This is a genomic window from Halococcus sediminicola, from assembly GCF_000755245.1.
Classification (GTDB): Archaea; Halobacteriota; Halobacteria; order Halobacteriales; family Halococcaceae; genus Halococcus; species Halococcus sediminicola.
Genome location: NZ_BBMP01000001.1, coordinates 1 through 115,343, shown reverse-complemented (window position 1 = coordinate 115,343; position 115,343 = coordinate 1). Strand labels below are relative to the sequence as shown.

General features: G+C 56.3%; 97 protein-coding genes, 2 tRNA genes and 9 pseudogenes. 59 read left to right on the top strand and 49 right to left on the bottom strand.

Going from position 1 to position 115,343, the window contains the following annotated elements; translation table 11 throughout:
- Nucleotides 1-28 precede the first annotated feature (28 nt).
- The 4 genes from ACP97_RS00520 (at nucleotide 29) to ACP97_RS00505 (ending at nucleotide 4,471) form a co-directional block, all read left to right on the top strand.
- The gene (locus tag ACP97_RS00520; RefSeq protein ID WP_079977475.1) at nucleotides 29-526 is read left to right on the top strand and encodes a Zn-ribbon domain-containing OB-fold protein; all 498 of its coding nucleotides are present in this window, start codon (nucleotides 29-31) and stop codon (nucleotides 524-526) included.
- Nucleotides 527-568: 42 nt separating this feature from the next.
- A complete protein-coding gene (locus ACP97_RS00515; protein WP_049995887.1) occupies nucleotides 569-1,708 on the top strand; it encodes a thiolase family protein in 1,140 nt (379 codons plus the stop codon).
- Complete coding sequence (locus ACP97_RS00510; protein WP_049995886.1) at nucleotides 1,705-2,874, top strand: thiolase family protein; 1,170 nt, start codon at nucleotides 1,705-1,707, stop codon at nucleotides 2,872-2,874. The genes ACP97_RS00515 and ACP97_RS00510 overlap by 4 nt, the downstream gene beginning before the upstream one ends.
- 1,126 nt (nucleotides 2,875-4,000) lie before the next feature.
- Nucleotides 4,001-4,471, top strand: a complete 471-nt coding sequence (locus tag ACP97_RS00505) for a nuclear transport factor 2 family protein (protein ID WP_049995885.1) — start codon at nucleotides 4,001-4,003, stop codon at nucleotides 4,469-4,471.
- A gap of 310 nt (nucleotides 4,472-4,781) precedes the next feature.
- Here the strand turns inward: ACP97_RS00505 and ACP97_RS00500 are convergent, their stop codons facing one another.
- The gene (locus ACP97_RS00500) at nucleotides 4,782-5,540 is read right to left on the bottom strand and encodes an SDR family NAD(P)-dependent oxidoreductase (protein ID WP_049995884.1); all 759 of its coding nucleotides are present in this window, start codon (nucleotides 5,538-5,540) and stop codon (nucleotides 4,782-4,784) included.
- Between the two features lie 245 nt (nucleotides 5,541-5,785).
- Between ACP97_RS00500 and ACP97_RS00495 the strand changes: the two genes are divergently transcribed.
- Nucleotides 5,786-6,238 carry a nuclear transport factor 2 family protein gene (locus ACP97_RS00495; protein WP_079977474.1) on the top strand — a complete coding sequence of 151 codons (453 nt, stop codon included), beginning with the start codon at nucleotides 5,786-5,788 and terminating at the stop codon, nucleotides 6,236-6,238.
- A 175-nt stretch (nucleotides 6,239-6,413) separates the two neighbouring features.
- Complete coding sequence (locus ACP97_RS00490; RefSeq protein ID WP_079977487.1) at nucleotides 6,414-8,045, top strand: class I adenylate-forming enzyme family protein; 1,632 nt, start codon at nucleotides 6,414-6,416, stop codon at nucleotides 8,043-8,045.
- Between the two features lie 414 nt (nucleotides 8,046-8,459).
- Here the strand turns inward: ACP97_RS00490 and ACP97_RS00485 are convergent, their stop codons facing one another.
- Together ACP97_RS00485 and ACP97_RS00480 are read right to left on the bottom strand one after the other, a co-directional pair.
- Nucleotides 8,460-9,557 (bottom strand): amidohydrolase family protein, encoded by a 1,098-nt coding sequence (locus tag ACP97_RS00485; protein ID WP_202593522.1) that lies wholly within the window; start codon nucleotides 9,555-9,557, stop codon nucleotides 8,460-8,462.
- A gap of 160 nt (nucleotides 9,558-9,717) precedes the next feature.
- Nucleotides 9,718-11,376 carry an AMP-binding protein gene (locus ACP97_RS00480; RefSeq protein ID WP_049995880.1) on the bottom strand — a complete coding sequence of 553 codons (1,659 nt, stop codon included), beginning with the start codon at nucleotides 11,374-11,376 and terminating at the stop codon, nucleotides 9,718-9,720.
- A 123-nt stretch (nucleotides 11,377-11,499) separates the two neighbouring features.
- Here ACP97_RS00480 and ACP97_RS00475 point away from each other — a divergent pair, with 123 nt between their 5' ends.
- From ACP97_RS00475 to ACP97_RS00460, 4 genes are all read left to right on the top strand, one after another.
- A complete protein-coding gene (locus tag ACP97_RS00475) occupies nucleotides 11,500-12,675 on the top strand; it encodes a thiolase domain-containing protein (protein ID WP_049995879.1) in 1,176 nt (391 codons plus the stop codon).
- Complete coding sequence (locus tag ACP97_RS00470) at nucleotides 12,672-14,120, top strand: zinc ribbon domain-containing protein (RefSeq protein ID WP_049995878.1); 1,449 nt, start codon at nucleotides 12,672-12,674, stop codon at nucleotides 14,118-14,120. Before ACP97_RS00475 ends, ACP97_RS00470 begins: the two co-directional genes overlap by 4 nt.
- 60 nt (nucleotides 14,121-14,180) lie before the next feature.
- A complete protein-coding gene (locus ACP97_RS00465) occupies nucleotides 14,181-14,963 on the top strand; it encodes an SDR family NAD(P)-dependent oxidoreductase (protein WP_049995934.1) in 783 nt (260 codons plus the stop codon).
- Nucleotides 14,964-15,042: 79 nt separating this feature from the next.
- Complete coding sequence (locus ACP97_RS00460; RefSeq protein ID WP_049995877.1) at nucleotides 15,043-16,170, top strand: acyl-CoA dehydrogenase family protein; 1,128 nt, start codon at nucleotides 15,043-15,045, stop codon at nucleotides 16,168-16,170.
- A gap of 472 nt (nucleotides 16,171-16,642) precedes the next feature.
- Here ACP97_RS00460 and ACP97_RS00455 read toward each other — a convergent pair whose 3' ends face one another.
- The 5 genes from ACP97_RS00455 to ACP97_RS00435 form a co-directional block, all read right to left on the bottom strand.
- Complete coding sequence (locus tag ACP97_RS00455; RefSeq protein ID WP_154019865.1) at nucleotides 16,643-17,728, bottom strand: MBL fold metallo-hydrolase; 1,086 nt, start codon at nucleotides 17,726-17,728, stop codon at nucleotides 16,643-16,645.
- 75 nt (nucleotides 17,729-17,803) lie between these two features.
- Nucleotides 17,804-18,592, bottom strand: coding sequence for an enoyl-CoA hydratase/isomerase family protein (locus ACP97_RS00450; protein WP_049995875.1), 789 nt, complete (start codon nucleotides 18,590-18,592; stop codon nucleotides 17,804-17,806).
- A 271-nt stretch (nucleotides 18,593-18,863) separates the two neighbouring features.
- On the bottom strand, nucleotides 18,864-19,718 hold the full coding sequence (locus tag ACP97_RS00445) for a 3-hydroxyacyl-CoA dehydrogenase family protein (protein WP_049995933.1): 855 nt from the start codon (nucleotides 19,716-19,718) through the stop codon (nucleotides 18,864-18,866).
- A gap of 183 nt (nucleotides 19,719-19,901) precedes the next feature.
- Entirely contained in the window at nucleotides 19,902-20,321 is a 420-nt protein-coding gene (locus tag ACP97_RS00440; RefSeq protein WP_079977486.1) for a MaoC family dehydratase, read from the bottom strand.
- A 1-nt stretch (nucleotide 20,322) separates the two neighbouring features.
- Nucleotides 20,323-20,781 carry an FAS1-like dehydratase domain-containing protein gene (locus tag ACP97_RS00435; RefSeq protein WP_049995873.1) on the bottom strand — a complete coding sequence of 153 codons (459 nt, stop codon included), beginning with the start codon at nucleotides 20,779-20,781 and terminating at the stop codon, nucleotides 20,323-20,325.
- A 384-nt stretch (nucleotides 20,782-21,165) separates the two neighbouring features.
- On the opposite strand from ACP97_RS00435, the gene ACP97_RS00430 reads away from it, so the two are divergent.
- From ACP97_RS00430 to ACP97_RS00415, 4 genes are all read left to right on the top strand, one after another.
- Nucleotides 21,166-22,794 carry a class I adenylate-forming enzyme family protein gene (locus tag ACP97_RS00430; protein WP_049995872.1) on the top strand — a complete coding sequence of 543 codons (1,629 nt, stop codon included), beginning with the start codon at nucleotides 21,166-21,168 and terminating at the stop codon, nucleotides 22,792-22,794.
- Nucleotides 22,795-23,841: 1,047 nt separating this feature from the next.
- Nucleotides 23,842-24,660, top strand: a complete 819-nt coding sequence (locus ACP97_RS00425) for an enoyl-CoA hydratase/isomerase family protein (protein WP_049995871.1) — start codon at nucleotides 23,842-23,844, stop codon at nucleotides 24,658-24,660.
- Between the two features lie 40 nt (nucleotides 24,661-24,700).
- Nucleotides 24,701-25,933 carry an acyl-CoA dehydrogenase family protein gene (locus ACP97_RS00420; protein ID WP_202593520.1) on the top strand — a complete coding sequence of 411 codons (1,233 nt, stop codon included), beginning with the start codon at nucleotides 24,701-24,703 and terminating at the stop codon, nucleotides 25,931-25,933.
- A gap of 111 nt (nucleotides 25,934-26,044) precedes the next feature.
- On the top strand, nucleotides 26,045-26,905 hold the full coding sequence (locus ACP97_RS00415; RefSeq protein ID WP_049995869.1) for an amidohydrolase family protein: 861 nt from the start codon (nucleotides 26,045-26,047) through the stop codon (nucleotides 26,903-26,905).
- Between the two features lie 59 nt (nucleotides 26,906-26,964).
- Here ACP97_RS00415 and ACP97_RS00410 read toward each other — a convergent pair whose 3' ends face one another.
- Together ACP97_RS00410 and ACP97_RS00405 are read right to left on the bottom strand one after the other, a co-directional pair.
- Nucleotides 26,965-27,720 carry an IclR family transcriptional regulator gene (locus tag ACP97_RS00410; RefSeq protein ID WP_049995868.1) on the bottom strand — a complete coding sequence of 252 codons (756 nt, stop codon included), beginning with the start codon at nucleotides 27,718-27,720 and terminating at the stop codon, nucleotides 26,965-26,967.
- Nucleotides 27,721-28,536: 816 nt separating this feature from the next.
- Nucleotides 28,537-28,920 (bottom strand): hypothetical protein, encoded by a 384-nt coding sequence (locus ACP97_RS00405; protein ID WP_049995867.1) that lies wholly within the window; start codon nucleotides 28,918-28,920, stop codon nucleotides 28,537-28,539.
- Nucleotides 28,921-29,069: 149 nt separating this feature from the next.
- On the opposite strand from ACP97_RS00405, the gene ACP97_RS00400 reads away from it, so the two are divergent.
- From ACP97_RS00400 to ACP97_RS00380, 5 genes are all read left to right on the top strand, one after another.
- Nucleotides 29,070-30,386, top strand: coding sequence for an ABC transporter substrate-binding protein (locus ACP97_RS00400; RefSeq protein ID WP_161782605.1), 1,317 nt, complete (start codon nucleotides 29,070-29,072; stop codon nucleotides 30,384-30,386).
- A gap of 67 nt (nucleotides 30,387-30,453) precedes the next feature.
- Nucleotides 30,454-31,314, top strand: coding sequence for a branched-chain amino acid ABC transporter permease (locus tag ACP97_RS00395; RefSeq protein ID WP_049995865.1), 861 nt, complete (start codon nucleotides 30,454-30,456; stop codon nucleotides 31,312-31,314).
- Nucleotide 31,315: 1 nt separating this feature from the next.
- Entirely contained in the window at nucleotides 31,316-32,461 is a 1,146-nt protein-coding gene (locus ACP97_RS00390) for a branched-chain amino acid ABC transporter permease (protein WP_049995864.1), read from the top strand.
- The gene (locus ACP97_RS00385) at nucleotides 32,458-33,261 is read left to right on the top strand and encodes an ABC transporter ATP-binding protein (RefSeq protein ID WP_049995863.1); all 804 of its coding nucleotides are present in this window, start codon (nucleotides 32,458-32,460) and stop codon (nucleotides 33,259-33,261) included. Before ACP97_RS00390 ends, ACP97_RS00385 begins: the two co-directional genes overlap by 4 nt.
- Nucleotides 33,258-34,010: an ABC transporter ATP-binding protein gene (locus tag ACP97_RS00380; protein WP_079977472.1), complete on the top strand. Its 753-nt coding sequence runs from the start codon at nucleotides 33,258-33,260 to the stop codon at nucleotides 34,008-34,010. The genes ACP97_RS00385 and ACP97_RS00380 overlap by 4 nt, the downstream gene beginning before the upstream one ends.
- Nucleotides 34,011-34,429: 419 nt before the next feature.
- On the opposite strand, the gene ACP97_RS00375 is transcribed toward ACP97_RS00380, so the two are convergent.
- Both ACP97_RS00375 and npdG read right to left on the bottom strand, forming a co-directional pair.
- Complete coding sequence (locus ACP97_RS00375; protein ID WP_049995862.1) at nucleotides 34,430-34,717, bottom strand: hypothetical protein; 288 nt, start codon at nucleotides 34,715-34,717, stop codon at nucleotides 34,430-34,432.
- A gap of 518 nt (nucleotides 34,718-35,235) precedes the next feature.
- The gene (gene npdG, locus ACP97_RS00370) at nucleotides 35,236-35,904 is read right to left on the bottom strand and encodes an NADPH-dependent F420 reductase (RefSeq protein WP_049995861.1); all 669 of its coding nucleotides are present in this window, start codon (nucleotides 35,902-35,904) and stop codon (nucleotides 35,236-35,238) included.
- A gap of 321 nt (nucleotides 35,905-36,225) precedes the next feature.
- On the opposite strand from npdG, the gene ACP97_RS00365 reads away from it, so the two are divergent.
- Nucleotides 36,226-37,590: an APC family permease gene (locus ACP97_RS00365; protein WP_049995860.1), complete on the top strand. Its 1,365-nt coding sequence runs from the start codon at nucleotides 36,226-36,228 to the stop codon at nucleotides 37,588-37,590.
- A 1,032-nt stretch (nucleotides 37,591-38,622) separates the two neighbouring features.
- Here ACP97_RS00365 and ACP97_RS21190 read toward each other — a convergent pair.
- A complete protein-coding gene (locus tag ACP97_RS21190) occupies nucleotides 38,623-38,808 on the bottom strand; it encodes a hypothetical protein (protein ID WP_049995859.1) in 186 nt (61 codons plus the stop codon).
- A gap of 104 nt (nucleotides 38,809-38,912) precedes the next feature.
- Nucleotides 38,913-39,140, bottom strand: a complete 228-nt coding sequence (locus ACP97_RS21185) for a hypothetical protein (protein WP_049995858.1) — start codon at nucleotides 39,138-39,140, stop codon at nucleotides 38,913-38,915.
- 364 nt (nucleotides 39,141-39,504) lie between these two features.
- On the opposite strand from ACP97_RS21185, the gene ACP97_RS00350 reads away from it, so the two are divergent.
- Entirely contained in the window at nucleotides 39,505-41,553 is a 2,049-nt protein-coding gene (locus ACP97_RS00350) for a hydantoinase/oxoprolinase family protein (RefSeq protein ID WP_049995857.1), read from the top strand.
- Nucleotides 41,553-43,331: a hydantoinase B/oxoprolinase family protein gene (locus ACP97_RS00345; RefSeq protein WP_049995856.1), complete on the top strand. Its 1,779-nt coding sequence runs from the start codon at nucleotides 41,553-41,555 to the stop codon at nucleotides 43,329-43,331. The genes ACP97_RS00350 and ACP97_RS00345 overlap by 1 nt, the downstream gene beginning before the upstream one ends.
- Nucleotides 43,332-43,668: 337 nt before the next feature.
- On the opposite strand, the gene ACP97_RS00340 is transcribed toward ACP97_RS00345, so the two are convergent.
- From ACP97_RS00340 to ACP97_RS00330, 3 genes are all read right to left on the bottom strand, one after another.
- Nucleotides 43,669-44,451, bottom strand: a complete 783-nt coding sequence (locus ACP97_RS00340) for a creatininase family protein (RefSeq protein WP_049995855.1) — start codon at nucleotides 44,449-44,451, stop codon at nucleotides 43,669-43,671.
- An 82-nt stretch (nucleotides 44,452-44,533) separates the two neighbouring features.
- On the bottom strand, nucleotides 44,534-44,974 hold the full coding sequence (locus ACP97_RS00335) for a hypothetical protein (protein ID WP_049995854.1): 441 nt from the start codon (nucleotides 44,972-44,974) through the stop codon (nucleotides 44,534-44,536).
- A 2-nt stretch (nucleotides 44,975-44,976) separates the two neighbouring features.
- Entirely contained in the window at nucleotides 44,977-46,392 is a 1,416-nt protein-coding gene (locus ACP97_RS00330; RefSeq protein WP_154019863.1) for a purine-cytosine permease family protein, read from the bottom strand.
- A 181-nt stretch (nucleotides 46,393-46,573) separates the two neighbouring features.
- Here ACP97_RS00330 and ACP97_RS00325 point away from each other — a divergent pair, with 181 nt between their 5' ends.
- From ACP97_RS00325 to ACP97_RS00300, 6 genes are all read left to right on the top strand, one after another.
- The gene (locus ACP97_RS00325; RefSeq protein ID WP_049995852.1) at nucleotides 46,574-47,680 is read left to right on the top strand and encodes a DUF917 domain-containing protein; all 1,107 of its coding nucleotides are present in this window, start codon (nucleotides 46,574-46,576) and stop codon (nucleotides 47,678-47,680) included.
- Nucleotides 47,677-49,278 carry a hydantoinase/oxoprolinase N-terminal domain-containing protein gene (locus tag ACP97_RS00320; protein ID WP_049995851.1) on the top strand — a complete coding sequence of 534 codons (1,602 nt, stop codon included), beginning with the start codon at nucleotides 47,677-47,679 and terminating at the stop codon, nucleotides 49,276-49,278. Before ACP97_RS00325 ends, ACP97_RS00320 begins: the two co-directional genes overlap by 4 nt.
- A gap of 1 nt (nucleotide 49,279) precedes the next feature.
- On the top strand, nucleotides 49,280-50,422 hold the full coding sequence (locus ACP97_RS00315; protein WP_049995931.1) for a DUF917 domain-containing protein: 1,143 nt from the start codon (nucleotides 49,280-49,282) through the stop codon (nucleotides 50,420-50,422).
- A 495-nt stretch (nucleotides 50,423-50,917) separates the two neighbouring features.
- Nucleotides 50,918-52,495 carry an N-acyl-D-amino-acid deacylase family protein gene (locus ACP97_RS00310; protein WP_202593519.1) on the top strand — a complete coding sequence of 526 codons (1,578 nt, stop codon included), beginning with the start codon at nucleotides 50,918-50,920 and terminating at the stop codon, nucleotides 52,493-52,495.
- A gap of 107 nt (nucleotides 52,496-52,602) precedes the next feature.
- Complete coding sequence (locus ACP97_RS00305; RefSeq protein WP_237561037.1) at nucleotides 52,603-52,836, top strand: hypothetical protein; 234 nt, start codon at nucleotides 52,603-52,605, stop codon at nucleotides 52,834-52,836.
- Between the two features lie 4 nt (nucleotides 52,837-52,840).
- The gene (locus tag ACP97_RS00300; RefSeq protein WP_237561036.1) at nucleotides 52,841-54,295 is read left to right on the top strand and encodes a sodium:solute symporter family transporter; all 1,455 of its coding nucleotides are present in this window, start codon (nucleotides 52,841-52,843) and stop codon (nucleotides 54,293-54,295) included.
- Here ACP97_RS00300 and ACP97_RS00295 read toward each other — a convergent pair.
- Nucleotides 54,292-54,993: a helix-turn-helix domain-containing protein gene (locus tag ACP97_RS00295; RefSeq protein ID WP_079977471.1), complete on the bottom strand. Its 702-nt coding sequence runs from the start codon at nucleotides 54,991-54,993 to the stop codon at nucleotides 54,292-54,294. The two genes, ACP97_RS00300 and ACP97_RS00295, sit on opposite strands and share 4 nt — an antisense overlap.
- 199 nt (nucleotides 54,994-55,192) lie before the next feature.
- Between ACP97_RS00295 and ACP97_RS00290 the strand changes: the two genes are divergently transcribed.
- Together ACP97_RS00290 and ACP97_RS00285 are read left to right on the top strand one after the other, a co-directional pair.
- Nucleotides 55,193-56,242, top strand: a complete 1,050-nt coding sequence (locus tag ACP97_RS00290; protein WP_049995929.1) for a DUF1611 domain-containing protein — start codon at nucleotides 55,193-55,195, stop codon at nucleotides 56,240-56,242.
- Nucleotides 56,239-57,294 carry a dipeptide epimerase gene (locus ACP97_RS00285; protein WP_049995847.1) on the top strand — a complete coding sequence of 352 codons (1,056 nt, stop codon included), beginning with the start codon at nucleotides 56,239-56,241 and terminating at the stop codon, nucleotides 57,292-57,294. The genes ACP97_RS00290 and ACP97_RS00285 overlap by 4 nt, the downstream gene beginning before the upstream one ends.
- A 458-nt stretch (nucleotides 57,295-57,752) precedes the next feature.
- On the opposite strand, the gene ACP97_RS00280 is transcribed toward ACP97_RS00285, so the two are convergent.
- Nucleotides 57,753-57,908: a hypothetical protein gene (locus ACP97_RS00280; protein WP_154019862.1), complete on the bottom strand. Its 156-nt coding sequence runs from the start codon at nucleotides 57,906-57,908 to the stop codon at nucleotides 57,753-57,755.
- A gap of 195 nt (nucleotides 57,909-58,103) precedes the next feature.
- On the opposite strand from ACP97_RS00280, the gene ACP97_RS00275 reads away from it, so the two are divergent.
- From ACP97_RS00275 to katG, 4 genes and pseudogenes are all read left to right on the top strand, one after another.
- Nucleotides 58,104-58,874 carry a recombinase family protein gene (locus tag ACP97_RS00275; RefSeq protein ID WP_049995845.1) on the top strand — a complete coding sequence of 257 codons (771 nt, stop codon included), beginning with the start codon at nucleotides 58,104-58,106 and terminating at the stop codon, nucleotides 58,872-58,874.
- A gap of 88 nt (nucleotides 58,875-58,962) precedes the next feature.
- Nucleotides 58,963-59,359: pseudogene (locus ACP97_RS00270) on the top strand (type II toxin-antitoxin system death-on-curing family toxin).
- Between the two features lie 33 nt (nucleotides 59,360-59,392).
- Nucleotides 59,393-59,563: a hypothetical protein gene (locus ACP97_RS20220; RefSeq protein WP_202593517.1), complete on the top strand. Its 171-nt coding sequence runs from the start codon at nucleotides 59,393-59,395 to the stop codon at nucleotides 59,561-59,563.
- Between the two features lie 228 nt (nucleotides 59,564-59,791).
- Nucleotides 59,792-61,954 (top strand): catalase/peroxidase HPI, encoded by a 2,163-nt coding sequence (gene katG / locus ACP97_RS00265; RefSeq protein ID WP_049995844.1) that lies wholly within the window; start codon nucleotides 59,792-59,794, stop codon nucleotides 61,952-61,954.
- Between the two features lie 615 nt (nucleotides 61,955-62,569).
- On the opposite strand, the pseudogene ACP97_RS00260 reads toward katG, so the two are convergent.
- A pseudogene (locus ACP97_RS00260) lies at nucleotides 62,570-63,739 on the bottom strand (IS701 family transposase).
- On the opposite strand from ACP97_RS00260, the gene ACP97_RS00255 reads away from it, so the two are divergent.
- The 3 genes from ACP97_RS00255 (at nucleotide 63,699) to ACP97_RS00250 (ending at nucleotide 65,587) form a co-directional block, all read left to right on the top strand.
- Complete coding sequence (locus tag ACP97_RS00255; protein ID WP_237561021.1) at nucleotides 63,699-64,103, top strand: hypothetical protein; 405 nt, start codon at nucleotides 63,699-63,701, stop codon at nucleotides 64,101-64,103. The pseudogene ACP97_RS00260 and the gene ACP97_RS00255 overlap by 41 nt on opposite strands.
- A gap of 196 nt (nucleotides 64,104-64,299) precedes the next feature.
- Nucleotides 64,300-64,809, top strand: coding sequence for an amidohydrolase family protein (locus ACP97_RS21120; protein ID WP_336884744.1), 510 nt, complete (start codon nucleotides 64,300-64,302; stop codon nucleotides 64,807-64,809).
- Entirely contained in the window at nucleotides 64,724-65,587 is an 864-nt protein-coding gene (locus tag ACP97_RS00250) for an amidohydrolase family protein (protein ID WP_237561014.1), read from the top strand. The genes ACP97_RS21120 and ACP97_RS00250 overlap by 86 nt, the downstream gene beginning before the upstream one ends.
- 111 nt (nucleotides 65,588-65,698) lie before the next feature.
- On the opposite strand, the gene ACP97_RS00245 is transcribed toward ACP97_RS00250, so the two are convergent.
- Nucleotides 65,699-66,583, bottom strand: coding sequence for an MOSC domain-containing protein (locus ACP97_RS00245; protein WP_049995928.1), 885 nt, complete (start codon nucleotides 66,581-66,583; stop codon nucleotides 65,699-65,701).
- A 338-nt stretch (nucleotides 66,584-66,921) separates the two neighbouring features.
- On the opposite strand from ACP97_RS00245, the gene ACP97_RS00240 reads away from it, so the two are divergent.
- The 3 genes from ACP97_RS00240 to ACP97_RS00230 all read left to right on the top strand — a co-directional run bounded on the left by ACP97_RS00240 (nucleotide 66,922) and on the right by ACP97_RS00230 (nucleotide 69,953).
- Nucleotides 66,922-67,446: a cation:proton antiporter regulatory subunit gene (locus ACP97_RS00240; protein ID WP_049995842.1), complete on the top strand. Its 525-nt coding sequence runs from the start codon at nucleotides 66,922-66,924 to the stop codon at nucleotides 67,444-67,446.
- Entirely contained in the window at nucleotides 67,447-68,634 is a 1,188-nt protein-coding gene (locus tag ACP97_RS00235; RefSeq protein ID WP_049995841.1) for a cation:proton antiporter, read from the top strand.
- Between the two features lie 260 nt (nucleotides 68,635-68,894).
- The gene (locus ACP97_RS00230; RefSeq protein ID WP_237561012.1) at nucleotides 68,895-69,953 is read left to right on the top strand and encodes a nicotinate-nucleotide--dimethylbenzimidazole phosphoribosyltransferase; all 1,059 of its coding nucleotides are present in this window, start codon (nucleotides 68,895-68,897) and stop codon (nucleotides 69,951-69,953) included.
- Between the two features lie 153 nt (nucleotides 69,954-70,106).
- On the opposite strand, the pseudogene ACP97_RS21180 reads toward ACP97_RS00230, so the two are convergent.
- The 4 genes and pseudogenes from ACP97_RS21180 to ACP97_RS00215 form a co-directional block, all read right to left on the bottom strand.
- Nucleotides 70,107-70,526 (bottom strand): annotated as a pseudogene (locus ACP97_RS21180) (transposase); the annotation flags it as partial.
- Nucleotides 70,527-70,898: 372 nt separating this feature from the next.
- Nucleotides 70,899-72,020 (bottom strand): acyltransferase, encoded by a 1,122-nt coding sequence (locus tag ACP97_RS00220; protein WP_079977469.1) that lies wholly within the window; start codon nucleotides 72,018-72,020, stop codon nucleotides 70,899-70,901.
- An 86-nt stretch (nucleotides 72,021-72,106) separates the two neighbouring features.
- Nucleotides 72,107-72,967, bottom strand: a complete 861-nt coding sequence (locus tag ACP97_RS18700) for a formylglycine-generating enzyme family protein (protein ID WP_272913426.1) — start codon at nucleotides 72,965-72,967, stop codon at nucleotides 72,107-72,109.
- A 251-nt stretch (nucleotides 72,968-73,218) separates the two neighbouring features.
- Nucleotides 73,219-74,715 carry a sulfatase family protein gene (locus tag ACP97_RS00215; protein WP_237561010.1) on the bottom strand — a complete coding sequence of 499 codons (1,497 nt, stop codon included), beginning with the start codon at nucleotides 74,713-74,715 and terminating at the stop codon, nucleotides 73,219-73,221.
- A gap of 385 nt (nucleotides 74,716-75,100) precedes the next feature.
- Here ACP97_RS00215 and ACP97_RS00210 point away from each other — a divergent pair.
- Together ACP97_RS00210 and ACP97_RS00205 are read left to right on the top strand one after the other, a co-directional pair.
- A tRNA-Thr gene (locus ACP97_RS00210) sits at nucleotides 75,101-75,175 on the top strand.
- Between the two features lie 564 nt (nucleotides 75,176-75,739).
- On the top strand, nucleotides 75,740-77,194 hold the full coding sequence (locus ACP97_RS00205) for an amidase (RefSeq protein ID WP_049995837.1): 1,455 nt from the start codon (nucleotides 75,740-75,742) through the stop codon (nucleotides 77,192-77,194).
- A 315-nt stretch (nucleotides 77,195-77,509) separates the two neighbouring features.
- On the opposite strand, the gene ACP97_RS00200 is transcribed toward ACP97_RS00205, so the two are convergent.
- From ACP97_RS00200 to ACP97_RS21175, 7 genes and pseudogenes are all read right to left on the bottom strand, one after another.
- Nucleotides 77,510-77,583, bottom strand: a tRNA-Met gene (locus ACP97_RS00200).
- A gap of 516 nt (nucleotides 77,584-78,099) precedes the next feature.
- A complete protein-coding gene (locus ACP97_RS00195) occupies nucleotides 78,100-78,774 on the bottom strand; it encodes a GHMP family kinase ATP-binding protein (RefSeq protein ID WP_449404911.1) in 675 nt (224 codons plus the stop codon).
- Nucleotides 78,775-78,992: 218 nt separating this feature from the next.
- Nucleotides 78,993-80,086 (bottom strand): annotated as a pseudogene (gene solA, locus ACP97_RS00190) (N-methyl-L-tryptophan oxidase).
- Nucleotides 80,087-80,241: 155 nt separating this feature from the next.
- Nucleotides 80,242-80,521: pseudogene (locus ACP97_RS00185) on the bottom strand (transcription initiation factor IIB 2); the annotation flags it as partial.
- Nucleotides 80,522-80,682: 161 nt separating this feature from the next.
- Nucleotides 80,683-81,099: a cupin domain-containing protein gene (locus ACP97_RS00180; protein WP_049995834.1), complete on the bottom strand. Its 417-nt coding sequence runs from the start codon at nucleotides 81,097-81,099 to the stop codon at nucleotides 80,683-80,685.
- A gap of 109 nt (nucleotides 81,100-81,208) precedes the next feature.
- Nucleotides 81,209-81,724 (bottom strand): annotated as a pseudogene (locus ACP97_RS00175) (Tm-1-like ATP-binding domain-containing protein); the annotation flags it as partial.
- 522 nt (nucleotides 81,725-82,246) lie between these two features.
- Complete coding sequence (locus tag ACP97_RS21175) at nucleotides 82,247-82,339, bottom strand: hypothetical protein (RefSeq protein WP_237561041.1); 93 nt, start codon at nucleotides 82,337-82,339, stop codon at nucleotides 82,247-82,249.
- Nucleotides 82,340-82,861: 522 nt separating this feature from the next.
- Here ACP97_RS21175 and ACP97_RS00165 point away from each other — a divergent pair.
- A complete protein-coding gene (locus ACP97_RS00165; RefSeq protein ID WP_049995927.1) occupies nucleotides 82,862-83,146 on the top strand; it encodes a DUF433 domain-containing protein in 285 nt (94 codons plus the stop codon).
- A complete protein-coding gene (locus ACP97_RS00160) occupies nucleotides 83,143-83,484 on the top strand; it encodes a DUF5615 family PIN-like protein (protein WP_049995833.1) in 342 nt (113 codons plus the stop codon). The genes ACP97_RS00165 and ACP97_RS00160 overlap by 4 nt, the downstream gene beginning before the upstream one ends.
- A 254-nt stretch (nucleotides 83,485-83,738) precedes the next feature.
- On the opposite strand, the gene ACP97_RS20600 is transcribed toward ACP97_RS00160, so the two are convergent.
- A complete protein-coding gene (locus ACP97_RS20600) occupies nucleotides 83,739-83,921 on the bottom strand; it encodes a hypothetical protein (RefSeq protein ID WP_237561006.1) in 183 nt (60 codons plus the stop codon).
- Between the two features lie 431 nt (nucleotides 83,922-84,352).
- Between ACP97_RS20600 and ACP97_RS00150 the strand changes: the two genes are divergently transcribed.
- Nucleotides 84,353-85,012, top strand: coding sequence for a hypothetical protein (locus ACP97_RS00150; protein ID WP_237561004.1), 660 nt, complete (start codon nucleotides 84,353-84,355; stop codon nucleotides 85,010-85,012).
- A 788-nt stretch (nucleotides 85,013-85,800) separates the two neighbouring features.
- On the opposite strand, the gene ACP97_RS00145 is transcribed toward ACP97_RS00150, so the two are convergent.
- From ACP97_RS00145 to ACP97_RS00125, 6 genes and pseudogenes are all read right to left on the bottom strand, one after another.
- Nucleotides 85,801-87,378 (bottom strand): PQQ-dependent sugar dehydrogenase, encoded by a 1,578-nt coding sequence (locus ACP97_RS00145; protein WP_049995832.1) that lies wholly within the window; start codon nucleotides 87,376-87,378, stop codon nucleotides 85,801-85,803.
- Nucleotides 87,379-87,792: 414 nt separating this feature from the next.
- Complete coding sequence (locus ACP97_RS19480; RefSeq protein WP_154019861.1) at nucleotides 87,793-87,966, bottom strand: hypothetical protein; 174 nt, start codon at nucleotides 87,964-87,966, stop codon at nucleotides 87,793-87,795.
- Between the two features lie 210 nt (nucleotides 87,967-88,176).
- Nucleotides 88,177-89,212 (bottom strand): annotated as a pseudogene (locus tag ACP97_RS00140) (DUF790 family protein); the annotation flags it as partial.
- Nucleotides 89,213-89,363: 151 nt separating this feature from the next.
- Nucleotides 89,364-89,624, bottom strand: coding sequence for a hypothetical protein (locus tag ACP97_RS00135; protein WP_049995831.1), 261 nt, complete (start codon nucleotides 89,622-89,624; stop codon nucleotides 89,364-89,366).
- A 3-nt stretch (nucleotides 89,625-89,627) separates the two neighbouring features.
- Entirely contained in the window at nucleotides 89,628-90,023 is a 396-nt protein-coding gene (locus ACP97_RS00130; protein ID WP_049995830.1) for a cupin domain-containing protein, read from the bottom strand.
- Nucleotides 90,024-90,307: 284 nt separating this feature from the next.
- Complete coding sequence (locus ACP97_RS00125) at nucleotides 90,308-91,150, bottom strand: helix-turn-helix transcriptional regulator (RefSeq protein WP_049995829.1); 843 nt, start codon at nucleotides 91,148-91,150, stop codon at nucleotides 90,308-90,310.
- 539 nt (nucleotides 91,151-91,689) lie between these two features.
- On the opposite strand from ACP97_RS00125, the gene ACP97_RS00120 reads away from it, so the two are divergent.
- On the top strand, nucleotides 91,690-92,355 hold the full coding sequence (locus ACP97_RS00120; protein WP_049995828.1) for an O-methyltransferase: 666 nt from the start codon (nucleotides 91,690-91,692) through the stop codon (nucleotides 92,353-92,355).
- Between the two features lie 127 nt (nucleotides 92,356-92,482).
- A complete protein-coding gene (phaZ, locus tag ACP97_RS00115) occupies nucleotides 92,483-93,388 on the top strand; it encodes an intracellular short-chain-length polyhydroxyalkanoate depolymerase (RefSeq protein ID WP_202593516.1) in 906 nt (301 codons plus the stop codon).
- A 427-nt stretch (nucleotides 93,389-93,815) separates the two neighbouring features.
- Here the strand turns inward: phaZ and ACP97_RS00110 are convergent, their stop codons facing one another.
- The 4 genes from ACP97_RS00110 to ACP97_RS00095 form a co-directional block, all read right to left on the bottom strand.
- Nucleotides 93,816-94,166 carry a DUF6788 family protein gene (locus ACP97_RS00110; protein ID WP_049995827.1) on the bottom strand — a complete coding sequence of 117 codons (351 nt, stop codon included), beginning with the start codon at nucleotides 94,164-94,166 and terminating at the stop codon, nucleotides 93,816-93,818.
- 113 nt (nucleotides 94,167-94,279) lie between these two features.
- Nucleotides 94,280-94,660 carry a ParB/RepB/Spo0J family partition protein gene (locus tag ACP97_RS00105; RefSeq protein WP_079977464.1) on the bottom strand — a complete coding sequence of 127 codons (381 nt, stop codon included), beginning with the start codon at nucleotides 94,658-94,660 and terminating at the stop codon, nucleotides 94,280-94,282.
- Between the two features lie 144 nt (nucleotides 94,661-94,804).
- Nucleotides 94,805-95,977 carry a M20 family metallopeptidase gene (locus tag ACP97_RS00100; RefSeq protein ID WP_049995826.1) on the bottom strand — a complete coding sequence of 391 codons (1,173 nt, stop codon included), beginning with the start codon at nucleotides 95,975-95,977 and terminating at the stop codon, nucleotides 94,805-94,807.
- 131 nt (nucleotides 95,978-96,108) lie between these two features.
- A complete protein-coding gene (locus tag ACP97_RS00095; protein WP_049995825.1) occupies nucleotides 96,109-97,578 on the bottom strand; it encodes an APC family permease in 1,470 nt (489 codons plus the stop codon).
- 182 nt (nucleotides 97,579-97,760) lie between these two features.
- Here ACP97_RS00095 and thrC point away from each other — a divergent pair, with 182 nt between their 5' ends.
- Nucleotides 97,761-98,999: a threonine synthase gene (gene thrC / locus ACP97_RS00090; protein ID WP_049995824.1), complete on the top strand. Its 1,239-nt coding sequence runs from the start codon at nucleotides 97,761-97,763 to the stop codon at nucleotides 98,997-98,999.
- Nucleotides 99,000-99,053: 54 nt separating this feature from the next.
- Here thrC and ACP97_RS00085 read toward each other — a convergent pair whose 3' ends face one another.
- The 3 genes from ACP97_RS00085 to ACP97_RS00075 all read right to left on the bottom strand — a co-directional run bounded on the left by ACP97_RS00085 (nucleotide 99,054) and on the right by ACP97_RS00075 (nucleotide 102,695).
- Nucleotides 99,054-100,472: an ethanolamine ammonia-lyase reactivating factor EutA gene (locus tag ACP97_RS00085; RefSeq protein ID WP_049995924.1), complete on the bottom strand. Its 1,419-nt coding sequence runs from the start codon at nucleotides 100,470-100,472 to the stop codon at nucleotides 99,054-99,056.
- 85 nt (nucleotides 100,473-100,557) lie between these two features.
- Nucleotides 100,558-101,337 (bottom strand): ethanolamine ammonia-lyase subunit EutC, encoded by a 780-nt coding sequence (gene eutC / locus ACP97_RS00080; RefSeq protein ID WP_049995823.1) that lies wholly within the window; start codon nucleotides 101,335-101,337, stop codon nucleotides 100,558-100,560.
- On the bottom strand, nucleotides 101,334-102,695 hold the full coding sequence (locus tag ACP97_RS00075; protein ID WP_049995822.1) for an ethanolamine ammonia-lyase subunit EutB: 1,362 nt from the start codon (nucleotides 102,693-102,695) through the stop codon (nucleotides 101,334-101,336). Before ACP97_RS00075 ends, eutC begins: the two co-directional genes overlap by 4 nt.
- Nucleotides 102,696-103,199: 504 nt before the next feature.
- Between ACP97_RS00075 and ACP97_RS00070 the strand changes: the two genes are divergently transcribed.
- The 3 genes from ACP97_RS00070 to ACP97_RS00060 all read left to right on the top strand — a co-directional run bounded on the left by ACP97_RS00070 (nucleotide 103,200) and on the right by ACP97_RS00060 (nucleotide 106,668).
- Nucleotides 103,200-104,186 carry an asparaginase gene (locus tag ACP97_RS00070; RefSeq protein WP_049995821.1) on the top strand — a complete coding sequence of 329 codons (987 nt, stop codon included), beginning with the start codon at nucleotides 103,200-103,202 and terminating at the stop codon, nucleotides 104,184-104,186.
- 105 nt (nucleotides 104,187-104,291) lie between these two features.
- The gene (locus ACP97_RS00065; RefSeq protein WP_049995820.1) at nucleotides 104,292-105,191 is read left to right on the top strand and encodes a polysaccharide deacetylase family protein; all 900 of its coding nucleotides are present in this window, start codon (nucleotides 104,292-104,294) and stop codon (nucleotides 105,189-105,191) included.
- A gap of 331 nt (nucleotides 105,192-105,522) precedes the next feature.
- Entirely contained in the window at nucleotides 105,523-106,668 is a 1,146-nt protein-coding gene (locus tag ACP97_RS00060) for a tyrosine-type recombinase/integrase (protein WP_049995923.1), read from the top strand.
- Between the two features lie 6 nt (nucleotides 106,669-106,674).
- Here the strand turns inward: ACP97_RS00060 and ACP97_RS19475 are convergent.
- The 3 genes and pseudogenes from ACP97_RS19475 to ACP97_RS00045 form a co-directional block, all read right to left on the bottom strand.
- Nucleotides 106,675-106,974: pseudogene (locus ACP97_RS19475) on the bottom strand (hydantoinase B/oxoprolinase family protein); the annotation flags it as partial.
- Nucleotides 106,973-107,765: pseudogene (locus ACP97_RS18685) on the bottom strand (IS6 family transposase). The pseudogenes ACP97_RS19475 and ACP97_RS18685, both read right to left, overlap by 2 nt.
- 123 nt (nucleotides 107,766-107,888) lie before the next feature.
- Nucleotides 107,889-109,127, bottom strand: coding sequence for a PGF-CTERM-anchored ABC transporter substrate-binding protein (locus ACP97_RS00045; RefSeq protein WP_049995818.1), 1,239 nt, complete (start codon nucleotides 109,125-109,127; stop codon nucleotides 107,889-107,891).
- Nucleotides 109,128-109,362: 235 nt separating this feature from the next.
- Between ACP97_RS00045 and cobT the strand changes: the two genes are divergently transcribed.
- The 8 genes from cobT to ACP97_RS00005 form a co-directional block, all read left to right on the top strand.
- A complete protein-coding gene (gene cobT, locus ACP97_RS00040; protein ID WP_079977484.1) occupies nucleotides 109,363-110,370 on the top strand; it encodes a nicotinate mononucleotide-dependent phosphoribosyltransferase CobT in 1,008 nt (335 codons plus the stop codon).
- The gene (locus ACP97_RS00035) at nucleotides 110,367-111,029 is read left to right on the top strand and encodes an HAD family hydrolase (RefSeq protein ID WP_049995817.1); all 663 of its coding nucleotides are present in this window, start codon (nucleotides 110,367-110,369) and stop codon (nucleotides 111,027-111,029) included. Before cobT ends, ACP97_RS00035 begins: the two co-directional genes overlap by 4 nt.
- On the top strand, nucleotides 111,020-111,922 hold the full coding sequence (locus ACP97_RS00030) for a CobD/CbiB family cobalamin biosynthesis protein (protein ID WP_049995816.1): 903 nt from the start codon (nucleotides 111,020-111,022) through the stop codon (nucleotides 111,920-111,922). The genes ACP97_RS00035 and ACP97_RS00030 overlap by 10 nt, the downstream gene beginning before the upstream one ends.
- Nucleotides 111,913-112,659 carry an adenosylcobinamide-GDP ribazoletransferase gene (gene cobS, locus ACP97_RS00025; RefSeq protein WP_049995815.1) on the top strand — a complete coding sequence of 249 codons (747 nt, stop codon included), beginning with the start codon at nucleotides 111,913-111,915 and terminating at the stop codon, nucleotides 112,657-112,659. The genes ACP97_RS00030 and cobS overlap by 10 nt, the downstream gene beginning before the upstream one ends.
- Nucleotides 112,644-113,195: an NTP transferase domain-containing protein gene (locus ACP97_RS00020; RefSeq protein WP_049995814.1), complete on the top strand. Its 552-nt coding sequence runs from the start codon at nucleotides 112,644-112,646 to the stop codon at nucleotides 113,193-113,195. The genes cobS and ACP97_RS00020 overlap by 16 nt, the downstream gene beginning before the upstream one ends.
- 120 nt (nucleotides 113,196-113,315) lie before the next feature.
- Entirely contained in the window at nucleotides 113,316-114,323 is a 1,008-nt protein-coding gene (locus ACP97_RS00015; RefSeq protein ID WP_049995921.1) for an aminotransferase class I/II-fold pyridoxal phosphate-dependent enzyme, read from the top strand.
- Entirely contained in the window at nucleotides 114,316-115,011 is a 696-nt protein-coding gene (locus tag ACP97_RS00010; RefSeq protein ID WP_049995813.1) for an adenosylcobinamide amidohydrolase, read from the top strand. The genes ACP97_RS00015 and ACP97_RS00010 overlap by 8 nt, the downstream gene beginning before the upstream one ends.
- A 67-nt stretch (nucleotides 115,012-115,078) precedes the next feature.
- Nucleotides 115,079-115,343: cob(I)yrinic acid a,c-diamide adenosyltransferase (locus tag ACP97_RS00005; RefSeq protein ID WP_202593514.1), on the top strand; the 265-nt coding region annotated here is incomplete at its 3' end.

Sequence of the window (115,343 nt, the reverse complement as noted above, 5' to 3'; positions counted from 1 at the left end):
GACTCTTACCGAGGCTTAACCCGCTATAATGACAGACGAACTTAGCCAGTCCGTGGGAACGGACGAAGTACACGGGGAATACAAGTACCCGTTCCACTGGGACCTTGATTTCTCTCTAAACATCGGAGAGACCAATCGCCGATTCTTCGAGGCGCTCGAAAACAAACAGATCCTTGGCAAGGCTTGCCCCGAGTGCGGAGATGTGTTCGTGCCGCCTCAGTCGGTGTGTATTGAGTGTTATGTTGAGACCGATGAGTGGATCGAGGTCGAGCAACACGGTGTGCTCGAGAGTTATACCGTGTGCTTCTTTCAGTTCGAGGGGTTGCCGGAACCGCCGTACGTGACCGGTGTTATCCGCATCGACGACTCTACCATTTGCATGATGCACTTCATCGAGGAACTAGAGTACGAAGAACCGATGGACCTAGTCGACAAACTCAATAAGGGTGACGAGGTGGAGCCGGTGTGGTCCGACGACCGCGACGGCAATATCTTTGATATGGACCACTGGCGATTGGTTGAATGAGATGGAGAACACGGATAACTCACCCCATGGAGGATACGGCCGATGAGTGACGTTGCGATCGCTGGCTACGCTACGAGCGGTTTCGCTGGTGAGACGGACAAATCAGGCAACGAACTGGTCTTGGAGACGAACATGGCGGCTCTCGATAACGCTGGCGTCACTCGTGAAGACCTGGACAGCGTGATGTTCACCGGTCAGGATCCTTACGATGGCGCCGCCATCAGTGACGGTCAGAAGGTTGCGACCGCCGCGGCGTACAACAAGCCAATTATGCGGCTCCAGAGTGGCGGCGGAGCGGCAATCCACCAGGCCAGAGCGAAGATCCGAGCTGGCAAGGCCGATGTAGTCACGGTCGTTGCGGCTGACTCGGTAACCGCTGACCCGACGATGTTGAGCTGGTCGTCGCATGAAGCCCTCTACCACCGACCGTTTGGGATGAACAACCGCCAGTCGTACGGTTTCTTCACTCAGAACTATCTCGACGGATCCGACGTCACCCGGGAAGACTTGGCAGCCACCGCTGCCAAGAACTACGAAGCTGCCGCGGAGAATCCCGATGCCCACCGTCGCGAGGGGTACTCGACTGAGGAAGTTCTGGACTCGGACTTGGTCGTTGGGCCACTAACGGAGCTGATGCTTGAGCCGATGTCCTACGGTGCTGCTGTAATCGTGTTGGTTAGTGAGGCAGCCGCAGCTGAACTCGACGATGTTTCAAGTTACATCACTGGAACAGGCATGGCCACCGAGAAATACTGGTATCGAGAGATGGAAAGTCGGCTCCGCCAGCCGACGCTGCGGGACGCTGCAGCAATCGCCTACGACGAGGCGGGAATCGACGCTGCCGACATTGACGCCGCCGAGATAGCCACCTATGCGCCGTCGTTCGAGCTCCTCAGCTACGAGGCGCTAGGATTCTGTGACGAGGGCGATGGACCGTCGCTAGTTGCCGACAACACGACGGCGATCGACGGCTCGCTTCCTATCAACACTTCGGGTGGTCCACTGGCGACGAGTCCGCCGAACTCCGGCGGTGTCTACCGCGCTATCGCGGCCTGCCAGCAGATCCAGGGCGATCTCGGTCGACAGTCTGCCGACTGCGTGCTCTTAGCTGACAACGACATGCACTTGGGAGAGCCTGCACGGACAGACGCCTTGGTCGTCCTTGAAGGAGGGCCGGCATGACCCGGGACGTCGGTGCGATCGGCGTCGGCTACTCCGACCCCAGTACGTTCACTGACTACCGAATGTCGACCATGTCGAAAGAGGAGCAGGCCTTCGAGGCGATCACGGCCGCACTGGAACACGCCAATGCCGATCCCGACGACATCGACGTAGCACTGTTCTGTACAGTCGACGGCTTCGAGGGTACGTTTCGGGTCGAGCGGACTCTTGAGGTCCCTGGAATGGGCGACGACATCCCAGTGATCAGTATCAACACCGGTGGAACCGCTGGCGGAAGCGGCGTGAAAGTAGCCTATGAATACCTCGCCTCGGGCGAATACGACACGGCGCTCGTCTACGGTTCACCGTCGTTCGACTCGGTAGTCGAAGCCCAGCCGGTGATGAACACGAACGCTGACCCGCTGTTCGAGCGTAACTTCGTCACGGCTATCCAAATGGGCGCGCTGCCAAGCTCTGGTTACATGGAGATCTCGGGCGCCACCCTCGAAGATTTCGCAAAAGTCGCAGCCCAGAATTACAAGAACGCCGCAATGAACCCGTACGCCCATCGCAACGAGGGCAAGACCGTCGAGGAAGTGTTGGACTCTCCGATGGTCTGCTGGCCGCTGCGACGGGCGATGACCTGCCCGGTCTCTTCTGGCGCGGCAGCGATGGTGATGGCCGAGGAGGACACCGCCTACGAGCACTGCGATACACCCGTCTGGGTGGAGGACATCGACTCGATCAGTAACACCTTTGAGACGGGCTACCGGACCATGGACTGGTTCCCGAAGCTCAAGACGCTCGCCGACCGGGTCTACGAGCGTGCGGGCGTCGAAGACCCGCTTGAGGACTTTGATGTCGTGGAGACGTTCAATCCTTACATTCCCTTCGAGATGATCGAGTACGAGGCAATGGGCTTTTGCGAGAAAGGGGAGGCCAAACACCTCGTCCGCAATGGTGTCACAGCTAGGGACGGCAAACTCCCGGTCAATGTCTCAGGCGGGACGCTTGCGACGAACTCCGGGATCTGTGCATCTCTGTCTCGACACACCGAGGTCGTCCTTCAGTTGATGGACGAGGCTGGCGAGCGTCAAATCGAAGGTGCGGAACGCGGTGCTGTCCAGTCTTGGGGCGCAAATCTCGGCCAGTTCCAGCAGATGGCAATCTTCTCGACGAGTCGGTAGCGATCGCTGCTGATGAGGTGGTGATTCCTTGATCGGGTTGAGGATGCCTCGTCCATCATTGAGCTCCCCGAATCAGCTCAGCTCACTTGAAACATCACCAATTATGTCGTCGTTCGATCGAATGGTGAAAAGAAATTGAGGTATTTAATCACGACCGCTGGCAGTGTATCCGACAGATTGCAGGCTTGTCGAAGAGGTACTGAATCGCTGATTAAACATTGAGGGAAGCTAGCTACCCAAACAAGCCACAATAGCGAAATTAACCCTTTGATGAGTTCACGGTTTGAGCAGTGGGAGCGTAATCAGTAAGCAAGCACTTCAGCGCTCCCTCTCCCCACAGCCGACGACAGGAGGCCACCCCTCGCTGCGACAGCAGCCATAGTTATATGAAACCACTCGTTAGAGACCGGTCAGCACCCCTTCAGGTACTCCCGTTTTCAATCTGAGAGTGTGGGTCTTAGACCCAATACTCACTACTCACAAATCTCGTCAATTGAAACGTCCTTTTTTACTCTACACTGCCCCCGAGCAAGTGGGGCCGCGAAATGCACGAGGACCAATTGCCCGCCTCCCTTGTTAGCACCTCTCCTACACGCCCTCATCGAATCTCGTCAAAAACGCTGATGCCAACTCTCAAACATCTTTGATATCGTGGGCGGTACGTTGATGGGACTGCTACCTGACTCTGCGAGGATAACAAAGCGCTCCCTCTAACGTCAATGCTCTCCGCTCTGCGAAACTTCAACTTCACCAGCGTCGTTTCCGTTAGCAACCATCTGCTTCGGTAAAACGTCTAGGGTGACCATCTTTTGCACAAATCGGGCCCCGCGGTAACCTCTCCTTATGGCCTACTCGGACGGAATATATCTACCCGATTGTCTACGCTTGCGTACCTAATAGACGCTACACACTGACGACGTACCATCTCATATCCGACGGTGATATCGCTAACCCTCTCCTCGCTGATCCTTAGCGTGCGTGGGGGAACGCTCCGGTCAATGAAGTCACATATCAAACCCCGAACTTTCATACACCCAGAGTTATTTCTCCATTAGATATAGAGGTAGTCAACTCACTGTAATGTCAATACAACGCAATAATTTGGTGATCTTAGGAGGAACCACTAATGGATGATCGAGACGTCAAAAACCGCCTTCGCCGGATCGAGGACCGTTTCAAAATCGAACAACTCCGGTTCGCGTACTGTTATGCCGTTGACGAACGCGACTGGGAGGCGTTGGTCTCGTTGTTCACAGAAAATGCTACACTGGATTACGGCGATCTCGGGACCTACGAGGGCCATGACGGTATACACGCTTTCGCGACCGAGTTTATCGAGCCAAATCTCAAAGCTACCGCCCACGTCGTCCACAATCCGGTCATCGATGTAAATGGTGATACTGCGACGGGCCACTGGTACGTGACTTCTCCTATCACGCACCAAGATGGAAGCGGCGGCTTCCGCTGGGGCCGATACGATGAGGCATACCACTGTACTGACGGGGAATGGTACATTGATGACCTACGTTTTCGCTTCATCTATTCGCTCGATTACGAGGAAGGATGGCCTGATCTCGAGACTTTCCCGCAGAGATAAGTACGATGGCAGATCTGCTTTCCTCGGCTGAAAGTAACACTTGAGACGACTCACAACTGTTGTAGCTTCGAACGAGGTTTCTCTGCAGTTCCTCCACAGGTCATGTAGCACGGAAATCGAAATCCTCGCTAGCTGAATCCCGAATCCGTGTCGTAGCCTCCAGTTTGCTTGCTGATAGCTTCTGTGAAATCTTCATCGTTGGAGTTGACTACCGAACACAACGTTTCTGTAGGCGGGTTGCTGGCTGCTGTGTCGAACATCGGAACAACACTGCTGCCGGGGAAGCAAGTCGTGGTCTCCGGATACTGGTCTAAGCGAGCTTTCCGCCTTCGACGGGGAGTGTGACCCCGGTGACTCGGGATGCAAGATCAGAGGCGAGGAAGAGCACCGCTTTTGCGATCTCTTCGGGCTGAGCAAGCCCTGGCATGGGTTCCATTTCGAGAAACGCTTGTTCCTGTTCGGGGTCCTCTTCAAGAACGCGTGTGACCATTTCCGTTTCGACGATACCCGGTGCTACAGCGTTTGCACGAATGTTTTCGGCAGCATACTCGTTCGCGACCGTTTTGGTCATCAGGCTCACACCAGCTTTGGTAGCACCGTACACTGAGTAGGTGGGAATGCCGGAGACGCCACCGATCGAAGAGGTACTCACAATCGTGCCGCCGTTCTCATTTTCAAGCATTGCCTCGACACCGAATTTCATTCCTAGCCACACACCTTTCAGATTAATGTCAACCACGTCATCGAATCCGTCGACTGACTGATCTGCGATTTTGGCGACTTGACCTTCGATGCCTGCGTTGTTGTGTAGAACGTCTAACTGACCGTATTCGCCCACGGCAGTTTCAATCATCGCTTCTACGTCGCTGGGCTTGGCGACGTTCGTCTCGACAAACGTAGCGGTGCCTCCCGCTTCCTCGATCTCCGCCACCGTTTGTTTTCCTTCGTCTACGCTTACATCGGCGACGACCACGTTTGCCCCCTGTTCCGCGAATAGTTTTGCCGTTGCTTCACCAATACCGGATGCGGATCCAGTAACGATTGTCGACTTGCCGTCCACTAATTCCATTGATGGGTTCTCCGTATACTCCTGTGATTTCCTTCATCATAGTTGTTTCGCCTAATCTTCGGGGCCACTAACGTCAGAACGAGAGTGTGAGTATCACTTCGCCCAACACTTTAGCTAGTTTGGAAAGGTTGTGTTTGACATGAATTCTGAGAGGCGGCAATAACTTTCTACCTTTGACATTTTGACAATGTTGGCTCGAAAACCCAACCTTTTTGCCGTTTGGTAGTGTGACGCTAGGTTGCACCATGCAAGAAGTAGATGATCCAGTGGCGGTGCTTACGGTGTCAAACGTAGTGCACTGCTACATGCGGAGGATGGACGACCACGATCTCGATGGAGTTCTCGAACTGCTCCACGACGATTGCGCCATCGATTACGGCGACTTCGGCTATTACGAGGGCAGAGATGAAGTCACTGACTTTCTTGAGGGGTACATCGAGGGCGAAACGGGGATTCTCGACTCATTCCACCTTGGAATCAACCCCTGGATCACTACGGATGGTGATACTGCAACGGGCCGCTGGCACTTCCTCGATCTAGGGCACCTCGAGGATATCGGCGCTGCGTGGCTCGCCGGGTTTTACGAAATTGAGTTCATCAAAGTCGAAGATGAGTGGTTCATCGAGAAACTCACGTACGATGCAAAGTATCTCTCACCATACGACGAGGGATGGGTCGAAGAACCGATGGTTATCTGACGATGTCTTCGAAGCGCGTCCCGGAGACCACATCGAACGTTTCGCCACGCACACGGACAGCATCCACCGAAAGCCCGTCCGACACTCGGAAACAACAGAACAGAACAATACTGTCTGACTCGACTCGGAGAACAGAAGCGAAGCCCACATCAGCCGCTCACACCGAAAAATGGATATGAAGCACAACTTCGATCTAGGAATAGAAGATCAAGAATCGTTTATTGAACGCTCTCAGCACTTCAACGTTGGTGACTTGATGCGAAAGGCGGCACGGATGCACGCCGACAACGTAGCAGTAAGCGAACCAGGGCGAGAAGTAACGTACGCTGAATTTAATGAACGAGTCAATGCGCTAGCAAACTCGCTTCTCAGTCGTGGATACGAAAAAGGAGACGCTACTGTCGCCGTTCTCGCGGAGAACCGCGGAGAATACATAGAATCCTACTTCGCCGCCGCCAAAGTCGGCTTTTTAGTTCCCGCACTGAACTGGCGGCTCGAAGAAGAAGAACTCGTCCACTGTGCTGGTCTTGTCGAACCCGATGTTCTCATTGTCTCTGATCGATACCGTGAGAAAGCGAGTTGGATCGAAAATGGTCTTGATGACCCACCAGACATCATCAATTTCGACGGCGACAACGGTGATGACGATTATGAGACCCTGATTGAGAACGGCTCAACCGAAGAACCGGCTCCGGAGTACGATGTGGACCCCGAACAGGGACTCGTGGTTCTGTACACTTCGGGAACGACCGGTCTTCCAAAGGGTGTCGTTATCAGTCACCGAGCCTGGCTCGCTCGCGGGTATACCTATACTATCGACTGGAATCTCCAGCGAGGTGATGGCTGGATCGCATGGGCACCTCTATTCCACATCATCTCAGCAGACGCCCTTCCAGCAGTTTTCTCTATGGGTGGGACTTACTACCCGCCGGATGGGTTCGACACGGAACGTATAGTTGATATCCTGCTGGAGAAAGACAAAGGTGGGATCGGTTGGATGTTCTTGCTCCCTGGCGTCATCAACAAATTCCTCGATTACCTCGATGAGAACGATATCGGGGCCGAAGACATGCGGGAAATCCGTGAAATTGGTGCACTGGTTGACCTCGTGGACCCGAAAAAAGTCAAACGAGTAACTGAGAAGTTCGATATGCCGTTCAAGAATTCCTATGGAGCAACTGAGGATGCCAACGTACTCAGCGCGGGCAGCAACATTCCTGTAGGTGTTATGCCTGACGATGAGGACCTCGCAAAAGTCGAGTCCTCATATGTGGATTTGAAACTCATCGACGAAGACTGGAATGAAGTCGAAGGCCGAGGTGAACTTGCGGCTCGCGGTCCGACGCTCTGTAGCGGATACATCAACAACCCCGAGGCCAACGAGGCAGACTTCAAAGATGGCTGGTTCCGAACTGGCGACATCTTTGTCCACAATGATGATGGCACCTACAGCTTTGTCAACCGCCGGAAATACCTCATCAAAAGTGGAGGAGAGAATATCTATCCTGCAGAACTCGAAAAGGTACTCCTCCAGCATGAGGAGATTGAAGAGGCAACTGTCGTCCGCGTATCCGACGAAAAGTGGGGAGAAGTACCACGCGCGATTGTCAGTACATTCAACCCAGACGAGGTTGACACAGACGAACTCATGGAGATGTTGAAAGGGAACTTGGCGAACTACAAACTCCCCCATTTCATCGAAATCGTCGAGCCCGAGGATTTCCCTCGTTCCGCAACCGGGAAGGTAGTTCGAGAGGAAATCGAAGACTGGGAAGTCAGCGAAACAAATCGGGTCCGCGAAGTCTGATTTGGACTCGGTTTGCCTTCGAAAAACTCGCTCACTCACCGGATATCGACCAGAGCGCGACGGTTCTTACAACCTACACATCACAACGGGAGAACGACAACGATCTGAGCGGGTTTAGTATGGAATTTGTCTGCGTCCGGGGAGTTTGATCCCTCAACGAGCGGTGCCAGCCCGATATGTGCGATAGTTCACTAGGCAGAAAAACGACCATCATGGGAGGCGCTCTGGAATCGGAGAACTAACGCCTCTTAATTCGCCTGGGGTAGACGTTGCGATCACCGGGAGAGACAGCGTGATTGCGGCACCATCGACCAACTAAAAACGTATAACCTTCTTGAGAGCACTTCGCTCGTCAGACTCAGTCCAGCTAAGAGATGAGCGGTGAGAGCGATATCCGAGGCACCTATCAGGAAATTAGCAGTCAAACAGCCGCGTTGCGTTTTGTCCGAGCAAGCTCTCGATCTCCTCGTCCGTGAAGGTTGGATCGGTCTCTCGGCTTGCTAGCGCACGAATATTCCCGATCCATTCATCTTTTGGATGAACGGGATAGAATGCCGGGTCGTCTGTTCCGAACAGCATCCTGTCACTCCCAACGGCATCCATCAGGTGCCGGACGGCGGTCGCGAACTCCTCCGGTCGTTCCTTGCAGCGTTCCTGCCAGCCCGAAACGTCGACATGAAGGCGTGTGTTGACCTTCGAGTTCGCGACCGCATGGAGGTCCCGCCACCACTCGAAGGACATATGAGCGGCGATAATGTCGAGATCCGGGAAATCAGAGAGGACCTCGTCCAAGTTGTTGGGGTGTGAATACTTGCTATAGAGGGGTGCGAAAATCGGACCCGAATCGGTGAGCACCGGTACGTTGAGGCGGCGGGCGAGTTCAAGCAGGCGGTAGGTCTCTTGATCATGGTGATAGAACCCCGCAGTGGGGTGGAGTTTGATCCCGTCCATTCCCCAGTCTGTGATTGCCGTCTCTATATGGTCGACTGCACCCGGTCGGCGCGGATCGATCGTTGCTAGTGTTGAAATTCGATCCGTGTTATCCGCACCGAACTCGCTTATTTTGCGGTTGACCTCCCGGATCGGGGTCTCTGGCTCTCCTAATGCGAGTCCGAAATCGACCCCGAAGACGACCTGGTGGTCGATTACGTTTTCGTCCATCAGTTCGAGTAGTTTCTCACCGGTCGGGTCCCAGTACGTCGGAAGGTACGACTCCCGAATTCGCTCTGGATCGACCGTGTTCCCTCGTTTCTCGTTTTGACGGACGGCGATGTCCACGAACGCATCCCAAAACCGCTTGGGGAGCCAGTCCTCTGCCCATAGATGCGAATGCACGTCAACGATCCTCGACATAGCTCGAACGAGACCCGTCGGGGAGATAAAGTTCCCGCCTCTCTTTCTCAAGAGGGAGCCATCTACAACAGCGTTACCCAGTTTGTGAGTACTTGACCATCCAGCCCTTTCGTTGGCCGTACTGCAGTTGCCTCGGGCATGGCCCGTGAGATTCTCCATTTGCTCACATGGTCAGTAGTACGCTTGTCAAATGGATGTTGGATACCGAAGCGGCCTGCAAAATGGCTGCTCACCGATGTACGGATGCCAAAATCAGGCCGTGGTCGTCGGAGCTATCGGGGAGCTGTTCGGATTGAGAACTGCAGTCGACGACCGAGGGCTAGTCTCTGCTCACTTCGACGCCTACTGCTTTCCGGTCCCAGGTTTGCTCGGAATTGCCCCACTCGCGAAGTTTCGCCTTCTGAATCTTCTCATTCTCAGTCTTCGGAAGTTCGTCCACGACTTCAAGGTAACGCGGCACCATAAAGTAGGGCATTCGCTCGTTGGCCCACTCGATTAGTTCTACCTCTGTTGCCGACTGACCCTGTTTGACGGTGAGCCATGCCTTGACCTCGTCTTCACCCCCTTCTTCTTCGGCCTTGATTCCGACGACGGCGCACTCCTCAACCGCGGGATGGCTGAGAAGCGGCTGTTCCACCTCATACGTTGAAATGTTTTCCCCACGCCGGCGGAGTGTATCACCCATTCGATCGACGAAATAAAACCAGCCGTCTTCGTCTCGTCGGAGACCATCACCAGTGTGAAACCATCCGTTCCGGAGCGCTTCGACGGTTTTCTCCGGCATTCCGTAGTATCCAGGTGTCATGATCCACGGGATCTCCGGACGAATCGTGTACTCACCCATTGTCCCGGTTTCGACTGGCCAATCCGTCTCTGGATCGACCAACTGAACGTCGAAATAATCCGACAAAAGAACTCCTGCGGCCCCGTTCGGTCTGTCGACCCCGTAAGGGGTTAGGACCGGCATACAAGTCTCGGTAGTACCGATGACTTCTGTAGTGAATTCGATCCCGTAGCGGTCCTCGAACTCGTTTTTGATGCCGTAGGCAGTGGGGGCGGCAAACAGACATCGGAGATCGTTATTGTCGTCGATCTCGCGTTCTGGTTGTTGGTAGACGAAATCCATCATCGATCCGAGGAAGTTACAGACAGTCGCGCCGGTCTCGTGGAGGCGGTCGACCCATCCCGATGCAGAGAATTTTTCGAAAAGGGCGACCTTTGCACCCATGATCAAAGCTGGGAAAATGACAAGCACTTGCCCGTTCGAGTGAAACAGTGGGTTCCCCGTCATGTAGATGTCCTCGCTGGTGAGCTGGGTGATGTTGACACACTGCTCGGCGAAGAAGTACTGATGAGCATAGGTTTTCTGAATCGCCTTTGAGGGGCCTGTAGTTCCCGAGGTCATGATAATCGACGCGGTGTCATTGAATGAGAGGTCAGCCTCGGGCTTTGAATCGTCATCAGTGAGTATGCCCTCATAACGACCGAATTCGATCGAGGAGTCCGTGGTATTTCTCAGGGGTTTATCGCCTAAGAGGACGATATCCGAGAGGTGATTCAGTGACGACTCGATCTCAAGAATGCGCTGTCCGAACGAATCATGAAAGATGCCGAAATCCGCCTCAGTGAGGTTGGCAACGTGGGCCAGCGTGTCTCGCTTGTAGCTCGTGTTCACGGGGACCTCAACCGCGCCGATCTTGCTCAGTGCGAACCAGAGGAAAACGTACTCCGGCGAGTTGGGCAGCATCAACAAGACGTGGTCGCCTTTCTCGACGCCGCGCTCACGTAACCCGTGAGCGAGGCAGTTCACGGTACAGTCGGTCTCAGCGAAGGTGGCGACTTGGTCGGTGGTTTCCCATTGTAAGAACGGTTCGTCGGGGCGTTCGTGCGCTTGGTGTTCGAGTATTTTCGGGAGTAGCCAGTCTTCTTGGTCCTCCCACTGCAGTTCATACTCGGCGAAATCCTCGTAGGTCTGCATAGAGGACGCAGACACGGCAAGTATTAATAGCCACCGCCGTTATAACCACAACCGGTGGAAGTGGTTTCGACTGGCTCCGACAGTAGGTGAGGGGTTAATGTATCCCCGTTTCGAAAGGCCAGCATGCGAGATGCCTACTTGATTGGAGCCGCTCAGACCGACTTTGGATCGTTTCCCGACGAGAGCTACCGCTCGCTGTTCCGTGAGGCCTACGAAGCGGCAGTGGAAACGGTTCCGGGAGGAATCGAACCGGCAGACGTAGATGAGGCGTACATCGGTATGCTGTCGATTGGCGGGCGACAGATCGGCCTCTCGGCGCCAGCTATTGCCGAGCACGTTGGCCTGTCGAAAGTCCCCTGTACTCGATTGGAGAATGCTTGTGCAGCATCAGGGTATGCCATCCGCGATGCAGTCCAGGCAGTCAAAAGCGGAATGGCGGACGTAGTTGTCGCTGGCGGGACAGAGATTATGAACGACCTCAGCTCCGAAACGCTGCCGTACTGGCTGGGTGTAAGCGGTGAGATGGAATGGGAGCGAATGGCCGGCACCACTTTCGCCGGCGTCTACGCCCAAATCGCCAGTGCCCATATGGCCAACTACGAGACGACTCGCGAACAGCTCTCCCGCGTTGCGGTCAAGAGCCATCGAAACGGTGCGATGAACCCCCATGCACAGCTCGGATTCGAATGTTCCTTAGAAGATGCGGAGGAGGCACCGATCATTGCCCACCCGCTCACGCTGTACCACTGTTGTCCGACGACCGATGGCGCTGCGGTCACGATCATCGCCAGCGAGGATGCTGCAGAGGAGTATACCGACCGACCGATCCGAATCGCTGGTGTGGGGGCAGCTAGTGATTCGATCGGTTTGTTTCAGCGCGACTCCTACACCAATCTCCCGGCTGCTCGGACGGCTGCTGACCGGGCCTACGAAATGGCTGGTGTTGGCCCGGATGACGTCGACTTCGCAGAGGTACATGATTGCTTCTCGATCGCCGAAATCGTCGCCTACGAGGACCTTCGGTTCTGCGAGCAGGGGAAAGGCGGTCGTCTCGTAGAGGAGGGTGAGACAGCGCTCGGCGGACGAATCCCGGTCAATACCTCCGGAGGTCTCAAATCAAAAGGCCATCCGATAGGTGCCACCGGAGCTGGCCAAGTGGTCGAGATGTTCAAACAGCTTCGTGGCGAGGCTGGCGAGCGCCAAGTCGAGGACGCCGAGCGCGGATTGGCTCACAATGTCGGTGGGAGCGGCGGCGCGGCATCAGTTCATATCTTCGAGGGACCGGAGGTGAAGCCATGACCGTAATCGAGAGCGGGATCGCCGGTATTGGTGCGTACATACCTGACACCTGGATCCCGGCGTCGGAACTCCGCGAGGGATGGGGACAGTTCCTAGCGCGCGGCGTTTCGTCCAAGGCAGTTCCGGCCGCCGACGAAGATGCAATCACGATGGCATACGAGGCATCAACCCGCGCGCTGACGGCAGCCGGCATCGAGGGTGGCGATATTGATAAACTCCTATTCGCGAGCACGACCCCACCCGTCGCCGAGGAGGATCTCACCGCTAAGCTCGGCGCAATGCTTGCTATCCCGGAAACGGCTACTAGGGCCATCGTCACTGGCTCTACTGCCGCCGGGGCACAGTGTCTTGTCGAAGGGGGGCGTTCGATGGGACGGACGCTCGTAGTCGCGAGTGATTGTCCCCATGGTGACCCCGACGACGCCATCGAACACGCTGCCGGTGCCGGTGCAGCCGCGTTCGTCCTTGAACCCGAAGCCCCGATTGCTATTTCCGATGTCTCGGAGTACGCGATTCCATATCCTGGAACGAGATTCCGAAACAGAGGCTCCGAGACAGTCGATAGTTTAGACGTCACATCTTACGAACGGGAGTCGTTCTCACGAGCACTCACAGGCGCAGCATCACAACTTGATTACGATCCAAGCCAAGTGGCGGCCGCAGCAATCCACGCCCCTGACGCTGCGATTCCTTACCGGGCAACTGGACCGCTCGGAGTGGATAAAGAAACCGTCGCTGCCGCCACAGTCGCCGACGAAATCGGTGATGCCGGCACCGCTGGAGTCCCGATTGCACTAGCGTCGGCCATCGCAGACGGTGCCGACCGGGTGCTGGTCGCGGGGTACGGAAGTGGTGCAACGGCGGCACTACTCCTGCTCGAGAGGAGTCAAGACCGATCGCCGCCGACAGATCTGGCCATCGGGGGTAGCCGCCAGCTCTCGTTTGCAGAGTATGTCCGTCTCCGTGGTGACGTCACGTCTGGAGCGCCAGAAGGTGGTGGAGGATATGTAAGCATTCCCACATGGCAGCGGTCGATCGCACAGCGCTACCGACTCGAAGCAGGTCGATGTCCAGAATGCGAGGAGTTGAACTTTCCACCAACGGGTGTCTGTTCGTCTTGTCGTGCATCGGTGGGGTATGATTCGGTCGCGCTCTCGCGATCAGGCACGCTCGAGGCACTCTCTGTAATCGCTCAAGGCGGCGCACCGCCTGAATTTGCTGAACTCCAAACGAAGTACGGTGGAGCCTACGCGACCGGGATCGTTTCGTTTGACGGACCGGACGGTGATTCGGTGAGTGCGCCTGCGTTCGTACTTGAGGCTGACCCGGACGACTTGTCTGTCGGCGACCGGGTTGAGGCAACGATCCGCCGGATCTACACTCAAGAGGGCGTTACTCGATACGGATTCAAAGTCGCCCCTACAGACGAAGCGAGCGTGAGCTGAGACCAATTATTGCATAGCTTTACGGTTCTCCCTCGGCACGTCTGGAGTATGGACTCAGAGATGAATGTGGAGGAGTTTCAGATCGAGGGATCGACGGCCGTTGTGACGGGATCGTCTTCGGGTATCGGTCGAGCGATCGTCGAACGATTTGCCGACCAGGGACTCGACGTTGTTGTGACCTCTCGGTCGAGAGAGAACGTAGAACCAGTCGCAACGGCGATCAATGAACGCCCTGGGGGTGACGCGCTCCCTATCGAGTGTGATATCAGGGACTGGGACGCAATCGAGGCCCTAGTCGAGGAAACCACCGAGACGCTCGGACCGATCGATGTGTGGATCAACAATGCTGGGGCAAGTTTCATGGCTCCCTTCGAGGAGATCAGCCAAAATGGATGGCAGACCATCGTCGACATCAATCTCAATGGGGCGTTCAACTGCACACAGGTCGTTGGTGAGTGGATGCGCGAAAACGACGGTGGGACAATCGTCAATGTCTCCAGTGTCGCCGCCCGCGATGGGGCGCCACAGATGATCCCCTACGCGGCGGCGAAAGCAGGAATGGACAAATTGACCTGGACACTGGCGTATGAGTGGGCAAAGTACGACATTCGCATCAACGGTGTCATGCCCGGACTCGTTGCAACAGAGGGACTGGCGAGTCAAGAAGACATCGAGGCGGACGATATCAGCCGAGAACGTGTCGACCGCGAGATCGGTCTTCCCGACGAAATCGCTACAGTAGCACAGTTTTTGGCGAGTCCAGCCGCGAGCTATATCCAAGGCCAAACGATCGTTGCTGAAGGGATTCCCCGTATCCCACGGACCTCGCTCCACGAGAACTGAATCACGCATCTCAGGGAGTCATACGACTCCTTTCCCTGCCCGATGGGTTTTTGTACCGCCTCCGTCGAGAGTAGTATACATGTTCGATCTCACTGGCGAGCAGGAGATGATTCTCTCCTCCCTTGAAGAGATGGCACGCGATCAGTTCGCGGAGAAAGCCTTCGAGTGGCACGGCGAACCACCGTGGGAAAACGTCGAATTACTCGCCGATCGAGGATTCCTCGGGATTAATTTCGACGAAGCGTATGGCGGTGGCGGTATGACCGAATTCGAGGCGATGCTCTCGATCGAGGCCGTCGGGAGTGTCTGCCCAGACACTGCCGAGTTTATCTACAACCAGCAGATGGTTGCACCGAGAGCCATCGAGATGTTCGGGACCGAGGCGGCAAAAGACCAGTATCTTCCACCAGTCCTGACTGGTGAGGATTTTATTGCGATTGCCATCTCGGAACCTGAATCGGGTTCGGACGTAGGGTCGATGAACACCCGAGTCGACAACGGACTTGTCCTCAACGGCGAGAAGACTTGGGTGAGCAATGTCCCACACGCAGATGCTACAGTTGTTTGGGTGAAGTTCGAAGAGGGACTGGGCTCGGTCGTTGTCGAATTCGACTGGCCTGGGGTTGAGGTCCAAGAGCACTACACCAACATGCACGGAGGAACCCAGAGCCAGATTCGATTCGAGGATGTCGATGTTCCGGAAGAGAACGTGCTAACACGCGGGAAGGACGCTTTTGTCGAGCAGCTAAAAGCACTCAATTGGGAACGGCTCGGCTGTGCGACGCTCGCCAACTCTTGGGCGCGTAATGGTCTCGAAAAAGCTATCGAGTACGCACAGCAACGCGAGCAGTTCGGTCAGCCAATCGGTGACTTTCAGGGCATCGAGTGGAAGCTCGCGGATATGACGACACAGCTCGAAGCCGCCCGGCTGCTGACCTACCGCGCAGCACTCACCGCTCACGACCAGGGACGGATCCCGGATCGGCTCGAGACTTCGATGGCCAAGCTTTACTCGACCGAACGGGCCGAACGGGTCGTGAGTGAGGCTTTGCAGATACATGGTGCGAATGGTTATCAACGAGGTCATCCTCTGGAGTATCTCTACCGTCTTGCACGAGGTCGGCGGCTCGCCGCCGGGACTGACGAGATACAGAAAAACCAGGTCGCGAGTGCTCTCAAGAAAAACGGCTTACCCGACCTAGTCTAAAGCGTAGCAACTCTTTTCTTGTAAACCTGAGCGCACACTCGAGTCAGTGTATTGCTTTACCGAATCGGCGACCGGTGGCGTGCGATCAGTAACACTCCCAGCGACTACGGGTCCGATAACCTGCTCGGGTTCACACTCAGAAGGGTGCATGAGGGCCAGAGTCGAGTCGGCCGGCAGAGTTCATCGACGAAATCACGACCGAGCAACAGACAGCGGGGTCGCCGTCGCCCTCGGCACGGTGATAGAATACGCGGTTATGGCAATGGTCAGAACGACCCTGAGCAGACAACCGTGCCGGCATCGACCCTAACATGAACTCCATTTCAGCGTCGAGTGAATCATTAGTTGCGTACGGTGAGGCTGCCGGCTCGGCCACTCCGAACACCATCGACGAGGAGGACGACGAATTTAGGACATGGACAGCGTGCGAAGTGATGGCACAGAAACTGTCTGTTGAGCGTTCGAATCCTGATTAGTCTCGGTGTCTGGTCTCTAGCTCCCAGCTTTCCTCGCCGCTCGACCGGACCCGCTCCGCCGTGTCGGCGGTCAGGCGGTACCCTTCCTTCTCCCGACGCAGAGCACCGGTCCGGGTCAAATGGTTTAGATGAGCGTACGCTTCACCTGGACCGTGAAGGATGTGGACTCCTTCTAGTGAGCCGAACAGCTCTTGGCTGACCGCCCAGGGCGTCATCAAGTTGTCCCTCTCGAGAGTTCTGAGCACTCGCATTGCGCGTTCTTCGTGGTGATGGAAGATACCGCGTGCACGACCAGCCGGGTCGGCAATCGTGGTTCGATGGCCTGGCCAGGCCCGACCGAACTTTTCGTCGACGAACCACTGCAGCGTCTCGAGGTAGTCCACCAGCGGTTCTTCAACTCGAATATCCGCGCCCCCGATGTTCGGTGTGTACACCGGTAGCAGCGCATCGCCGGAGATGACCTCGTCCCGTGCTGGGAGAACGAATGCGAGATGGCCGAGCGAGTGACCCGGTGTGTGGTGGGTTCGAAGTGGTGTTCCACAGCAATCGACCCGGACGTTGTCTTCGATAGGTTCGACCGAAACATCGGCGTAGAGATTGGGGTCCTCTACAAACGCGTCGAACAGCGCCTCAACCTTGTTCGCTGGCACGCCCCATGAGTCGAGCTGTTCGCATCGTTGTCGGTTCAGTCGCTCCCAGGCTGTCTCATTTCCTTCAATCAACGGACGATCCGCCGGGTGAGCGTGGACGGAAGCGCCGCTCTGATCGACGAGCCACCCGACTGCGCCGCAGTGGTCGATGTGGTAGTGCGTCAGAAAGATTCGGTCGAGATCCGGTATCGTCAGGCCTGCGGCCGCGAAGCCATCGACCACTGCATCACGGACCTCCGGTGTGTCCGACCCAGCGTCGATTAGAGCTGTTTCCTCGCCGTCGAGGAGATAGACATTGTTGGTCCCTTCCAAGTACTCGTTCGGCAGCGAAATGCGGTGCATTATCATGGCATGTATGCAGGAGACTATGAACGCTTTGACAAACTGATGAGAGAAGTGTAGTACATTCGTGGATGATCGGAACACTCCCATGAGCGATCAGGTGGTCTTCGGTGGGTAGCAAGACTGCTCCGGTGGTCCGCCAGCAGGAGGGGTTCAGTCTTCCCTCTAATTGTACGTCCGGTCGAACTCGGGTTCGCGTTTTTCTCGAAAGGCGGCGACGGCTTCTTCATGTTCCGGATCGTTCACGCAGTCCCACTGGTGGTCGATCGCCTGCTCACAGTACGCCTCAAATGACTGTTCAGGGTTTATCAGATTGTTAGTGTGCCGAACCGCGAGTGCTGGCAGGTCAAGCATCTCCTCTGCCAAGTCATACGCAGCGTTGAGGGCGTTCTCCGATTCCTCGACTGCCAATCCGAGGTCGACGGCCGCCGCTGACGTAATGCCTTTTCCTGTGAGGAGGTACTCCCGTGCTTTTGCTTCTCCAATGAGACGGGGAAGCAACCACGCGCCGCCGTCGCCTGGGATGAGACCCATCTTGACGAACCCTTCCCGGAGGACGGCATCGGGGCCGACGAGCCGAAGATCACAAGCGAGAGCAAAGTCGCAACCGGCGCCGATGGCTGGCCCTTCCACGGCGGCGATGGTCGGCTTCGACGACCCTCGGAGATTGGCAACGACGCTCTGTACATCTCTCAGGAATTCTCCATAGGCGCGTTTGCCCTTCTCTTTCCAGTCGGGCATTGAGGAAACGTCCGCCCCCGCACAGAACCCGTCCCCAGCCCCGGTGAGGACAGCTACATGTGCGTTGTCGTCGCCGCGGAACTGGTTGATGGCGTCGTTCAACTCTGTGATGGTCTGTTTGGTAAACGCATTGTAGACCGCTGGTCGGTCGAGAGTGATCGTCGCAATGCCAGTATCGATCCGGTAACCGATGTCCTCGTAGTCGGTCGCCATAGTAATTCAATGGCCCCAGCCGTTGAATAGCTTGTCGTCGTTCCCCCCCCCCAATCTCCAACTAGGCGCTCAGTTCACCGAAGGATATGTCTGGTATTCACGATTGGTCGCGGAAAATCCGCTCACTCTCGCAACAGCTCGATCGACGCAAGAGGGCTAGGGATCGACCGCTCACTGAACGCGATGACCTCAACCCCTTGCTTGGAACAATCAGGGTACACCCAAGTTCATCATCCGCCAAACCGTATCCCAAAGTGTGGGGAGACGAGAGCTATTCATCAGACCAATCATAGAACCCCTGCCCGCTCTTCACACCGTAGTCCCCGGCCCGAACCATCTTTTTGATGTTTTGTGGCGGCCGATAGACGTCGCTCCCGAGTTCTTCCGCGAGGTATTCACCGACCTCTACACGAACATCCCAGCCGTTGTAATCTCCAAGCTTGAGCGGTCCCATCGGGTGGTTGTACCCCATCTCCATCGCCGTATCGATGTCTTCGGGAGAGGCGACACCCTGTTGGACCATTCGTGCGGCTTCCATTCCTAAGACGAGACCGAGACGGGAGGTGGCAAATCCAGGAAAGTCGTCAACGACGATGCTTTCTCGTCCGAGGTCTGCGGCTAAGTCCTCAGCGCGAGCAAGCGTGTCGTCGTCGGTATGATGTCCAGTAATGAGTTCGACGAGTTTCATCTTCACTGGCGGGTTGAAAAAGTGCGTTCCGATCACTCGTTCGGGATGGTCCGCCGCGGTGGCGATAGTGGTAAGGGAGATGGACGATGTGTTCGAACCGAGGACCACGTTCGGATCCGTCATTTCGTCCAGTTCCTCAAAAATCGACTGTTTGAGCTCTTCATCCTCAGTAGCTGCCTCAATGATGAACGTGGCTTCATCAGTTACGTCCCGGAGGTCAGTCGTGCCCGTTACGCGGCCGAAGACTTCGTCGGCATTCTTAATGATATCGCGGTCCTCAGCCTCTTTGAGGTCAGCCTCGATGCGCTGAAGACCCTCCTGCACGAGCTCTTTATCGATATCCCGCATGGTTACGCTGAATCCGTTCTGTGCGGCGAGTTGTGCAATACCACTACCCATGGTTCCGGCACCAATAATGCCGAGTAGATCTTCCGCCATGCCCTCATCATCAGCAGTGAGCGTAAAAAGGTTCGTACTGGAGGAAAAGAGGTTCAGCAAAGACACCGGCGCTATCCCCTTTGAGGACACCTACTGCGATTGCTTTGTGGGTGATAACTGAGACGGCCGAAATCCTTGAATAGTTATGGATATGAAACGATTTGTCTTCGGCAGCGGTGGTCGCTACTTTCGTTTCACCCGAGCGGTTACCGTCCCGTCAACCACGACGGTGCCGTTAGTCTTTTTCAGTGCTACTTCGAACACAACAATTCCTTCCTCGTCAACGACCCGAGTCTCCGCGACGGTTGCTCTCGCGGTCACTGTTTCGTCTTCAAACACCATGTTGTGAAACCGAAAGTCGAGTCCTCGGAGATCAACTGGCGATACTAGTTCGCGTACGACTGTCTGAAGCATATACGAGCAGTTTGCTGGTCCTTGGTTTAGGAGTCCGGAGTAGCCGAGTTCGTTCGCCCGTCGCCGATCATAGTGTGGCGGGTACGGATCCTGTAGGAGCGCAGCGATCAGTTTCATGTCGTCTCCGCGGAGGTCACTGACCCTTCGGGGCTCGAGTTCGTCACCGGGTGAAAGGTCCTTGAAGTACATCTCAAGCATCCTCCAGGATAACCATATCGACCTCAAGGTCGTACACTGCCGTTCCGTCTGTCGTCTCGACGCTATAAGTATGGGTAACGATGGTTAGTTCACCGGAAGATCCTTCTTTTTCGACAACGCTCTCGATAACCCCCTCTACGTAGAGAGTTTCACCCACTTCAATAGGAGCATGGAAGTCGGCGCGGAGACCGCCGAGGGCCGCCCCACTCGCCCAGTCCTCGGTAAGCCGGCTCATCGTCTGTTTGATCCCACCAGTAGCTTCGAAGACGATATGCTGGCACATAGAGTGGGGAACAAGCTGACTCGTCCCCACCGGTGATTGAGCATCATTGGTGTAACGGAATGCATCTTCGTTGTTCCTAGTCGCATCCGCCCAAAGGTGCGCTTTCCAGCCTTCGACCTCATACTTACCGGAGGGTAGCTCGGTTCCCACAAGCTTTGATCGCCCCATACTACTCTGGAATGTGGGCGGTGGTATAAACATAGGTCATATCAGCGCTGTCTGATTGAGAATGAGCAAATCGTCTGTACCTAAGACACTGGACACCTCTTCGCTTAGCCGGTTCGACCACATCCAACCGAACCGACTCGGATAAATCTGCGACAGGAATCCTCCCAATTCACTGTCGAGAACACGAATCTTCTCTGCGCTCTCATCACCATTCTATTGGACGACCATGCTCTCTCAACCATTACTCATTCTGTAAATTATTTTTGTTCGCAAACCCATACCTTTTCTATCATTTTTTGGATATAGCAGGAAATCACATTCAGTGTTGCACCATGTCGCTCACGGCGATACATATATGATGAGGATGAGTCAAACTGTACCACTATGGACTACAACTTCGACCTCGGGGTTGAAGATACCAAACGGTTTGTCAGGGAGACTCGCACCTTCACTGTCGGAGATCAACTTCGAAAATCGGCGCGAATGTGGCCAGATCAGGTGGCAATCTCGGAACCAGGCCGAGAGCTGACCTTTGCCGAGCTCGACGACCGAACGGACCGCCTCGCGGTCGGTATTCTCTCAGCCGGCTACGAGCCGAACAAGTCCACAATCGCGGTGCTTGCGGAAAATCGGAGGGAGACTGTCGAGTTGTTACTCGCATGTGCGAAGATAGGGATTCTCGTCGCCCCGCTCAATTGGCGGCTCAATCGTGACGAATTAGTTCACTGCGTTGATCTCGTTGAGCCAAGGGGACTGGTTGTCTCCGATCGATTCGTCGACCGGCTTTCCTGGATTGAGTCCGACTGTGACACGACCCCCAAGGTTATCAAGTATGATTCTCAGATCAAGGGGTCATTTAGCGAACTCCTTTCGGCAGGTAAGTCAAGTGAGTCCGCGCCGGATGTCTCTGTCAACCCAGAACAGGGATTCGTCGTGCTAAACACCTCGGGGACGACCGGGTTGCCGAAAGGCGTCGTCATTAGTCACCGTGCAGAGATCGCCCGCGCGGTCCAAGTCACGATCGACTATGGTCTTAACCGGGGAGATAGCTATCCCGGCTGGCCACCGATGTTCCACATGGGCGGCATTGAATGGGTCGTCGTCACTACCTATCTCGGAGGTACTTTCTATCCGATTGACGGTTTTGATCCGGAACAGATACTTGATGTCGTTCTCGAATCGTCCGACCCGATTAGCTGGCTCTACCTCGTCCCTGGTACGATCGAACCTTTCGTCGAACTTTTCAAACGGCGAAATCTCGATCAAGAGCACCTCCCAACGATACGAGCGATGGCTGCCCTCCCGGATCTAATTGACCCGAGCCTTATTAGTGAGACAATGGAGCTATTCGACGCGCCATTCCAGAATACGTACGGTGCAAGTGAGACTGGACATGTCATGTCGGGGAGCAAGCTTCCGGTTGGTACCCCTCCATCAGATGTTGAGTTCTCAAAAACGGAGAGCCCGCTTGTGGAAATAAAGCTTATCGATGAAGACTGGACTGAGGTCGAAAATAGAGGAGAGCTAGCCGTCCGGGGTCCTGCACTATGTAGTGGGTACGTTGACGCCCCTTTGGTTAACGAAGAAGACTTTCAAGACGGTTGGTTCAGAACGGGGGATATCTTCACTCGTCAGCAGGATGGGACCTACAATTTTGTCAGCCGGCGGAAGTACCTTATCAAATCCGGCGGCGAGAACATCTACCCAACGGAGCTCGAAACACCCATTACCAAACTGGATGCCGTTAATGAAGTCGTCGTCGTCAAAGCGCCTGATGAGAAATGGGGTGAAGTACCCCGAATGTTTGTTGAGATAGCAGATATTGCGGATCTGGACGAAATGCGGAGTGAGATCCTTTCTCGGCTCGAGGGTCAGGTCGCTCGGTACAAACTCCCCCATTACATCGAGTTCTGCGACCCAGGCAGCCTTCCTCGATCCACTAGTGGAAAGATCGCCCGTTCGGACCTAGAGGATAATGATCCAGATATGTCCACTCGAGTCCGTAGCCCCTAACAATCCCTACCTCGACAGTAATTTGAACTCTTCGTAGGTTCGGTTTGGTTATGAAATAACTCTGAAAAGAAATGTTTGGTGGTTAACATTTATACACTGGACTGTCTGATTGAGATGTTCCAGATATTTTCGGAAGTTTGATTCACCGGACCGGTAGAGAGAAAAGCCAAATACTGTTTCGGCGGCCGGCGAGTCAGAGAGACGATTAGCTACCAGATTTGGATTCTCTTTTTGTGTTCGAAGCGGTTCTCCAGAAAGCGATACTAACCGTTCGGAATCCCTTGATTAGACAATTCCCTACATACCATTATTCTGGTGAAACGGCATTGATGGGTGGATACGGCGCTGTTCAGTTGAGAGTGGGCAGGCTGAAGAGCTATTGGTTCCTACTATTCGGCGACCTGTTCCGTGAAGCGTTAGAACCGGTAGATAGTGACTGTTGGAACCGAGAGCGGATGGCGACGTCCGTGGGGCGTTCGCCGTTCGGTCTCATTCTGCGGGGCTCTCACTTCGGGAGTCGATCGGTGTATTCCCCGCGATCGCTCATCTACTTGTAGAGGAACACGCAAAGAGGGAAGCAAGTCGGACACTTCTCCTGGCAAGCAGCTCAGCAATACGACACTCAAGTTGGTGATGAGGGGCGAGATAGCCAACATTACTAATCACTTCACGTGTCATACATGTTGAGGAATCTGCGAGATATCGATGTCGATTCACAGCGGCACGTCCGCGAGCAAAGGGTTGTGAGTCGCCGCAACATGGGGCGTTGCTCGCCATCAACGCACCGGTCCCGCATCCGGGGAGTAGTGCTCGACTACATCGCTCAGCACTCTCTTGGCCTGCCTCGGTCCTACAAAGAGTGAGTTGAAAACATTGCTTTGTACCTCGCCCAATCCGTAGTAGAATGTTCCTCGTAGACGGCACGAATAGCGCAACGTTTAATCCCAGTCGTAAGAAAATGATGTTGAACACGTATGCCCTGTACTGCTGAATACTTGTCAGCAAATATCATTGTGCACTGGTCAACTGATATCCAGAGAAACCAGCATGAGTAGCAACGACCTCGCAGCCACCGATGCAAACTTTGAGCATGTCCGAGTCGAGGTCGATCAACCGGTCGAACACGCCGTCACAATCGTCTTCGACCGCCCAGAGGCGCGAAACGCGATGAACGCAACCCTCAACGCCGAAGCGGAGCAAGCACTCGAAGCCATCGAGGATTCGCGTGCCCGGGTCATCGTTCTGACCGGATCCGACGAGGCGAGCACATTCGTTGCCGGTGCAGATGTTGCCGAAATGAAAAAACGGACACCGCTTGAGCAGCGGTCCGAGCGGCGCCCACCGCGTCTCTACGAACGGATCGAGAATCACCCCCTACCAACCGTGGCACAGATCAACGGCCACGCATTAGGTGGTGGATGCGAACTCGCGTTGGCGTGTGACGTCCGAATCGCCTCGGCTGACTCCTTGTTCGGGTTCCCGGAAATCACACTTGGTCTGATTCCGGGTGGTGGCGGCACACAGAGACTCCCTCGTCTTGTCGGTCAAGGAAAAGCGATGGAACTAGTGCTCAGCGGCGACATGATAGATGCCGCAGAGGCAGCTGAGATCAAACTAATCGAGCGCGTGGCTGACCCAGACACCCTCAACGAGGCCGTCACTGAGTTCGTCGAAGCAGTTGCAGCGAACAGTCCGGTCGCACTCTCGTATGCCAAACAGGCCATCCAGGCAAGCAGCCGGATGGGACTGTCCGAGGGCGTCGAACACGAGTTCGAACTGTTTATCGGCGCGTTCTCCAGTGACGATGCAAGCGAGGGTATTGCGGCGTTCACCGAGGACCGTGAACCCGAGTGGACGGGACGGTAACCGGACTTTAACTGCCGTCTGTTCTCCTATCAGAACCCGGGTGGTCAATAGTTATAAGCTTGGCTGCACTGAAAGACAGTACAGCCATCTCAATGGTAGAAGTCGATTTCAGGACTACACTATGACAGGGCACATCGGACTTGAATCAGAACACGAGGAGTACCGACAACGAGTCAGAGAGTTCGCCGAACAGGAAGTCGCGCCGGTCGTTGACAAGTATGAAGGCCGAGGAGAGTTCCCCCTTGACCTCATTGACGACCTTGGTGATGCGGGTCTATACGGAGTAACGATCCCGGACCAGTACGGCGGCGAGGGGCGAGATTATCGGTCATTCGTCGTCACCATCGAGGAACTTTGTCGGATCTGGAAGATTCCGGCGGGGGTCGTTTCGCTTTCGGGGTCGCTTATAGGCCACACCCTCCAGAAGTTCGGTAGTGAACGCCAGCGCGAGGAGTGGCTGACCGACATCTTCACCCAGAACCAGGTGACCGCCGTCTCGCTCACCGAACCGCAAGCCGGCAGCGACGCGAACGCGCTTGAAACCACCGCTGAACGCGATGGCGACGAGTTCGTTATCAATGGTCACAAGGTCTGGACCTCACACGGAGAGGTCGCGGACCTGATCTTCGTCGTTGCTCGGACCGACAACACCGGTGATCACGACGACGTAAGCATCATCGGCGTCCCAAACCCTAAAGAGCGCGATGGGATCGAATTCGTCCGCGATATTCCTTGCATGGAAGGCGGTGCCGTTGTCGAAAACGAGGTTAAATATGAGAACCTCCGGGTGCCTATCGAGAATTTAGTTGGCGAGGAAGGCCGCGGGTTCCGATACATCATGGAAGCGCTCGATATCGGTCGGTTGGGTGTTGCCGCCCAATCAACGGGTATTCTCCGGGGCTGTCTCGATGAGAGTGCGAAATTTGCTGATGAACGCGAACAGTTTGGCGAACCGATCCGCGAAAACCAAGGCATATCATTCAAACTCGCTGATATGAAAATGGATCTGGAGGCGGCACGGTTACTAACGTATAGCGCTGCAGCAAAACTTGATGCAGGCGAACGGGTCACCCAGGATGCAGCCATCGCAAAAACCTTCGCTTCCGATGCCGCAATGGAGGGTGCTATAGAGGCTGTCCAAGTGCTCGGATCACGCGGCTACTCCAAAGACTACCCCGTCGAACGGTTCATGCGGGAGGCAAAGGGCGCTCAGATCTATGAGGGAACAAATGAGATCAACCGGACCGTCGTCGCGCGTCACCTCTACGACTGACCGCTGGTGACCTCAACCGGGATGGAGGACTACTCAACCCTGGCCCGCACCAATAGACCTATGGACTTTCGTCCATGACAGTCTGCCATCGATGTACATGGAGTGCCTGCAATGACCACAGAATCAGAAGGTATTGTTGACGTCTGGTGTAACCTCTTTACACAGAAGGGAACGGAACTGTACTATGATTCCCAAGCCCAGCACGTCGCCGCCCAAGTCTTCGGCATGGAGGATATGTACGATCCGTCTCAGGGAATGTCAGCGGACGACTTCATCGCAAAGATGGACACACACGGTGTTGATCAGGTGTTCATCCCGGCACTCAAGTTCGGCAACCCGGATGGCGGATTAGAAATCGATGTTCCGTACGAATGGGTCGCCGATGTCGCCGAGGCATATCCAAATCGAATCAAAGGCACAGCGGGCATCAACCCTCGAGAAGGAATGGAAGGGGTCGCCCGCCTCGAACGATACGTTGAGGATCATGGGTTCGTTGCCGGACTCCTCGAACCATACGGGTGGGACCTCCCCCTCAATCACCGCCAGTTCTATCCTTTCTATGCCAAGTGTGCCGAACTCGATATCCCCGTCTTGATGCAGGTCGGCCACTCAGCAATGCAGATGCCAAGCAAACACGGGAAGCCAATCTTACTCGATGACGTCGCATTGGACTTCCCTGATCTCAAGGTGATCGGTTGTCATACAGGCTGGCCATGGTCGAAGGAACTCGAAGCAATGGCGTGGAAACACCCGAATGTCTACATGGGCGCGACAGCCCACGCACCTAAGTACTGGGAAGAGAATGTCGTAAATTTCATTCGAAGCCGTGGCCAAGACAAGGTGGTCTTTGGGACTGACTATCCCGTACTTGACTACGATACGGTGATTCCTCAACTCGACGATCTCGACTTAGGTTCTGAAGTAAAGCACAAACTCCTCTCGGAAAACGCGCGGACCATTTTCGGGGTTTGATGCGATTCCTATGGCCCTGTGCCAGCGAGGTGATATCCCAGCCGGAGCGCAGCCGTTGCCTACCAGTGTGCCAGGTTGAGTTCGATCACGTTCGATGATTGTAGGAGGAGATTTGGAAGGTCCTCCTCAAACAGAGTACCCTTTAAGCGGTTGGCAGGGCCGCCCACCGTGATTGCCCCTCGTACCCTGTTCCGGCAGATCAGAGGTACCGAGATAGCCTTCACACCTTCGACCAGTTCTTCGACGTCGGTTGCGTATCCACGCTCGCGGATGGCGTCGAGTTCCGCGAACAGATCCTCGCGCCCGGTGACTGTGTATTCAGTGTATTCCGGCAGGCCGTGCTGGTCGATAATTTGCTCTACCCGCCATTCTGGGAGATGAGCCAGAATTGCCTTTCCCGGCGCGCTCGCGTTGAGAACAACTCGCCGGCCGGCGTAAGCTTCGAGATTCACGGCATTAGTGCCTTTTGCGATTGCAAGAAGAACACCCATTCCGTTCTCTTCGACCATCAGGCTAGCGTGTTCTTGGGTTTCGCTGGCCAGCTTACTCACTTCGTCATCAGAAACTTGATATATGTCTGAATTTCTTCTGGTTTTCTCGCCAATCTCCAGAAACTGAAAACTCACTTGGTACTTCTTGTTCTCTCTGACGACGTAACCCAATGATTCGAGTGTCGTGAGATGGTCGTGGAGAGTGCTGTCTGCCAGATCGAGGTGTCGGGCGAGTTCCGAGAGACTGGCGCGCTCAAGTTCGAGAAGAGCCTCGATTATCTCGAAAACCCGCGTCGCAGTCTTGACTGGCACAGTCTTACTCATAGGAGACAATTGTCCACACACCACATAAACATTCCGCTATCTCCGGAGAATCACTACCGAGGTAATAGCCGATCTCAACCTAAGTCCTAATCACTGCCTGGCACTGGTTGGAATTCCCGACTGAAGAGCCAGTAGGCGTGTCTTCTCGGCGCCGGTAACTACATAGCTTTTCCGAACCCAATGAGAAAGGACGCCCTCCTAAACTTTCAGTAGCACTTATCTCTGGGCATAATCAGCTGGTCTGAATGATATTCATCTGTCTCGCCTTATCCTCCCTATAGTTGCAAGACTTTACTCTGAAGCTAGAAAGAGCAAGTCAGTGTTCGTATATTTTTCCGGGTCGCAGAACACCAGCCAAATGAATCCACTGTGGTAGTCCGGCCGGCTCATATCGCTTGTGACTACTGTCCTCATTCATCACACAATTTCCGATATATCCGGAACTATACTGCCAAATATTCAAATCTCCTGATTGATCTACGTTCGGATTAGAACGACATTTCTAATCTCAGGCTACAGCACAGTGTTTCCTGACTCCAAAGAATATAAGTAACCACTTTTGCTGAGCTATGTTGCTACTCTAGAGAGGGAATTTTTATCTCTAAGCTATCTGAAATTAACATCCATATCCGTGTTACAACTGAGATCGGAAATGATGTTTTGCTTGGGAGTACTGACAAACATCTGCATAAATCTCCGCTATATCCGGAACATGCGGATTCCAGTAAAATCACAGTTTAGAACAATAGAATAATAACTCAATCTTTGTGAAACTATCTCAAGAATAACTATACCAAATCTAGCGCTGTCTAGTTACTAGACTTCGCACGTTAGATGGAATATTCCCTCGATCTGGTGCACCAGTTCGTCAGTGCTATAGTTGGGACTACTAAGTGCCCAGGAGAGAAGGTTCTGAACGTCTTCGTGGAAGGAACGCTTGACGTCGTTGCGAAGTGAACTCGCGTGTGCGAGAATCGTTCCAAAAGCCCTGTCTGCAGCACCCAGCTTCAGGAGGCTGTAGGCCAACATCAGCAGGTGCCGTTGGCGACTGGCACCTGCGGCATGCCCAAGCTCGCAATCTCCCAAACCAAGATCCGGCTTGGTATCCCTGTAGAACGTCTCCACTCGCCATCTCATTGCGTACATCCCGATGAGATGGCTCGCTGGCACATCGATCTTATTCGAAGCAATGTACTTCACACTCGCTTCGTCTCCTTGGTCTCATCTTATGAACAAACTCCATTGCCTTTTCACTGGATTCAACGAAGCCCGAATACGTTACCCTTGGTAATGATATTCGTTGACAAAAGTGTTATATGGTAGCGTTTCTGAGAAAGGAGAGTGTTGATATGAGCAACCCCGATGACAAAATTCCAAGAAGAGGATTACTTAAAGCAACAGGTACAGGTATGGGGATATCGATGCTCGCCGGGTGTACTGGCGATGGCGGCAGTGGCGGCAGCAGTGGGAACGATAGCGACGGCGGCAGCAGCGGGAACGGACAGGTGTCCGGTCCGATCAAAATCGGATTGCTGGCACCGCAACCGGGCAGTTTCCCGGGTGGAACGGCAATGGCTAACGCCGGAGAGATGGCCGTAGAGCAATTGAACGAGAGCGGTCTCGCGGGTGCCGACGTTGAGGTCGTTGTAAAAAATACAGAGCTCACACCCAACGTGGCGCGTACCGCATATCAGGAGCTCATCCTTCAGGAAGAAGTAGACGTCACCACTGGCGTCTACACCAGTGAATCCTTCCTCAATATCATGGACGTGATCGCCGACAATGGAGTTATTCATATGAGTTCCGCGGCGATTACCCCCGACATGAACGAACGGGTAAAAAATAACTACGAACAGTACAAGTACCTGATCCGACCTGGTCCGCCGAACAGCGTCAACCTCGGACGGAACATGGTTGATTTTGCCAAGGACATGTTCTCGGAAATGGATTGGAACCGGGTCGGCCTCCTGGTCGAGGACATCGAGGGATTCGTGGCTCAGGTTCAGGAAGTCCGACAAGGTCTCCAGAACATGGACGTCAATATCGTTCAAGACGTCAGCTTCAGCTCCGACACAGAGGATTTTACATCGATCTTCGACAGGTTCGAGAATTCGAACGTTGACGGTGCCTTCGTGTTCATGTCAACTACGGGGACTCCCGCAATCGTTCAGTGGCAACAACAGCAACGTCAGTTCGGGTTCGGTGGTCTTCACGCGCCCATGACCGCACCCGGCTACTACGAGTCCGTTGACGGAGCCTGCCAGTACGCGTGGACATATGCTTCGGCCTGCGCGACCTCAGAAATCACCAAAAAAACGCTCCCGTTCGTGAACGGGTATCGGGACCGCTACAATGGTGTTCCAGGATATCTCGGATACACGACTTACGATGCGATACGGATGTGGGCACAGGCCGTTGGAAATATCGGCAGTCTCAACCAGGAAGATCTCATCTCCGAGATCGAAGGAATGAGTTACACGGGAACAACCGGCGTCATTGAGATCCAGGGTAGGAACGACGAGTTTCCTCACGATCCAGTCTTCGAGGATGACCAAGTTCGTCCGATCAAATTCCAGTGGCAGGAGGACAACAGTGGCGCCTCACAAGAAACAGTTTGGTGGTCCGACGCCGCGACGGCGGAGTATCAAAAGCCAGACTGGATCTAATGTTCCGTTCGCTCCCTCGTCGTAGACTACGGTAGATTCATTAGACACCACACCACACTACCATCATATGATCGACTTCAGCGTACTCGTAAATGGGCTATTGCTGTCCTCGTTGTATGCCCTCATTGCAATGGGCTTCACGATGATATTTGGCATCGGTGGGGTTCTCAACGTTGCCCACGGAGCAAGTATCACCGTCGGCGGCTTTGCGATGTACTATACTACGAGCACCTTTGGTCTGAATCCGTGGTACGGCGCACTCGCAGCGTTGATCGTCCCGGGAATTTTCAGTGCCGTCGTGTACGTCGGGTTGGTACGGTGGATTGAAGACGATCCGATCATTGTCGTCATTACAACACTACTAGTTCTATTACTCATAGAACGTTCTTTCCTGTTGGTCGCAGGTTCACAGGGGAAAGTCGTGCCGAGCTTGATTAGCGGGCAGTTAGAGATCGGGTCGATAAGCGTCGGACTCAATCGGGTGCTCGCGTTCGTTGTCTCGTGGATTCTTATACTTGCACTCTTATATTTCGTCGAACGAACCCGCATGGGAACTGCGATCCGGGCACTGAGTATGAGTGAACGTGGATCCGCACTCGCTGGGATCAACGAGTTCCGCATTTCGGTCATGACATGGTTCATCGCCGGTGTACTGGCGGGTGCCGCGGGCCTGTTCCTCGGAACGTTCCAAACCGTCGGCTGGGACATGGGGCTAGACCCCCTGTTGCTCGGCTTCGCTATCGTCATCTTCGGCGGGCTGGGGTCAATCCGCGGGAGCGTCATCGCTGCCTACATCATCGGGTTTATCGATGTGCTTACCACGACCTACGTTGACGCCACGCTTACAGGTATGTCTGCTTTCATCATTCTAATGGTCATATTGATTGCTAGACCGGAGGGCCTGTTTGGTCATGCTGAGGTGAGCTGAAATGTCGACGACAGCAGAGACAATCGTCACCCAAGCGGGTCAAAAAGTGCTCACGACGCCGCGCTACGTTATTGGTATTGTCGCGGTTTTGGCGTTAGCTTTGCTTCCGCTTCAGGTAGAACCGAGCCTCATACTCAAGCTCACGTCCGCGTTGTATTTCGCCATGTTCGCCATCAGCTGGGATTTCGTGTCGGGATACACGAATCAGGTGAGCTTTGGGCACACGTTCCTTTTCGCCATTGGCGGCTACACTACGGCGCTGCTCAACCTTGAGTACGGAGTGGCCCCAATTCTCTCGATACCTTTGGGGGCACTCCTCGCAGGCGTCGGCGGGGTCCTACTGGCCCTCCCAGCAATCCGGGTCAGAGGTCATTACCTTGCATTGTTTACATTGATGGCTGCTCTGATCCTCGAACGACTTTTTATCATGTTCAGCGACACATTTGGTGGGGAAACGGGCCTCCCCCAACCACAGGGTCTCCTTCTCGGTGAAGACTATCTTGCTACCATCGAACTGAACTACTACCTCGCATACGCGCTGTTTACGATCATTCTCGTGTTCGCGTTCCTCATTACCCGCTCTGACATCGGAGAGGTGTTCACAGCCATTCGGGAAGACGAAGAGGCCGTTGGAGCCACTGGAACCAACGCTACGAAATTCAAGATATTCGCGTTTGCGACAAGTGGAGTCATCGGCGGATTGGCCGCTGGATTTCTCGTCCACTCGCCGGTTGGCAGTGCTTCGCCGAGCCAACTGCTCACGCTCGTAGTCATGATCGACGTACTCATTGTGAGCATCTTTGGTGGATTAGGGACAATAGTCGGTCCAGCACTCAGTGGTATCTCGCTGTACATGATGCGTGACTATCTCAGCAATGTTGACCAAGTCGTCCCGGTGATGGACAGAGCGGTCGCGGACCTCAGTCTTATCGTATTCTACGCGTTGACGTTGGTGTTGTTGTTCGTTCTTCCTGGTGGGCTGTTACCGTGGTCAATTCGACAGGGGCGGCACGTCCTCTCCATTTTGCCCTGGTATCAAACAGAGCTAGTGAGGAACGATGGACAGTCAGCTGCCGGTCAACAAGTCGAGACACTCAGAGAGGGCCTAACAGACGAACAGCGGCGTGAGGAGGATGACAAACAATGAGTGAAACCACAACAGAGACGGCCGATTTAGATTCAAGCGCCAACAAGGAATCCGGTGGGGGACCGAACGAGGGAATACTCGTCGTGAACCAACTCACGAAGCAGTTCGGGGGACTGACCGCTGTAGACAACCTCTCCTTTACCGTCCAAGAAAATGAGATTGTCGGGTTCATCGGACCGAACGGCGCGGGCAAGTCAACCACGTTCAACTGTATCAGCGGCGCCCACAAGCCAACCGCTGGAACAGTGTACTACGCGGGCGAAGACGTCACCGATAAATCGACTCACAATATGGTCAAACGCGGGATGGCCCGAACGTTCCAAGAGTTCCGGCCTTTCTACGACCGGAGTGTAATTGAAAACATCAAACTTGCACTTATTGCAGACAAGATCCGACCCACTGGCCTCTTAGGGAGAACGACGGACCGCGCATCGGATATCTGTGAACGGATTGGGCTAGCTGATGTAGAGGACCTGCAGCCGGACGAATTACCGCACGCATCGTTGCTCCGGCTCGAATTGGGCCGAGCACTTGCCACGGATCCCTCGTTGTTGCTGATCGACGAACCGTTCGCGGGTCTCGCTAGAACGGAAGTCGAAGAAATTGCTGACCTCCTACACGAGCTTCGGGACGAGGGACGGACACTCGTGGTAGTTGATCACAACATGCGAGGACTTCTTGATCTTATCGATAGAGCGATTGTTATCCAGTGGGGATCCCTGCTCGCCAAAGGCACCCCCGAAGAGATTAAAGGCGACCCACAGGTTCAAAACGCGTATCTGGGGAGTGAGACTGTATGATGGGCCATAGTAGTGCTCCGGAATCCGTAGAGACCACCACAAACGGTGCCCCTATTTTGGATATTGAGAACGTTCGAGTCTCATACGGTAAGGTTCAGGCTCTCAAGGGTGTTTCACTCTCAATGCGGGCAGCCGACATCCTTGCCGTCATCGGTCCAAACGGTGCCGGGAAATCGACGCTCGCTGATACAATCGCAGGGTTGCTCAACTACAAAGGGACAGTGCGTTTTCGGGGTGAGGAGGTCCGTGATCGAACGGTGAACCGCAACGTCGAAGATGGGTTGATCTATTGCACCGAAAATCGTGACCTCTTCGATTTCATGACGGTTGAGCAGAACTTACTCATCGGTGCATACCGCAACTACAATGCTCGACAGGAACGGCTGGAGTATGTTTACGAACTGTTCCCTCGCCTCCAAGAACGCGCATCACAGCACGCACAGACAATGAGCGGCGGTGAACAGCAAATGCTCGCTATTGGTCGCGCACTGATGGGTGATCCTGACCTACTCGTGCTCGACGAACCCACGCTCGGGCTCGCTCCTGTCATCATTGATGACATTTCCGAAGCACTCACCGACATCGTCGAAACTGGTGTCAGTGTACTATTACTCGAACAAAACGTTACGTTTGCCGTCCGCTACGCCGACCATATCCATCTTTTAGAGAACGGAAACGTCGTGCGTGACGGTCCTCCCGAAGATCTTCAATCAGACGATTACGTCCGTGAGGCCTATCTCGGACAATAGTCGATGTGAAAATATGGTTTCCAGAGTGCTGTCTGCAATGCCGAGCTTCAGGAGGCTGTAGGCCAACATCAGCAGGTGCCGGTGCCAACTTGACACCTGCGGGATAGCGGAGCTCGCAGACTTCCAAACCGAGGTCCTGCTTGGTGGCCCTGAAGAACGTCCCAACCCGCCATCTCATCGCGTACATCCCGATGAGATGGCTCGCTGGCACATCGATCCTATTCGAAACAATGTACTTCACACTCGCTTCGTCTCCTTGGTCTCTCGATTCCTTCTCGGTGATCAGCAACTTCACCTTCCCAAGACGGCTGGCGTCGCGCTTCTGAGTCCAGATATGGTAGGTTTCACTGTCGATCGTGCGCGGGACTGTGTCGATGCGCTCGGCAAGCGATCGACACGGATTCGGTCGCCGCTGTAGCTCACACATGCGTGCTTTTGACGGCTGAAACACACTCTTTGCCGTAGGTTTCGAAATGAGTGGCGAACTCCTTGGAACAGTAGCTCGTGTCGAAGAGATAGGTGTCCGTGGGGATACCCATCTCGATGAGTTCATCTGCGAGTTCGATGGCTAGCTCAACGCGTCGCTGTGTGTCTTTTTCGTAGAGACGGAATCCGAGCGAGTAGGTGGCTTTTGTCGTCAGCGTAGAGTGCGTAGATGAGGCTTTGACCCGGATATATCCTGAAACCGTGCGATCGTAGAATTTCATAGCGTTGGAGGATGTGTTCGCCGACTTTGTGCGTAAAGACGTTATCGACGGCTTGCTCGGCGAGATTGACGATACAGGAGTCATCCATGACCAAATCATGCGGGTGATCCAGATTGCCCGCGAGCGTGACCTCTCCGTGTTTGACACCAACCAGGAAGCTAACGCAACCTCCTACCTACCTAGATGAGGGGTTCTTCGAGCGATAAAACATCTGGGTTTGTCGGATATCAGAACAGATGGACTACGTTGTCGTTTCGATCGACTGAGCGACTGGTCGAAGATACCTCACAGCGATACGTATCTCCGCACGATGCAGAAGGTTGGGGCAACGGATAAATAGACCACACTTGATGATTTTGCAGACGGAGACCAGCCACCGAATTGGATCGTCTCCGCGAGGCGATCCTCAAACCATTTCAGGATAGCACCAAACGTCTCATCAATGAGGTCACAGAACGTGTTGTACGTCAACCCGTCTCGCAACTCTCAACAACCCATTGGGAATTCCACCCTTCTTCCTATCTGAATTGTATACCAAGATCGTGCATCCCGTCGTTGTACATCGCGAGATTGATGAGCAACGGTGTGATGCTCTCGATCTCTGCACTGTTTGCGAGCGCACCGGCGTCAAGCGCGCGTAATCCATTGATCTCCTCAGCGAGCTTCTTGAGGACATTCCTCGCTTCGGCGTCGTCACCCGAGATCACGACATCAAGATTGAGTTCGTTGCTGAGATCGGTGAGCGCGCCCGCTGCAAGATTCTGGAACGCGCTCACGACCGGGACCCCGTCAGGTGTGGCGGCCGCGACTGTCTCCGCAATGCTGCCCGCTTCTGGTGCGTCGTAGTGGAATCCAGTCTCGTCGCGTACCATCCCTACTGCAGGGCTGACAACGATTGCTTTGTCCGCGAGGTCGTCGCGCACTGCCTCAATCGTGTCGGCAGCATAAGCGGGCGGGACGCTTGTCACGACGACACGGCTCCCCGCCGCGGCACCCGTGTTGCTCGTTCCTGAGAGGTCGGCCTCGACACCGTGCTCGCTCAGACGATTACGGTAGTCCCTCGCCCGAGTCATGCCTTTCTCCGCGTTTCGGGAACCTATTACTATTTCGTGGTCGGTGTCTTGCGCCCATCGGAGCGCCAGTCCTTCACCAATGTTACCGGTACCGCCGAGTAGTGCGATTCGCATATCACTCTTCCGAGTAGCAACTGTATAAACGTAATGACAGTGGCTATATCTGGATAGAGATGATTTATTTACAGAATATATTGATTTCAATCAGTAAGGGATTTATGAGTGAATTATCGTGGCGGTGCGCTCCGGTTAGGAGAACTTCTCCACTGCATAAACGACGACTTGAAGATCATCGGTCGGCCCGATCCCTCTTTCTTGAACATAAGGTCTTTGACCGCGACAGGCTCCCACACGCAATCCCGGCAAACAGATAATTTCGTTGATAACAGCTATACGGTACGATTAATTGCCTCTGCCCCATCCAAACCAAATAGGATGCCACAAATTGGCGAAACCTCGGACGACCTCCCGCGGACAGTCGGCCTCCACGACCTACTGTTGTTGAGTGTTGGCGGAATGATCGGTTCGGCGGTATTCTTCTATCCCGCCTTCACCGGCCAATGGATCGGCCCGGCGGCGATCCTCGCATGGCTCGTCGCCGGTGTCGGGATGGTGAGTATCGCGCTCTGTTACACCGAGCTCGCGACCGCGTTCCCCCACTCCGGTGGGCCGGCGGTCTTCCCAGCCGAAACCCTCGGATCGAACGGGCTCGTCAGACAGTTCTTTTCGTATCTTGAAGGGACGTCATACGCGCTCGGCTGGGTGTTCGGTGTCGCCGTCTCCGCGTGGTACGTCGCGAACTACTTGGGTGCGATCCCGTCGCTGGCGGGGGTTCGTTCTCACACTGCGCTGTTTGGTTTGCTTGCGATCGTCGCGAGTCTTGGCGTCACGCTCGCCGGGATCGACGTGACCAAACACACGAACTTCGTTCTCACCGCATTCATCCTCGCAATTCTCATGGCGGTCGCGGCTCTCGGATTTGCGAATGGCGAGCCCACGAACACTACGCCTTTCGTTACTGGGAGCAGCACGCAGTTCCTCGCCGCTGTCGGCGTCGCGATCACCGGCTACGGTGCGTGGACGGTTGTCCCTGCAGCTGCGGGCGAGGTGAAACACCCGGCGTGGACGATCCCGCGTGCGATCATCGGGAGTCTTCTCATCACCACGCTGCTCTACACGACAGTGGTGGTCGCGCTCCACATCACCGTCCAGCCGAGCGCGTTCGCGAACGGGAACCTCGTGATGGTCACGCCACTCTCGGCGGTCGTCGTTGATGCGGGGCTCCCATTCCTCGCGAACTACGCGCTGCCCGTCGCGGCGCTCGTCGCCATCTTCACCACGATGCTCGTCGGGATGACCGGCTCCGCGCGCGTCCTCCGCGCGCTCGCCGAGCGCGACACATTCCCGACTGCGTTCGCCGCGACGAGCGACCGGACGAACGCCCCCTACGTCGCGCTCTGTGTCGTCGCTATCGCCGCCGCGGCCGTCGTCATCGGCAAGCAAGTCGTCGGCGGGATCGTGCTCGCTGCGCTTGTCGGCACTGTGCTCCCGTACGCAATCAACATCGCGTCGTTCGTCGGGCTCCGCGTCCACCGAACAGACGTCACACCGGCCTTCCGTGCGCCGGGCGGCCTCCTCACCGCCGCCATCGCGCTAACCTTTCTTACACTTCTTGCTATCGGGCTCTCAGTCGATTATCCGGTGGCGGCCGGCCTCACTATCGCGGCACTCTTCGCCGGATTCGTCGTACAGTACGTGTTTGGCGACGTTACGACGACGCCCGACCACGAAAACATGTGATATGGTCGAAAAACGATAAGGTAAGACGCTATCTAATTACGTCTTCTCTACCGGGTGGCCGTTGAGCGCTTGATTTGGTCGTTGCGTGTTGTAGTAATGAACGAACCGCTGGAGCTAGCGCCGAGTGCTGGCCGGACCGCCGTTCCATGTCGTATAGAAGTGGTTCGTCCGCTGTTTGAGTATCTAGAACCACTGCTCACTGTGGCTCCGGCCGCTATACTCGACTGACCGCTCAGTCGTGACAGAGCGGTCCAATAGCCGAAACTGTCGACCAGCAGCTCCGCCTCCGAAAGGACGTGATGCTCCGCAAGACGCGAAAGGAACGCCGTCTTCAGAACGCGAACCGTCTGATGTGCTGCACAAGAGCAGAGCTCTGGTGAATGACGCGGGATCGGTTCCGCGGCGGCTGAAAATTTCAACGTCCAGCACGACTATCGAATCGAGGTCGATTGCGGCGTAACACCTCGCCACACGGAGCCGATCTGAATCGCTGTCTCGTTAATGGCGACCCGCCGCGGAGCACTCCGGGACGAATCCTCCTGACCGTCTGCGAGGCGGTGGTCCAATCCCAGACCGCTCCATGCGAGCGGTCAATGCCGAGAGGATCAAGAATCATCATGATTTTTCGGAGCGAGAGCCCCGCAAAGCGGAGTCGGATAGAACTCTGGTTCGCTCGTCGCGCCCGCCTTCTTGTGAGTGTCGGCTATATCACCTTAGTCCGGAATATAATGAATCGAGGATGAAAATCGAGTTTCCTTTGCAATCATTGTCTCTCTGTCCCCACTTCGACCGTAATTACCGTTAATTTCTGCTCTATTAGACGCGTATTCTCAATATCTCTGTCGCGAATTGTGTATAGCTCTCTGTAGTTTATAAGTAGCGTTTCAGGCTCTACTGTGCCCAAGATGGCTGGAATCGGTAGAATTGGCGGATTTAGTGTTTACTCGTGCTTAGTCCAATAAGGACATGTAGACTTATCCGCAGCGCCGCCCTCCCCCACAGCACACCAGATGCAACGACTCAGAACCCGGGTTACTCGCCGCGAGAACAGTGCTCGAACCAGCGAATGTAGTGGAGGCTTATAGCGTGGTGCAGATTGAGGCGGTCCTCGAGGATTTCTGGACGGATAAGGGTAAAGGCCAGGGTGGCGAGAGCGGCAACTACCGCTAGGACGCGGGCCGGGAACTCGATCGGTTCGTCGATTTCCTCATTGGTCACGAGGACAGTCCAACGACGTTCGATGAGTTGGACTCGGGCTACCTTCGTGAGTACGCTCGCTAGGGCTGACCTCGAGAACGGTACGCACCTACTACACGTATGTCTCACCGTTCTGCAGCTGGGCCGTCCGCGAGGGCCACCTCGCCAAAAACGTCGCCCAGCGCCACAACACAACTGAACCCATCCTCGACGACGGCGGTCACAAGAGCGGTGACTTGCGGGCCTGGTTCGCTGAAGATCGACAGTGGCTCACCACATTCGTCGACGAGTGGACGAGCACCGCGATCAACGATATTGGTGAGGATCGAGAGGCGGCGATCAAGACCTGCCACGACCGTGCTTTGGTGTATCTTCTATCATATTCCGGAGTGCGAGATGTGAAAGTTCTTCGTGACAGAAGCGATGAAATTCCCGAGGGCTTCGCTGGGAGGACCTCCACCTCCAAGACAGCTACGCGACGGTGTTCGCGAAAAAGCAGCGTCCCGAACTGAGGTTTCCCCAGCCAGCAATCCATCTACGACAGATGTGCCAAAAGTGCTGGACGCGCCAGACCAAGCGACTCAAACGGCGGCGTAGAAATCCGAACGCGGAAGCAGCAGGTAGTGGCAGTACTTTACCCGGGCACTTCTCACCACCCGTACCAATTGGGGGGATAGATTTTTGCTGTCCTCCTATGTACGTTCGCTCGAGATACACATGAGTCAACAATTAGCAATCGACATTGGTGGGACATTCGTCGATGCAGTCGTCTTTGACCAGAAGACCGGGGAAACGCGTCTCGAGAAGGCCCCCACGACCGAGGAGGACCCGACGCGCGGCGTTCTGGCCGCTGTTGAGAAACTGGACGTGGACCTGTCGTCGGTGAACACGTTCGTCCACGGCACGACGCTTGGCATCAACGCGTTTCTCGAACGCGAGGGTGCCACGACCGGCATCGTCACCAACGATGGGTTCGCGGATGTGTTCGAGATCGCACGGTACGACCGACCGAAAGAACACATGTACACGGTACCGTACCAAAAACCCGAGTCGCTAGTCGATCGTCGTCACCGAGTCGGCGTTCCCGGGCGGCTGTCAGCCGACGGCAAGGAGATCGAACCGCTCAACGAGGATGCCGTCCGCGACGCAGCGAACCAGCTCGTCGACGAGCAGGGAGTCGACGCCATCGCGGTCTGCTTACTCCACTCCTACCAAAACGACGAGCACGAGCGGCGGGCGGCCGCCGTGATCAAGGACGCCCAGCCAGAAGTGAGCGTGTCGATATCTCAAGATATCACGGGCGAGTACCGCGAGTACGAGCGCACCTCGACGACAGTTCTCGACGCGTACATCAAGCCGATCTTTGAGCGGTACGTCGACCGCCTCGCAGCGGGTCTCCAGAACCGGGGATTTGACGGGAACTTCTTCATTACCCGTTCAGGCGGGGGTGCGCTGGCCGCCGACAATGCGAAGACCGCGCCCGTCCACACCATCCTCTCGGGACCAGCGGGCGGCATCATTGGCTCCGCGACGGTGGGTGAGGCGACCGATCGCGAGGATGTAATCGCAGTCGACATGGGCGGGACCAGCCTCGACGCCTGCGTGGTCGAGGATGGCTCGGCAACCATCGAGTACGAGGCGTCGCTGGGTGATCTCCAGGTGATGATCCCGGTGTACGACATCCGGACCATTGGTGCTGGCGGCGGGAGTATCGCGTGGCTCGACGGCGAGATCCTGCGTGTCGGTCCGAAGAGTGCAGGCGCAGATCCCGGCCCGATCTGCTACGGCCAAGGCGGTGAGGACCCAACGCTAACCGACGCCGCGCTCGCGCTGGGCTACATCGACCCCGAATCGTTTCTCGGCGGCGAGATGTCCCTTGCTGCCGAGGAGACCCGGCGCGGCATCCGGGAGAAACTCGCCGACCCGCTTGACTCGACCGTGACCGAGGTCAGCCGGGGTGTCTTCGACGTGACGCTCGCCAACACCGTGGGAACGCTCCGGGAGGTCACAGTCGAGAAGGGTCTGGACCCCCGGGATTTCTCGATGGTCGGCTACGGCGGCGCAGGGCCGATGTTCGTCCCGCTGTTGGCGCGCGAACTTGGCACGAAGGAGGTCGTGCTCCCGACCGCACCGTCGGTGTTCTCGGCGTACGGTATGCAGATGACCAATGTAGTGTACGACTTTTCGCAGACCGAACTCGTGCCGATCTCCGACATCGATATCACGGACCTCGACGCGTCGTTCGAGTCGCTCGAAGCTGACGCTCACAAGACGCTCGCCGACGAGGGGTTCGACGAGGCTGATCGCCATACCGAGCGCTCGGTTGAGATGCGGTACGTCGGGCAAGAACACACCGTCGCGGTTCCTGCGGACGGACTCGACAGCATCGAGGAACTCGCCGACCGCTTCGCCGATCAGCACGAGCGGCGGTACGGCCACACGATGGATAACTCCGCGGAGGCCGTCCATCTCCGCGTTCGCGGCGTCGGCGAGACACGCAAGCCCAGACTCACCCGCGCCGATAGTGGCGACGCCAACGAGACTCCCACCGCCGGTGACACTCGCGTCGGCAGTCGGGAGGCGTACTGCTTCGCGGCCGACGCAATGGTCGAGTTCGACGTGTACGACCGGACGAAGATCGCAGCGGGCGAGACTGTTCCGGGCCCGGCCATCGTGCGCGAACCCACGACCACCGCGGTGTTCCACTCGGACCAGGAGGCGGTCGTCGACTCATACGGTCAGCTCATCATCTCGGAGGTGGCCTGATGAGCGACGTGGACGCAGCCACGGTCGAGGTGATCCGCAACTACCTCTCGTCGGCGGCCAACGAGATGCAACGCACGCTCGTCCGGACAGCATACAACACCATCATCTACGAGATTCTCGACTTCGGTATCTCGCTGTACGACGCGGAGATGAACCTCGTTGCCGACTCGCCCGGCCTCACGATGTTCCTCGGCGCGAATGACTACGGACTGGAAAAGGGCGTTGAGTACGTGGGTGAGGAGAACCTCGAACAGGGCGACATCGTGATCATGAACTACCCCTACTGGAGTTCGGCCCACACCCTCGACGTCTGCCTGTTCTCGCCCATCTTCCACGACGACGAGCGCGTGGGGTACGCCGTGATTCGCGCCCACTGGCTCGACCTCGGCGCGAAGGACTCGGGCTACGTCATTGACTCAACCGATGTTCATCAGGAGGGGATGGTGTTCCCGGGGACGAAGATCTACAAGGGCGGCGAACCCGACCGGGAAATCTTCGAACTCCTGCGGTACAACTCCCGAACGCCCAAGAAGGTCATTGGCGACGTGAACGCCCAGATCGCGGCGCTCAATACGGGTAAGAAGCGTCTCCGGGAACTCCATGAGAAGTACGGGTCCGACACCGTCGACGCCGCGGTTGACAGCATCCTTAATCACGGTCGGCGCACGTCTCGCGAGGGTGTCGCCGACCTCCCGGATGGCACGTGGACCGCCGTCGACTACCTCGACAACGACGGCGTCAACGACGAATCGGTGCGGATAGAGGCTGAGGTGACTATCGACGGCGAGAATTTCTCGGTTGACTTCTCGGGTTCCTCGAAGGAGGTCGATGGCCCCGTCAACCTCCCCTACGGGATGACCGAAACCATCTGCAAGCTCTGTCTGAAGACGCTGACCACGCCGGACGACCCCTCGAACGCCGGGCAGTACGCGCCCCTCAACGTGACCGCGCCGCCGGGGAACCTGTTCAACGCAACCTACCCCGCGCCGACGTTCACCATCTGGACTGGCATCGTGGGCGTCGAACTGGTGTACGAGGCGCTTGCCAAGGGGATGCCCGACCGTGTCCCGGCGAGTTCAGGGGGGGACCTCTGTGGCATCGTGCTAGTGGCCCGGGACCCCGACACTGGTGAAATGCTCATCGAATCCTCGAACGAAGGCGTCGGATGGGGCGCGACCGACGGGTTTGACGGCGCGAACGCGTTGATGCACATCAGCGAAACCCGGGTAAAGAACATCCCCATTGAAGTGTTCGAGAATAAGATCCCGATCCGGTTCAACCGACTCGAGCTCCGAGAAGACTCGGGCGGCATCGGTGAGTACCGCGGCGGCCTCGGCGTCCGGCGCGACTACCAGTTCCTCGACGACGTGAAGGGGATCACGCTGATCAAGAAGACCCGGACCGACGGCTGGGGACTTGAAGGCGGCGAGTCCGGCGACAGAAACGTCGTGGTCGTCCAAAGTAACAGCAAGGAGGGCTGGCGCGACCGGTTCAACTTCTTGGTTGACAACGATGACGACTACGATCCGGCCGAGAATGAGCAGTACACCGGGATGATGCAGGGCTGGTTCGAGGCCAGGGAGGTGCTCTCGAACCGCTCGGGCGGCGGTGGCGGCTACGGCGACCCGCTCGACCGCGACCCCGAGGCAGTCCGCGAGGACGTAGTCGACGGCTACGTCTCGCGGGCGAGCGCCCGCGGGGACTACGGTGTGGTCCTGACCGACGATGGGGAGGTCGATCGGGTGGCAACCCGGGAACTCCGCGAGGAGTGGCGGTAGTCGGCGGCCGTCGCCGTCGTTGGTATGACGGCTCCATTATTTAGGACACATATGACGACTGGGATTCTGAATTTGGTGAATATAGTGCGAACTAAACAGTCTATCTTGCGGAGCATACGCCGAGCGAAGCGAGGCGTTTCACCGACGGTAAGACGGAATGCCGAGCCGTCGGTCTTTTTCACCGACGTTTTTGATAGGCTCGAGCGGGCACGGCCAACGAGGACTCAGTCAAAAAACGACGGTGTACTTACGCGAGATTCATTTCTTCTGCCTCACTACTCAGCGTGTCGTTATCGTACCCATGATAGACTCTCAGCCAGACGCAACCGCTTCCTGCTCAGTCGAGCGCATCCCGCGCTTCGCGGATACTCTCGGCGTACGATTCCGCAACCGTCTCCAGAATGGCCTCGCCCGCTTCGGCGCTCGATTCTCGCGGGTCGCCGAGCACGCCGTTCTCGGTGAGTTCGTGGAACCCTCGCGAGAGAAGCATTGACGCGTCGATCTCACCCTCGAACCCGGATTCGAGTCGGTCCTCGCGCACCAGGTCCTCGCGGATCGCCAACACCGCTGAGGTCTCGGTCCCGCCCGCGTGGATGACCTGCTCGACGTGGTTGATTCCGCTGTGGACCATCCCCTCGTTCATCAGTTCCATGTACCGGTCGAGGTCCGCAAGCGCGATCACGCTGAGGTCGTGCTCGTGAGCGATTTCCGGGGCGGCGGTGTTAACGGGCGCGAAGTTCCCGCCGTGCGAGGGGAGCAACGCGACGTGCTCGAAACCGTGGATGGCGAGCGATTCGCAGTAGGCGTCCAGCACGTCGATAAGGACCGACGAAGGGACCGACACTGTCCCTGGGAAGTCCATGTGGTGGCCCGAACAGCCGGGCCGTATCGTGGGCGCAACGAGGGCGTCCCCGAGGCGGTCGGCGAGTCGCTCGCCGATTGCCTCGCCGATGAGCGCGTCGGTGGCCAGCGGTAGGTGCGGGCCATGCTGTTCGGTCGACCCGACCGGAACGATCGCAGTCGTGGAACCGTCGTCGAGAGCCGCCTCAACTTTGGGCCACGTCAGCTCCTCAAGCAGGACGCTTTCAGACGTCGTTTCGTGGGATTTGGTATCAACCATCGATGAAGTCGTCTCACGCCGCCGAGTTAGCTCTTGGGTCGCAAAAGGACGGTCGATTCCGGGTTCGAAGGTGTAACCGCGTTCAGACCGTGAGCCGTGCGCCAGCCTGCGTGATGCTTCTGTAGAGGTTGAACGCGCCGATGACGCCCCACGCGAGGCTGACAAGCATCGCCACGGCGAACCACAACATCGACACTGCGAAGAACGGTGACGGGTAGATCGCCAGCGCCGCGATGGCGATCGACAGCAAGAGCCAACTGTGCTGGACAACGACGTTCCCAGCGTTCTGCAGTTCCTCGCGTCGCTTGAGACGGGGCGTCAGCGTTCCGGCGACTACGAGCTGCGCGCCCGCAACGATCAGCGAGATAAGTGCGGCCCAGACGTTCTCACCCCACATCATCGCGGCGTCTACCATGAGGACGAGGACGAGGACCAACGATAGCATGCTGAGGCGGGACGCCGTTTGGACGAAATCGTCTACGTCGAGGGCGGCCGTGCTTTCGATGGAGTGGACGTTACTCATGATCAGTCACCTCGCGAGGGTTCGCCGCCGGTGTCTCCGGGCACCTTCCGGTGGATTTCTGGACTGCGGCCCGAGTCGTCGATGGACGTAGAGCCGATGCCGGTGGGAACACCGACAGTGTCCGCGACGATCATGAGTCCGACGTGCAGTGCGCCCGAGAGAACCAGCACGTTGAGGCTGGTGATGCCGGCCAGCACATATCCGCCCACGTACGCTCCGATGATCGCCGCGACCCAGCCGGGCCACACTACGAGCGAGAACTCCTGTCCGGGGTCGTAGTCGTACCGGTTACCGAACCCATAGCCTCTGAACCACCGGTAGAGGTAGTAATCGCCGAGGATGACGCCGGCCACGGCCGGGATGAGCGTCCCAAGCGTGTTGAGGAACGACACGAACGGATCCATCGACGCTCCGGCGTTGAACCCTACGTACGCCGCGATTCCCGTTCCGATCACGCCTTCGAGGACGACGATATACTTCTTCTTCAGGGGAACGAACAGCGACCACGACAGCGCCCCGGCGTAGAGGTTGTTGTCATTCGTGCTCCAGAAGCCGAACAGCGCCATCAGGAACACGCCCAGACCTAGCCCGGCCGCGAGCATGACCTGTGCGAAGTCACCCGCGCCGGTGGTCAGGGTCATCACGCCCGCACCCACCACAACGAAGGGCATGAACAGGAAGATTTGGATTGCCCACGCGGTGGGCGCGAACCACGACCGCTTGGCATACCGGGCGATGTCCATTGTGATCGACGCCCCGACGATGTACGACCCGACAACGATGGTGATCCCGGTCCCGATGGCCGCACCCGGGTCCTCGGGAGTCAGCGCGAGCAGTCCTTGGATCGACGCCGTCTCTTCAAGGCCGACCATGACCCCCGCGACTGCGAGCAGGAAGAACATGGGGACCGCGAGGTAGCTCAGTATCGATAGCCCCCCATAGCCGTAGTAGGCGGTCGCCACCATGAGGACGCCACCCCAGATGGCCGCCACGCCGACGTCGCCCCAGAACGCGTTGGGTGCAAGCGCGTTGATGGTGACGCCGAACAGCCACGTCTCGAACGCGAACCAGCCGAGACCGCTCGGAATCCCGCTCATGAGCACGCCCCAGATCCACGATCCGACGTAGCCGAACGGGTATCGCATGGTGATGTACGTCGACAGGCCGGTCAATCCGCCGATGTAGGCGAGCCCCGATCCGATGACCGCGAGGATCACGCTCGCTCCCAGGGCGACATAGATCTGCTCGCGAAGGGTAAACTGTAGCCCGATAGTGGTTCCCGTAGCGATGAACGCGAACACGGCGAGCACGCCCGAGTATACGAGGAACACGTTCAGCATACTCCGTTTGTCCTTCTCCGGGACCGGTACAAGCGCGTAGTCACCGATTTCGTCTCTCCACTGACCTCTGTTAGCCATTGTCAGGCACTAATCAATGTTCTCTATTGATATTCTTTTCTGATATATTTCCAACAAGACCACGAGAACCTCGAGATTCCTCGTTAAGGTATATATGGGTTCCACAGGTACGACAACACGGTATGGAATGGCAAGCCACAGGTCGAGAATTGCGCGTCCGCAAACGGATGAGGAGACACTGATGTGCGAACTCGCAGCGAATGACATTGAAGACATCGCCACGGGAGCGGCGGTCCTCGGGACGGGCGGCGGCGGTGACCCGCACGTGGGGAAGCTGATGGCCCAGCAGGCCATCGAAGCGCACGGTCCGGTCGAACTGCTCGATCCGGACGAAATCCCGGACGACGCGCTCGTCATCCCGTCAGCGATGATGGGCGCGCCCACAGTAATGCTGGAGAAGATCCCGCGGGGGACCGAACCAATGGAGGCGTTCGAGGCACTTGAGCGCTACCGGGGCGAAGAGGCGTACGCGACGATGAGCATCGAGGCCGGTGGGTTGAACTCCACGGTCCCGCTCGCGGTCGCAGCGACGCTGGACCTTCCCATCGTCGACGCCGACGGTATGGGCCGGGCGTTCCCGGAGATACCCCAAACCACACTCACGCTCGGCGACATCGACGCGACTCCGATGTCGATGGCCGACGAAAAGGGAAACTCGGTGTTCCTCGAGACTGTCGACAACTCGTGGACGGAGACGTTCTCACGATCGATCAGCGTTGAGATGGGCGGGTCGGCGATGATCGGCATCTACGGCCACACGGGCGCGGAGACGAAGGCCCACACCATCCACGGGAGCCTGAGCTACGCGGCTGAGATTGGTCGCACTATCCGTAGCCTCGACGAGACGGCGGCCGAACCCATCGACGTGCTCACCAAGACGTTCGACGGTCACCACCTGTTCTCCGGGAAAGTCACCGACGTACACCGGCGGACAACCGAGGGCTTCGCCAAGGGGACAGCCACGATCGACGGACTCGATTCGTTCTCGGGCCATAAAGTTTCCATCCGGTTCCAGAACGAGTTCCTCCTCGCCGAGACCGACGACGAAGTGTTAGCGACCGCGCCCGATCTTATCTGTCTCATCGAGAGCGAGACGGGGTCGCCGGTCACGACTGAGGAACTCAAGTACGGCTACCGGGTCGACGTGCTCGGCCTCCAGTGTGCAGACCCGTGGCGGACCGACGACGGGATCGAACTCGGCGGTCCGCCCTTCTTCGGGTACGACGTGAAGTACGTCCCAGTCGAGCAGCGCGCAGAAACCAGCGACATCATCGATCCAGACAAATGAGCTTCAGAATCGGAATCGACGTCGGCGGCACGAATACCGACGCCGTTGTCCTCGACGAGTCGGACAGTTTGATTGCCAAGACGAAGACGCCCACGACCGAGGACGTGACCAGCGGCATCGTCGCGGCCCTTCAGGAAGTCCTCACCAACGACGTGGACACGGACGAGATCAACCACGTGATGCTCGGGACGACCCACTGCACCAACGCCGTAACCGAGCGTGAGAAACTGAATCAGGTCGCGGTAATCCGGATCGGCGCACCAGCTACGAAGGCCATCCGGCCGCTGTTCGAGTGGCCCGACGATCTCGCATCAGCCGTCGGCAACCACACCATCATCGTGGAGGGGGGCCACGAGTTCGACGGCGACCCCATCACAGACCTCGACGAGGCGGCGGTCCGGGAGTTCCTCCGCGAGAAGGCCGACACGGTCGACAGCGTGGCCGTCACGTCAGTGTTCTCTCCGGTCCGGGACGAACACGAAGAGCGCGTCGCCGAGATCGCCCGCGAGGAACTGGACGACGTGCCTATCTCGCTGTCGAGTGAGATTGGAAGCGTCGGCCTGCTCGAACGCGAGAACGCCACCGCGCTCAACGCTGCGCTCACCCAGGTCATCCGAGAGGCCAGCACCGCTTTCCGGAAGGCTATGGTCGAACACGACCTCGACGCCCAGTTCTACTTCGGTCAGAACGACGGCACCTTGATGAGCGTCGACTACGCCGAGCGCTATCCTATCTTCACGGTCGCCTGCGGCCCCGCCAACAGCATCCGCGGCGCGGCGTACCTCTTGGGGATGCGTGACGGCATCATCATCGACGTGGGCGGGACGACCACTGACGTGGGCGCGGTCACGGATGGCTTCCCGCGCGAGAGCGCAGTCGCAGTCGAGATCGGCGGCGTGAAGACCAACTTCCGAATGCCTGACCTCATCTCGGTCGGCCTCGGCGGTGGGAGCGTCGTGCGCGAGGAAGACGGCGAGGTGACGGTCGGCCCTGACAGCGTGGGCTACGACCTCACCTCGCGGGCACTCTGTTTTGGCGGGGACGTGACGACCGCGACGGACGTGGCCGTCACTCTCGGACGGGCGTCGTTCGGGCCGACTGTGCCGGACCTCGACGATGATCTCGTCGAGGCTGTTGAGGCGACCATGACGAGTCGGCTCGAGCGGACCGTTGACGAGGTGAAGACTAGCCCGGACGATGTGCCGGTCACAGTGGTGGGCGGCGGGAGCATCCTGCTGCCCGACGACCTCGCGGGTGCGTCCCGTGTTGAGAAACCAGACAACTTCGAGGTGGCAAACGCCATCGGCGCGGCCATCGCGCAGGTATCGGGCCACATCGACCGGGTGTTCTCGCTGGACGAGCAGTCGCGCGAGGAGGCGCTCGCGGAGGCGAAGGACCTCGCCCACGTCGATGCGGTCGAGGCCGGAGCCGACCCCGACACGCTCGAAATCGTCGACCTCGAGGAGGTACCTCTATCGTACCTGCCGGGCAACGCCGTCCGCTTGCGTGTACAGGCCGCGGGCGACCTTCAGATCGGCGAGCAGGTCGAGCAAGTCGTGGAAGAGAGCGACCCCCGTGAGCGGGGCGGTGGTGCGTAGGATGCGAGAAATCACCACCGAGGATATCGAAGATCTCGCGGTCGGCGCGGCGGTCCTCGGGACAGGCGGCGGCGGGGACCCGCACGTGGGGAAGCTGATGGCCCAGCAGGCCATCAAGGAACACGGCCCGGTCGAACTGCTCGACCCGGACGAAGTCCCGAACGACGCGCTCGTAATCCCCTCGGCGATGATGGGTGCGCCGACTGTCATTCTGGAGAAGTTGCCTGAGGGCCGAGAGGCCATTCGGTCGCTCGAACGCCTCGCTGAGGAGTTCGAGCAGGAGGTGTACGCGACCATGCCCATCGAGTGCGGCGGTATGAATTCTACCATTCCGTTCACGGTCGCGGCTCGACTCGGTCTGCCACTGGTCGACGCCGACGGCATGGGCCGGGCGTTTCCGGAACTCCACCACGAGACGTGGAATGTCTACGGCGTCGACGGCACGCCCGCCGTCATCTCGAATGAGAAGGGAGACGCGACCCTGTTCGAGACCGAGGACAACGAATCGCTCGAACGGTACGCCCGCGCGGTCACGATAGAGATGGGCGGCGCGTCGTTCCTCTGTGACTATCCGATGATCGGCGAGACGGTCGCGGAGACAAGTATTCCGAACACGATTAGCCTCGGCACTGAGATCGGGTCAGCCATCCGCGACCCGATGGACGACGACCCAATCGAGTCGTTCAAGCGGGTCACCGGCGAGTCAAATTACGGCCGCGCGGTAGAACTGTTCGAGGGGAAGATTGTCGACGTGCAACGCCGGACTGAGGGCGGGTTCGCGGTTGGACACGTCGACATTGACGGGCTTGGCGACCACGACGGCGAGCGCCTCCGGATCGACATCCAGAATGAGAACCTGATCGCGCGCCGCAATGGGGAGGTACTCGCCAGCGTTCCAGACCTCATTGTCGTTCTCGAACGCGAGACCGGACGCCCCGTGACCACGGAGTCGCTTCGGTACGGCTATCGGGTCCGAGTGTTCGGAATACCAACCCCGAATATCATGCGGAGCGACGAGGCGCTGAACGTCTGGGGGCCGGAGTACTTCGGATACGACCTGGAGTACGTCGAACTCGAACGACGGTACCCCGAGTACTACGCTGAGCACGGCGTCCCCACCGAGAAGGCGCATTTGCTCAACTGACCGGTGAGGTGATGAGACAACGTCAATCGCCGACCACGGTGACGCCGGTGACCTCAAACCGCGCACCGTCCTCGGCCTATCGGCGGTGTGCACATCCCAACCGTGGGCGTCGGCGGTTCAGTTCACGAGAGAGAACTGAGCTTGGTTCCCCGTCAGCGGTCGAGTATCTCATGCTGAGCACGTCGCCTCACCGGTCACGGTCGATTCTCGGCCCGTCGTCCGCGACGTAGAACCCTCGTCGAGGTCGCTGATCCGAACCGTCACGTCGCGTCCGCCGTGGTCGACCGCGTCCCAGATGGGGTTCTTGGGCAGTTGGCGGAACAAGCTGTCGTCGGCTTCACCTCAATGTGCAAAGCCAAGTAATTAGAGAGCAATACGTCTAACGCAATTGCGAACTAACGCTTGCTTTCCCCTAGACCCCTAACCCGATTATGATAGGGGTGAGATTAACAACCACATTCGCGTTTTGTTTGGAACGAAATGGTATTGGATGTAGTGATTAAGAATGGCCGTATTGTTGACGGAACTGGATCAGCCTGGTTCCGAGGATCTATCGGTATCGTAGGTGGAGAGATTTCGGAAATAAGCCGCAAACCAGACCCAGATTTTACAGGTGACGTGGAAATCAATACTGAAGAGAGCATCATAGCTCCGGGTTTCATCGATACTCACTCTCACTCGGATCTACAGTTGTTCCAAGATCCCACTTTAGCTCCGAAGATTAAGCAAGGAATTACCACAGAGATATTGGGACAAGATGGATTCTCAATGGCCCCAATGTATCGAGAAGGAGGTGCTGAAGAATGGAAAACTCAGCTGAGCGCACTTGCGGGAGACGTGGCTGTCGATTGGAGCTGGGGAAGTATTCCCGATTACTTCAGTGCCGTTCGTGACAACGGAATTGCGCCTAATGTAGGAATGCTCGTCGGGCATGGAACCGCACGATTCAACGTCTTGGGGATGGATGACCGCACTCCCTCAGAGAGCGAACTCGAAGAGATGCAAGATCTCGTAACCGAAGCACTTGAAGACGGTGCACTTGGCTTCTCGACAGGTCTCATCTATACACCAGCGACCTACGCGTCAACAGAGGAAGTAGCAGCACTTGCAAAGTGCCTTGCTCCCTATGGTCGACCGTTTATTGCGCATATTCGAAGCGAAGGTCGCTGGATCTGGGAAGCACTTGATGAGTTTATTGATATTGGGGCTGAGTACGATATTCCATTGCATCTTTCTCACTTCAAACTCGCTGGAACACAGCAACATGGACGGACCACAGACGCAGTCAAGCAATTAGAGACGGCACGCAAGCGAGGTGTTGATATCGTTGCCGAGCAGTACCCGTACGATTCAGGGAGTACGATGTTGTCTGCTGTTCTCCCGCCTTGGGTGCATTCTCAGGGCCCTAACGAGTTGATAGCCCAATTAGGTGAAGCGGAGATCCGTGAGCGAATGCGACGTGATATTGAAGAGTGGCGAATCGAAGGATGGGAAAATTTCGCTGGATTGGCGGGATGGGACAACGTCCACGTTACGAGTGCCCCCGAAACCCCGGAACAGGAGGGGCTGAGTATAGCTGAAATCGCCACTCAAGAAGAACAGCCAGCGATTGACGTAGCTTGCGATCTCCTTATTGAAAACGAACTCAGCGTCAGTATGCGAGTGAAGATTCTTGCTGAAAATGATGTTCGTGAGATTCTATCTCATGAATTGGTAGCAATAGGGACAGATGGACTGTTCGGTGGTGAGCCTCATCCTCGAGTCTACGGAAGCTACCCTCGGATTCTTGGGCACTATGTCAGGGACGAAAACCTACTCACTCTCGAAGAAGCCATCAGAAAGATGACTGCGCTACCTGCTCGAGCGATGGGAATTGACGGTAAGGGAGTTCTCAAACCAGGTATGGATGCAGATGTCGTTGTTTTCGACCCAGAAGTCGTCTCAAGTTCCGCCAGTTATGAGAATCCGCGTCAGTACCCACAAGGGATTTCACACGTGTTTGTCAACGGAGAGGCAGTTGTTGCAGAAAGCGATGTGACCAAAAACAAACCTGGTGAAGTGATCGTCTCATGAACCAGCCAAGTGAAGAACGATCCACAACACAGTCATCGAATCGCGTTGTGGACAGCAGCTCGGATTCTTTGTTGGAAGAATATGGTATCGAGCGCGATCCGCGATTTGTGCAAGCACGACAGGAGGCGAAAGTTATTTTCGCGTATATGGCATCAACGGTAGTCTTCTTCGTCGGCATCTCTGCGTGGGGTACTATGACCGCTACTGGCGGGTACAGCTATTTGTTTGGAATGCCGACTTACTTCTTCATCATAATCGTCGGTGCCTGCGTATTCCTTGTCATTGGAATGCTGATCGGCCTTGGATACATAGAAGATGCGTCTCTGGAAGCGTGGAGGTGATATAATGGACATTGTACAAATCACCTTCGCGATATATATTGCAGTCATACTTTTGGCAACCTACTGGGTCTCTCGACGGCTTCGTAGTGTTGACGTAGAAGACTACCAGAGCGAGTTCTACGTTGGGAATCGTGATCTCGGTATGTTCGTTACTGCAATTCTAATTGCAGCCGGAGCCGTGAGTACTGGTACCTTTATTGGTACACCGGGCTTTATATGGGAATTCGGCCCAGCATTCGGCATCTTCATCCTCGCTCAAGGGCCGATGAATCTGTATCTGTTAGGGATTTATGGAAAGAAAGTATCCGTAGTCTCGCGTCGCATCAATGCTAATTCGCTCATAGACATTTACAAAGAACGGTATGAGGCCTATACACCACTGGTTCTAACGCTTGCGCTAGCGATTGTGATCTTTCTAGAAGCGTACCTTGCTGCAGAGTTTGTTGGTGGAGCTCGTATCGTCGCAGCCGTGACGGACTTGTCGTATCTTGTCTCACTATTGATCTTCGGCGGGATCATCATTCTATATACCTCTCTCGGTGGGTTGCGAGGAGCGGGTATGATCGGGATTATTCAAGGAGCAGTGATGACACTCGGCACATTGGCACTCTTAGGAGCAAGTATATTCGGTGTAGATAGCATTTATCCCTCGATCTCGCAGATCGATCCCCAGTTGCTAATACCACCTGGACGTGGAATCCCATGGTTTCAGTATCTCTCTTTGTGGGTCACGTTCACTATTGGATTATTGGGCCTCCCACATGCGCTACAAGGTGTGCTTGGGATGGATTCAAGCAAGACGCTTCGACGATCTGCCGGCCTAGGTGTTGGGATCGTATTCCTCTGGTCAATCGTCATCTTGATTGCAGGCAGTGCTGGAAAAGCACTGAATCCAGCAGGAATCGCACCTGATCAAAACATCCCATCGCTCGCACTCGGAACTCTCCCAGATCCACTTGCTGGAATCGTACTTGCGGGTATTGTAGGCGCAGCGCAAACAACGGTAGCTTCAATGAGCATTTTGGTAAGTTCTGCAGTAGTGGTGAACATCTACGAAGACTATCTCAATCCAGATCTCTCCGCTAACGGTCGTAAATACCTATCGGGAGGAATCACGGCAGCTGTTGGTTTGATTGGTATGCTCATCGCAATTGTCGAACCACCTCTTCTTCAGGTTATCGTCGTATTCGCAATTGGAGGTCTCGCGACGAGCCTTGCTCCACCATTGTTGCTCGGTATGTTCTGGCCCCGGACGAACAAATATGGGGCATTTATCGGGTCGCTAGTTGGGCTTCTGTCATACATTGGTCTCAAACAATGGGGTCCGGGTGTAATCGGGGGAAGCCCGATCAGTATTACACTCACTATAGCATTCGTGCTAACAGTTGCTGTTAGCCTTGTGACTGCACCCCCATCTAAAGAAGTACTCCAAACATATTTTGGAGCACGCGAAACCTAATCAGGATCAAGAAGCTTCGCTTCAGCTTTTCGAAGGTGTTCGAGAAGCGTTGTTTTTGAAATGCCAACCTTAGCTGCAAGATCATCTGCAGACACTGCTCGAGGCCACTCGTAATAGCCTTGGTCTTGAGCAAGGGTAAAAACCTCTTGCTGACGGGCAGAAAGTTCTCCCTCCGGTTTAGTGATTGATTCTACTGCGTGCTGACTCGTGATGCTCTTTATCTCGATTTCAGCGTTCATTTCAACTCTAATCTCTTCGAGCTGATCTTGAACATTCGAACGCGAAATGTTCGTGACAACCGTCCATACTTCAAATCCGTCTTCAATCTGTATTGGTTCGTCAGGTATGAATCCTCGGAGAATAAATGGATTGTGAATGCTTTGTTTCTCGTGGTACGAGACCAGCAGGTCTTGCGAAACATTACCAGGGATAGGCTGGGTAGCCCGTGCATGAAATTTTGATGTTATCTTCTGAACGGATTGGGTATGCTGGGATCGTTTTATCTCGTTGACAAGCGAATTAATTTGGGACATTGAACCACCAAACGCTGTGATGCGTGCATTGACAAGATCACCAATAGTGTAAACACCATGCGCAATAAGTCCAGCATCGGCTTCCTGCGTAACTTCTAGAGTCCAGCAATCCGGATGCCAGATCTCTAACTCTAACCGTGACGGGGAAATTTTAGTTGATGACATAGTCGAAGTTGATCGAGACAGGGAACGGATCGTCTATACCTGCTTCCATTGTGGTTCGTGTCTGTTGGTCACAGTACATCACTACGGAACGCGCCTTCAGTGGTCTTCAGCCTTGCTCTAATCAACATGGTCTGTTTACGACCCCATTATAGAAGGGGTATGAGTTTTGCATTCTACTGTGCACTATGGGAATATGCCCGTGAGTTTACGTGAGACAGTTGGTTCCTCAGTCCCAACAATCGTACTTGCAGAAGGAGAATTTGGGAAGCCTGGTGGGAAAACTGCTAATGGAGTCGTTATGCACAGCGAGATCTTTGACGTAAAGGCAATCATCGATTCCGAAACTGCAGGCCAATCTGTTCCAGAGGTTCTTGAGAATCAGCATATCGATGATGTTCCGATTGTAGAGTCTGTGACTCGTGCCCTAGAAATAGCCCCTGAAGCCGGAGCTCTTGTTATCGGAACCGCACCCGCTGGTGGAACTCTACCAGAGGAGTGGGTTGCCGACATTCAAGAATCGATGCGTGCAGGCTGCGATATTGTTTCCGGCCTTCATGTCTTTTTGAACGATCAGCCAGAGTGGCGTCAGTTAGCGTCCGAGTGCAACGTGCAATTGTTCGATGTTCGTAAGCCGCCTGATTCAGACCAGCTTCGAGTTGGGGACGGACGTGTTGACGAAATTGACGTGCCGATAGTACTCGTTATGGGAACAGACTGTGCAGTTGGAAAGCGAACAACCACCTTCGAACTGTACCAATCTGCAAAACAGAGAGGTATCGATGCAGCCTGGGTAGCTACTGGGCAAACAGGACAGATGATCGGTGCTCACGAGGGAGTAGTGATTGATCGTGTTCCTGCTGACTTCACGGCTGGTGTGGTTGAAGATCTCGTCTGCGACGCTGCAGAAGAACACGATTTCGTTTTGGTTGAAGGACAGGCAGCGTTGACCCACCGTGCCTATTCAGCAGTCACACTAGGAATTTTGCACGGTGCGTGGCCTGATGCAGTTGTCGTCGCTGATGAACCAAGCAGGACTCAGCGAACACACTTCGAGCAGTTCACAGTTGCAGGTATTGAAGAGGAGATCTCACATATCGAAAGGATTTCCAAGGGATCAGTTGCCGGAATTTCAACATGGGCTGATCCGGAAGTTCATGAAACAGATCACCAATACCCCGTAGCAAACGTTTACCACCCAAATGGAGCCGAGAAGCTAATGGATGCCATCCAGGAAACCATAGAACAATGATAACTATCGAAGAAATTACTGTGGAACCGCTGGATCTCCCACTAGAAGAACCGTTTGAAATTGCGCTTGGAACTCAGCACAAAGCATCCAACATTCTTGTCAAGGTACGAACAGAGAGTGGAACGACAGGGATCGGTGAAGCATCACCCTTGCCCCCAGTTACTGGTGAAACACAAGATGCCGCGGTTGAAACGGTTCGTGCTGCGACAGACCTCCTAAACGGGGCAGACCTTACTGACTATCGGAATCTAATAGAAGAACTACATCAGACGTTTCCAGGAATGGTCTCGGCCACGTTTGCACTTGAGACAGCACTTCTGGACGCCTATTGTCGCGAACTCGATCTTCCACTAGCGGCGCTATTTGGAGGCTCCCCAAAACCAATCTCAACGGACCTCACGATACCCATTGTGGAGCCAAATGCTGCTCGCGAGCGTGCTCGGGAAGCCGTTAACCAAGGCTATACTGAGATAAAAGTGAAGACCGGTACCACAATCGAAAGGGACCTCAATCGTATCGAAGCGGTAGCTGACGTCGCTAGTACATGTGAGCTGAAAGTCGATGGGAACCAAGGTTGGTCGCCTGCCCAGACATGCCAGTTTGCTCGTGAGGTAGCAGATACTGGCATCGACATCTCGCTTATTGAACAGCCGGTGTCGAAAACCGATTTAAAAGGGTTGAATTATATTCGAGCTAAGATTTCGATTCCAATCGCTGCTGACGAGACAGTTTTCTCTCCAGCAGACGCACTCCGTGTTATCAATGAAGATGCTGCTGATATCATCAATATCAAGCTCGGTAAATCAGGGCTGTTGAGGGCTGCTGATATTGCCTCAATCGCTCAGGCGGCTGGTCGTGAATTGATGATCGGGTGTATGCTGGAAAGCGCTATTGGTATTCACACGAGCGCCCATTTCGTTTCAGGGAGAGGGGGTTTTTCATATATCGATCTGGATGGGAATAAGCTCATAGCCAATGATATTATTGAAACCAATAACACTCCTGAGATCGCACCGTCTGGTCCAGGACATGGTGTCAACCCACAATTGTAGCTGGTTAGAAAACCAAATTGGATCTAGAAACAGAAAACAAGAACAGTCGGATTATCGAGAACTGTCGTTTCAATCACTACCGAACACATTCAATGGCTTGGAGTTCCAGCTACTCGCAAGCGACAGTCGCTACGAGAGAATCTCTCCTCCCTTCTTGTGCCCACCATTTCTGAGGCTCTCGACGAATCCGACTATACACACCCCGCTACGAACGCAAAAAGTTACTGAAGTCCACCGCATTTTACTCGTGCTTAGCTCTCTAATCCTGAGTACACTTGTTTCGCAGTTACAACGGTGAATCCGCACAGAGAGCAGAGCAGTGGCCATTCGATATTTCTTTAAGTGATTCTGGCGACAATCTGTAGATACGAGAGAGGTGCTGGCCGAGTTCTTTGCTGTGCTTTCAGGCGAGAGGTCACTGAGTTGGTTGAAATCATGGCCGGCAGCTGAACCCTGCTTCAGTCCGGGCTCAGATTCCCGATCGCGTCATCGATGTCGAAGTCTTCGGTCGTCTCGGATCCCTCTTCTGTTCGGTCGACTTCTTCTTGCTCCTCATCGATGTCGACCTCTGGATCCTCGTCGTTGGAGTACTCAGAATGGACTCCCCAGGGCATGTTATCGCCTCCTTCTGGTGGCGTCTCTCGGTTCTCGATGGGGTTCTGGTTCGCGTGAGCTAGCAATTTCATGGCTTACTGAAGCTCAGATCTCCAAGTAGTGGGCGAAGGCCATTATACCTCAGGGGATAGGCTCGCACTGGCTCCGTTTCGGAGTTCTGGTTAGTTAATCCGTCTTTGGCTACATCCTCAACAGTGCAGTCAGCCGCTATCTACGCCCGTGTCAGTACCCCCGAACAGGACCTCCAGCGACAACTCGATGAGTGCCACGAACACATCGCCTCGAAGTTCCCCGAGGCCACAACTATCGACACATACACCGACGTTGTCTCAGGAATCGATGAACACGGTGGCGAACAGTACCGCAAACTCGACAGAGCTATCGAGAACGGTGACTACGATCTCGTCGCGGTTCACGAACTCTCACGACTCTCGCGGCTCGGTGCTGGCGAAATTCATCGATTCATCCAGCATTGCATGGATCGAGAGACAATCGTTGAATCGCTCGATCTCGGTCTCTCGATTCACGTCGACGATCCACCCATCCAGCGAACCGTCTACACTATGATCGCCAGCATCATGGGTGACCTCGCCAAGATCGAGCACGAACAGAACCTCCACCGTATCCAATCAGGAATTCGAGCCGCCCAGCGGGCTGGGACATGGACTGGTCGACCGCCACGAGGCTTCGTGATCGACAAAAATAGCATCCTCCACATCGATACCGACGACTTCCTCGAGACCCGCGAGGCGCTCCTGCGTATCAAGCATGGTGAACGGAAATCAACCGTCGCTGAGAGTTCGGGGATTCCACGGAGCACGCTCGTTCGGCTGTTCGAAGACGAACAGCGCCGCGCGATTTATCTCGACGGCGTGGCTACTGACGACCATCTCGACCGTGCTCTCGACGAACTCCGGTCCTCCCCAGACTCGGCACCGAGTGGAACGGGAGTGAGATTCAAGTGACAATTCGCTATATGACCTGATCAGAACTCTATCGAAGCAAATATGACGGTCAGAAACGCCTATGCGAGCTTAGAAAGAAACCACGAGTGTGACTGACGAGTTCGTGTACCCCTCCGTCGAAATGATCCTCGATCTCCACACAGATCGTCACGGAGAGTGACCTCACTGAACCAGGAGTGAGGTCGGAGGACGCGATCGAATCAGCTCTCCAGTACGTCTCTGAGGGATTCTTCGGCGAGGTACCGGACTCACTCCACCAGAAAGCAGTCCAGCTGATGCGACTACTCGTTGCAGATCATCCGTTTGTCGATGGGAACAAACGAACAGCACTCCGTACAGGGGTCGTTTTCTACATGCTGAACGGGTATAGGTTCGAATACGGTGATGAAATCCGTGCCCTACTACACCGTTTTGCAACCGACGAAGCTGAGGTTGATACCGAGACAGTTGTCATCTACTTCCGAGCATGTGCTCGTCGCAACTGATTAGTGGATGCAATGAATATACTTGGTAGAAACATGGCATCGAGCGTTGATTCCTCAACCGAGCCCGACGACGATGTTCGCCAGTTGTACGAGCGCTACCACTCGGCGACCACTGAGGAAGAACGCCACGAGATCGCACTCGAGATGGGACAACTCGATGCAGAGCGTCATGCCGACATCTACGCCGCGCTTGAAACCGAATAGCTCGCAATATCTCTTGTGTCTTCTCCGAATTCAGACAGGCATCATCTTTTCGCCACCCTAAAACCCACGTAAACACGGCTCGCGCTTGACGCTCGTCGCTTCAATCCTACAAGGGTTTGTCTGAAACCGTCCGAATCGCCTCCGGCAAACTGACCGCGTCGGGCTTCAACCCCACAAGGATTGGTCGAAGTCAACAGGCTTAACGCCGATACGCTATTTTAGATGGGTATGACATGGTCCAACCAAGAGTGGTGGCCAGACAGACTCCGACTGGACGTTCTCGACGATAACACTGCGGATACCAATCCGTACGGTGAGGAGTTCGACTACGCCGAGGAGTTCGAGAAGCTCGACCTCGAAAAGGTGAAGTCAGACATCGAGGACGTGATGACGGACTCACAGGACTGGTGGCCGGCCGACTACGGCCACTACGGACCGTTTTTCATCCGAATGGCGTGGCACAGCGCTGGGACGTACCGCACTGCTGACGGTCGAGCCGGTGCAGCCGGTGGCCTCCAGCGCCTCCCGCCGGAGAGCAGCTGGCCGGACAACGTAAATCTCGACAAGGCCCGTCGCCTGCTCCAGCCAGTCAAAAAGAAACACGGCAAGAAGCTCTCGTGGGGAGACCTCATCGTGCTCGCGGGGAACGTCGCCCTCGAATCGATGGGCTTCGAGACGTTCGGCTTCGCTGGTGGCCGTGAGGACGCATTCACCTCCAACGAGGTCGTCGAGTGGGGTCCCGAAACGGAGTGGGAGACGACCTCGCCCGAGCGCTTCGACGACGGCGAAGTCGGCAATCTCAAGGACCCGCTCGGCAACACCGTGATGGGCCTCATCTACGTGAATCCCGAGGGCCCGTACGGCGAACCGGACGTCGACGGATCCGCGAAGAACATCCGCGAGGAGTTCAGCCGAATGGCGATGGACGACGAGGAAACCGCCGCGCTCATCGCCGGTGGCCATACCTTCGGTAAGGTCCACGGCGCGGACGACCCCGAAGAGCACGTCGGTCCCGAACCCGAAGCAGCACCGGTCGAGGATCAGGGCCTCGGTTGGGCCCAGGAGTTCGGGGACAAGATCGGTGGTCTCGACGTGATCTCGAGCGGCATCGAGGGCCCCTGGAACGCCACGCCGACCATCTGGGATATGAACTATCTCGACAACCTGCTGGACTACGATTGGACCTCCGTCAAGGGCCCCGGCGGTGCCTGGCAGTGGGAGCCGGTCGGCGACGACATCGACGACGCACCCGGTGCGCGGGATGCCTCGGAGACCGAAGAGCCGATGATGCTGACGACGGACGTCGCCCTGAAACACGACGACGACTACCGGGAGATCCTCGAACGGTTCCAGGAGAACCCTGAGGAGTTCCAAGAAGCGTTCTCGCGGGCGTGGTATAAACTCATCCACCGCGACATGGGCCCGCCCGAGCGATTCCTCGGTCCGGAGGTCCCCGACGAAACATTCGTCTGGCAGGACCCCGTCCCGGATGCCGACTACGAACTCGTCGGCGATGACGAGATCGACGAACTCAAAGAGACACTCCTTGCCTCGGATCACTCACGCTCCCAGCTGGTCAAAACTGCATGGGCGTCGGCCTCCACGTACCGCGACAGCGACAAGCGGGGCGGCGCGAACGGTGCACACCTCCGTCTTGAACCCCAGCGGAGCTGGGAGATCAACGAACCCGAGGAGCTGGAGACGGTTCTCAAAACCCTCGAATCCGTCCAGACGGAATTCAGTGACTCGCGCTCCGACGATGTGCACGTCTCGCTCGCCGATCTCATCGTGCTCGGCGGGAACGCGGCTATCGAGGAAGCTGCAGCGGACGCCGGCTACGACGTCGAGGTACCGTTCGAACCCGGTCGCACAGACGCGACTCAGGAACAGACCGATGTCGAGTCTTTCGAGGTGCTCGAACCGAAGGTCGACGCGTTTCGGAACTACCTCGGCGGCGAGTACGACGACCTCTACGACTCCCCGGAGGAGCGGATGGTCGACAAGGCAGAGCTACTGAATCTGTCCGTTCCGGAAATGACGGTGCTCGTCGGCGGGATGCGTGCACTCGGCGTGACCTACCAAGACACCGGCCGCGGCGTTCTCACGGACCAGCCGGGCACGCTCAGTAACGACTTCTTCGTGAACCTACTCGACATGGACTACAAGTGGGAGCCAGTCGACGAAGACAACAGGCTCTTCGAAGTCCGCGACCGCGACACCGACGAGGTCGAGTGGGAGGCCACTCGTCTCGACCTGATCTTCGGCTCGAACACTCGCCTCCGTGCCACCGCAGATGCCTACTTCGCTGACGACGCCGAAGAGCAATTCGTTGAGGACTTCGTGGACGCCTGGAGCAATGTGATGCAGCTCGACCGATTCGATCTCGAGTAGCAATCTGGCATCCGGAATTGTCTACTCTATTGCATGGTTGCCAGATCCGCTCAGAATTACCGAACACCACTCACGAACGAAAGAGATAGACACATTCACTAGGTGAAACCGGTTCATTGGGATGACCGCTACAGATTTGACACAGCGAGAACATAAGTCATTCTCATAACAGCCTATACGAGTGTACTCTATGAACTCTTCCGGAGACTGCGATAGCGAGCGTGGCCGGCGACGCTAGAGCACTGCCTCGGATAGCAATATAAAGAGCATGGCGTTGAAACTTGCTGAATCTTTTCACATGTCTAATGCTGTGGATCTAAGTTTCGGTGATGGGTTGTCCGGTTACGCGATTTCATAGAATGCATCCGAAGACAGAGCCGCCGGCATCGTTGACACCCTCGTTATCGCAGTCAATTGAAGGGGTCCGGTTAGAGGTGATGAGAAGTCCAACCAAGTGGACCCCGGGCGACTGTTGTAGACGTGCAAATATAGTGATTTCGAATTGATATTCAACCGTCGGGTACTTGTTTTGGTTCTGAAAACGATGTTGGACGGTTGAAATTTTCTATCATGCCACTATGTGTTTATTGCATGAGTAATCACTGGGCCTCACACCTATATAAAGACTCCCTCGAGTTCATCCATGAGGCCGTCTACTCCTTGATCAGCGTTGTTCAGCGTCCACGACAGCAGATTCTGCACTGCTTCCTTCAGCGAGTGTTTGAGATCGTTGCACAGCGACGTCGTTTGTGACAGCACGGTTCCCAGAGCGCTATCGGCAACACCCAGCCGAAGATAACTGTAGGCCAGCATGAGCAGGTGCCTATGCCGATTGGCACCTGCGTCACGCTCGACCTCGCAGTCCTCGAAGCCCAGGTCCTGCTTGCTGTCCCTGAAGAACGTCTCGATGCGCCAGCGCATCGAGTACGCGAATCAGCTGCGTCGTCGGTGCGTCGATCTTGTTCATCACGAGGTACTTCACCGGATTCTCTTCGTCCTCATCGTCGGTCACCTTCTCCGAGATGAGTATCTTCTTCTCGCCGAGTTTCGAGACGTTCAGCTTCTTCGTCCAGATGTTGTAGGTCTCGCCGTCGACCTCCCGCTCGGTCGTGTCGATGCGCTCGGCAAGCGCATCGACGCGAATCATCTCGCCGCCGTACTCGACGTGGTGATTGCTCTTGAGCACGGAAATCAGTCCTTGTCGTACGATTCGACGTGTTCGACGAGTTCCTGCGCACAGTACCACGAATCGAAGAGGTAGGTGTCTGCCGGGACACCTATCTCGTGAGCTTCATCGACGAGTGCTTTGGCGTGGTCGATCTTCGTCTCGGCTTCCTTCTCGCAGAGACGGAAGCCGAGCGGGTAGGTGGTTTTCTCGTCGGCGTACTGGCTGAACACGAGGTTCTGGCCCCAAACAGTGTCGTTTTCCGCGTGGTCGTAGAACCAGCCAGCGTTCGGCAGTTGGTCGCCGGTTCGATGGGTGACGGAGTCGTCGATAATGACGACTCCGTCCTGTGACCACCGCGTTTCGTTGTGCTGTTGGAGCGCGGTCAACCGCTCGCGGTTGAGGCGATCTTCGTCCCAGTCGTACTGATTCAGGAAGTTGTTGAGAGCGCGTTCGCTCTTCGATTGAAGAACGCGTTTCGAGATGCTCTCGACGGTCTTATTGCCTCCGGCAATAAGGCCCGTCACGTAGGTTTTGGCGTGGTGTTTCTACTGATACGAGAAGCACTCGAAGTCATCGATGAGATCCGTGCAGGACAGAAATTTCGTGATCGGCATCATCGGTCGCGTAGCGACCGGTTCGCAGCGGCCACTTATAAACGTGCGAGGTCAAGTAATATACCTGGTCGGAACTGCTCTGGGTGTTCTCGCGCCGGCAATCGCTTCGCTAACCGGGATGAGCGTCGTCGAGATGATCATTACCTTCCCGGCCTACGACGGCATCATCAGCTTGCCGATCACAACTGCTCTGTTATTCTGGGCGGTCAACGACGAGGAGACGATGGGCAAATATACCAACGGACTCGTCACGAACGCGATTAACCTCGTTCTCGTCGTCCTCTGTTCGCTCTCGCAGCGACGTCACTACCTGGTGTTTTCGACACATTTCTCCCTAGCTAAATCGACAGGACGAGGAAACAAATGATCGAATCAACTCTGAGAATTTCTCACGGTCTAAATCCGTTTCTTCTGATCTCAGACGGCTGGATTCGTCATGCACAGCTATCTGCGAAATTCAGACAACCGGTATAGATTTCGAGATTAGTCGCACGTGAGAATCCACCTACCTGACCTCAGTTCTTCAACAACGCATTTTTCGCAGCGGCCGCCATACCAACGGCATGGCAGAGTTCATCGTGACGGGCGCGACCACCCGTAGCAATGAGGCGGTGGACATCGAGATTCAAGAGGGCGTGATTGACTGCATCGTGCCAGCGGGTGAGGGCGACCCGACAGCGTTCGACGATGACCAGCACTACGATGCTGCTGGGAAGTTCATCACGCCTCCACTTATCGAACCACACATCCACCTCGATGCGGCACTCACGGCCGGCGACCCTTGCTGGAACGACGTCGGCACACTCGCGGCAGGCATCGACATCTGGGAGGAACGAAAGCAGGACCTCACCACCGAGGACGTCAAAGAGCGGGCTGAACAGGTCGTCGAGTGGCTCGCGGCCAACGGCGTGACGCGGGTCAGAACGCACGCCGACGTCACCGAACACACTCACCGGATTCGAGGCGCTGCTCGAACTCCGCGAAGAGGTGAGCGACATCGTCGACCTCCAAGTCGTTGCGTTCCCCCAAGAGGGCGTGTTCACGGAGGAAGGAAACGAGGACCTCCTCCGTGAGGCCGCCAGCATGGGCCCGGACCTCGTCGGCGGCATTCCCCACAACGAGCACACGCGCGAGGAGGGGGTGAAGGAAGTCGAGACTGCCGTCGAGATCGCTCAAAACCACGACCTGCAGATCGACCTCCACATCGACGAGACGGACGACCCGACTTCCCGACTGACCGAAGTGCTTGCAAGCGAAGCTTTCCATCACGACATCGGCGAACGGACTACCGCGAGTCACACGACGGCGATGCACTCGTACCCGAACGCCTACGCCGACAAGGTGATCTCACTGCTAGCGAAAAGCGGCGTGGGCGTCATCACGAACCCACCGGACAACAGCGTCCTGCAGGGACGTTACGACGACTATCCGCGCCGGCGTGGACACACGCGGATCGACGAGCTACACGAGGCAGGCGTGACGGTCGGTATCGGCCACGATTCGGTGATGGACCCGTGGTATCATTACGGAAAAGCCGATCCGCTCGACTCAGCTCATCTCTTAGTCCACTACGCACACATGAACGGCCGCGAGGACGTGCAGACGATCTGGGAAATGCTGACCGATGCGAACGCCGACATGTTCGGCACGGAGCAGTACGGCCTCGAAGAAGGGAACAGGGGTTCGCTCGTGCTTTACCACAGCCCGGATGCGTTCAACACGCTTCGGACCCGCGCCCCGCGTGCGCTCGTTCTCAGAGATGGCCGACCGATCGCGCGCACGGAACCGCGGGAGACAGTCGTCGAACGACAGAATAGCTCTCGATCCGTTAATTTTCATAGAGATAGATGAAATGAGCGGTGTGAATGGGGGTTGGGTGACTGATTTCGTCTGATACCACGCTCGCGCTCGGACGGCAAAACCGTAGTCCGGATGAAGTGGCTAAACGCTGGAAGGTCAGAACTAGTGCGTCTGCAAGAGGGGAACTTCCCCCTCAATAGAGATCTCATCACCGACGGCGATCTCCTTGCCGGACTCACGCGACGGAATTCGCGTTACGACCGTCAGATAGTAGTAATCTTTCACCCCGTCACGGTCCATGTTCGTCCCTAGCGTCTCCACATCAGCCCATTCGGGGAATCGCTCCTTCCGTTTTTCTGTGAATTTCTTTGCGAAATTCGTTTTTCGCTCACCAGTCTCCGGATTACGAGATGGAACGACACACCGCGGCTTGCACATGATTCCGTAATGAGTGACGTTTCCCACCGTGAACTCTACTCCAGTACCGGGGTTTCGACGTGTGGCTGGCGTGTTCGAGTAGAGTTTGTCTTCCCAGAACGGTTCGACACCACTAATTACGACGTTGGTCCGCAATCGCCTGAAAATCGCGTCCGCATCGAGGTCCTCGTACCACGATGCGACTTCGGCCAACGTTTCCTCGCCGACGAGAGTAGGGCCCGTGGCGGTGACTCGAATCGGGGCGATGCCTCCTGCGCTGTCAGTGAAGTTCGATTGCTCGGCCCGTTCGACCGTGATCGGTTCGCCGAAAAAGTCCGTCAGCCACTCTTCTAGTTCCGAATTACTGTTGATTTCATCGAGTCCGCAGGAGAAGGTACGGTCCGTATCGTAGATTTTGAATTCGACCGTGTTAGCCGAGAGATCGACTGTGGTGTTGATCTCGTGTACCAGTTTGTTTTGTCGTCCATTCACGTATGTTCCATCCTCGCTGAATAGGGCATACTCTCGGTCGTATCGCATCCGCCCTGAATCAGAGATGGGCACGCTATCGACATCGACACCGGACAACGATTTGACCGGATACAGCCTAATCCGGGAGACTGCTGCCATGACGGGACGTATTGGACCGAACTCGCTTAGGTGTTGTTTCGTGTGAGACCACTGGCTATCGCCTAAGGTCAGAATGAGCATTCAGAGCGGAATCTGGCCGACTGATCTCTGTCGAATTTCAAAGGTGGAAAACGAAGGGACGAAACGAGAACGATATTGCTATAGGGATTAGCCAAAAATCCTCAGAAATCACCCTTCCAGAAGCCGTAGGTCAGCAATAATCAGCCGCTACAAGCAGTGTACCAAGACTTCTGCCGATCCCTATCGCAGCAAGCGTTGGAGTATATCTTCCAGCTCTCGGACCGTACTGTTTTGTCGTCCGCTTCCGGAGTTTCAGTATGACCATCTACGAGGCCAATCTCCCGGGCGTCGGCAAGAAGTTCGAGGTCGAACTTGACGGCGAGCGCCGGCTCATCATCGTTATTCACAATACCGGCAAGCGTGAGCTGTTCGTCCGCGATGATCCCGACGAGGACGCCGAAAAATTGTTCGAACTCACCGATCGCATGGCTCGTCAAGTAGGAACTATCATGGAAGGCGCGTACTTCCAGCCGATTCGCACCGATACCATCGACACAGTATTATCAGACGATACGCTCATCGAATGGGTGAGCGTCACCAAAGAATCACCGCTCGTCGGCGAGACGCTGGCTGAGACACGTCTTCGGCAGGAACTCGGCGTCTCGGTCATCGCCGTCCAGCGCGGCGATGAGACCATCACGAACCCCGACCCGGACACCCCTATTGAAACGGACGATACGCTCGTGGTGCTCGGTTCACACGAAGCCTGCCAGCGACTCGACGAAGTGGTTGCCGGCAACGGTGGCGACAAAACGGACCTTGACACCGACACCGAGGGGTAGATGGCAGAAATCCTACTCGAACTCGGGGTGGCCTTTGCGGCCATTGCGCTCGCGGGCACCGTCGCGCAGTCGCTCGATCAGTCGGTGATTCCGTTCTACATCATCGCCGGTCTCGTGGCCAATCCGTTCGTCATCGGTTCCCTCGGACTGCCCGCGCTCGGTGCGAACGAGGTCATCACCGTGGCTGGCGAACTTGGTATTGTCTTCTTGCTCTTTTTCCTCGGGCTTGAGTTCTCCATCGACCAGCTACTGGCGAGCGGGCGACGGATGACGCAGGTGGGCCTGCTCGACATTGGAATCAATCTCCCCATGGGAATCGCCGTCGGACTGGCGCTCGGCTGGAGTGGATTGGAGGCGCTCGTCCTCGGCGGCATCGTCTATATCTCCTCTAGCGCTGTTATCACCAAATCGCTCATCGATTTGGGCTGGATAGCCAACGCCGAAAGCAGTCCCATCCTCGGCACCCTCGTCTTCGAAGACCTCGCTATCGCGGTCTATCTGGCAACACTCGCAGCACTGTTGAGCGGAAGCGGTGACCTCGGAACACTTCTCACGAACGTCGGTGTCGTTGGTGGATTTTTCGTCGTGCTCGTTCTTGTCGTCTATTTCGGCAGCTCACTGTTTGAACGGTTTCTCGCCACCGGATCGGACGAGCTGTTCGTCCTTAGAACGGTGGCGGCCGCAGTGTTGGTAGCGGGCACAGCGCTCGCGCTTGGAGCCAGCGAGGCGGTTGCGGCGTTTTTCATCGGGATGGGATTTAGCTCAACCGAACACATCGAACGCATCGAGGATTTACTCGTGCCCCTTCGAGATGTGTTCGCTGCGGTCTTTTTCTTCTGGATTGGTCTGACAACCGATCCGCGATTGGTGCTCGCAGTCGCCGGCCCGCTCGTACTCGTAATCGTACTCACGACGCCGACAAAACTCGTTTCGGGCTATTTTGGCGGACGGTTGTACGATCTTGATTCGCGTCGGTCAGTACGGGTCGCTTGCAGCATGGTCACTCGCGGAGAGTTCTCGCTCATCATCGCCACGCTTGCCGCTTCGCAGGGATCAGGTCCGATACTGACCGAGACCCTGCCCGCCCTCGCCGTCGGCTACGTACTTGTCATGAGCGTGCTTGGAACGACATTTATGAGCTCTGCAGATACCATCGAAGACTTTCTCAGGCGACTATATCCTGCATGATCAACTTATTGACGTTCAGAAAGTGGTTGATCCAGTCGGCAGCAAAATTGAGACGCAACACCAGACCATGGCCGAGTTAATCGATGAGTGGTTAATTTACTCGTGCTTAGCTTAGTAAGGACACGTGAATTTATCCGCAACCCCGCCCTCTCCCACAGCGTACCAGGTGCCACAACCCAGAACCACGGTTACTTGGCCCGAGAACACGTTGCCCAGTCGCAACCGACGGAGAGGGTCGCAGTGATGGAATCGTTCGTCCAATGAGGTTCGTCTTGGTCGCCGGCACCACTGAAACCGCACACATCGAGGGGATCAGTGCCGCCAGAGCGGACCCCGATCTGATGGCCCACACTCCGAGCGCGGACCTCGAGATCGTGGAATATGGGCAGCCAGTCCAGGCACCAGTCATACCGATGAGTCCGACTGGCTGCCCGACACCTGCGGTCATTACACGCGCCGTCCGCGAACTGATCGAGTTCGATACCCTGGCTCTCGATACGGGTCTCGTTCGTCCAACCAGTGCACCGACTGTCGCCCTCGAAGCGATGCCTGGAAGAGATATCCGCCATCCTCGGCCCGTCGATTCCGCAATGGACACGTTCGAGGCTGCCCGTCAGCTCGGACGGAGCCTGCCGGACGACGAACTCGTGATCGGCGAGACAATTCCCGGCGGCACGACCACTGCGCTCGGCGAATGCGCCGCAGTGTCGCCCTCGCTCCCCGAGAACCCGTTCGCGCTCAAGCAAGCAGTGGTGGACGAGGCGTTGGCAGCGAGTAGTCTCTCGGCGGGCGAGACCGCGGACGAGCCGGTGAAAACGGTACGCCACGTCGGCGACCCAGTGCTCGCTGCTGTGGCCGGATTGACCGTCGGAGCGACGACCACCGATACGTCAGTGACACTCGCCGGAGGGACACAGCTCATCGCCGCTGCCGCCCTCGCTCGACACGCAGGCGTGGACGCGACGCTCTCGGTCACGACGACCTCTTTTATCGCCGACGACAAGACGGTACGGCTGAACGAACTGGCGAATGACCTCTCGTTGGACGTGACCGTCACCGACCCGGACTTCCACCGTCGCAACCATTCAGCAATGAACCCGTACGTCGCCGGTGAGGCCAAGGAGGGCGTCGGGATGGGCGGCGCACTGGCGCTGGCCGACCGAGCTGGCGTATCGATGGCGGACATACGCGAGCAGGTCGTCTATGAACGAGAGAATACGGTCATGTTCGGATTCAAGTTCGCTATCGGTGAATCGAATATCAAGCGGTTGTTTCACCGACTCGATAGAGGAAGCCGTTGCCATCTCTTTATAGGCTGATTCCGATTCATATGGGCGTTTCTTTGTATCGGGAATTTGCCAAGAATTAGATGGTGGAATTTTCGAGCAGAAATGAGGATCAGCAGCGTTGCGTTGGTTATACGGGGCGACCGGCATGACCCCCTGCTCCAGCAGGCGGTCGTGCCAGTCAAGCATATCGAATTCCGCATCACCCAGTATCCAGATCGGTTTCTTGACGGCGAACGCGTCACTGGTGACGCGCATCGCCGTCTCCTGATCTATCTTCTTCGCAGGTGTGAACGTAGCTGCAACCGAAATATTGTCAGCAGCGATCACCAGACAGCAGCCGTATCCGTAGTAGAAATCGTCTTCAGCGTGATCGTAGTTCCACCCAGCATCATCATCCCGCTGGTCGACGGGGATGTCGGTGCCATCGATTCGATAGAGTTTGCCGAGCGGTACCTGCTCGGCAAGCTCGTGGACCAGCGTGATGAACACGTCCTCGGCAACGAGAGCGAAGTCAGTGATGAACCGCTCAAACGTCCGCCGTGCAGGCGGACGCGTGAATCCACACTGTCGCCAGACGTCCTCGTTGTGAAGTTCTCGGGCCATTGGACGCGGCCCGTAGATATCGTGGTAGAAGCAGTGTAGAAGACCCTTCAGGAGCTCCGGTAGCTGGTGAATCCGTGTTCGCCCCCTCGGATCGGGGGCGAACACGGGATAGTCAACGAGAAACGAGAACTCAAGATGCTCGAAAAGTGCTGCTGTCTCGGTCTCCAGTGCTTTGAAGACCTGTTCGACCGTCGCGCTATCCGGTAGGATGGACTTGATTGTAGACACATCAAATCTATCCTACCGCATTCCATGTGAGGACTTCTGCGCCACCGCCTTTGCTGCTACAATAAGATAACCAGCCAAGTTTGAGCATTGCTACAACTCCGATCAGATTAGAGACGTCGAAGCCGTTTGTCTCTCGGAACGTATTCATGCTCCTTCTTGAGAACCCAACCGAGTGCGGACGCGATCAAGCCGTGGAACGTGGCTCCCGCCAATCTCGATGAGCCCCATCTTTGCCAAAAGGACATACATGACTAACGAAAGGATGTAGACAACCGGCGCTGCAAGGATCTGCCATACAACAGTCGTCATCGGATCGATCCCACCCGTTACCATCACAAGTCTGTTCAGCGCCTTCAAAATCTGATACACAGGAAAATGGACCAGATAGACTCCAACAGCGAGAGTTCCCAACTGCGGAGCAACTGTCCTCTTTCCCCAATTCGGGTTCGACAGAGCGTACGCAAACAAGGCGAACACGAGGACTACAGTTGACAGAGTGTACTCCGTAGTGTATGTTCCCTGGCTGATCGTAAGGCCTCGCAGGAGATAGTTAACGACGTACTGTTCAGCTATCTGTCCGATCGCTGCGGCGATAACGATCCCGAGATACGTTCGACGACGATTCGTACTCGGTGACCAACGAACGGACCTGATCCAAAAGCCAAGGGCAACGTAGAAAAAGCCGAAAAAGAGTGCATCACGAGTCGGAACCGAGAACTCAGCGATCATTGGATAGTTCTGACCGATTAGGCCCACAACGTGCGCCGCCGCAGCCGCCGAGAGAAGACAACGAGTCTTATCGAGGGCGACGAACAGCGAGACAAAACAGATAGAGAAGAACAAGGCTGTCAGAAACCAAAGCGGCGGTGCAACTGCATCGCCATAGTATATCAGTCCTACTGGGGAGAGGCTCTCGAACAAGCTACTCAGGCTCGTCCTCGGTTGTCGCCCTGCGAGAAGTGCAATACCAGTTGTGAGCGCAACTGACGAGATGTAGAGACCAATCCCGAAAAGATACAGTGAACCCAACTTCTGAAAGGAACCCTGGATCGTCGATTTGATCCTATCAGAATCTAGTTTGTCCTTGAGAAAATATCCTGAAGTCACGAAAAAGAACGGAACGTCGAACTGTCCAATTGTATCCAAAATGAAATAAATATGGTTCCCATATGATCCAACTCCAGCGAAAGGCTGGACGTGGGCAACAACGACGAAGAACACGGCAATAGCGCGTAGACTATCGATGCTGTAAATGCGTTCTCCCACGTCAGCGTTCGTGCGTGTGCTCGCATTAGAGTGTTCTTTTCCGTTCGACTGATACCCGTCTACAAAGTTGAATCGCGAACAGATACTTATGCAGCATCGACGACACAACGGAATCCAATGTTGCCTGTCGAACTATTTGGTGTGTTTTTCGAACGGGCAGCTACCCGGTATCGGTTGCACCATGAGTGATGACACAGATACGATCCGCCTCGCATTACCCGCTCTGTTCCATTCGGTGGACCGGTCGGATTCGTTCGCGATGAATCGTCACTCGTGTGGTAATCCGCGCTAAACCAGTCTCCACACCATTCCCAAACGTTTCCTGAGACATTGTGTAATCCATATCCGTTCGAAGGAAACTCAAAGACAGGTGCAGTTCCGTAGTATCCGTCATCACCGGTATTGTGCGAGGGGAACTCTCCCTGCCAAATGTTACACCGATGCTCGCCCTCTGGATGCAATTGGTCGCCCCATGGGTATCGCCTTCTCTCTAACCCTCCCCGTGCTGCATATTCCCACTCTGCTTCGGTCGGAAGGCGTTTCCCTGACCAGTCTGCATACGCTTTGGCATCATTCCACGAAACGTGTGTCACTGGATGTTTCAGCCGTTCTTCGATACCGATGCTCGAATCCGGTCCCTCTGGCCGAAGCCAGTTTGCCCCTTCGACTGCAACCCACCAAGGAGCATCTGCAACTCTCTCTGTCTCTTGGTTATCATCGCCAAGTGCGACGAAGTCTCGGAATACGAACGACCACCCGAACTGCTCGGCATCGGTGGTGTAGTCCGTATCGCGCACAAATTGGAGGAACTCGGCATTTGTCACTGCGAAACGATCGATGTAAAACGAGTCAAGTGTCACATCGCGTGCTGGGCCTTCCCCGTCCGCAGCAAACCCAATCTCCTCGTCTGTCCCCATCGTGAACGTCCCACCATCCAAGTGCACCATTCTGTTAGTGCGCTCATCTTCGTCCGTTGCCAGTGAGGTATTCTCAACTCGTGTGCGTGCAACAGAGAGCTCGCTATTGTCTCTCTTAGAGTGGCGTTTTTTGCCACGTGAAGCTGCACAGCACGCAGAATCACGCTGTGTCATATGAGGTTGTCGAGCTGTATGGTGTAAGCAATTACGGTCATCGCGACTATCCGATCTACCGAACTACTCTAAAACAAAAATTATCATCGCATACAATCTGTACGATGTCACTCAATGTCGTCGGGTACAGTCTTCGGAGCTTTCTTCGGTCGTTTCTTCTCCTTGTTCCCTTTGCGGCGACGCTGAAGAGGAATTTGAATATTACCGTTCGCTTCGATCCAGTCGAATAATCGATCATGCATTTCTTTGAAATGCTTTTGATATTTTTTGTCTCCAATCAGGTTGTGCTGCTCTAGCGGATCTGACTTTAGATCGTACAATTCATCTGTTATTGGACCGTAATACCATATGTACTTGTAGCGTCCCTTACGTGTGCTAAACATCGTCGGATGCTGAGGAACTCCGCCCCAGAACGATTCATAGAACGGCTCTTTCCGCCGAGATGAACTGTTGCCCTTTATTTCGGAGAGGAACGACTCACCGCTCACGTAGTCCGGAGGAGACTGTCCGGCCCCTTCAAGAAACGTTGGCGCGATATCGACGTTTTCTACCCATTCGTTGACAACTGTTCCGGGTTCAATCAGTCCGGGTGCATACGCAAGTAAGGGTACGCGGACGGATGTCTCGTAGGCAGTTTGTTTGCCTATCAGACCATGCTCTCCAAGTGAGTATCCATTATCACCCATGTACAGCAGTAATGTCGAGTCAGCGAGACCCGACTCGTCGAGTTGGTCCATTATCGTGCCGATACTCTCATCAAGTGCCAAGAGAGTCTCTGTATATCGGCGATACAGTCTTTTGTAGTTGAAGCGGCCACCAAAGATGTAATTCACCCCACGAACGCCCTCTCGCTGATTTTTCACCCAGTTGGGTTTTTGGCCATAATTTGCGTTTTTGCTGGCCATCGTTTTCGGATAATCAATCGATTTGTTCGCATACCGGCCTTTGTGACGGGGAGCTGGGTGGAACCAGGCATGTGGTGCTTTATGCGAAAGGAAGAGGAAAAACGGCTTGTCGCTGTCACGGTTGTTGATCCATTGACGTGCGAAATTCGTCAAAACATCTGTAATATAGCCTTTGCGTTTGACTCGGTCGCCGTTGACGTTGAAAACTTGACTGAAATATTCACCCTGGCCCTCAAAACTCACCCAGTGATCAAATCCCGGACGGGGTTGCGCGTTGTCGGCATGATAGGTATGCCATTTACCGATAAAAGCAGTTTCATAGCCAGCATCCTGCAGATGCTGTGGGAAGAATGGTACGTGATCTACTTTTGTGCGCTGATTATCGATCACTCCGTGTTCGTGGGCGTACTGGCCGGTAAGAATCGAAGCACGACTCGGTGCACAAAGTGGTGTGCTGACCGAAGCGTTCGCCAAATGCGCTCCTTCCTCTGCCATTCGATCCATGTTCGGTGTCTCAAGAAAGTCTGGCGTACCTGGCCCATCCATGAAACTCATGAAGTCATAGCGGTGGTCATCGCTCAGCACAAAGACCATATTCCGCTGCTTCTGTTCATTAGAATCATGTCGGGAAAAACCACCTATATGTGAGTTGCAGCCGCTAAGGAGATTAGCAGCCCCAACCCCGCCAATCGTCTTCACAGCACTTCGACGGTGAATTTTATTCTTGGGCTGTGTTATAGATTGGTTGGGCATTTGTATGACGGTGCTTGAAGCGTGAGCCGCTTTCCTTTTTTGGCCTCTTTCGGTCAATTCACTCCATTCGAATCGATTCCTGAAGCTCCTGAAACGGAGATCGGCCAGTCAACTTAAGCAAATGGCCCGTGCAGAACTCACGGGGTCAATGGTGATGCCGCACAACGGACCACTATTTTACTCGTACTTAGCTCTCTAATCCCCAGTACGCTTGCGAAAATCAATTTGGACAAATGGAGCGGTATCACGGAGTATAACTGTTACTGCACCACTTCTTGAATGATTCAGAGTCTTTTATTTTGTACGACGCTGTGTCAGCCATAGGGAGTGGGCCGAGGTAGCTCAGGCTGGTCAGAGCAGCTCCCTTGTAAGGAGCACGTCGGGGGTTCGAATCCCTCTCTCGGCTTCTCCGGTTATGCGACGAGTAAGAATCGCGTCTGAGTTGTGATCGACCTGGCCTACTCTGAGGGTTGCGTGAGGCACGGTTGACCTCGAAAACGTGGGCACGAGCGAACGAAGACATGACGACCATTCCGCCCATGTTTGTTGTCTGACTCGAAACACCTACCGTACCCGACTCAACAATTCATGGTGATGAATTCCTTGCGGTTAGTTAGCATGCGCCAAATCAGCCATAACACTCAGAACTCAGAAACGTGGAAGGTAGGAACGACCATGATGCCTACTCCACGTTCTCCCGGACGAATCCATGCAGGTGATAGTACCGAGGATTTGTGTAAAGCAGAGGAAGAACAAATAATTTCTGGCTGGTTGACACCCATCCGATTTATGTTGCCTCGAAAACGTAGGACAGAAGCGGTATTATGTCACTTCCCTACGTTCTCCCCCCATGGCAGTAGTACGGGGATTAGCATAAAGAAGCCAGAGCATGAATAGCTTGTGAACAATTTTCACTTTGGATTGATAGAATCTTCCAACAGTATATCCCTCAACGAAACCGCCACTGAACATGAGCAGGAATCGCCTTATCGGACGATCGGTACACGATATTGCAGCAGCGATCCGTGAAGGCGATCAATCATCGCTAGAGCTCGTCGAAAGAACACTGGATCGTATCGCAGCCCACAACGAACTGAACGCCTTCATCACAGTCACCGATCAATCGGCGCGTAAACGCGCACGCAAGGCGGATACAGCAGCCGCACGCGGTACAGATCTCGGCCGGCTTCACGGTGTTCCCATCGCCATCAAGGACCTCCGGAGTCGGAAAGCTGGGATCCGACATACAATGGGCCCTACTCCTCTTGCCGAGAACGTCGCCCAAACCGATTCGATTTCCGTTGAACGACTGGAAGCCGCGGGAGCAGTTATCATCGGCACGACAAACACGCCCGCGCTCGGCCATACTATCAAAACCGACAACCGGCTCTTCGGAGCGACGCCGACGCCGTACGATCACGATCGCTCTGCTGGCGGCCCATCGGGCGGATCGGCAGTCGCACTAGCAACCGGAATGGCCGGGCTCGCAACCGGCTCGGATATCGGTGGATCGCTCCGAGTGCCGGCCGCGTGCTGCAACGTGATCGGACTGAAACCGACGTTCGGACTCGTTCCCGAACGTCTCCCGGCCGACGGGTTCAGCACTCATAGCCCGTTTTTCGTCGGTGGACCGATGGCCCGGACTGCGGTGGATACCGCCCTCATGCTTGATGTCCTCGCAGGTCGAGACGATCGCGACCCGTTCAGCGTCCCTCGTTCCAGTGTAGAGTACGTTGACGCGACCGATCGTCCCACGGATGAGCTATCGGTGGCATACAGCCCGGATCTTGGACTGCAGCCGATCGCACCGATAATACGTGAGACGGTCGGTGCTGCTGTTGACGATCTGGCAGCCGCTGGCGCAACGGACGATACTGTGGACGTCTCGCTGCCCTCGTACGAAGAACTCTCGCTGGCATATATCGAACAGGTCGGGGTGTTCTTCAGCACGTTTGCGCAAACGATCGCGGAACAGTACGACATCGACTTCGAAACGGCGGATGTCGAGGAGACAGTACGTTCGACGATTGCTCTCGGAGAAGATACGACAGCGGTCAACGAACGACGTCGCAACATTCCCCGCACCACCGCATACGACGGCATTCAGGATGCACTGAGCGGCTATGATGTACTCATGACGCCGACGCTAACGGTTCCACCCTACAGCAAACAACTCAACGAGGGCTATCCGACTGAGATTGATGGTGAGTCCGTGCTCGGAGTTCCGACCGACATGATGTTGACATGGGTGTTCAATCTGACCGGCCATCCTGCAGCATCCGCCCCCGCAGGGTTCACCGATAATGGACTGCCGGTCGGAGTACAGGTCATCGGACGGCGGTTCGGTGAAGCCGATATACTCAGTGTCGTTGCAGCGATCGAACGGGCACGGCCGTGGACGGCGCAGTATAGTGACCGAGATTGAAATTAAATCTCCCGATTTCCGTAACCGAACACGGATGGAATCTCATCATAGACGCCTCCGCGGCGGTCACCGAAGAAGAGTATTGCAACTTATCAAGCGTCTCAACGATCAAGGGGGAACCGTTCGGAGTATTCCCGAACGTATCGAAGCATATGAACCCTGTCACGCAATTGCAAGTGACTTGCCGAACCACCCGACAAACGTTCAGGAGCATCCACAAAGCTCACAGCGACGACAATGGCACTTCAGATACCGAAGCTAACGACAAGTGCGTCGACAGCATCTCTCGAAGCCACTCAGTGAGAAACATTTGGATAGCGGGAGGTGGATTTGAACCACCGATCTGCGGGATATGAACCCGCTGGAATGTCTGGCTATCCCATCCCGCTATCGCTTCGTCGGTCTCGGACGCCAGTGAGAGTAGCGAAACTCACCCTGCGATTTGATGGAGCGGCATGCCGCATCATCGCCACGTGGTCGCTGGTTCTTTAAGTTGTCCTGGCGATAAGGTGATGATGAGAGAGGTCCGCTGGGTTCTGCGCGACATAGAATGCCACAGAGGCGTATCCGTTAGCTCACAGTAGCCAGACGGTCTGAGTCGTGACCACCAGTCGGATCTCGCTATCAGAACTATCGATGAGTGCGTCAGCCTGGTCCCATCCCCCGGCGAGTATCTGGCTGGAAAGTGGGCCGGTCGGTTTGGCCCCCGGCCCGTGGTTCACGTATACTCCTACGCACGGTGTTCCCGTGTTGACCGCACGTAGCACAGGCAAACACGCCTGCACGTCTCGTTATGGGTGGCTATCACTTAGCTCTTGTTGCCAATTGGCATGGGACGTCACGTAGGACCGATTGCCCGCTACAGTAGCCGAGAAGCGCATGTAACTTCTCTATCGGCTCTCGAATCAGCAAATGTGTGCTCCCTCATTCGTGACTGGGGTTGTTCGTTCGACGAAATTCTGCGCGCCGGTAGCGATGACGGTTTCGCCGAACATCGCCATGCTGGCGGCACCCCCGTCTCGTTCGACGCGCTGGACTTCCTTGGTGACCTGATCAGTTGCGAGCCCACTCCGCTGCACGAACTCCCATGACAGGTCGAGGAGTTCTCGAAGCGAATTCTTGGGAGAGAAACGCGACAGACTCTCCCGCCCGCATTTGCGTACTCGTTCGAGTGTCTGCTCGTCATCGAGGACCGTACTGGTAGTGATGCCATCGAGCGCGGTGTACTCGAGATCGGCCGACAACTCCGCGCGCTGGGGTCCATCACCAGTGTTCCAGACGAGACCGCCACGGTCCTGAATGAAGACATCGCCGAGACCGGTCCCGGCTTCGATCTCTGCGCGATGAGCTGCTTCGAGGAGATCCTCGCGGCTCCGTTCGAGATCGAACGCGTCGTTGGCAGCAAGCGCAGTGGCGAGGGTTGCAGCACCGCTGGCTCCGAATCCATATCCGACCGGAACCGACGCGGTCAGCGACACCGCTGCTGAGACATTGAGCTGCTGAAGGACGTTTTCAACGGGCTCGAAGGTAGTGAGCTCTCCGTTAAGGCTGACCGATGTATCGGGACTGGGCTCAACCATAGCATCGACGCCGTCCTCAATGGCGAAACTCACCCCAAACGACCCGTCTTGTGGAGATTGCGGTGGGACGAAGATTGGCGTCACACTACCAGGGGCAGATGCAGTTACCGACGAGGGGCCTCTCGTAGCCATTAGTTGCCAGCAGTAGTCATGTATATAAGACCTTGGTGAGGGCCCCGTGGGAGTGCAGAGTGCTCGACTGAGTTCGGCTGGAGATTCTACGAGTCGAAGAACCGATCGATTCGGTGGAGGTCGACGGCGTGATCGGTATTGCCAGCACTAACGAAATCCGCAAGAATCTCGCCGATGATGGCGGTAAACTTGAACCCGTGGCCGGTGAATCCGGCAGCGACGTGGACGCTTTCGTAATCCGGGTGACTGCCGAGCACGAAGTGGCCGTCGGATGATTCGGTGATCACGCAGGTGCGCAGCCGCATCGTCGGTCTGGCTCCATCCGGGAAGTACGCCTCGGCGAACTCGCGGTGGCGTTCCTCCTTGATGGTGGTTGGCTCTCGGGGCATTTCGTCGGGATCGGCGGTGTTCGGCAACGACGGCTCGCGACCGAACTTGAACCCCGGCACGTCATGAATCGGGAAGCCGTATCCGTCGCCATGTTCGCCGGCGAGGCTGAACACTGGAAACGTCTCCGGCTGAAACTGTTCGGACCTGTCGGGCTGGAGCCACGCCATGATCCTCCGGCAAGGGGTGAGTTCCGGCGCGAGATCGGGGAAGAACTTGCTGGCCCACGCGCCCGCCGTCACCACCAGGTTGTCAGCTTCGTAGCGACCTTTGGCGGTTTTCACCCGGACGCCGTCGCCGGTTTCGTGCCAGTCGAGGACGCGCTCGCGGGCTTTAATGGTGGCTCCCTCTGCGCGTGCTGCCTCGACGTGGGCGATTACGGCCTGTTCGCAATCAACGAAGCCACCATCGGGTTGGTAGACCACCCAATAGTCTGCCGGGAGGTCGTATCCCGGAAAGCGCTCATTCACCGCCGTCCCAGTAAGTACCTCGTGATCGACATCGTTGGCCTCAACCGAGCGACGGGCGTTAGTGAACAGGTCCGCGTCGGCTGGGCTGGCGTGAATCGAGCCGGAATCGTGAGGAGGTCGCGGCCGGTCGCCGCCTCGAGGTCGCGCCAGTTCTCGAAGGTGGCTCGTGCAAGTGGCACGTAGGAATGGTCTTCGGGCTGTGTGAGCCGGACGATGCGGGTACTCCCGTGGCTCGACCCGCGCGCGTGCTGGATATCGAAGCGCTCGATACCGAGAACGTCGAGACCGCGTTCAGCAAGTCGAAAGACAGCAGCGCTGCCCATTCCGCCGACACCAATGACGATAGCATCGTACTGCTCGCGAGAGATGTTCATACCCAACGCCGGCGGGGCAGAGAGAAATGTGTTGCTGCGGCCGTGGTGGCCGCTAGCAAAATACTTCATCCACGGGGTGAGTGTCGCTACTTAGCCAAGTTGACTTATGGAACTTGTATGTCTTCACCAAATTCGATTAAATCTTTGTATCGCTTGCGGATGGTGACCGTCGAGATATCGGCCACTTCGCCAACGGCTGGCTGAGTGACTTTCTCGTTCGTGAGCAGTGCTCCAGCGTAAACCGCAGCAGCTGCAAGCCCAACAGGATTCTTCCCGCTCAGGTAGCTCTCCTCAGTTTCGATCACTGCCCGTGAATAGGTCGCGGCTGCGTTGCGTGGCCTCTTCGGACAGATCAAGCTCCGAGGCGAATCGGGGAATGTAAGCCAGTGTGCCAGTTGAACGTCGTAAGAAGGGCATTTGAGCAGTGTCCAAAAGGTACCCCTTCCTGGCCACTCCAAAACCACCCGACATTATACGTCGATCAGCCCCACCAGAATCAGCCTGCAACCGTCTGTCGGCCACCTGCGCGGTGCAGGTCACTCGCTCTAATCGGTCTCAACCGAGAGGTCGCCGGCCGAGAGAATCGAATTATTCGGGTCTTCCCGTAAAACCTCCTCGGGTCCTGGAGGCGCGTAGACTGCAAGAAGTCGGAGGGGCTCCCACGTCGCGTTGATCGTACTGTGATAGGCGCCGGCTGGAATGTGCACCATCTCTCCGGCAGTGATGCGTCGTTCCTCACCGTCGACCGTCTGGATACCCTCGCCGCTGATGACGTAGAGAATCTCCTCGCTATCGGGATGGTTGTGTCGCTCGTGGCCCTCCTTTGGAGCGAGTTGGACAATTCCCGCACTGAGCTGCTCGCTGTCAGTCACATCGGGTGTACTCAGCCACTTGATTCGTCCCCAGTCGAATTGCAACGTCTCGACGTCTTCGGGCGCGATGAACCACTTTTCATTTGTCATATGTGTACAGGACGGCAGCTACAGCGTATCAATCTTCGGTCGGTCCCGGCCGCACTGGCCGGTTCAGCCACCTGTTCAGAGTGCCAGTGCCGACCGGTCGTCCAAACAGTTAGACAAGACCCGCTTCGCCCATGTACTCGTCGAGTTTTTCGGCAATCGTCTGTGCGAACTCCTCGTCGTTGATGTTCGTCTCTAATTCGAGAAGTTCAATCCTTTCGTCGAGGCTCTCACGAAGGGCGTCGAACAGCGCTTCATCCGCCTCGGGATCATGGAAATCCTCGCCTTCGACAGCGAGCATCGAGACGCCACCAAGCGGCAGGACAAGCGCAGTTGGTCCTGTCGCTTCATTGAGTTTCTTCGCAATGATCTGGCCGAGTTCGGCACACTCCTCGGGGATCGTCCGCATCAGTGTCACCTGTGGGTTGTGGACGTGGAGATTCCGGTCGCGGAACTCCTCGGGAATGTCGTCCATCGGCCCGAAGTTGACCATGTCGAGCGCGCCGGTCGAGACGACCTGCGGCGTTCCGGTTCGTCCTGCGGCTTCGAGACGCTCCGGCCCGGCATTCAGGACGCCGCCAACGAGTTCGTCAGCCCACTCGGTCGTCGTCAGATCGAGCACGCCGTCTCCGCCGAATCTGCGCCGGTTGCGGCGGCGTTCGAGGAGTCGATGGTTGCGGTCATGGTCCCATCGGGGTTCTCAACAGTGACATCGAAGCTGAGGGTAGCTGCTTCGGCGGAGACGTTTGTTCCGCCCATCGAGGTAACACCGCTCGCAGCAAGCGAGAGGCTCACGGTCTGGGTTTTGGAAGCGCCCTGTGCGACCGAGGTCGGGAACGAGGAACTCGAGATGGTGTTGCCCATAATGCTGGTTTCGGGGAAGGTGACTGTAGTCGAGCCAGTATAGTTCCCAGGACCGTCGCCCTGAATCGACGCAACACCCGGAGAAGCAAACGACCCACTGTCAGACGTGAGGTTCACCTCGAGCGGTGTGTTGGCATCTCCGTTCACATCCGCGCTGACAGCTAGATCCAGCGCATCGACACCACCACCGAAGTTGTCCCAATTGAGCGTGACAACGGGGGCGATCATGACATCGATGACCTCACCGGCGTTGGTCGTGACGGTGACGTTCCCATCCTCGCCTGCTTCATAGGTGCTGGCGGCGAGGGCCGGCTGGGTGCCGTACCAGAGGCATGCCGGCGAGCGCGCCTGCGCCAATGACACCGGCGGCTCCTTTCATGACGCCGCGGCGGCTGAAGAAGGTGGTTGGTTCAGTAGTGGTGCTGCTGCTGCTGGATTGAGTGTCTGCGTTGTCTGCCATAGGTCAATTTTCCTCCTACACAGGCTGTGGTCCCGTGCGAAACCAAACTAACCCTCATATTGTGTTAAGGCTACTTTGGTTAGTATAGTAACTAGTGAGAGAGTATATATAAGTTTCCCTAACCTTTGTGTTGTCATAGCATACTTCCAGAATTAGGGTATCTCGAACGTAGGAAGAGAGATAGAAGATACTTCAATATGCGCAGTTCTCATGTAATTCAACTATCTCACCGCAACAACATCACTGGAGAGTCCAGCCCTCCGGGTCCGCCCACCTCCACGGTCCTGCTCGCGCACATAGCGCGCTGTATAGGCTTTCGCAGGTAGACATCTTCCAGCAGCCTTTTGATCTCCATAGGTATCTCAGCGAACTCTCACGCCACACAGAACGATGGAAGCCGAGAGGGCGAACCTCTTTGTCGATACGCACGAAACAACGGATATGACTCAGATCGTCTCTACAGAGGACACGCTCGGTGGTGAGCCGCGGATCGACGGCCGACGTATCGGCGTGCTCCATATCGCTGCCCGTGTCATCGACAAAGGCGAGCATCCCGAAGACGTGGCCGCGGACTACGACCTCGATCTCGCGGCCGTTCACCACGCCCTTGCATACTACTACGATCATCCCGACGAGATGCAGGAGTGGCGCGAAAAGAAACACCAAGCCGCCCAGCGCGCCAGCGAACGCCAACTCGATCCCGAGAAATTCCGTCAGCACGCATGAGGGTGCTCACCGACGAGCACATCTCCCCCGTCGTCGCCAACACTCTCCAGAGCGAGGGCATCGACGCTGTGACTATTTACGATACACCCATTAGCGGGAAGGATGATCCCGCCGTTCTGGAGTTCGCCAACGAGAACGAAGCGATGATTCTCACCAACGACCTGGATTTCGTCACGAAGGAGTTCGTCGACGATACCGACCACTGGGGTATCCTCTTCTACGAAGACCAGCGTACCCCGCGCAGCGACATCGTTCGCTCCGTCCACAACGCGCTCAGCGTTCTCAGACTCGAGGACACCCGCAACGAAATCGTCCATATCCCCGACGGCTGGTTGTGAACGCTACGCCGACTCGGAGGCCCCGTCTCATCTTGAGTGCCTTATGTACTCATCAGTGGATCGTGGGCATCAGTTGTTATGCAAGGTACCCCAAATCAACTACGACTTGCCGAAATATTCCGAAGTGAGCCTCCCGCTTTCGAGATAGTAGCGGTAAAGATACGGTCCTGCTTTTCACCGTCGCTCATACACATACACGACTCGTCACCACAGATCACCACCTCCTCAACCACGGTTCCCTACCCTTGGGTGGATTAGTCGACCAGCTCGACTGCTTCGGGAAGGTCGTCTTCTTCGACCGGCCGCTCTCTCCACGCGAGCAGCTCTTCGATGTACTCACGGGTCTCTGCGAACGTCTCGCTGTCCTGTTTGGGCAAGCCTTTGGCGAAGTATTTCGGCAACCACCCCGGCGGATCTGGTGGGCCCCATTCGATCATGATACTTATGTAACAACCGAAGGCAGATGAAGCCATCGAGTGTTACATAAGGTCGAATCCTAACGCCCTACAAGGAGAGGTCACCATCAGAACACAACCGTCCGTAGTCGCCACCTCAACCGCTTTCCACCTGCGTCTCAAACGAACTCGCCAGCGAGAGCGAATTACTGGCTTTCAGTATATTTATCAGACAGTTGTGAGGGCACTGTCTAGATAAGCAGATCCAACGAAGAGAGTGTAGTTCTTTGGGGAATTAGGTCGGATTCAGATGGGGATTCTCGATCAGGCCACTGATCGTCTCTTTGGTCCATCAATCGGCAAATCGATCCTAGCTCAATCTCCATATCGGCCCGAACCCTCAGACGGCCGAAATCAGCCGATCCGCCTTAACTAGACAGTGCCGTTGTGAGAGAAATTACGGTACGATGAGCATGTCGAATGTCTCCAAGGAAGAAATGGAAAACGCTCGTTCACCAGGAGTGATTGAGGTTCTGAAAGAAGGGGCATCAATTGCGACAAACGTCCCGATCCTGTTTGGTCTCTACGTTATTGCGGCTCTAGCAAACGTATCCTCAGCCAGTCTCAGCGGATTCGTGTCGATAATCGTCACCGCGATTGGGACGCTAGTCGCCTACAAAGGGATGGGGAAAACCCTCGATACGGAGGGGTCGCGAGTCATCTTGATCGTGTACACGTTTCTCGCGTCGTTAATTGCGGGTATTATCGGTGGATTCGCGACGCTTCTGTTAGTGATACCGGGTATCTACGTTACATTGCGATTCCAGTTCACGACGGCGGCTGTGATGCTCGAAGAACGGGGTCCGAGTAGCGGTCTCCAGCAAAGCTGGGCGATCAGTAGTGGGAATGTCTGGACGATTTTCGGTGTCGCTGCGGTGTTTTTCGGTATCTCGCTGATCTTTTGGGGTGGCTCGATTCTCGCGACAGGTGGTATCTCAACGGGGACGACTGCTGAGCTGTTCCAGGGATTTTCCAACCAAATTGTCTATGGGAGCGCTGTTCAGTCGGTGCTGCTCGGGCCGGTACAGCTTTGCTGTACGGTCTATATGTATGAAGCCTTCCGAGCAAAGTAAAATCGAAAACCAGCTCTTCGAAGAATTCGATGAGCTTCGAAACCTGCTCTCGCTGTACTCAACTCCATTGAATCGGTGAACCTATTCACGTATTGCGTCCGTGAATATCTGACGGCTGTAATCAGCCCCTGACATCACATCTTCCGTCATCATTCCACTCAGGAATTGGTGTTGATTCCAGCCGCAGTCATGCGATTCGTCTCTTAGCTAACGACAGATGGCTTTATCATACCCTATCGAAAGCAAGCAAAATCATCCAGCGTGCTATCCGCGGCTCAGGACATTCGTACTCCCACACTCCGGACATTGTGTCAGCGTTCCGAGCGGCGGGGCCTCCACGTGATCCCACTCGTCTCTGCCAGGGGCTACTTCGAATCTACACTCCAGACACCGCGACGGCAACACTGTCGAGTCACGCTGACTCATATCGATTCCCCGGTTGTGGGAGCGATCCCAACGCTTCAATTTCCGACTCCGCATCGTCATCAACCCGGATGAGTCCCCCTATCATACTGACAGCCACCACGCCAGACTCTGTAAAAATTACCCCCTCCCCCCACTGCCCACCTTTTTTCTTCGATGATGGCGACACATCGCTGTGGGACCGCAGTTGCTCTCTAACTCCGGAAAAGCTTCAGACTCAATCGTGCTTGTTAGGCCGGAGCCGCCGCGAGCAGTATCAACGACGACGCGAGGAGCAGGATTCCCAGAGGAGATGAGCTATACAATCGACGCTTGCGAGCGTACTGGATTCCAGTCTGCGAACTCGAGATACTTCGACTCTGAAGCTATTCTCGAATCGAGGATAACGCTCGAATAAGGCCTGCGATCAGCCCTCCACCCAGTGCTGCGAGTATGCCGAATCCTGGTCCTCCAACATTACTTCCGGCTTCGTCTTGTGTTTGCTCTCCTGCTGTATTCGAGACAAGCTGTTGTACTTGGCCAGATGTAGTTGTTGGATCGACTCCGAGTACCTTTGTCGTGAGTACGTAGAGTTGGCCTGCGTCGTCGCGTCCAAACCCAAGAACATACGAGTCGAGCTCGTTGGTGTTCGAGCTGGCTATCTGGAGTTCTTCGAGTTCCCATGATTTGTTCTCGTCTCCACCCGTGGTTTCCTTCTTAGCATCCGGAGATGGAGTAGCAGCGAAAAGTGATCCTCGTGGTTGGCCGTCCTTACTGTAATCTCCGAAGACGTATTTGCCCTGTAGATCTGCCATCGTTTCATCCTCGCATTTGTAACCGCCAATCACTGAGAGGCCAACGCTTTCATCTTCGTAGACGTGCGGATATTCGATGATCGGATCAATTAGCGGTTCGCCGCCACGGACGTTTGGTGGGGTTCGTTGCGGACATTTTTCAGGCGGGTTCTGTGGATCGTCCGTACTATAGCAATGAAATCCTTCTCGGACGTTCCAACCGTAGTTTTTCCCTTTCTCGACGATGTTCACTTCTTCGTAGTTGCTTTCGCCCACATCAGCGACGAATAACTGTCCATCGTTGAAACTCATCCGCCAAGGATTGCGAAACCCCCAGGCATAGTGTTCACCACGGCCTGGTTTTCCGACGAGAGGGTTGTCGTCTGGGATCGCATATTGTTTGCCGCTCGCTCGGTTGTTGATATCAATTCGGAGAATGCTTCCGAGGAGATTATCCGTGACGTCCTGGCCGTTGCCACCGTTGTTCTCAAACCAGTCGTCGGTATGTCCGGTTTCGAGTTTACTTCCACCGCCGTCGCCCATTCCCATGTAGAGATACTCGTCAGGGCCGAATATGACGGAACCAGCGTTGTGCGTATGGTGTGGTGACGGGATATCCAGTATGATCCGTTCGGAGGCTGGGCGTCCGTGCTGACGGTTCTGATCCGCCGTAAACTCTGAGAGTCGCTCGATGTGTGTGTAGCCCTTGGGCGTTTTCGGTCGTGCGGGTGCACTGTAGCGGACGTAGAATTTTCGATTGTCCTGAAATTGCGGGTGGAAGGCAAGCCCGAGGAATCCGCGCTCATCAATCGTGCCCTCTTCGACTTGCCCGAAATCGATGAGTCGATCGGCGATATCGAGGAATGGTTTGTTCTGCAACCCATCTGCTGTGTGGACGTAGATCTGCCCTACCTGGTCGACGATACACCATCGGTCAGTGTCATCTGGGACAACTTCGAAATCGACTGGTGCACTAAGAGAGCCGTCGGCAACCGTTTTGGTACCGATAGTTGCTCCCCACGGCATGAATCGCTTGTCTGGCTGGCTGTGCGTTGGAGTGCTTGTTTGCTGGTCCCCGATAGTGATATCGCCGCGCATCGACCCAGGATGTGCCTCACAAACGTATTCGGCCATCTCGTGCGTTGCAGTGAACATGATCGTCTGGACCACACCACGTTCGGTTGTGAATGACGTTTGTTTGAGTGCTGACCCATCAGCGTCTAGGAGCGCAATATTGTGCCGTTGGCCGTCCGTGTTTTTCCATTTAATATGATATGTGCGTCCAGCTTCCAGCAATAGCGTAGGATTGGTTTGAGTCCGTATTGCTGTGGGAGTGCGTCCGATCCATCCTGAAACCGCACCGTCGAAGCGTATCGTCTGTGAGGGCTGTATGGCCTCTGTAGTTGATTGAGCCTCTACTGTCGTCTGATTGCTGATGCCTGCAAGAGTGGTGCCTGTAGCGATTGTGGTGGTGAGAAGCCGACGACGAGTTGGATTAGTGAGTGCTGACGATACTGCGGTGTTCTTACCGTCTGACTCTTGTGAGACCATTTTCGTTATCCGAAATCAACAGCTATGCTGTGTTCATTCACTGTTTCTGGTCATCATAGCGCGCTCAAACGCTGAGATGGTGTATACGAGGCTCTTCCCGCTGGTGGCCGGTGTCGCGAGGACGACGTTCTGATCGGTACAGATGACTTTGATGGCGTTGATCTGATGATGATAGAGCTGGTCGATATTGCGTCGTGCGATCGCCATGTCGATCCGGTAGTTGAGATCGAGATCCGTAAGTGTGGCTTCACGTCCGGGGTGCGTTCGTGATACTGTATCCGTCCTTGATGCTGTGATCGATTGTGAAGCCAGGTGATCGTCTCGTTCACAGTATAAGCAATGTATCGTGCCGATTCGTTAAGGGTCTTGCCGCTTTACTTCCAAGAGCGGGACGAGGGAATTCGAGGCGAAGGGCAACTACATCGCGTACTCTTCGACGAGGTTGACGACATCGTACACATGAAGACCGGTTTTAAACCAGAGCAGCCGCTCAGCCCTGAGATCGATGTCCTCGCTCGTGCAATCCAACTCCTCGGACACGGCTAACACTAGGTTATCCGCATCGGCCTGACGAACCTTGGCGAGCTTCTCATCGAGATATTCGGGCGTCCAGAAACCCACGATCTCCAGAATCGCCCGGCGGCCGTCGGGATGTTCGAGCGCGAAATCCGGGAGCATCACTTCTTCACCTAGATCAATTACGTCGTCCTCGCGAACTAGCTCCCAGTCGGTGTTCGCCCGCTCCCACTTGTCGGCGAGCGTTCGTTCGAGGTCGCTGTCGAACTGGCTGCCACCGCTGTAGTGTGTCTGGAGCCCCGCCGCCTGATCGAGTGTCAGCTCCCGTGTTTCGTTGGCTGACTCGTCGGTGAGAATGTCCGCGGTGAGCTCCCACCGCTCGCAGTGAGGCAACGCGGGCAAGAAATTCGCCATTCGAATGCCGTACTTGCGCGACTGGCGGAACAGCGAGGCCGGACCGTCCAAGATCGCTTCGTATCCGTCCACACGGTCCGTGCTCGAGCTGCGTTCGCCGCTCTCGTCAATCGGATAGATTCGGTGCATCAACCCGAACAGCTTCACGTAGCTGAATACCGTCGCAAAATCGTCCCAGACCCGAATGCGCAACTCGGTCGCATCGTAGAGCACTGCGCGCGAGCGCGAGGTTGTACCGATGCAACAGCCACTCGACAGTGAGTGCCTTACCGGCGTATTCCTCCTCGCTCTGGCCAGTCAACTGGGTCGTACTGGTCGTCCTATTGATGTCCAGCTCGATCGATTCGGCGACCTGATCGCCGAAGCGTACGAGGCGGCTATTCGCATCGAGATCTGCGTACATCCCCTGATGACACTCCGCGAGCGAGATGCCGAGGTCGTCAGCGACCGCCGTGTAGACGTCGAGCTTACGAGTGTCGGCACCGAGCGTCGGCTGCCGGACGATCGGATACGAGTTATCGGCCGAGAATTCTGGTGGGGTTAGTCGAGCGAGCGAAAAATTCGGTTTCTTCGAGCGGTGACAGGATATCTTCGAACGGGAAGACTACCTGTCGTAGGTCAGTCGTTCGGACGACGCACCACTCGAAACGTTTTCTCGATCGGTCTCACCGCCCTTACGATGTCTTGCAGTAGTGAACGAATATCTTGTGTCCCTCTGGACAGCGCATCTTCTCGTAGTCGCCGAACAGGGCTGCACTGCGTGTTACCGTTATCTTCGTCCCTACATCGGGGGCCGGTGCGGTTGTCGTTAGTCCACAGTCGGGATGCGGACACATCGCCTCCACCATATCCTGAGTTTCTAAGACTGCCTGACGTACCTCACGGTGTGCCTGCTGGAACGCGTCGTCAGCCTCTTGATCGTAGATCCTTGCCATGCTCTACTCCTCCAACTCTTCCATCCTGTTGGCCATGTGTTCGAAGACTTCGATGTGGTCGTCCTGCGGGCTGAAGAGAATGAACTCCGTGTCTTCCTCAACCCAGAGGGTGTGTCCCGGCGGCCAGTAGAGTTGATCGCCTGCCTCGCTGACTTCTTCAATCCCGTCGCTGTAGCGAAGGTTGATTGCGCCGTCCAGCACATAGCCCCAGTGGGGACACTGGCACATATCGTCCTCCAAACCTTTGAGGAGCGGCGTAAGGTCGGTTCCGGCAGCAAACCGGAGGCGTTCTGCGGCCAGTTCGCCGTAGTCGGTCGCCGCACCGAAGTCCGTCTGCTGTCGTACTTTCGCGTCCGGTGTCTCTATCGCAACTGGGAGTTCTTCTTTTGCTTTCTGCATGAGTTCTCTCCTGTGCGGCAGGTGTCTACCTTCCGCGACCGCTAGTACGCTGGATGAGGAAATGTAGTTATTCCATGCAAAATTTCACCCCTTGCAAATAGTATCCTCCATCAATTATATCGGCAGTCTCGTTCTCGCATCTTGTAGCAACCGATATCGTTGCGAGTGGGGTGCATTCGGTCCGACGAGACGGAAAAGAGGCCCTCTGATGAGCAGAGAGTCATCCCCAACAAATGAAATCAACCAGTAGAACGCTACAGCAAATTGGGGATACCGACCGACAATCAGGCCTCAACGCGTAACGTAATCCTTTGTGGATCGTGATCTGCCGTCTCGAATGCGTCCGGATCAAACGGGCGCGCTTCACTACGATAGCGCTCGTACGCATTAGTCGCCCAGTCGCGCGCCTCTGACGATTTTGTATCGATCACGGCCTTGAGTTGTGCGGTCTCGCGATCGTGTCCACAGAGTCCGATACAGTCATCCATGACGTTGAGTCCGCACCGATCGCCATCCGGCAGGTCGTCATGCAGGAGGATGGTGCAGTTCTCGCACGCGAAGACTTTGGCGACAAGGTCGGGATTCCACGCGATGATGGCTCGAAGAACTGATGGCGCATAGACATATTCCATCTCCATCCCTTCGATGACGCGCCGACAGAACACTTCGATGTTCCCTGATTTGTAGATCGTCGTCCCGAAGCCACGTATCGTCTCGGTGTGCTCAAGCAGGTGAGTCACGCGTTCGACGGGTTGATAGGGATACGCAGGCCCCGGATACGAGACGACGACGTCATCGAACAGTTCGACTGAAAATCCATCCATCTCACGCGGCAGCCATTGCCAGACATCGCGTAACGTTCGTTCGAGGCCCATTGCGTCATGGAGATTGAGGAATCGCGTGGCAACAAAAGTTCCTAACGGCGTCAGTTCGTATCGAGGCGGATCTCGGGTGACCCAGTGGCGAGCTTCGAGATCACTGAGAACACGGGAGATAGTCGAAGCCGAGGCCTCGGTGGTGTCTTGCAGATCACGACGATCAGAGGAATTCTCAGCTAGTGCGGCGAGCACCCCGATGCGGTGCTGTGAGCGGGCCAGAAAGTCGATGTCTTCGAGCGACGGGTCCATGATCCTTACACCGTTCACCACGCATATTTGTGTCCTAATGTAATAGAGGCATCTAAAAAATTCTGTCACTACTCCGTTCGTTTCAAGTTCAATCTCTGTACTGGGCAGTCTCTCTCGGTTCTTCTGATTTCCGTAGCTCTGCACGAGGGTGCGTGGAACGTCATTTGCCAGCTCTCAGTTCCTGATGTGAGTTCAATGAGGGTTTCCTGATCTCCATATCGCGATTGACAATATGCTCGTCAGCGACGAAATCGTCAGGCCGAATGGACGGCGACAAGCACACGAAGGCAAGTACTCGAATAGAAACTGAGTTGCAGCGAGTCTTTGAGTTTGAAACCAAGTGAGCTAGGAGTGTCCAGAAGGTACCTCTTCCTGACGCTCGGTCCAGAACCATCGGACGAAATCCCCTATTCGAACGCACCGGAAAACCGCCATCACCCACTGTCTACACTCGGTCAACACCCAGAAGCAAGAAGTCAATATCAACTCGACGAGTGACACAGCGAGTTTTAGCACTCGGCCCACATGCGTGCAATACCATGACCGAACTTGTCTCTGAAGCGGTTGGCCGACTGCTCCATCTGACGACTCCCGAGATGGACGAAGTACTCGAATCGATGGAAGCGCAGGCACGCGAGTCTGACTTCCCAACCGTCGGCCCTGATGTCGGGGAATTCCTCCGGCTCTGCGCCCGACTGGTTGATGCCGAGTCCGTTTTCGAGTTCGGTTCCGGCTACGGCTACTCCGCGTACTGGCTCGCACCAGCACTCTCGTCTGATGGGCGGATCGTTCTCACCGAAGTCGACCACGACGAATTAGAGCAGGCCCGCGAGTACCTCACTCGCGGCGGCTACGATGACCGCGCAGTGTTCGAGGAGGGTGACGCCCTGGAGACGATCGAGCGCTACGATGGCCCGTTCGACCTCGTACTCATTGACAACGAAAACCACCGCTACGTCGACGCCTTCGAAGCCGTCCGCGAGAAGGTTGCTTCTGGTGGTGTCGTCATCGCCGACAACGTCATCACTGCCACTGGACAGTTTGACCCTGAAGAGCTTCGTGCTGTCTTAGAGGACGATCACGAACCAGAAACCAAGAATCTGGCTGGCATCGCGGATTATTACCACCACGTCCGCACAAATTCTGCATTCGAGACCGTCCTCGTCCCCGTCGGAGAGGGCATTACTGTGAGTGTTCGACTGTAGAAGCCCCGCGACTACAACCGAGTCCTGACCACGGTTCAAAACTCCAAGCTCTAGGCACCATGCTAAGTAAGCACGCCAAAAGAGGAGCGTGTCAAGAATTATATGTCCATACGAGAAATTGTACGGGATGTCAACAGACGATATGACCGCCGAACTCCACTCAACTGAACTGCCGAACGGCGAAACCATCAGCTACCGCGAGCGTGAGGGCGGGACGATTCCACTCCTCTTGCTCCACGGCAACCAGACATCCTCGAAACACTGGGATGTCCTGCTCGAAGCGATGGATCCAGAATACAAGCTCTATGCGATGGATATGCGAGGGTTCGGTGCTTCATCATATGAAACACAGATCGATTCGATTGCCAACTTCGCCAACGACGTCGAGATGTTCGTGGACGAACTCGACCTCGAAGCGTTTCACCTCATGGGGTGGTCGACCGGCGGCGGAGTAGCGATGGAATTCGCCGCAGACCACCCTGACCGAGTTCGGAAACTCGTTCTCATGGCTCCGGTGAGCACGCGTGGCTATCCGATCTACAGAAAGGACGAGAACGGTGAACCCACCGACGAATTTCTCACCACGCGTGAAGAAATCGCCGAGGATCCGATCCAAGTCATGCCCGTCGCCGAGGCCCAGCGGACGAACGATGGAGCGACGATGCGGGCAATCTGGGAGCAGCTCATCTACACTCACAACCAGCCAGAACCTGCCCGATACGACGAGTATGTCGAAGATATGCTCACCCAACGCAATATCGTCGATGTCGACTACGCGCTGGCACAATTCAACATCTCCGAAGAGGACAATGGTGTCACCGAGGGAACGGGGAAAGCAACCGAGATCGATATGCCAACGCTTGTACTTCGGGGTGAGCGCGACCTCGTGATTACCGAGGAGATGGTCAAACAGACGGTTGCAGACATCGGTGCGAACGCCGAATTGCTCGTCTTAGACGACTGTGGCCACTCGCCGCTGATCGACGACCTCGACCAGCTCCTTTACGAAGTGACAACGTTCATCGAATCGTAGCGCCCTCACTGGAGACGAAGAACAGCTACCGGAATTGCCGAAGAATTCAGCGACTACCGCCACCTGGACGACTTCAACGAACTCTCGCTCGTTATCGACAACAGCGACCCGGACCACTCGACGCTCATCGTCCACATCGACCATCCACAACCGGCCGCCCTCGACAAGCGCGTCGAAACCTCCCTCCGCGACAATAGCGCGCGGACCGAACGCGAGCGCCACGATGACACCGACATCCGCGTTCTCGCCACCCTCGAATAGTCGCCCAACGATTGCCTTACGGGGGAATTTCTCGTGTCTCCAGCAAACGTCGCAAGAATCTCAACCGAGTCTCACCAGCGGCCGGACCAATCATTGATGCCCAAACCCTTATGTAATTTTTCGTGGGAAGTAAATGGAGATTGTTACACAAGGCGCGGCGGTCCGCTCATGGTTTCCCGAGATACTCCGAGGTGAGCGTTCCATCCTCGCGGTAGTACCGATAGAGATACGGCCCATGCTTCTCGCCGTCGGTCATGCACGCACACGATTCGTCGCCACAGGTCACCATCTCCTCGATCACGGTCCCCTGCCCGTGGGTGGATTCGTCAACTGGCTCGGCTTCTTCAGGAAGGTCGTGCTCTTCGACCGGCCGCTCTCTCCACGCGAGCAACTCCTCGATGTACTCGCGGGTCTCTGCGAGCGTCTCTGCGAGCGTCTCGCTGTCCTGTTTGGGCAGGCCTTCGGCGAGGTACTTCGGCAACTGCCCCGGAGGGGCCGGCGGATCCTGTTCGGTCATAACCACCTTATGTAACAATCGAGAGCGCATAAAGCCACCGAGCGTTACATAAGACAGACGACGCTCCACGGCGGCCGAAGCCCACCACCGGACGAATCCTGAAGATTCTCGTTTCAGCCTTGCTTTGGCTGTGTCTCAAACGAACTCGCCGGTGAGAACTCGGTCAACTCCTCAATCTCAGGCTCCTCGCGGGAGCTGTCCCATCGCCCTCGATCCGGGATATGCCCGTCGACAAACCGGCGGGCAGTCTCCCACTTGTCGAGGTCGAGCACGCGCACGGTGAATTTGTTGAGGCCCGCACGTCGGGCGGCCTCCAGACGCTTGTAGCCGCCGACCGTCTTGTACTCGCTGTCCGGAAACTCTCGTACAGTCGGGAACGTCAGCAAGTGGCCACGCTCGCTCGTCTGTTTCACGAATTCCTTGTGGTCGGGAGTGTCGAACTCGCGGGCGCTGTACGGCGATGGATCGCGTCGACAGCGAGTTGTTGTAGACACAAACGGTCAAGCGGCTCCATCTCAGTCAAGTCGGTCAGTTGTGTCGGCAGCATGTTTGAGGGTGGCTTCGGGGTCGCGGAATCGGATCGATCCGTCAGCGAAAACAAACCCACTCAACACTGCCGATTGAGTCAATCTCTCATCTCACCCCGATGCAAGCAACTCTCGCGTTGCTCGTTTCAAGATATTGAGTCCGGCGGCAGCATCGCGTAGGTTGATGTGCTCATCAACGGTGTGTGCCTGTTCAAGACGACCGGGACCCCACGTGACGGCATCGATTGCTGCATCGTTCACGAAGTTCCGCACGTCGGTGGCTGCTTCGATACCCCACGGAGCGGGCGTTGTTCCCGTTACCGAACCCACGCTCGATCGAAGCACCGATGCGAGATGGGTATCCGTCGGCACAGATGCCGCGGCGTACTTCTGGACGCGCCGACACGTCGCGTCGACATCATGATCCGTGGCGAGAGTGGCAAGAAGGGACGCTATCTCGTCATCCACGTCTTCAAGCGATTCGCCGGGAAGAACTCTCCGGTCGAGGAGGAGGCTGGCTTCTTCCGGAAGAACAGCCATATTCGAGTCGATACCGGCTGCCATCTGTGTGAGCGTCGCGTAGGAGCGACCGACGAGTGAATCCTCGCTCTTCCTGAGTTCGGTGTCGTAGTCGTCGACGGTGGCGATGAGCGGCCCGACCGCTTCGATTGCGTTGGTGCCCTGATCGGGACGACTCGCGTGTGACTGCTCGCCGCGAACCGTTATCTCGTAGCACGCAAGCCCTTTCGACCGGGTAGCCACTCGAAAGTCGGTAGGCTCCAAGACGATACCGTAGTCGCCATCGAACCCTTTTTCAAGCAACGTTTTGGTCCCCGGATCGGCCGTCTCTTCGCCGATGGCGACGTGCAATACGATGGAGCCGCTGTGGTGGCCAGACTCGATCTCATCTCGCATGGTACGGATCGCAAGCATTCCCACGGCCAGCCCCGTTTTCATGTCCGCCGCCCCCCGTCCGAAGAGCTTTCCGTCCTCGATGTGACCGCCATATGGATCGTGCGTCCAGCGGTCGACATCGCCGGCAGGCACAACGTCCGCATGACTGTTGTACACGACGGTTGGCGCGCCTGAGCCGACCCATGCGGCGACCTGTGGACGATCCTCGTACGGCTTTTCAACGATTTCGTGCTCGATGTCGTGTTCGTCTAGCCAATCGGCCACGAATTCGGTGACGGCAGCTTCGTTTCCCGGTGGATTCTCCGATTCGAGACGCACGAGATCACGGGCAAGAGTTTCGAGTTCTGAATGCCGATCACCGTTTTTCATTCGAACTATTTCACGCAGGCTGCGGATAAAGGTATGCTACCATCTGACTAGAGCATGAGAGTTCGTTCATTCGACGCTGAGATGTTGGTCCCAAACGAGATGGTTCGTGCCCGATGGCTGTAGCCACGCGATCAGTCGTCGTTGGTTGAGTCAGGAGAATCGTAAAGCGCCTTGATAGTTTGCCGTTCCTCGATATCGAGGTCCTGAGAGCGGAGATACAGGCGGTAGCCGAAAAAGACGACTGCACCGGCGACAGCCCACACGAGAAGCATGAGTGCTGGGTTTGAGGTGAGACCCTCGACGATATTTCCAGCCAGCACCGTCCTCGCCGCTGGCTCCAGTCCGTTCACCGAGAGGGTCTGCCATCCGAGCACTGCCATCGTGAGCGCACTCACACCGCCGATGATCGAGCACACTATTGGTGACGGACGGAACTCCGACTGCTCATACAGCTCCGGCCGGAGCCACGGCAGTGCCATCCCTGAAAGGGAATGCGTGAAATAAACGAGCGTTACCGCAGAGAGGGTTATTAGTATCGCAAACTGGAACGTGGCCGTCAGTACCAGAACGACGCTAACTACGTACGTGATCGTTAGCGACACGTCCGGAGTGTGAAACCGTTCGTTGACGTGTGCGAGAGTGCTCGGAACGATGTTATCCTTGCCGAAAGCGTACAACAATCGGCTCGGGACCAGATACGACGTATTTATTGTGGTCAAATACGCGAGGATGCTAGCGAGCGCGATGACGACGGCTGTTCCGGCCGGGAAGTACGACTGTGCGGCTGCGGTTAGGGGTGCTTCCACCGAGGCCGCAGTCTGCCACCCGATTACGCCGATTACCACGAACGTGACGAGCGTGTAGAGTATTCCAACGCCAACCGAAGTGTACACGAACAGTTTCGGCAGCGTTCGCTGTGGGGCTTTCATCTCCTCGCCAGCCTGTGCGAGCGCCTCGAAGCCGATATACGAGAACAGAAGTACCGCAGTACCAGATAGTACGGGGTCAATATAGCCATCCGCGTACAGCTCTGCCGGGAGCAGGGGTGTGAAGTTGCCACCGCTGACGGCAAACAGTCCAGGGACAACTAGCAAAAGGAGAGCAACGACGAGCGGGATGGTCATAAACGCCTGTGCGTTGCCGTAGATATCGATTCCTATCAAGTTGACTACGAACAGGACGGTAATCACCAAGAGCGCCCACGTCTGGGCCGGAAGAAAGGAAAGTACATCGAAGGTGTGGAGTACACCACCGAGGTCGATTCCGATAGCAGCAATCGTTCCCGCATAAGCGACCCATTTTACCCACATGACGATGTAGCCAGTGAACAACGAGTTCCACGTCCGGGAGATGTGAACGTATGCGCCCCCGGCGTGTTCTCCCAGCGGTCCACTCATGTAAATCGAATATATGAGTGCAGTGACGATGATGAGTGGAATTACCGCAAGGAATCCAAGGGGAACAGTCGGTCCCATAACAGCAGCCGCCTGGCCAGTAATGACGAAGATCCCGGCTCCGATCATCATTCCCGCCATGATTGTAGCGCCGTGAACCCAACTGAGTTGACGAACGAGACCGCTCTCTTCTGTGTCTGAAGACATGTGATACCTCGTGCCGTGCTGTTGTCATACCTAGTATAAATAATCAGGTGGAATCTTTGATTTCTCGTGGTTTTGAGAAGGTTATCAGCAGATTTTGTTCCCCACCCAAAACCGACACAAACGCCGGTCGCATCGGATATCAGGGTGGACGTTATTTATCGATAGTTCTCGTTCGAAGGAGTATGTCGATGAAGCACGTCAAGAACCTCGAGTGTGTACAGTGTGGGGCGACATACGCCCCCGGGCAAGTTAGCTACACCTGTCCGAACCATAGTGGCGTGAGCGGCATCCTCGAAGTGCAGTACGATTACGACCGAATTCGCGAGCGTTTCGACGAGCCGCTCGATGGCGACATCCGAAGCCAGTGGAAGTACCGGGCGTTTCTTCCCGTCGACGACGATGCGACGCCCGTGACGCTCGGCGAGGGTGGCACGGAACTGTACGATGCGCCACGACTGAGCGAACAGTTGGGCGTCGAAACGCGTGTGAAGGACGACGGCCGCAATCCGACCGGCGTCCTCAAGGACCGTGCGACGAGTGTCTCGGTCACCAAAGCAATGCACGCCAGCCGTGGCATCGTCACCTGCGCATCAACGGGCAACGCTGCGGCGTCGCTCGCTGGCTACGCCGCCCGTGCTGGAGTGGACTGTCGGCTGTTCGTTCCGAGCGACGCGCCGGTGGGAAAGCTCGCCCAGCCGCTCGTCTACGGAGCGGACGTGCTCGCCGTCGACGGCTCGTACGACGAAGCCTACGATCTCTCGATGGAAGCCACCGAGGAGTTCGGCTGGTACAACCGCAACGCGGCGATCAATCCCTACCAAGTGGAGGGAAAGCGGACCGTCGGCCACGAAATCGCCGAGCAGACCCGTGGCGACGTCCCGGACTGGCTGGTGTTCTCGATGGGCGACGGCTGCACCATCCACGGTGCATGGAAGGGCTTCCGCGAGTTCCGGAAGATGGGCTTCGTCGAGCAGGTTCCGAAAATGCTCGGCGTCCAGGCCGAGGGCGCGGCAGCCATCCACGACGCCTTCCACGAGCACGGTTCGGCCGACGAACTGGCGAGCACGCGCGCCGACAGCATCGCAGTCGGTCGGCCTCGAAATACGGTGAAAGCGCTCAGAGCATTGAACGAGAGCAGTGGCTCGTCGGTTCTGGTCGATGATGAGGAAATTCTGCGCGCGGAGAAGCTGCTCGGAAGCACTGAGGGCATCTACGCGGAGCCGGCGGGTGCAGCGCCTGTCGCCGGCGTTCGCACGGCACTTCGGGAAGGTCTCATCGAGGAGAACGAATCGGTGGTGGTCGTGGTGACCGGAAACGGATTGAAAGACACTGAGAGCGCAATGGAAGCGTCTGGGACAGCGACCGAAATCGCACCAAACATCGAGGCGGTAAACGAACTGTACGGTACTGATGGAGATTGAACCGACCCGGAGACACCGATCCGAGAGACGGTACGGCGATACCGTTCACCGTGGTCAGCCACCGAAGGCTAACGTCTTCACGACCACCGGTACGGTATCGCTATCGGCAAGTGGAGAGCCGATATCGAGGTAATCGCCCTCGTCAGCCTCGACCTCGTCGATGGTAAGTATTGGATGGCCATCGAGATGACTGTTCAATGTCTGTCCGAGTGCTTTCGCGCAGTTCTGTCGTGTCAGCACGACCACTGGCATTCCCGTTTCGTTCGCATCCCCGCAGGCGGCCGCTATCGCCTTCGCAACGTCCTTGACTCGCTGGTACGTCACAGGCCCGACGTCGTCGATGGAAAGCACAAACGGCTCACCGGGGCCATGTCTTTCCTCGGCCGTCGCAACGGCGTCGTCGAATCGATCGAAAAGCATCTCACGACAGATGTTTCCGAGATCAAGCGCTCCGATGACGGGGAGGTTGCGGAGGGGCAACAGCGATGCGTCGACTGCGAGCGTACGACCGCTCAGCCGCATCGTCTGTGTCCCGGCCCCAATAACGGTCGCCCGAACGTCCTCTTCGGGCTGGAGCACCGGAAGAGCGGCCGCCCGATCGCGGACGGCAGCAGCCAGTAGCGAACCAGCGTCGCCATACGCATCCGCCGCCTCGTCCGGTGTATTGACCAGCCGCCCGACGCCACCGGTGAAAACGACGCCGTCCAACTGGACCGTCTCCGTCGGCAACGAACCGATGGCAAGGGTTCGTGTCCGGTCAGCGAACGGCGGGCCAGTCGCGGTGTCGAGAACACAGTCGGCCATCGCGGCAATCAACTTCCGGAAGTCATCGCACGTCTGGTTCTCTCCGCCGTCGATTGAAAGGCCCAGTTCCTCGGCGAGACTCCGTGCAGGCTCCGAGAGCTTCGCTACGGTTCCCTCTCCATCGAACTCGACCAGCCGCCCGCCGACGTCGATGCAGCGGGTGTCACGAACGCCGGTCGCATCGAACACCGCGATGTTCGTCGTTCCGCCGCCGATATCGACGTTCGCAATTACCGCTTCCGTCTTAATGGCGCGGGTCGCCGTGCCAGCGCCCCGGCCGGCCAGAACGGCCTCGAGTGCCGCACCGGCCGTCGCCGCAACGAACTCGCCGCTGTCGATTGCCAGTCGGTGCACGAGCGGTTCGGCGTTGTCCTTGTGGGCCGTCTCGCCGGTTACGATGACCGCCCCCGTGTCGATTTCGCTCGGGGCTACCCCAGCCGCTGCGAGTTCCTCGTGCACGATGGAGGCGGTCGCCTCAATGTCGACGGTCTCGGCATCGAGCAGTCGGGTCCGGTGTATCTCACCTCGATGGAGGATTTCACGATCTGTGACCACCAGCTTGTCCGCACCGGCGTGGCCTGCGGTGCCGACCGTCAACTCGCTCAGGAGCACCTGCGTCGTCGTTGTGCCGATGTCGATGCCGATGCTGGTGAGTCGTCTCTCGCTCATCGGTCTCTCGTGTAACGTCGGCACGGCCGTCTGATTTAGTTATCGTCTGTCGATTCCTCAGTAACGGTCTGGGAAACGAAATCTTTCACTCGGTGACGAACTCGCGCTCGTCCTCGCGGAGTTCGAGCCCGCTACGCTCCTTGTCACACATCTCGGCCACGAGGTCGGCAATCTCCGCGCCAGCCTCGACCGGAGGCAGTCCGTCAGCATGAATGTTCGAGATGACCGATTTCTTCGAGGTGGGCGTGCCGCGCTTCGGGCCGTAGACCATGTACGCGCTCAGGCTCGCGGCCGTGGCGAGACCGGGACGCTCACCGATGAGGACAACACAGCAGTCCGCATCGAGTTCCTCGCCAACGGCGTCCATCACGTCCACGCGCCCGTATTCGACGAAGATGAGCGTCCCGACATCCAGTTCCCGATCCGCCAACCCGTCCATACAGATGGGCAACAGCTCCGGAACGTTCGCTTCGACGGCGGTCGAGCTCAGCCCGTCGGCGACGATGAGCTGTACTTGAGGATTCTGCCGACAGTTCTCATGGAGGTGCTTTATCGTCTCTTCGGAAATCTCGCGACCGAGGTCCGGACGGGTGAGATACTCCTCCTTGTCTTCGACTCGTGTTCGGATCTTCACAAGATCAAGGTCGTCGATCAGTTCGCCCGAAACGTGCGTGAGCACCGCATCGCGGGCCGTCCCGTGGTCCGACCGGAACGTCACCAGCGCGTCCGTCCGGGGACGGGGACCGGCACGGCCGACGCCGAGCCGCGAGGGGGTGCGCGTGGCGATGCGTTCGAGCGCGGCAGCGTTTTCCGGGTTCTCAGTAGTGTTCCGTTCGGATGACGAACGGTCGTCGGGAGGGGTCATGTGAACACCGTCGGGTCGCCGGCGCGCTCGGTCGGCCGGCCGTTTTCGAACAGCTCCATCTCGTCGAGCCACTCGGCGAACGACTCGATTGGATCGAGATCGAAAATTTCCCGAAGGGCCGCCGCGTCGTGAAAGCTGTTCGACTGGTAGTTAAGCATCACATCGTCGCCCATTGGGACGGTGATGAAGTAGTTCGTCCCCGCCGCCGCGAGCAACACGGCGAGATTCTCGATGTCGTTCTGATCCGCTTGAATGTGGTTCGTATAGCAGGCGTCAATACCCATCGATATCCCGTGAAGTTTTCCCATGAACACGTCTTCCAATCCGGCGCGAATCACCTGCCGTCCGTCGTAGAGATATTCGGGACCGATGAATCCGACGACCGTGTTGACGATGAACGGGTCATAGCGCTTCGCCAGCCCGTAGCAGCGGGATTCGAGCGTCAGCTGGTCTACCTCCTCATGTGCGTCGCCCGAAAGCTCCGATCCTTGGCCGGTCTCGAAGTACATAACGTTCGGTCCCGACGAACGACAGCGGCGTTGCCCGAGGTCGTGTGCCTCGTCGAGGAGGGCGACATCAACGCCGAACTCTTCGTTGCCAGCCTCGGTCCCGGCGAGGCTCTGGAACAGCAGGTCCGCCGGCGCTCCGTCACGAACGGCGTCCATTTGGGTAGTGATGTGCGAGAGACAGCAGTTCTGGGTCGGCACGTTCCACTCCTCGATGAACTCCGCCGTCGCTTCGAGAATCGCCATCGTGTTGGCGACGTCATCCGCGACCGGGTTGACGCCAATGAGCGCGTCGCCCGCCCCATACGAGAGTCCCTCGCGGATCGCATCGAGCATGTTTTGGGTGTCGTCCGTCGGATCGTTCGGCTGCAGTCGGAACGAGAGCGTTCCCGGCTCGCCGATGGTCGTGTTACAGCGGGCGGTCACGGTCATCTTCGAGGCGACGAGCACTAAGTCCATGTTCGACATGAGTTTCGTCACGGCTGCGATCATCTCGCTCGTCAACCCGGCTCGAATCTCACGGATGTCATCGTCACGGGTCGTCGAATCGACCAAGAACTCCCGAAGGTCGGCAACAGTCCAGTCGGCGATGTGTTCGTAGGACGATTCCTCGATGGCATCTTGGATGACGCGCGTCACCTCATCGTCCGCAACGGGAACGACAGGGTTTTCGCGGAGTTCGCGGAGCGTGACGCGGCTCAGCGCGTCCTTCGCAGCGACGCGCTCGGCCTCCGAGCGAGCGGCGATACCGGCGAGTTCGTCGCCTGATTTCTGCTCATTGGCTTTGGCGAGCAGTGTCCGGAACGAGTCGAATTCGTATCGCTCGTCGCCAACTGCTGATGTAATTGCCATGGACACAGTGGGATTTGTAGTGCTACAATCTAAATGTTTGCTAACATTTACCAATGTTCTCTTGTTGTTGTTCAAGTTTATTTGCGTTACCTGGCCTTTAGCCAGGTACGCACTCCTAACATAGTCATCTGAAGTGGATGAAATTCTCATAGCACTGTATAGATAAGCGATTTCGAACGAGTGAGCGCAGCTGTCCGGAGAATTGCTTCGAGTTCGAACGAGGATTGCTGATTAAGCCGCTGATCGTTTCTCTGACTCACCAGTGGTCGTTTCAGTTCATGGTTTCAATTCTCAAAACGCAGTCCCTTACCCACCGGAATCAGCCAATCTGCCTTAACCAGACAGTCTCTTCTCCATGTATTCCTCAAGCAAGAACCGTCTCTAAATATGAATAAACAGTCTCAATTATGAACTAATCTCAAGTATGATTAGCATCCTCATGAGCGATATCCTCCGAAATCTGCCCGGAAAGGCTATCGGTGAAGCGCGGTCACCGTGTTATGAATGTCGGCATCAATCACCGTGCTGAGTACTGGTGGGACAATCGCAAGTACACCTGCCGAGGATGGCGCCACGCCGAGCAAGAGCGGCGCAGACCTCATCGCCGTGGTTCCGGAACTTGAATCGTACGCTGACATCGAGGCAGCGGGAGTAGTGCAGACACCCAGTTTCGACATGGGTATTGAGTCGCTCACAGCGCTGGCTGAGCAGACTCGTACTACTATTGACGACGGGGCCGATGGCGTCGTCATCACCCACGGCACGGACACCATGGAAGAGTCCGCCTACTATCTGGACCTCGTGCTTGATCTCAGCGAGCCAGTGGTCTTCACGGGTTCCCAACGCCGTTCGGACGAGACGAGTCCCGACGGCCCAAACAACCTCCTCACGGCGGTGCGGGCAGCGAGTCACGAGCGGTTCCACGGCGCGGGGGGCGTCTATATCGCCTTTGACGAGGAATTGCACGCCGCATGTGACGTCACAAAAGGACACACGAGCGACCTCTCGGCGTTTGTGTCGCCCGACAAATGTCCAGTCGCCCGGTTCACTCGCGATGACGTACGCGTGCATCGCGACCCAGGAAGTCGGTCTGACTCGATCAGTGTCACCGCGACATCAGCCGATGTTCCAGTGGTGAAAACAGGAATCGGCGTCGGTGCACGGCAACTGAATAGTGCTCTCGAAGCGGGTGTCGATGGCATCGTCGTTGAGGGGACCGGCCTCGGGAATACGACGAGTGCGCTCGGTGATGCCATCGACGAGGCCCTCGAAGCGAATGTCCCTGTGGTTATTACCTCGCGTTGTCAGGGCGGAGCAGTCGCGCCCGTGTATGGAACCCCCGGTGGTGGAAAGACGCTCCGCTTGCATGGCGTTATCAACGGTGGCGACCTCCCCGCACACAAAGCACGCTTGAAGTTGATGCTGCTTATCGAGGAATTCGGGACAGACGACTTCACCACCCTCCGCGAAGCGTTCGAGACTGATAACTGATGAACAGCAATACACTCTGCCACACGGGCGCAGATACCAGCAACATTTGCGATGACGACTACGGCTATCACTCGAACGCGTGAAGCAGTGGTGTGGTGACAATCAATGGGCGATATTGACGTAGCAATTGGTGTCGATGCGGACTGTGTTGCCGGTTGGCTGGGGTCGTACGGCGGCGAAGATTCGCCCGCGGACCTCTCACGCGGACTCTCAGCCGGTCATGAGGGAATCCCGCGCATGCTCCAACTATTCGAAGATGAAGGTATCGACACTTCGTGGTACATTCCGGGGCACACTATCGAGACCTTCCGCGAGGAAGTTCAAGCGGTTGCCGACGCTGGTCACGAAATTGGCGTCCACGGCTACTCTCACGAGAACCCAACCGATCTCTCACGCGAGCAGGAAGACGAAATTCTCCAGTTGTCTATCGACCTCGTTGAAGATGTGACTGGCGAGAAACCAGTCGGCCACCGGGCAAGTTGGTGGGAGTTTAGCGAGAATACGCCGGATCTCGTCGAGAAGTACGACTTCCTCTACGATAGCAGCCTCATGGAGCGAGAGTTCGAGCCTGGCTACATGCGCAAGGGCGATAGTTGGGAGAAAATTAACTACGACCAAGATCCCGATTCGTGGACGACACCATACGAATTTGGTGAAGAAACCGACGTCGTGGAAATCCCTATTAGCTGGTATCGAGATGATATCCCCGCAATGCTGTTCATCAAACAGCCGCTCTACCACGCCGGCTACAAGGACCCAGAGATGATGTACGAACAATACTACAAACGGCAGTTCGATTATCTCTATAATCGCCGTGGTGCTGGCGTCTACACGTTCACTATCCATCCTGATCTCCATGGACTCCCTCACATGATTACACACCTCGAAGACTTCATCAGCTACGTCAAAGACCACGAAAACGCCGAATTCAGCACACTAGAGGATATCGCTCGGAAGTACAATGATGACCCGTCCGTATACGAAGCCCGTGGAGACTACGTCTGAAAAGAGTTATAGACTTGCATTAACAAGTTAGGAACGACGCTTGGGTCATTTGATAAGTATTATCGTGTCGCCATTGTCAAACCAACAATGACATTTTGAGATGGTGATTCACAAAAGAGTAAGAAAGACTCTTCGAGAATAAGTGGCTGAAAGCGTTGTAATCGCATGAATTGGCGAATTTGCTGTTTATTCGTGCTTACCGAATTAAGGGCACGTAGACTTATTCACTCCCCGCCCTTACCCACGGTGAACACAATGCCACGGCCCAGGATCTCGGTTACTCGTCCCGAGAATAGCCATCAATCGGATGGATTTGACGGTGGCGTGTAGCGTGGTGTCGATTGATGCAGTTATCGAGGACTTCCTGACGGACAAGGGCAAAGGCCAGAGTGGCGAGAGCGGCAACTACCGAGAGGACGCGAGTCGGGAACTCGATCGCTTCGTTGACTTCCTCGTCAAGCATGAGGACAGTCCGACAACGTTTGATGAGTTGGGTTCAAGCCACCTTCGCGAGTACGCGCGCCACCTCACGCGTCAGGGCTGGACCGCGGGCACTGTGCGTACCTACTACGCGTACGTATCTGCGTTCTGTGGCTGGGCCGTCCGCGAAGGTCATCTCGCCGAGAACGTCGCCCAGCGGCGCAACGCGACCGAGCCCATTCCCGACGGTGGAGGTCACAAGAGCGGCGACCAGCAAGCCTGGTCAGCTGAGGACCGCCAGCAACTCACCAGCTTCGTCGACGAGCAAGCGAGCGCGGCGATCGACGACATTGGTGAAGACCGAGAAGCAGCGATCAAAGCCTGTCGCGACCGGGCATTGGTCTATCTCCTCTCGTACTCTGGCGTGCGTGGTGCGGAGATACTGCGAGATCGGGGTGATGAACGACGACAGGGGCTTCGGTGGGAAGACGTCCACCTCGAAGATCGCTATGCGACGGTCTTCGCCAAAAAGCAGCGTCTCGACGATCGAGGTCTTCCCAACCCGGTGATCCATCCGCTTCAGATGTACCAGAAGGTTCTCGACGCACCGAGCGAAAGCTGGCCAGTCTTTCCCTCGTTTCATCGCCCAACGCTTTCCCAACGGGTGACCGACGAGCTGGACAGTCGTGGATACACCGACATGGAGATTGAGGAGATGCGCACCGACCGTTCATTAATCGAGGTCTGTGTTGAGTACGACATCGAACCGCCATCGATAACAACCGATGCAGGACGGCACGTTCTCAAACGACTCTGTGAGGAAGCAGGTATCGAACTCGATGACGACGAAGGATATCTCATGCCTCATGGTGCCCGGCGCGGTGCTGGCGAGGTTCTCGTCCGTACGTCAGGCCATGCAGCCGCTGCGCGAGCACTCGACAACTCCGAAGAGGTCGTTCGCGAGCACTACTCGCATATCGAAGCCGGTGACCTTGCCGACCAGATGACCAACGCCTTCGAAGAAGCTGATCAACAAAACAATCCTAACAAGGGTTGAGAACGCTCATTCCCATTCAGATTCGGCTCTCCGTTTCAGCATTTCTCGAAACTGTTCGGTGGTCTGGCGAAGTAGTTCATTTGTTGACCAATCTAGAATTACGCCGTACTGGCGAATGAGGTCAAGCTTATCGAGTTCTCCACTCTGATAGCGCGTAACGACACTTTCAGGATCTTCACGAAGCCATTCTTTACGATTGTTCCGAATGTAGCTTCTCTGATCCGCTGTGGCTTCGTGATCGATTTCGTATTCGCAGAGATCTCGGTCGATTGGTTTGATTATCACACCGTAGTCCTGGCACTGTCTAGTTGAGAACCTCCTCGACGGGCGTTCGTCCATCGAGCGCCTGATTCGGTCGGTCGTGGTTGTAGTGATGCTTGAACCGTCGCAGCCAGCGCCGAGCGCTGGCTGGACTCCCCCGCCAGAACGAATGGAAGCGGTCGATTCGCATCGCCACGGTCTGGAACAGCTTCTCGACGAGGTTGCGCTCGTTATAGTCGAGGTGACCGCTCAATTCACGCCGAGCGAGAGCGGTCAGATACCCGCCGGCGTCAACGAGGAATTCGGTATCTGAGACGTCGTGCTTGGTGGTAAGACGGTGAAGGAACGCCGTCCTCAGAAATCTTCGATTTCTGATGTGCTGCACGAGAGCTTTGCTCTCGTGAACGACGCGGGATCGGTCCCGCGTCGGCTGAACACTTCGATATCGAGCAACAGCTTCGAATCTGTGTCTATTGCGGCGTAGAGCCATCTCTTCTCGCCGTCGACAGTGATCTGTTTCTCATCGACGGCGACCCGCGACGGCTCCGCCGTCCTCAGAACGCGAGGCGTTCTGATGTGCTGCACGAGAGCTTCGCTCTCGTGAACGTCGGCGGGTCAGCCTGTGTTTCTGAAAGCGTGTGCGTCCAGTTCCAGACCGCTCCGTGCGAACGGTCGATGCCAAGCCAGTCGAACACTGCGACGACCTCCCGCAGCGACAGCCCCATCGAATGGAGACGCACCCCGAACACCCTGACGGGTGTCGGGGTGCGCTCGTTGTCCCAAACCTCATCACAATCCACGCTCAACGTCTCTCTGAGCAGGTCTCCGAGTTTCATGGTCAGTGCTCGCTACGACCTGCTCATTCCTCAACCCGCTCAACTAGACAGTGCCGCAGGACGCTATGTCCCAGTTTCAAGAAATATCCCGGAATATGCTATTCTTAGTTCGATTATTCGTCGCTACCGCCGCCGAGCGACGAGTAGTGTCGCCCCGAGTAGTGCTACGACTGCTACAAAGACAGTGAATCCTGGTCCGCTACCGGTCGTTGTCTCCGTGTTGCTGGTCGTTTCAGCTCTATTACCACTTTCACCACCAGTCATTGTACTGGAGGCATCTGAACCACTGGTGATTTTAGTGGTCGTTTCAGTAGCCATCCTCTCTGTCGTGCCGCCGTCGGTAACGACTGTTTCTTGGGATTCGTCGGGGGTGATAGTAGCTTGACTATCGTCGCTCGTGGATTGTGTTGTGGCGGCCGTAGTGGTCAAGTTTGCTTCCTGCATGGCCTGTGGATGCAACTGGCGGGCAATTTCAGTCATCGGAACGATAATTCGAGGACCGGGCTGACTGATGAGGTCCGGACTGACGATGATCGTTTGATTCTGCTTGATTGCTGTCGTGCTTGCATACGGCCCACCGGTGGGGATCGTTGTGACGTTCGATGTGATAATCCATTCAGGGTTGCGTTCGACAATCGTTTCGTTGCTGATCTGCCGATAGCCCTCGATGCCGGCGTTCGCAGCGATATTGTCTCCGCCAGCGGTTTCCATAACTGCGTGAATGAACGTTCCGTTACCCGGAGCGAACCCGCCGCTTTGGGGATACAGCACTCTTGGTTGCTCCTCGCCGGCAACGGCTTGCCTGATAGCGTTGATTCGGTCTTTGGTATCTCCAACGGTCTCCGCGGCTCCCTCACATGCTCCGACGAGTTGGCCTGTCCGATTAGTTTTCTCATGAATGTCTGCGAGCGAGCGAGCAATATCGAACTTATACACCGTAAGACCTGCTCCACGAAGCGTCTCGACAGTTTCGTTCGGGATAATGTTCGGTGCAAGTACAAGATCCGGGTTGAGGCCCGCAACTTCCTCAACAGCCACAGTATAGCCATCGGCTTGCATCACATCCGTCCGATTCGTGGTGTCGTTGAGATAGGTTGTATACTGGTTTACGGGTAAACCGGTAACTTTCTCTTTCGCGCCAATATCCCAGAGAGTCTGTGCAGTGCTTGGCCCGAGCGCGACGATCTGTTCCGGTTCGTTTTCGATCGTAACTTCGGAACCGGTGGCGTCGGTTGCCGTTACTGGGAATGAGCATGAATTGTTCGTGAGCTGTTGTGGTGCTGCCTCAACGTCAGCACTTGTTGCTGCAACCGGCGTGATGCCGGTCGCTATGATCGCTACTGCGAGAACCACACCGAGCATTGATCTAAGCATTCAGCACAACCGCAGAGCTTAGTAAACAAGTATTTACCTAAAGCAAGTTCAGTTGCTGGCGAGGGGACGATGACAGTTATACGACTCAAGCCAAGGTTCAAACAATATCACGAATCAGCAAGTTCTACGGAATTTGATTCGTTCTGCTCGGTTTACACACTAGTAAGAATCAATCACGATCAAGGATGTGATGATGACATCATACAGTGCTATCAGTGATTGCATGAGATTTGTCGTTGTCGCTGGAATCACGACTACCGCTCGAATTGACGGGGTCAGCGCTGCTGGAGCCAACCCGGATGTTCTAGTACACACTCCGAGCGCGGACCTCGAAATTATCGAATACGGTCAGCCGATCAGTGAAAATATTGTGCCGGTGAGTCCAACGGGCTGTCCGACGCCGGCAGTCGTCACACGTGCTGTTTGCGAACTGATCGGGTTTGATCTACTGCTGCTCGATGCCGGTCTTGCCCGTTCGACCGCTGCGCCGACGGTCGCCATCGGCACCGAACCAGGAGCGGATATCAGGGAGGCTGTTCCCGTTCCGACTGCCGCTGAGGTGTTCGAGGACGCTCGGCGACTTGGACGAACGCTCCCAGATGACGAGTTGATGATCGGAGAAACCATTCCAGGCGGGACGACCACTTCATTGGGTGTTCTCACTGCGCTTGGTGAACGGGCAGTCGTTTCCTCATCGCTGCCGGAGAATCCTCTTGCGCTCAAACGAGAGGTCGTCAACGAGGCGCTGGCGGCTACTGGTCTCTCGCCAGGTGCGACTGCCGGCGAGCCGGTCGAAACAGTGCGGCGAATGGGCGACCCGGTGCTTGCCGGCGTGGCAGGATTGGTTATTGGAGCCACCGAAACTGGGACCAGGGTGACGCTTGCAGGTGGGACGCAACTCGTTGCCGCCGCCGCACTCGTCCGTCATGCCGGTGTGAATGCTCCACTCTCGCTTGCGACAACCGCATTCATCGCTGCTGATGAGACAATTGATCTCAACGAACTCGCCACTGACCTCTCGCTGGCAGTAACCATCACCGACCCGAAATTCGACCAAGCAGATCATCCGGCAACAAACGCCTATCTCGCCGGCGAGGCCAAAGAAGGAGCTGGGATGGGCGGCGCGCTAGCGCTTGCTGACCGTGCCAACATACCGATGCGCGACGTTCGTGAGCAGATCATCGCGGTCTATGGGGACCTCACTAGGGACGAGCCATCGGTAGATACATGAATGAATCCAGAACGACGATCACCGGAATCTCGTTCGACCTTTTCGGGACGCTCGTATCGGTTGAGAAACCTGATGACCCGGCCGAAACGATTGCTACCGAACTCGAGTCTCGCGGACTGTCCGTTCCGAGCGACTGGAACGCCGCGTATACGGAATCACATATCGATTGCCCTTCTGGCCGGGAACGCTCGCTACCGGACCACGTTGCAGCAGCGGTGGCGAGCCGTTTCGAGGACTATCGTCCAATCGATGTACATACAGAGGCAACACACGCTGTGATGGCCGCCTTCGAGACGGACGTTCAGACACGACCAGGTGCGATTCGAGCTGTCGAGCGACTTAGAACCCATGTTCCGGTTGGGGTACTGTCGAACTGTGCCGTGCCGACTCTTGCTGAACGGGTACTCCACAGAGCAGCAATCGACGAGACTGCTTTCGAAGCGATCGTTACGAGCATTGAGTGTGGCTGGCGAAAACCTCACCCAAACTCATTCAAAGCTGTCGCTGACAAACTCGGCGTCGGCATCGATGAACTGCTCCATGTCGGCGATAATCCGGCAACAGACGGATATGCGGACAAGGTCGGTGCAACAAGCCGTCTCGTTTCCGAAGTTGCGCTCACAGATCTTCCGGCAAACTTGGAGGAAGAATGGGATTAGTAGCCGTGGCGGCGATCGGAGTGTCATTAGTGTTGGACCTTCTTTTCGAGGAATTTCCGGATCGTGTGCATCCGGTCGCTTTGTTCGGGCGAATCGTCGGCCGGTTCGACCGGCCGTGGTCCCATCCACGACTGGTCGGTATAATCGTCGCGCTCGGTCTACCGCTCGGAGCAGCCGTTCTCGGAGGCGTACTCACCGAACTCGTTAGCCGGCATCATTCCGCTCTCGGCGGTTCGATTGCGGCGCTCGCACTGTTTGCGACGGTGAGCCTCAGAATGTTGCTCTCGGTGGCTACAGATGTTCTCTCGAAAATCGAGATGAATATCGAACGTGCTCGCACTGCGATACGGGGACTAGTTGGACGCGAGACAGCGGATCTTTCGGCGGGCGAACTCCGCAGTGGAGTCGTCGAGAGTATTGCAGAGAACCTCGCCGATGGTCTTGTCGCACCGCTGCTCGCCTTCGTACTCGGCGTTCAGTTTACCCTTGGTGTGGGTGTCGCAGTCACTGTCTGGGTAAAGGCGGTGAACACACTTGATTCGATGCTCGGCTATCGTTCGAAGCCAGTCGGATGGGGAAGTGCCCGCCTCGACGACGCTGTGATGTGGCTTCCAGCCCGAATCAGTGCCGTGCTCATTGCGCTCGCTGGTGGCTCACCGGCAGTACTCGCACGTGCTTGGAAGTGGCGTACGGAGCCGTCTTCACCGAACTCCGGATGGCCAATGGCGACTCTCGCAGCGGTCCTTGACGTCGAACTCCGAAAGCCCGCCACCTACGTGTTGAACCCGAACGCTGAGTTACCGACTACTGAGGATACTCACCGTGGGGTTCGAGTAATCGGCACTGCTGGGCTGCTGTCCTTCTTCCTCGCGGGGGTAGCCGCATGGTTCTGAAAGCACTCCAAGGCGCGTTAGGATTCTTTTCGCGGCTTCCGGTCGGCCACGACGCTACCGCATGGAATGCGTTCAGAGACCGGCCAGCAAGTATGCCGCTCACAGGATACATTATCGGCTCGCTCATCGTACTCCCGCTGGTGATTCCGGGATCGCCACCGACGATTGCGTTCGCTTTCGTCGTCGCCGTGTACCTCGTCACAGGTATCAATCATATCGATGGTGTGATCGACCTCGGCGACGCGCTTGTCGTCCACGGTGGGCCAACGGAGCGGCGCGTAGTGATGAAAGACACTACCATCGGTGCTGGCGGTGCGCTCGCAGTTGCGATGGTCGTCTTGGGACTCGCAACAGCCGGACTCACGCTGGCGGCTCTCCCAATCCAAGCCGTTTTGCTTGTCATTACCGCCGAAGTGGGGGCGAAACTCGGGATGGCGCTGCTCGTTTGTTTCGGTTCCGCACCTCACGAGGGTCTCGGCTCAGCACTCACCACGCATGCTGATCCTCATTCCGCGATTCTAGTTGGAGCAGTGGCAGTTCCCGCAGCGGTGTTGACGTGGCCGCGAATTGGCGTCGCCACAACAGTGCTCCTCGCCGCTGTGATCGTGACATTCGGTTCACTCCGTTGGGCACGCATCAATCTTGGCGGGGTGAGCGGCGATGTCCTCGGTGCCACCAATGAAATTATCCGAATCGTTGCACTCCATGTGGGGGTATTCGTATGGACGCACTGGTGATGTGCGGTGGCTGTGGAACGCGACTCAACGCCGACACTGAGAAACCACTCTACCGAATCGGTGGCCGACCGATGATTGACCACGTATGTAATGCGCTTGTTACCAGTCGAATCGAGACGGTCCAGTATGTCGTTTCGCCGCACACGCCGCGAACGCGCGAACATCTCAATGAACGGGTTATTGAAGCCCCCGGTAGGGGTTACGTCGCCGACCTTCAGTACGCGCTCGAACGTAGCAACCTGCCCATACTTACTGTGGCCGCTGACTTACCGTTGCTGACCGGTAGTGCCATCAACGACGTTCTTGGGAAGTGTAGGAGAGGTTCGCTCACGGTGGCTACTCCCGCTGCACTCAAGGAACTACTGGGCGTCAGCACCGATACAACGATGGAGACTGACGGCAGGGCTATCGCGCCCACCGGCGTCAACGTCGTTTCGGAGACAAATATAGACAACACCATTGTGAGCTACGACGTCCGATTCGCGGTCAACGTAAACCATCGGTCGGACGGTGAAATCGCGGAGAAATTACTGTGATGTACACGACACCAAAACTAACAGACAGCAAGAGCAGACACCGAAATATCACTTCATCAAGGACTGATAGCGATTCCAGCGTCGGCGACAGTGGTGGTGGCTGCAGACGGGAGGGAATACTTGCGGCCTGAAGCGGTGCGTCAGGTCGGTCGGGAGCCACACGGTAGCAGCGACGATCCCGACGTTGTCGATTTCAGTGCGAACACCAATCCTTGCGTTCCCGATGGAGTAGAAGAGGTCTACCGTGAGGCGTTCGCCGAAGCGCGGTCCTATCCAATCGAACCTCCAATGGCGTATCGTGCCACAGCGGCAACATACGTCGGTTGCAAGCCGGAGCAGGTGATTCCAACGCCGGGTGGCCTCGCCGCCATTCGAGCGACGATTGCCCTCACCGTCGAAGCGGGTGAATCGGTACTTGTGCCGTATCCTAGTTTCGCCGAATACGCGCGTGAAATTCGTCTACAGGGTGGTGAACCGAAATTTGTGCCACAGGCAGAGCTGCTCGCTGCGGACCCAGCCGAGCACGCACTCGCCATTGTCTGCAACCCAAACAATCCGACCGGCAACGCATACGATATCAACCGACTCGAAGCATTCGCAAGCCGGTGTCGAAAGAGTGAAACGATACTGCTCGCTGACGAGGCGTTTTTGGGCTTTACGAATCGGCCCTCACTAGCTGGCCGCAGGGGCGTTGTGGTCGCCCGTTCGCTTACCAAGCTGTTCGGATTACCCGGACTCAGAGCTGGCTTCGCAGTTTCGACGGGCGATTTCGGTACGGCGCTCCAGAATGCCCGTCGGACGTGGAACATGAGCGCGCCGGCGCTCGCGGTCGGTGCGTTCTGTATGGCCCGAGAGGAGTTTATCACCACAACCCGCGAACGAGTCCGCACGGAACGAACCCGTCTACGGAGCGCGCTCTCGGGGAACTTCGAGGTTCATCCCTCTGACTCGCCGTTCCTCCTACTTGATGTGGGAGACAGAGAGGTTGAGGAACTTCTGCATCAAGCACGTGAGCACGGACTCGCACTCAGGGACGCCACCACGTTTCGCGGTCTTGATTCGCACGTTCGCGTCGCAGTGCGCCTATCGGAAGAAAACGACCGTCTTCTGGAGGTGCTGAATGTTTGAAACCGCTATCGTTGACGGTGTGCTTCGTCTCCGACGACCGGAGACCCACTGGCTCTCGACAGGGTGGGATGGCGGGTTCGAGCGGGCCGGGGTCGCCTACAATATTGAGGTCCCGGAAGGATGGGAGCGGACGGACCTCGGGAGTTACATCGAAGAACGCCGGGAGCGGGCCGGATTTTCTATGGTCGGTCCGACGCTACTCACCGGCGTTGAGATGAGCCACGCACGAGGCGCGCGGCTCGGTCCCGTCGTGGCATACGCGACTGCCGGGGTGTCGAACCCCGCCGCGCTTCCAATGGAACCCGCAGAAGAAGAGGGAACGCGGACCGCCGACTTCGACGTCGGAACGGTCAATCTTCTTGTCGGGACGACACAATGTCTGGACGATGCGGCGCTTGCGAACCTTCTCTCGGTCGTAGTGGAAGCGAAGACCGCGACGCTGGTGGCTGAAACAGGGTTTCCGGGCACAACGACCGACGCGGTCGTGGTCGGGAGCGACGAAACCGGGAAATCGGCGACGTTTTCGGGAAGCGCGACGGCGGTGGGTAGCGCGGCACGGGCATGTGTCCGCGAGGCAGTACGGGCTAGCCTCGACTCACGATACGCCGAACGGAAACTCCCCCAATCCATCGCGGACGCAGAATACGGGGTCGTTACCGACCAGCGTGCGGCGGTGTTCGTACCATGAACGTACTGCTGCTACGCACGACGGAGCGACGACTGAATACCATACAACAGCACCAACGGCACCACCAATGACGAACTACACTACCGACAACCACCACGAGGATGAACGGCTGGAAAAAACCCCCGGGCGGGGAACATCGCCGGATGCTAGACCAATCGAACCAGCAGCGCCGGAGGATTTCGGACTCGTCCAAGCATGGTGGGGCGACGGAAAAGGAAAGACGACGGCGGCGATGGGGATGGGATTTCGAGCGGCTGGACACGGATACCGGGTCCACATGCTCCAGTTCATGAAGGGCGGGGCGTCGAGCGTTGAGGCGACCCGTGGCGAGG

What these genes read in the sequence shown, in the direction of transcription:
- ACP97_RS00520 (WP_079977475.1), top strand. Translation starts at nt 29, where the DNA reads ATGACAGACGAACTTAGCCAGTCCGTGGGAACGGACGAAGTACACGGG.
- ACP97_RS00515 (WP_049995887.1), top strand. Translation starts at nt 569, where the DNA reads ATGAGTGACGTTGCGATCGCTGGCTACGCTACGAGCGGTTTCGCTGGT.
- ACP97_RS00510 (WP_049995886.1), top strand. Translation starts at nt 1,705, where the DNA reads ATGACCCGGGACGTCGGTGCGATCGGCGTCGGCTACTCCGACCCCAGT.
- ACP97_RS00505 (WP_049995885.1), top strand. Translation starts at nt 4,001, where the DNA reads ATGGATGATCGAGACGTCAAAAACCGCCTTCGCCGGATCGAGGACCGT.
- ACP97_RS00500 (WP_049995884.1), bottom strand. Translation starts at nt 5,540, where the DNA reads ATGGAATTAGTGGACGGCAAGTCGACAATCGTTACTGGATCCGCATCC.
- ACP97_RS00495 (WP_079977474.1), top strand. Translation starts at nt 5,786, where the DNA reads ATGCAAGAAGTAGATGATCCAGTGGCGGTGCTTACGGTGTCAAACGTA.
- ACP97_RS00490 (WP_079977487.1), top strand. Translation starts at nt 6,414, where the DNA reads ATGAAGCACAACTTCGATCTAGGAATAGAAGATCAAGAATCGTTTATT.
- ACP97_RS00485 (WP_202593522.1), bottom strand. Translation starts at nt 9,557, where the DNA reads ATGGAGAATCTCACGGGCCATGCCCGAGGCAACTGCAGTACGGCCAAC.
- ACP97_RS00480 (WP_049995880.1), bottom strand. Translation starts at nt 11,376, where the DNA reads ATGCAGACCTACGAGGATTTCGCCGAGTATGAACTGCAGTGGGAGGAC.
- ACP97_RS00475 (WP_049995879.1), top strand. Translation starts at nt 11,500, where the DNA reads ATGCGAGATGCCTACTTGATTGGAGCCGCTCAGACCGACTTTGGATCG.
- ACP97_RS00470 (WP_049995878.1), top strand. Translation starts at nt 12,672, where the DNA reads ATGACCGTAATCGAGAGCGGGATCGCCGGTATTGGTGCGTACATACCT.
- ACP97_RS00465 (WP_049995934.1), top strand. Translation starts at nt 14,181, where the DNA reads ATGAATGTGGAGGAGTTTCAGATCGAGGGATCGACGGCCGTTGTGACG.
- ACP97_RS00460 (WP_049995877.1), top strand. Translation starts at nt 15,043, where the DNA reads ATGTTCGATCTCACTGGCGAGCAGGAGATGATTCTCTCCTCCCTTGAA.
- ACP97_RS00455 (WP_154019865.1), bottom strand. Translation starts at nt 17,728, where the DNA reads ATGGGAGTGTTCCGATCATCCACGAATGTACTACACTTCTCTCATCAG.
- ACP97_RS00450 (WP_049995875.1), bottom strand. Translation starts at nt 18,592, where the DNA reads ATGGCGACCGACTACGAGGACATCGGTTACCGGATCGATACTGGCATT.
- ACP97_RS00445 (WP_049995933.1), bottom strand. Translation starts at nt 19,718, where the DNA reads ATGGCGGAAGATCTACTCGGCATTATTGGTGCCGGAACCATGGGTAGT.
- ACP97_RS00440 (WP_079977486.1), bottom strand. Translation starts at nt 20,321, where the DNA reads ATGTACTTCAAGGACCTTTCACCCGGTGACGAACTCGAGCCCCGAAGG.
- ACP97_RS00435 (WP_049995873.1), bottom strand. Translation starts at nt 20,781, where the DNA reads ATGGGGCGATCAAAGCTTGTGGGAACCGAGCTACCCTCCGGTAAGTAT.
- ACP97_RS00430 (WP_049995872.1), top strand. Translation starts at nt 21,166, where the DNA reads ATGGACTACAACTTCGACCTCGGGGTTGAAGATACCAAACGGTTTGTC.
- ACP97_RS00425 (WP_049995871.1), top strand. Translation starts at nt 23,842, where the DNA reads ATGAGTAGCAACGACCTCGCAGCCACCGATGCAAACTTTGAGCATGTC.
- ACP97_RS00415 (WP_049995869.1), top strand. Translation starts at nt 26,045, where the DNA reads ATGACCACAGAATCAGAAGGTATTGTTGACGTCTGGTGTAACCTCTTT.
- ACP97_RS00410 (WP_049995868.1), bottom strand. Translation starts at nt 27,720, where the DNA reads ATGAGTAAGACTGTGCCAGTCAAGACTGCGACGCGGGTTTTCGAGATA.
- ACP97_RS00400 (WP_161782605.1), top strand. Translation starts at nt 29,070, where the DNA reads ATGAGCAACCCCGATGACAAAATTCCAAGAAGAGGATTACTTAAAGCA.
- ACP97_RS00395 (WP_049995865.1), top strand. Translation starts at nt 30,454, where the DNA reads ATGATCGACTTCAGCGTACTCGTAAATGGGCTATTGCTGTCCTCGTTG.
- ACP97_RS00390 (WP_049995864.1), top strand. Translation starts at nt 31,316, where the DNA reads ATGTCGACGACAGCAGAGACAATCGTCACCCAAGCGGGTCAAAAAGTG.
- ACP97_RS00385 (WP_049995863.1), top strand. Translation starts at nt 32,458, where the DNA reads ATGAGTGAAACCACAACAGAGACGGCCGATTTAGATTCAAGCGCCAAC.
- ACP97_RS00380 (WP_079977472.1), top strand. Translation starts at nt 33,258, where the DNA reads ATGATGGGCCATAGTAGTGCTCCGGAATCCGTAGAGACCACCACAAAC.
- ACP97_RS00375 (WP_049995862.1), bottom strand. Translation starts at nt 34,717, where the DNA reads ATGAAATTCTACGATCGCACGGTTTCAGGATATATCCGGGTCAAAGCC.
- npdG (WP_049995861.1), bottom strand. Translation starts at nt 35,904, where the DNA reads ATGCGAATCGCACTACTCGGCGGTACCGGTAACATTGGTGAAGGACTG.
- ACP97_RS00365 (WP_049995860.1), top strand. Translation starts at nt 36,226, where the DNA reads ATGCCACAAATTGGCGAAACCTCGGACGACCTCCCGCGGACAGTCGGC.
- ACP97_RS00350 (WP_049995857.1), top strand. Translation starts at nt 39,505, where the DNA reads ATGAGTCAACAATTAGCAATCGACATTGGTGGGACATTCGTCGATGCA.
- ACP97_RS00345 (WP_049995856.1), top strand. Translation starts at nt 41,553, where the DNA reads ATGAGCGACGTGGACGCAGCCACGGTCGAGGTGATCCGCAACTACCTC.
- ACP97_RS00340 (WP_049995855.1), bottom strand. Translation starts at nt 44,451, where the DNA reads ATGGTTGATACCAAATCCCACGAAACGACGTCTGAAAGCGTCCTGCTT.
- ACP97_RS00335 (WP_049995854.1), bottom strand. Translation starts at nt 44,974, where the DNA reads ATGAGTAACGTCCACTCCATCGAAAGCACGGCCGCCCTCGACGTAGAC.
- ACP97_RS00330 (WP_154019863.1), bottom strand. Translation starts at nt 46,392, where the DNA reads ATGGCTAACAGAGGTCAGTGGAGAGACGAAATCGGTGACTACGCGCTT.
- ACP97_RS00325 (WP_049995852.1), top strand. Translation starts at nt 46,574, where the DNA reads ATGTGCGAACTCGCAGCGAATGACATTGAAGACATCGCCACGGGAGCG.
- ACP97_RS00320 (WP_049995851.1), top strand. Translation starts at nt 47,677, where the DNA reads ATGAGCTTCAGAATCGGAATCGACGTCGGCGGCACGAATACCGACGCC.
- ACP97_RS00315 (WP_049995931.1), top strand. Translation starts at nt 49,280, where the DNA reads ATGCGAGAAATCACCACCGAGGATATCGAAGATCTCGCGGTCGGCGCG.
- ACP97_RS00300 (WP_237561036.1), top strand. Translation starts at nt 52,841, where the DNA reads ATGGACATTGTACAAATCACCTTCGCGATATATATTGCAGTCATACTT.
- ACP97_RS00295 (WP_079977471.1), bottom strand. Translation starts at nt 54,993, where the DNA reads ATGTCATCAACTAAAATTTCCCCGTCACGGTTAGAGTTAGAGATCTGG.
- ACP97_RS00285 (WP_049995847.1), top strand. Translation starts at nt 56,239, where the DNA reads ATGATAACTATCGAAGAAATTACTGTGGAACCGCTGGATCTCCCACTA.
- ACP97_RS00280 (WP_154019862.1), bottom strand. Translation starts at nt 57,908, where the DNA reads ATGCCCTGGGGAGTCCATTCTGAGTACTCCAACGACGAGGATCCAGAG.
- ACP97_RS20220 (WP_202593517.1), top strand. Translation starts at nt 59,393, where the DNA reads ATGGCATCGAGCGTTGATTCCTCAACCGAGCCCGACGACGATGTTCGC.
- katG (WP_049995844.1), top strand. Translation starts at nt 59,792, where the DNA reads ATGACATGGTCCAACCAAGAGTGGTGGCCAGACAGACTCCGACTGGAC.
- ACP97_RS00255 (WP_237561021.1), top strand. Translation starts at nt 63,699, where the DNA reads ATGAGATCCGTGCAGGACAGAAATTTCGTGATCGGCATCATCGGTCGC.
- ACP97_RS21120 (WP_336884744.1), top strand. Translation starts at nt 64,300, where the DNA reads ATGGCAGAGTTCATCGTGACGGGCGCGACCACCCGTAGCAATGAGGCG.
- ACP97_RS00245 (WP_049995928.1), bottom strand. Translation starts at nt 66,583, where the DNA reads ATGGCAGCAGTCTCCCGGATTAGGCTGTATCCGGTCAAATCGTTGTCC.
- ACP97_RS00240 (WP_049995842.1), top strand. Translation starts at nt 66,922, where the DNA reads ATGACCATCTACGAGGCCAATCTCCCGGGCGTCGGCAAGAAGTTCGAG.
- ACP97_RS00235 (WP_049995841.1), top strand. Translation starts at nt 67,447, where the DNA reads ATGGCAGAAATCCTACTCGAACTCGGGGTGGCCTTTGCGGCCATTGCG.
- ACP97_RS00230 (WP_237561012.1), top strand. Translation starts at nt 68,895, where the DNA reads ATGAGGTTCGTCTTGGTCGCCGGCACCACTGAAACCGCACACATCGAG.
- ACP97_RS18700 (WP_272913426.1), bottom strand. Translation starts at nt 72,967, where the DNA reads ATGGTGCACTTGGATGGTGGGACGTTCACGATGGGGACAGACGAGGAG.
- ACP97_RS00205 (WP_049995837.1), top strand. Translation starts at nt 75,740, where the DNA reads ATGAGCAGGAATCGCCTTATCGGACGATCGGTACACGATATTGCAGCA.
- ACP97_RS00195 (WP_449404911.1), bottom strand. Translation starts at nt 78,774, where the DNA reads ATGGTTGAGCCCAGTCCCGATACATCGGTCAGCCTTAACGGAGAGCTC.
- ACP97_RS00180 (WP_049995834.1), bottom strand. Translation starts at nt 81,099, where the DNA reads ATGACAAATGAAAAGTGGTTCATCGCGCCCGAAGACGTCGAGACGTTG.
- ACP97_RS21175 (WP_237561041.1), bottom strand. Translation starts at nt 82,339, where the DNA reads ATGAAAGGAGCCGCCGGTGTCATTGGCGCAGGCGCGCTCGCCGGCATG.
- ACP97_RS00165 (WP_049995927.1), top strand. Translation starts at nt 82,862, where the DNA reads ATGACTCAGATCGTCTCTACAGAGGACACGCTCGGTGGTGAGCCGCGG.
- ACP97_RS00160 (WP_049995833.1), top strand. Translation starts at nt 83,143, where the DNA reads ATGAGGGTGCTCACCGACGAGCACATCTCCCCCGTCGTCGCCAACACT.
- ACP97_RS20600 (WP_237561006.1), bottom strand. Translation starts at nt 83,921, where the DNA reads ATGATCGAATGGGGCCCACCAGATCCGCCGGGGTGGTTGCCGAAATAC.
- ACP97_RS00150 (WP_237561004.1), top strand. Translation starts at nt 84,353, where the DNA reads ATGTCGAATGTCTCCAAGGAAGAAATGGAAAACGCTCGTTCACCAGGA.
- ACP97_RS19480 (WP_154019861.1), bottom strand. Translation starts at nt 87,966, where the DNA reads ATGGCGATCGCACGACGCAATATCGACCAGCTCTATCATCATCAGATC.
- ACP97_RS00135 (WP_049995831.1), bottom strand. Translation starts at nt 89,624, where the DNA reads ATGGCAAGGATCTACGATCAAGAGGCTGACGACGCGTTCCAGCAGGCA.
- ACP97_RS00130 (WP_049995830.1), bottom strand. Translation starts at nt 90,023, where the DNA reads ATGCAGAAAGCAAAAGAAGAACTCCCAGTTGCGATAGAGACACCGGAC.
- ACP97_RS00125 (WP_049995829.1), bottom strand. Translation starts at nt 91,150, where the DNA reads ATGGACCCGTCGCTCGAAGACATCGACTTTCTGGCCCGCTCACAGCAC.
- ACP97_RS00120 (WP_049995828.1), top strand. Translation starts at nt 91,690, where the DNA reads ATGACCGAACTTGTCTCTGAAGCGGTTGGCCGACTGCTCCATCTGACG.
- phaZ (WP_202593516.1), top strand. Translation starts at nt 92,483, where the DNA reads ATGTCAACAGACGATATGACCGCCGAACTCCACTCAACTGAACTGCCG.
- ACP97_RS00110 (WP_049995827.1), bottom strand. Translation starts at nt 94,166, where the DNA reads ATGACCGAACAGGATCCGCCGGCCCCTCCGGGGCAGTTGCCGAAGTAC.
- ACP97_RS00100 (WP_049995826.1), bottom strand. Translation starts at nt 95,977, where the DNA reads ATGAAAAACGGTGATCGGCATTCAGAACTCGAAACTCTTGCCCGTGAT.
- ACP97_RS00095 (WP_049995825.1), bottom strand. Translation starts at nt 97,578, where the DNA reads ATGTCTTCAGACACAGAAGAGAGCGGTCTCGTTCGTCAACTCAGTTGG.
- thrC (WP_049995824.1), top strand. Translation starts at nt 97,761, where the DNA reads ATGTCGATGAAGCACGTCAAGAACCTCGAGTGTGTACAGTGTGGGGCG.
- ACP97_RS00085 (WP_049995924.1), bottom strand. Translation starts at nt 100,472, where the DNA reads ATGAGCGAGAGACGACTCACCAGCATCGGCATCGACATCGGCACAACG.
- eutC (WP_049995823.1), bottom strand. Translation starts at nt 101,337, where the DNA reads ATGACCCCTCCCGACGACCGTTCGTCATCCGAACGGAACACTACTGAG.
- ACP97_RS00075 (WP_049995822.1), bottom strand. Translation starts at nt 102,695, where the DNA reads ATGGCAATTACATCAGCAGTTGGCGACGAGCGATACGAATTCGACTCG.
- ACP97_RS00070 (WP_049995821.1), top strand. Translation starts at nt 103,200, where the DNA reads ATGTCGGCATCAATCACCGTGCTGAGTACTGGTGGGACAATCGCAAGT.
- ACP97_RS00065 (WP_049995820.1), top strand. Translation starts at nt 104,292, where the DNA reads ATGGGCGATATTGACGTAGCAATTGGTGTCGATGCGGACTGTGTTGCC.
- ACP97_RS00045 (WP_049995818.1), bottom strand. Translation starts at nt 109,127, where the DNA reads ATGCTCGGTGTGGTTCTCGCAGTAGCGATCATAGCGACCGGCATCACG.
- cobT (WP_079977484.1), top strand. Translation starts at nt 109,363, where the DNA reads ATGAGATTTGTCGTTGTCGCTGGAATCACGACTACCGCTCGAATTGAC.
- ACP97_RS00035 (WP_049995817.1), top strand. Translation starts at nt 110,367, where the DNA reads ATGAATGAATCCAGAACGACGATCACCGGAATCTCGTTCGACCTTTTC.
- ACP97_RS00030 (WP_049995816.1), top strand. Translation starts at nt 111,020, where the DNA reads ATGGGATTAGTAGCCGTGGCGGCGATCGGAGTGTCATTAGTGTTGGAC.
- cobS (WP_049995815.1), top strand. Translation starts at nt 111,913, where the DNA reads ATGGTTCTGAAAGCACTCCAAGGCGCGTTAGGATTCTTTTCGCGGCTT.
- ACP97_RS00020 (WP_049995814.1), top strand. Translation starts at nt 112,644, where the DNA reads ATGGACGCACTGGTGATGTGCGGTGGCTGTGGAACGCGACTCAACGCC.
- ACP97_RS00010 (WP_049995813.1), top strand. Translation starts at nt 114,316, where the DNA reads ATGTTTGAAACCGCTATCGTTGACGGTGTGCTTCGTCTCCGACGACCG.